Source organism: Dyella sp. PARNA 12/25, assembly GCF_055702865.1.
Window position 1 is genome coordinate 731,817 of sequence record NZ_JBVQCI010000001.1, and the last position, 115,343, is coordinate 847,159.

The 115,343-nt window shown below is 62.2% G+C and carries 93 protein-coding genes (2 of these 93 cut by a window edge); 55 read left to right on the top strand and 38 right to left on the bottom strand.

Annotation, left to right across the window (positions count from 1 at the left end; translation table 11 throughout):
- The 6 genes from AC0GUR_RS03570 to AC0GUR_RS03595 all read left to right on the top strand — a co-directional run.
- On the top strand, positions 1 to 1,362 hold the final stretch of the coding sequence (locus AC0GUR_RS03570; RefSeq protein ID WP_472876092.1) for a beta strand repeat-containing protein. The gene continues 1,401 nt to the left of window position 1, outside the view; 1,362 of the gene's 2,763 nt are visible here — the last part of the coding sequence; its start codon lies off the left edge, out of view; the stop codon is at positions 1,360 to 1,362.
- 212 nt (positions 1,363 to 1,574) lie between these two features.
- On the top strand, positions 1,575 to 4,337 hold the full coding sequence (locus AC0GUR_RS03575) for an IPT/TIG domain-containing protein (RefSeq protein ID WP_472876093.1): 2,763 nt from the start codon (positions 1,575 to 1,577) through the stop codon (positions 4,335 to 4,337).
- 293 nt (positions 4,338 to 4,630) lie between these two features.
- Positions 4,631 to 5,668, top strand: a complete 1,038-nt coding sequence (locus AC0GUR_RS03580) for a cytochrome-c peroxidase (protein ID WP_472876094.1) — start codon at positions 4,631 to 4,633, stop codon at positions 5,666 to 5,668.
- A 341-nt stretch (positions 5,669 to 6,009) separates the two neighbouring features.
- On the top strand, positions 6,010 to 11,313 hold the full coding sequence (locus tag AC0GUR_RS03585; protein WP_472876095.1) for an RHS repeat-associated core domain-containing protein: 5,304 nt from the start codon (positions 6,010 to 6,012) through the stop codon (positions 11,311 to 11,313).
- Positions 11,294 to 11,776 carry a hypothetical protein gene (locus tag AC0GUR_RS03590; RefSeq protein WP_472876096.1) on the top strand — a complete coding sequence of 161 codons (483 nt, stop codon included), beginning with the start codon at positions 11,294 to 11,296 and terminating at the stop codon, positions 11,774 to 11,776. The genes AC0GUR_RS03585 and AC0GUR_RS03590 overlap by 20 nt, the downstream gene beginning before the upstream one ends.
- 164 nt (positions 11,777 to 11,940) lie before the next feature.
- Positions 11,941 to 12,204 (top strand): hypothetical protein, encoded by a 264-nt coding sequence (locus tag AC0GUR_RS03595; RefSeq protein ID WP_472876097.1) that lies wholly within the window; start codon positions 11,941 to 11,943, stop codon positions 12,202 to 12,204.
- A gap of 317 nt (positions 12,205 to 12,521) precedes the next feature.
- Here AC0GUR_RS03595 and AC0GUR_RS03600 read toward each other — a convergent pair whose 3' ends face one another.
- Positions 12,522 to 14,153: a recombinase family protein gene (locus tag AC0GUR_RS03600; RefSeq protein WP_472876098.1), complete on the bottom strand. Its 1,632-nt coding sequence runs from the start codon at positions 14,151 to 14,153 to the stop codon at positions 12,522 to 12,524.
- A gap of 15 nt (positions 14,154 to 14,168) precedes the next feature.
- Between AC0GUR_RS03600 and rimO the strand changes: the two genes are divergently transcribed.
- The 4 genes from rimO (at position 14,169) to AC0GUR_RS03620 (ending at position 18,059) form a co-directional block, all read left to right on the top strand.
- On the top strand, positions 14,169 to 15,485 hold the full coding sequence (gene rimO / locus AC0GUR_RS03605; protein WP_472876099.1) for a 30S ribosomal protein S12 methylthiotransferase RimO: 1,317 nt from the start codon (positions 14,169 to 14,171) through the stop codon (positions 15,483 to 15,485).
- A 22-nt stretch (positions 15,486 to 15,507) separates the two neighbouring features.
- A complete protein-coding gene (locus AC0GUR_RS03610) occupies positions 15,508 to 16,311 on the top strand; it encodes a DUF3025 domain-containing protein (RefSeq protein WP_472876100.1) in 804 nt (267 codons plus the stop codon).
- A 96-nt stretch (positions 16,312 to 16,407) separates the two neighbouring features.
- On the top strand, positions 16,408 to 17,466 hold the full coding sequence (gene phnD, locus AC0GUR_RS03615; RefSeq protein WP_472876101.1) for a phosphate/phosphite/phosphonate ABC transporter substrate-binding protein: 1,059 nt from the start codon (positions 16,408 to 16,410) through the stop codon (positions 17,464 to 17,466).
- 71 nt (positions 17,467 to 17,537) lie between these two features.
- Positions 17,538 to 18,059 (top strand): hypothetical protein, encoded by a 522-nt coding sequence (locus AC0GUR_RS03620; protein WP_472876102.1) that lies wholly within the window; start codon positions 17,538 to 17,540, stop codon positions 18,057 to 18,059.
- On the opposite strand, the gene greB is transcribed toward AC0GUR_RS03620, so the two are convergent.
- The 3 genes from greB to AC0GUR_RS03635 all read right to left on the bottom strand — a co-directional run bounded on the left by greB (position 18,053) and on the right by AC0GUR_RS03635 (position 21,557).
- A complete protein-coding gene (gene greB, locus AC0GUR_RS03625) occupies positions 18,053 to 18,550 on the bottom strand; it encodes a transcription elongation factor GreB (protein WP_472876103.1) in 498 nt (165 codons plus the stop codon). The genes AC0GUR_RS03620 and greB overlap by 7 nt on opposite strands.
- Positions 18,547 to 19,806, bottom strand: coding sequence for a hypothetical protein (locus AC0GUR_RS03630; RefSeq protein ID WP_472876104.1), 1,260 nt, complete (start codon positions 19,804 to 19,806; stop codon positions 18,547 to 18,549). The genes greB and AC0GUR_RS03630 overlap by 4 nt, the downstream gene beginning before the upstream one ends.
- Positions 19,807 to 20,054: 248 nt before the next feature.
- Positions 20,055 to 21,557, bottom strand: coding sequence for a helicase HerA-like domain-containing protein (locus AC0GUR_RS03635; protein ID WP_472876105.1), 1,503 nt, complete (start codon positions 21,555 to 21,557; stop codon positions 20,055 to 20,057).
- A gap of 173 nt (positions 21,558 to 21,730) precedes the next feature.
- Between AC0GUR_RS03635 and AC0GUR_RS03640 the strand changes: the two genes are divergently transcribed.
- Positions 21,731 to 23,233, top strand: a complete 1,503-nt coding sequence (locus AC0GUR_RS03640; RefSeq protein ID WP_472876106.1) for a transglycosylase SLT domain-containing protein — start codon at positions 21,731 to 21,733, stop codon at positions 23,231 to 23,233.
- Between the two features lie 78 nt (positions 23,234 to 23,311).
- Here AC0GUR_RS03640 and AC0GUR_RS03645 read toward each other — a convergent pair whose 3' ends face one another.
- The 3 genes from AC0GUR_RS03645 to AC0GUR_RS03655 all read right to left on the bottom strand — a co-directional run bounded on the left by AC0GUR_RS03645 (position 23,312) and on the right by AC0GUR_RS03655 (position 25,953).
- The gene (locus AC0GUR_RS03645) at positions 23,312 to 23,746 is read right to left on the bottom strand and encodes a hypothetical protein (protein ID WP_472876107.1); all 435 of its coding nucleotides are present in this window, start codon (positions 23,744 to 23,746) and stop codon (positions 23,312 to 23,314) included.
- Between the two features lie 148 nt (positions 23,747 to 23,894).
- Positions 23,895 to 24,740, bottom strand: coding sequence for an archaetidylserine decarboxylase (gene asd / locus AC0GUR_RS03650; protein ID WP_472876108.1), 846 nt, complete (start codon positions 24,738 to 24,740; stop codon positions 23,895 to 23,897).
- 94 nt (positions 24,741 to 24,834) lie between these two features.
- Positions 24,835 to 25,953, bottom strand: a complete 1,119-nt coding sequence (locus AC0GUR_RS03655; protein ID WP_472876109.1) for an FG-GAP repeat domain-containing protein — start codon at positions 25,951 to 25,953, stop codon at positions 24,835 to 24,837.
- 222 nt (positions 25,954 to 26,175) lie between these two features.
- On the opposite strand from AC0GUR_RS03655, the gene prmB reads away from it, so the two are divergent.
- The 10 genes from prmB (at position 26,176) to AC0GUR_RS03705 (ending at position 36,378) form a co-directional block, all read left to right on the top strand.
- Positions 26,176 to 27,102 carry a 50S ribosomal protein L3 N(5)-glutamine methyltransferase gene (gene prmB / locus AC0GUR_RS03660; RefSeq protein ID WP_472876110.1) on the top strand — a complete coding sequence of 309 codons (927 nt, stop codon included), beginning with the start codon at positions 26,176 to 26,178 and terminating at the stop codon, positions 27,100 to 27,102.
- Positions 27,103 to 27,106: 4 nt separating this feature from the next.
- Positions 27,107 to 27,673, top strand: a complete 567-nt coding sequence (locus tag AC0GUR_RS03665) for a GNAT family N-acetyltransferase (protein WP_472876111.1) — start codon at positions 27,107 to 27,109, stop codon at positions 27,671 to 27,673.
- 35 nt (positions 27,674 to 27,708) lie between these two features.
- Complete coding sequence (gene aroC, locus AC0GUR_RS03670; protein WP_472876112.1) at positions 27,709 to 28,797, top strand: chorismate synthase; 1,089 nt, start codon at positions 27,709 to 27,711, stop codon at positions 28,795 to 28,797.
- Between the two features lie 46 nt (positions 28,798 to 28,843).
- Positions 28,844 to 29,863, top strand: a complete 1,020-nt coding sequence (locus AC0GUR_RS03675; RefSeq protein ID WP_472876113.1) for a 2-hydroxyacid dehydrogenase — start codon at positions 28,844 to 28,846, stop codon at positions 29,861 to 29,863.
- A 129-nt stretch (positions 29,864 to 29,992) separates the two neighbouring features.
- Positions 29,993 to 31,021: an aspartate-semialdehyde dehydrogenase gene (locus AC0GUR_RS03680; protein WP_472876114.1), complete on the top strand. Its 1,029-nt coding sequence runs from the start codon at positions 29,993 to 29,995 to the stop codon at positions 31,019 to 31,021.
- A complete protein-coding gene (locus tag AC0GUR_RS03685) occupies positions 31,021 to 31,326 on the top strand; it encodes a hypothetical protein (protein ID WP_472876115.1) in 306 nt (101 codons plus the stop codon). The genes AC0GUR_RS03680 and AC0GUR_RS03685 overlap by 1 nt, the downstream gene beginning before the upstream one ends.
- A 163-nt stretch (positions 31,327 to 31,489) precedes the next feature.
- Positions 31,490 to 33,835 (top strand): motility hub landmark protein FimV, encoded by a 2,346-nt coding sequence (locus tag AC0GUR_RS03690; RefSeq protein WP_472876116.1) that lies wholly within the window; start codon positions 31,490 to 31,492, stop codon positions 33,833 to 33,835.
- A gap of 127 nt (positions 33,836 to 33,962) precedes the next feature.
- Positions 33,963 to 34,730 carry a tRNA pseudouridine(38-40) synthase TruA gene (gene truA / locus AC0GUR_RS03695; protein WP_472876117.1) on the top strand — a complete coding sequence of 256 codons (768 nt, stop codon included), beginning with the start codon at positions 33,963 to 33,965 and terminating at the stop codon, positions 34,728 to 34,730.
- Positions 34,727 to 35,347 (top strand): phosphoribosylanthranilate isomerase, encoded by a 621-nt coding sequence (locus tag AC0GUR_RS03700; protein ID WP_472876118.1) that lies wholly within the window; start codon positions 34,727 to 34,729, stop codon positions 35,345 to 35,347. The genes truA and AC0GUR_RS03700 overlap by 4 nt, the downstream gene beginning before the upstream one ends.
- Before the next feature lie 26 nt (positions 35,348 to 35,373).
- A complete protein-coding gene (locus tag AC0GUR_RS03705) occupies positions 35,374 to 36,378 on the top strand; it encodes a cupin-like domain-containing protein (protein ID WP_472876119.1) in 1,005 nt (334 codons plus the stop codon).
- A 692-nt stretch (positions 36,379 to 37,070) separates the two neighbouring features.
- On the opposite strand, the gene AC0GUR_RS03710 is transcribed toward AC0GUR_RS03705, so the two are convergent.
- On the bottom strand, positions 37,071 to 37,976 hold the full coding sequence (locus AC0GUR_RS03710; protein ID WP_472876120.1) for a LysR family transcriptional regulator: 906 nt from the start codon (positions 37,974 to 37,976) through the stop codon (positions 37,071 to 37,073).
- 108 nt (positions 37,977 to 38,084) lie between these two features.
- Between AC0GUR_RS03710 and trpB the strand changes: the two genes are divergently transcribed.
- The 3 genes from trpB to accD are packed head-to-tail and all read left to right on the top strand — an operon-like array spanning position 38,085 to position 41,017.
- A complete protein-coding gene (trpB, locus tag AC0GUR_RS03715) occupies positions 38,085 to 39,293 on the top strand; it encodes a tryptophan synthase subunit beta (RefSeq protein WP_472876121.1) in 1,209 nt (402 codons plus the stop codon).
- Positions 39,290 to 40,090: a tryptophan synthase subunit alpha gene (trpA, locus tag AC0GUR_RS03720; protein WP_472876122.1), complete on the top strand. Its 801-nt coding sequence runs from the start codon at positions 39,290 to 39,292 to the stop codon at positions 40,088 to 40,090. The genes trpB and trpA overlap by 4 nt, the downstream gene beginning before the upstream one ends.
- A gap of 54 nt (positions 40,091 to 40,144) precedes the next feature.
- A complete protein-coding gene (gene accD, locus AC0GUR_RS03725) occupies positions 40,145 to 41,017 on the top strand; it encodes an acetyl-CoA carboxylase, carboxyltransferase subunit beta (protein ID WP_472876123.1) in 873 nt (290 codons plus the stop codon).
- Between the two features lie 824 nt (positions 41,018 to 41,841).
- Here accD and AC0GUR_RS03730 read toward each other — a convergent pair.
- Together AC0GUR_RS03730 and AC0GUR_RS03735 are read right to left on the bottom strand one after the other, a co-directional pair.
- Positions 41,842 to 42,414 (bottom strand): phosphatase PAP2 family protein, encoded by a 573-nt coding sequence (locus tag AC0GUR_RS03730; protein WP_472876124.1) that lies wholly within the window; start codon positions 42,412 to 42,414, stop codon positions 41,842 to 41,844.
- Positions 42,383 to 43,543 carry a glycosyltransferase family 4 protein gene (locus AC0GUR_RS03735; RefSeq protein WP_472876125.1) on the bottom strand — a complete coding sequence of 387 codons (1,161 nt, stop codon included), beginning with the start codon at positions 43,541 to 43,543 and terminating at the stop codon, positions 42,383 to 42,385. The genes AC0GUR_RS03730 and AC0GUR_RS03735 overlap by 32 nt, the downstream gene beginning before the upstream one ends.
- 167 nt (positions 43,544 to 43,710) lie before the next feature.
- On the opposite strand from AC0GUR_RS03735, the gene AC0GUR_RS03740 reads away from it, so the two are divergent.
- Positions 43,711 to 44,148, top strand: a complete 438-nt coding sequence (locus AC0GUR_RS03740; protein WP_472876126.1) for a DUF4399 domain-containing protein — start codon at positions 43,711 to 43,713, stop codon at positions 44,146 to 44,148.
- 105 nt (positions 44,149 to 44,253) lie between these two features.
- Positions 44,254 to 45,654, top strand: a complete 1,401-nt coding sequence (gene gltX, locus AC0GUR_RS03745) for a glutamate--tRNA ligase (protein WP_472876127.1) — start codon at positions 44,254 to 44,256, stop codon at positions 45,652 to 45,654.
- Positions 45,655 to 46,239: 585 nt separating this feature from the next.
- Here the strand turns inward: gltX and AC0GUR_RS03750 are convergent.
- From AC0GUR_RS03750 to AC0GUR_RS03770, 5 genes are all read right to left on the bottom strand, one after another.
- Positions 46,240 to 47,721 (bottom strand): efflux transporter outer membrane subunit, encoded by a 1,482-nt coding sequence (locus AC0GUR_RS03750; RefSeq protein ID WP_472876128.1) that lies wholly within the window; start codon positions 47,719 to 47,721, stop codon positions 46,240 to 46,242.
- The gene (locus tag AC0GUR_RS03755) at positions 47,718 to 50,906 is read right to left on the bottom strand and encodes an efflux RND transporter permease subunit (RefSeq protein WP_472876129.1); all 3,189 of its coding nucleotides are present in this window, start codon (positions 50,904 to 50,906) and stop codon (positions 47,718 to 47,720) included. The genes AC0GUR_RS03750 and AC0GUR_RS03755 overlap by 4 nt, the downstream gene beginning before the upstream one ends.
- Positions 50,907 to 50,941: 35 nt before the next feature.
- Positions 50,942 to 52,114 (bottom strand): efflux RND transporter periplasmic adaptor subunit, encoded by a 1,173-nt coding sequence (locus AC0GUR_RS03760; protein WP_472876130.1) that lies wholly within the window; start codon positions 52,112 to 52,114, stop codon positions 50,942 to 50,944.
- A gap of 155 nt (positions 52,115 to 52,269) precedes the next feature.
- The gene (locus AC0GUR_RS03765; protein WP_472876131.1) at positions 52,270 to 53,643 is read right to left on the bottom strand and encodes a sensor histidine kinase; all 1,374 of its coding nucleotides are present in this window, start codon (positions 53,641 to 53,643) and stop codon (positions 52,270 to 52,272) included.
- Entirely contained in the window at positions 53,636 to 54,340 is a 705-nt protein-coding gene (locus AC0GUR_RS03770; RefSeq protein ID WP_472876132.1) for a response regulator transcription factor, read from the bottom strand. Before AC0GUR_RS03770 ends, AC0GUR_RS03765 begins: the two co-directional genes overlap by 8 nt.
- 95 nt (positions 54,341 to 54,435) lie before the next feature.
- Here AC0GUR_RS03770 and AC0GUR_RS03775 point away from each other — a divergent pair, with 95 nt between their 5' ends.
- The 6 genes from AC0GUR_RS03775 to AC0GUR_RS03800 all read left to right on the top strand — a co-directional run bounded on the left by AC0GUR_RS03775 (position 54,436) and on the right by AC0GUR_RS03800 (position 58,060).
- The gene (locus AC0GUR_RS03775; RefSeq protein WP_472876133.1) at positions 54,436 to 54,720 is read left to right on the top strand and encodes a hypothetical protein; all 285 of its coding nucleotides are present in this window, start codon (positions 54,436 to 54,438) and stop codon (positions 54,718 to 54,720) included.
- A 146-nt stretch (positions 54,721 to 54,866) separates the two neighbouring features.
- A complete protein-coding gene (locus AC0GUR_RS03780; RefSeq protein ID WP_472876134.1) occupies positions 54,867 to 55,376 on the top strand; it encodes a transcriptional repressor in 510 nt (169 codons plus the stop codon).
- Between the two features lie 128 nt (positions 55,377 to 55,504).
- Entirely contained in the window at positions 55,505 to 55,930 is a 426-nt protein-coding gene (locus tag AC0GUR_RS03785; protein WP_472876135.1) for a MerC domain-containing protein, read from the top strand.
- Positions 55,931 to 55,991: 61 nt separating this feature from the next.
- Positions 55,992 to 56,963 (top strand): cation diffusion facilitator family transporter, encoded by a 972-nt coding sequence (locus AC0GUR_RS03790; protein WP_472876136.1) that lies wholly within the window; start codon positions 55,992 to 55,994, stop codon positions 56,961 to 56,963.
- Positions 56,964 to 57,034: 71 nt separating this feature from the next.
- Positions 57,035 to 57,196: a 30S ribosomal protein THX gene (locus AC0GUR_RS03795; protein ID WP_201316151.1), complete on the top strand. Its 162-nt coding sequence runs from the start codon at positions 57,035 to 57,037 to the stop codon at positions 57,194 to 57,196.
- A gap of 135 nt (positions 57,197 to 57,331) precedes the next feature.
- The gene (locus tag AC0GUR_RS03800; protein ID WP_472876137.1) at positions 57,332 to 58,060 is read left to right on the top strand and encodes a hypothetical protein; all 729 of its coding nucleotides are present in this window, start codon (positions 57,332 to 57,334) and stop codon (positions 58,058 to 58,060) included.
- Between the two features lie 37 nt (positions 58,061 to 58,097).
- Here the strand turns inward: AC0GUR_RS03800 and hutI are convergent, their stop codons facing one another.
- The 3 genes from hutI to AC0GUR_RS03815 are packed head-to-tail and all read right to left on the bottom strand — an operon-like array spanning position 58,098 to position 62,403.
- Complete coding sequence (gene hutI / locus AC0GUR_RS03805; protein WP_472876138.1) at positions 58,098 to 59,333, bottom strand: imidazolonepropionase; 1,236 nt, start codon at positions 59,331 to 59,333, stop codon at positions 58,098 to 58,100.
- The gene (locus AC0GUR_RS03810) at positions 59,330 to 60,787 is read right to left on the bottom strand and encodes a chloride channel protein (RefSeq protein WP_472876285.1); all 1,458 of its coding nucleotides are present in this window, start codon (positions 60,785 to 60,787) and stop codon (positions 59,330 to 59,332) included. Before AC0GUR_RS03810 ends, hutI begins: the two co-directional genes overlap by 4 nt.
- Positions 60,788 to 60,828: 41 nt before the next feature.
- On the bottom strand, positions 60,829 to 62,403 hold the full coding sequence (locus tag AC0GUR_RS03815) for a GNAT family N-acetyltransferase (RefSeq protein WP_472876139.1): 1,575 nt from the start codon (positions 62,401 to 62,403) through the stop codon (positions 60,829 to 60,831).
- A 101-nt stretch (positions 62,404 to 62,504) separates the two neighbouring features.
- On the opposite strand from AC0GUR_RS03815, the gene AC0GUR_RS03820 reads away from it, so the two are divergent.
- A complete protein-coding gene (locus AC0GUR_RS03820) occupies positions 62,505 to 63,872 on the top strand; it encodes a formimidoylglutamate deiminase (protein WP_472876140.1) in 1,368 nt (455 codons plus the stop codon).
- 113 nt (positions 63,873 to 63,985) lie between these two features.
- Positions 63,986 to 64,156: a hypothetical protein gene (locus AC0GUR_RS03825; RefSeq protein ID WP_472876141.1), complete on the top strand. Its 171-nt coding sequence runs from the start codon at positions 63,986 to 63,988 to the stop codon at positions 64,154 to 64,156.
- A gap of 135 nt (positions 64,157 to 64,291) precedes the next feature.
- Here the strand turns inward: AC0GUR_RS03825 and AC0GUR_RS03830 are convergent, their stop codons facing one another.
- Entirely contained in the window at positions 64,292 to 65,224 is a 933-nt protein-coding gene (locus tag AC0GUR_RS03830) for a LysR family transcriptional regulator (protein ID WP_472876142.1), read from the bottom strand.
- Between the two features lie 109 nt (positions 65,225 to 65,333).
- Between AC0GUR_RS03830 and AC0GUR_RS03835 the strand changes: the two genes are divergently transcribed.
- Positions 65,334 to 66,449: an aldo/keto reductase gene (locus AC0GUR_RS03835; protein WP_472876143.1), complete on the top strand. Its 1,116-nt coding sequence runs from the start codon at positions 65,334 to 65,336 to the stop codon at positions 66,447 to 66,449.
- Positions 66,450 to 66,546: 97 nt separating this feature from the next.
- Here AC0GUR_RS03835 and AC0GUR_RS03840 read toward each other — a convergent pair whose 3' ends face one another.
- Positions 66,547 to 67,044 (bottom strand): Spy/CpxP family protein refolding chaperone, encoded by a 498-nt coding sequence (locus AC0GUR_RS03840; RefSeq protein ID WP_472876144.1) that lies wholly within the window; start codon positions 67,042 to 67,044, stop codon positions 66,547 to 66,549.
- Positions 67,045 to 67,231: 187 nt separating this feature from the next.
- Between AC0GUR_RS03840 and AC0GUR_RS03845 the strand changes: the two genes are divergently transcribed.
- The 5 genes from AC0GUR_RS03845 to AC0GUR_RS03865 all read left to right on the top strand — a co-directional run bounded on the left by AC0GUR_RS03845 (position 67,232) and on the right by AC0GUR_RS03865 (position 74,693).
- The gene (locus AC0GUR_RS03845) at positions 67,232 to 67,918 is read left to right on the top strand and encodes a response regulator (protein ID WP_472876145.1); all 687 of its coding nucleotides are present in this window, start codon (positions 67,232 to 67,234) and stop codon (positions 67,916 to 67,918) included.
- Positions 67,915 to 69,291, top strand: coding sequence for a sensor histidine kinase (locus AC0GUR_RS03850; RefSeq protein WP_472876146.1), 1,377 nt, complete (start codon positions 67,915 to 67,917; stop codon positions 69,289 to 69,291). Before AC0GUR_RS03845 ends, AC0GUR_RS03850 begins: the two co-directional genes overlap by 4 nt.
- 231 nt (positions 69,292 to 69,522) lie before the next feature.
- A complete protein-coding gene (locus AC0GUR_RS03855; RefSeq protein WP_472876147.1) occupies positions 69,523 to 70,509 on the top strand; it encodes a multidrug resistance efflux transporter family protein in 987 nt (328 codons plus the stop codon).
- Between the two features lie 157 nt (positions 70,510 to 70,666).
- A complete protein-coding gene (locus tag AC0GUR_RS03860) occupies positions 70,667 to 73,669 on the top strand; it encodes a glycoside hydrolase domain-containing protein (protein WP_472876148.1) in 3,003 nt (1,000 codons plus the stop codon).
- 25 nt (positions 73,670 to 73,694) lie between these two features.
- Positions 73,695 to 74,693 (top strand): alpha/beta hydrolase, encoded by a 999-nt coding sequence (locus AC0GUR_RS03865; RefSeq protein ID WP_472876149.1) that lies wholly within the window; start codon positions 73,695 to 73,697, stop codon positions 74,691 to 74,693.
- A gap of 17 nt (positions 74,694 to 74,710) precedes the next feature.
- Here the strand turns inward: AC0GUR_RS03865 and AC0GUR_RS03870 are convergent, their stop codons facing one another.
- Entirely contained in the window at positions 74,711 to 76,450 is a 1,740-nt protein-coding gene (locus AC0GUR_RS03870; RefSeq protein WP_472876150.1) for a sensor domain-containing diguanylate cyclase, read from the bottom strand.
- A 230-nt stretch (positions 76,451 to 76,680) separates the two neighbouring features.
- Here AC0GUR_RS03870 and AC0GUR_RS03875 point away from each other — a divergent pair, with 230 nt between their 5' ends.
- Positions 76,681 to 77,979 carry an MFS transporter gene (locus tag AC0GUR_RS03875; RefSeq protein ID WP_472876151.1) on the top strand — a complete coding sequence of 433 codons (1,299 nt, stop codon included), beginning with the start codon at positions 76,681 to 76,683 and terminating at the stop codon, positions 77,977 to 77,979.
- A gap of 60 nt (positions 77,980 to 78,039) precedes the next feature.
- Here AC0GUR_RS03875 and AC0GUR_RS03880 read toward each other — a convergent pair whose 3' ends face one another.
- The gene (locus tag AC0GUR_RS03880; protein ID WP_472876152.1) at positions 78,040 to 79,323 is read right to left on the bottom strand and encodes an alkaline phosphatase family protein; all 1,284 of its coding nucleotides are present in this window, start codon (positions 79,321 to 79,323) and stop codon (positions 78,040 to 78,042) included.
- A 48-nt stretch (positions 79,324 to 79,371) separates the two neighbouring features.
- On the opposite strand from AC0GUR_RS03880, the gene AC0GUR_RS03885 reads away from it, so the two are divergent.
- Entirely contained in the window at positions 79,372 to 79,695 is a 324-nt protein-coding gene (locus AC0GUR_RS03885) for a hypothetical protein (RefSeq protein ID WP_472876153.1), read from the top strand.
- Positions 79,696 to 79,701: 6 nt separating this feature from the next.
- On the opposite strand, the gene AC0GUR_RS03890 is transcribed toward AC0GUR_RS03885, so the two are convergent.
- From AC0GUR_RS03890 to AC0GUR_RS03900, 3 genes are all read right to left on the bottom strand, one after another.
- Complete coding sequence (locus tag AC0GUR_RS03890) at positions 79,702 to 80,247, bottom strand: methylated-DNA--[protein]-cysteine S-methyltransferase (protein WP_472876154.1); 546 nt, start codon at positions 80,245 to 80,247, stop codon at positions 79,702 to 79,704.
- On the bottom strand, positions 80,247 to 81,740 hold the full coding sequence (locus tag AC0GUR_RS03895) for a DNA-3-methyladenine glycosylase 2 family protein (RefSeq protein ID WP_472876155.1): 1,494 nt from the start codon (positions 81,738 to 81,740) through the stop codon (positions 80,247 to 80,249). Before AC0GUR_RS03895 ends, AC0GUR_RS03890 begins: the two co-directional genes overlap by 1 nt.
- Before the next feature lie 76 nt (positions 81,741 to 81,816).
- A complete protein-coding gene (locus AC0GUR_RS03900) occupies positions 81,817 to 82,377 on the bottom strand; it encodes a hypothetical protein (protein ID WP_472876156.1) in 561 nt (186 codons plus the stop codon).
- A 194-nt stretch (positions 82,378 to 82,571) separates the two neighbouring features.
- On the opposite strand from AC0GUR_RS03900, the gene hutU reads away from it, so the two are divergent.
- From hutU to AC0GUR_RS03925, 5 genes are all read left to right on the top strand, one after another.
- The gene (hutU, locus tag AC0GUR_RS03905) at positions 82,572 to 84,242 is read left to right on the top strand and encodes a urocanate hydratase (protein ID WP_472876157.1); all 1,671 of its coding nucleotides are present in this window, start codon (positions 82,572 to 82,574) and stop codon (positions 84,240 to 84,242) included.
- 125 nt (positions 84,243 to 84,367) lie between these two features.
- Positions 84,368 to 85,384, top strand: coding sequence for a class A beta-lactamase (gene bla, locus AC0GUR_RS03910; protein ID WP_472876158.1), 1,017 nt, complete (start codon positions 84,368 to 84,370; stop codon positions 85,382 to 85,384).
- A 70-nt stretch (positions 85,385 to 85,454) separates the two neighbouring features.
- On the top strand, positions 85,455 to 85,844 hold the full coding sequence (locus AC0GUR_RS03915) for an MAPEG family protein (RefSeq protein ID WP_472876159.1): 390 nt from the start codon (positions 85,455 to 85,457) through the stop codon (positions 85,842 to 85,844).
- A gap of 318 nt (positions 85,845 to 86,162) precedes the next feature.
- Positions 86,163 to 86,936, top strand: coding sequence for a TenA family transcriptional regulator (locus AC0GUR_RS03920; RefSeq protein WP_472876160.1), 774 nt, complete (start codon positions 86,163 to 86,165; stop codon positions 86,934 to 86,936).
- A 73-nt stretch (positions 86,937 to 87,009) separates the two neighbouring features.
- Positions 87,010 to 89,760, top strand: a complete 2,751-nt coding sequence (locus tag AC0GUR_RS03925) for a putative bifunctional diguanylate cyclase/phosphodiesterase (RefSeq protein WP_472876161.1) — start codon at positions 87,010 to 87,012, stop codon at positions 89,758 to 89,760.
- Here the strand turns inward: AC0GUR_RS03925 and msrA are convergent.
- Positions 89,757 to 90,464: a peptide-methionine (S)-S-oxide reductase MsrA gene (gene msrA, locus AC0GUR_RS03930; RefSeq protein ID WP_472876162.1), complete on the bottom strand. Its 708-nt coding sequence runs from the start codon at positions 90,462 to 90,464 to the stop codon at positions 89,757 to 89,759. The genes AC0GUR_RS03925 and msrA overlap by 4 nt on opposite strands.
- Before the next feature lie 181 nt (positions 90,465 to 90,645).
- Between msrA and AC0GUR_RS03935 the strand changes: the two genes are divergently transcribed.
- Entirely contained in the window at positions 90,646 to 91,467 is an 822-nt protein-coding gene (locus tag AC0GUR_RS03935) for an arylamine N-acetyltransferase family protein (protein ID WP_472876163.1), read from the top strand.
- A 12-nt stretch (positions 91,468 to 91,479) separates the two neighbouring features.
- Here the strand turns inward: AC0GUR_RS03935 and AC0GUR_RS03940 are convergent, their stop codons facing one another.
- From AC0GUR_RS03940 to AC0GUR_RS03965, 6 genes are all read right to left on the bottom strand, one after another.
- Positions 91,480 to 91,701: an RNA-binding S4 domain-containing protein gene (locus AC0GUR_RS03940; protein WP_472876164.1), complete on the bottom strand. Its 222-nt coding sequence runs from the start codon at positions 91,699 to 91,701 to the stop codon at positions 91,480 to 91,482.
- Position 91,702: 1 nt separating this feature from the next.
- Positions 91,703 to 92,137 (bottom strand): barstar family protein, encoded by a 435-nt coding sequence (locus AC0GUR_RS03945; protein ID WP_472876165.1) that lies wholly within the window; start codon positions 92,135 to 92,137, stop codon positions 91,703 to 91,705.
- A complete protein-coding gene (locus AC0GUR_RS03950; protein ID WP_472876166.1) occupies positions 92,134 to 92,550 on the bottom strand; it encodes a guanyl-specific ribonuclease in 417 nt (138 codons plus the stop codon). Before AC0GUR_RS03950 ends, AC0GUR_RS03945 begins: the two co-directional genes overlap by 4 nt.
- 64 nt (positions 92,551 to 92,614) lie before the next feature.
- Positions 92,615 to 93,457, bottom strand: a complete 843-nt coding sequence (locus tag AC0GUR_RS03955; RefSeq protein WP_472876167.1) for a DUF72 domain-containing protein — start codon at positions 93,455 to 93,457, stop codon at positions 92,615 to 92,617.
- A 213-nt stretch (positions 93,458 to 93,670) separates the two neighbouring features.
- Entirely contained in the window at positions 93,671 to 94,486 is an 816-nt protein-coding gene (locus AC0GUR_RS03960; RefSeq protein ID WP_472876168.1) for a helix-turn-helix domain-containing protein, read from the bottom strand.
- A gap of 49 nt (positions 94,487 to 94,535) precedes the next feature.
- Positions 94,536 to 96,980 (bottom strand): DUF3772 domain-containing protein, encoded by a 2,445-nt coding sequence (locus AC0GUR_RS03965; RefSeq protein WP_472876169.1) that lies wholly within the window; start codon positions 96,978 to 96,980, stop codon positions 94,536 to 94,538.
- Between the two features lie 87 nt (positions 96,981 to 97,067).
- Between AC0GUR_RS03965 and nfi the strand changes: the two genes are divergently transcribed.
- Positions 97,068 to 97,766 carry a deoxyribonuclease V gene (gene nfi, locus AC0GUR_RS03970; protein WP_472876170.1) on the top strand — a complete coding sequence of 233 codons (699 nt, stop codon included), beginning with the start codon at positions 97,068 to 97,070 and terminating at the stop codon, positions 97,764 to 97,766.
- A 193-nt stretch (positions 97,767 to 97,959) separates the two neighbouring features.
- Here the strand turns inward: nfi and AC0GUR_RS03975 are convergent, their stop codons facing one another.
- Positions 97,960 to 98,592: a PadR family transcriptional regulator gene (locus AC0GUR_RS03975; protein ID WP_472876171.1), complete on the bottom strand. Its 633-nt coding sequence runs from the start codon at positions 98,590 to 98,592 to the stop codon at positions 97,960 to 97,962.
- 166 nt (positions 98,593 to 98,758) lie between these two features.
- On the opposite strand from AC0GUR_RS03975, the gene AC0GUR_RS03980 reads away from it, so the two are divergent.
- Together AC0GUR_RS03980 and AC0GUR_RS03985 are read left to right on the top strand one after the other, a co-directional pair.
- Entirely contained in the window at positions 98,759 to 100,615 is a 1,857-nt protein-coding gene (locus AC0GUR_RS03980) for an ABC transporter ATP-binding protein (RefSeq protein WP_472876286.1), read from the top strand.
- Between the two features lie 161 nt (positions 100,616 to 100,776).
- Complete coding sequence (locus AC0GUR_RS03985) at positions 100,777 to 101,079, top strand: DUF6496 domain-containing protein (protein ID WP_472876172.1); 303 nt, start codon at positions 100,777 to 100,779, stop codon at positions 101,077 to 101,079.
- Positions 101,080 to 101,150: 71 nt separating this feature from the next.
- Here AC0GUR_RS03985 and AC0GUR_RS03990 read toward each other — a convergent pair whose 3' ends face one another.
- From AC0GUR_RS03990 to AC0GUR_RS04000, 3 genes are all read right to left on the bottom strand, one after another.
- Positions 101,151 to 102,815, bottom strand: a complete 1,665-nt coding sequence (locus AC0GUR_RS03990; protein WP_472876173.1) for an ArnT family glycosyltransferase — start codon at positions 102,813 to 102,815, stop codon at positions 101,151 to 101,153.
- A 63-nt stretch (positions 102,816 to 102,878) separates the two neighbouring features.
- On the bottom strand, positions 102,879 to 104,720 hold the full coding sequence (locus AC0GUR_RS03995; RefSeq protein WP_472876174.1) for an ArnT family glycosyltransferase: 1,842 nt from the start codon (positions 104,718 to 104,720) through the stop codon (positions 102,879 to 102,881).
- Complete coding sequence (locus AC0GUR_RS04000; protein ID WP_472876175.1) at positions 104,720 to 105,709, bottom strand: glycosyltransferase family 9 protein; 990 nt, start codon at positions 105,707 to 105,709, stop codon at positions 104,720 to 104,722. The genes AC0GUR_RS03995 and AC0GUR_RS04000 overlap by 1 nt, the downstream gene beginning before the upstream one ends.
- Positions 105,710 to 106,695: 986 nt before the next feature.
- On the opposite strand from AC0GUR_RS04000, the gene AC0GUR_RS04005 reads away from it, so the two are divergent.
- From AC0GUR_RS04005 to AC0GUR_RS04020, 4 genes are all read left to right on the top strand, one after another.
- Positions 106,696 to 107,223 carry a hypothetical protein gene (locus AC0GUR_RS04005; RefSeq protein WP_472876176.1) on the top strand — a complete coding sequence of 176 codons (528 nt, stop codon included), beginning with the start codon at positions 106,696 to 106,698 and terminating at the stop codon, positions 107,221 to 107,223.
- A 784-nt stretch (positions 107,224 to 108,007) separates the two neighbouring features.
- The gene (locus tag AC0GUR_RS04010) at positions 108,008 to 108,196 is read left to right on the top strand and encodes a DUF6229 family protein (RefSeq protein WP_472876177.1); all 189 of its coding nucleotides are present in this window, start codon (positions 108,008 to 108,010) and stop codon (positions 108,194 to 108,196) included.
- Positions 108,197 to 108,286: 90 nt separating this feature from the next.
- Positions 108,287 to 111,157 carry a type 2 lanthipeptide synthetase LanM family protein gene (locus AC0GUR_RS04015; RefSeq protein ID WP_472876178.1) on the top strand — a complete coding sequence of 957 codons (2,871 nt, stop codon included), beginning with the start codon at positions 108,287 to 108,289 and terminating at the stop codon, positions 111,155 to 111,157.
- Positions 111,158 to 111,435: 278 nt separating this feature from the next.
- Complete coding sequence (locus AC0GUR_RS04020) at positions 111,436 to 112,842, top strand: ATP-binding cassette domain-containing protein (protein WP_472876179.1); 1,407 nt, start codon at positions 111,436 to 111,438, stop codon at positions 112,840 to 112,842.
- Positions 112,843 to 112,888: 46 nt separating this feature from the next.
- On the opposite strand, the gene AC0GUR_RS04025 is transcribed toward AC0GUR_RS04020, so the two are convergent.
- Positions 112,889 to 114,010: a cysteine desulfurase family protein gene (locus AC0GUR_RS04025; protein ID WP_472876180.1), complete on the bottom strand. Its 1,122-nt coding sequence runs from the start codon at positions 114,008 to 114,010 to the stop codon at positions 112,889 to 112,891.
- Between the two features lie 100 nt (positions 114,011 to 114,110).
- A protein-coding gene (locus AC0GUR_RS04030; RefSeq protein WP_472876181.1) for an MFS transporter crosses the window boundary here: on the bottom strand, positions 114,111 to 115,343 show its 3' portion. It continues 18 nt past the right edge of the window; only the last 1,233 of its 1,251 coding nucleotides appear in the window; the start codon falls outside the window, past its right edge; the stop codon is at positions 114,111 to 114,113.

Sequence of the window (115,343 nt, forward strand, 5' to 3'; positions counted from 1 at the left end):
GGTGTTGGAGCGACCGCTACAGAGCAAGTTGTCCTTCAGCCGTATCAGCTAATGGTCGTTGGACAGCTTCGTAACTACAGCGGCTATTTCCCCGGACAAACAGCTAACTTCACCTTTACGGCCAATCAGGGCGACAACCTGGAGTTAACGGCCAGCAACATGGCCATTTCGGGTACGACGACGAATCCCGCGGCAATCAATGTCTACGATGCAAATGGCGTGTACGTTGCGGGTGGCGCCAATTGTTACCGGGGGTGGACGTGTCGATACCCTCTCTGGAACCTGACGGCGGGAAAATACACGGTCGTCGTCTCCCCGCCCGACGCAAACACGTCGATCGGGCTTGACCTGATGCTTGGTGCAGATATTTCGGGGCCTGCGCTCGCTGCCAATGTTCCGCTCACGGTCAATCTAAGCCAGGGTCAAGTGGAGCGATTGACGTTCAACGCCAACGCTGGCGATAGCGTCATGCTCAACGTGGCCAACGCAAACACCTCAAATCCGGCCGGATTGCCGGTGACAGTGAGCGTCTATCGTCCTGACACCACCCCGCTCACCACCGGAAATTACTACGCAAGCGCCGGCATCGTGGGCTCCGGTCCTGTCAATTTGTTGAACCTTCCTGTCAGCGGTACCTACACGGTCATTGTCAGCACGTCCGGTGTTCCTGGTGTGGCGCAGTTGACTTTCTCTCCCTTGACCGCGCAGCCCATCGTCGCCAATGGAGCAAATCAGCCATACAGCGCCGGCGGACCTGGTAAGTCGGCAATTATGGTCTTCAATGCCAATCAAGGAGACAACTTAGAGCTGACACTGAGCGGGGTGGCGACCGGAGCAAATGGGACGGCGGTGGCGGTGAATGTTTACGACTCTAAATTCACCAATATCAGCAGTAATACGGGTTGCTATCAGGGCTGGACGTGCCGATATCCGTTATGGAATCTCTCAGCAGGGGCATATACGGTGGTTGTCTCGCCACCTAGTCAGACTAGCTCGATCGGTTTCAACGCCATACTCGGTCCAGATATCAACGGACCGACATTGACTGCAGGTACCTCGACCTCCATCGGACTTGGGCTGGGTCAAGTGGAGCGGTTGACGTTCAATGCGACGGCAGGGGGTACTGCAACTCTCAATCTGTCACAGGTGAGTACCAGCAATCCGACTGGCTTGCCTATGACTGTGAATGTATACCGACCCGATGTTGGTGCCATAACAGCTACGAATTACTACGGGACGTTCAACGCGACCAATGCGGGCTCATTGACGTTGCCAAATCTGCCTGTGAGCGGAACGTACACGGTCGTGGTTTACACCTCAGGTGTCATTGGCTCCGGTACGCTGATGCTGATGCCGCCTTAGGCACCATGAGGTGCGGTCACGAATGCGGTGCGGTACTACCGTACAGTTGGTGAACTACGGAACTGATCCATAGTTTTGGCACGGATTTCACCGACAATGTTGACAACCAAAATTGAGGGGCTCAATAGTGTGACTGTGGGGAGTCCGCTTTTGGGGCGCTGACAATTGATCTGGCCGGCCGATCCGAGGGAACGGCAAGGAAGGGCGTGCGCATGGAATCGCAAGGCAATCGCAGGCGTGAAAGCGGTGCTAACGGTGGGCGGGGTTCAAACACGGAGCGCTCTCGCCGCCTCAAGTGGATGGCCTTTTGCCGGGCACTTAGCTGTGGCGTGCTGGCGTGTATCGCCCTCTGGGGTGGATGGGCGCAGGCGCAATCCAGCAACTACACCTACGATGCCAATGGTCGCCTGGTAGCGGTCACGCAGGGCACTGGTACCAGTGCCCAGTACAGCTACGATGCATTGGGAAACCTGGTGCAGGTGACCAGTGCGCCGGCAGGACAGCTTGCAGTCTTCGCGTTCTCCCCGACACATGGCGTTGCTGGCACGCAGGTGGCCATTTCCGGCCAGGGGTTCAGCTCGTCGCCTTCAGGCAACACCGTTACCTTCAATGGGGCTGCAGCAGCGGTTCTTTCGGCCTCGAGCACACGACTTACCGCCACAGTTCCCACAGGAGCTACAACGGGTCCCATTGGTATTAGCGTCAGCGGGGCCGCCACTAGTACAGCCGTGCCGTTTGTTGTGGATAGTACGGGGCTGCCGCCCACCATCGACGCCGTATCACCGATCGCCATTCCGGTGGGCGGTACGTTGACGGTGACCGGTGCACACCTCAATCCGATCGCTGGCCAAACGGTGATGGCTTTGGGTGGTCGGGGTGTTTCGGCCACGTCCTCGATCAGCGACAACCAAATCCAGCACACCGTAACGGCCAACGACACGAGTGGCTTTGTCAGCGTGGAAACACCCTACGGGCAGGCCGTGAGTGTGGCCCCGGTGGTTGTCGCTCCTGCAGGCGTGAGTGCTTCTGGCGTGGTTGCAACGGCGTATGCCGCTGTCGGTGGTGGCAACGTCAATCTGAACATTAGCGCTGCCCACCAGGTCGGCGCCGTGCTCTTCAACGGCAACGCCAACGATTGGATCAGCCTGCAGCTCAGCACCATCACGACCCAAGCTAGCACTATCAACTACGCCGTTTATGCGCCGGGCAATCAGCTCATTCTCCAGGGCACGGTATCGCGCAACGCGCCATCGATACATCTTCCGCAGTTACTCGTCGGTGGCACGTATTTGGCAACGTTCTCGCCCGACACGGCGGGTGCCCAACTGGCACTGGGCATGGAGAGTGCGGGTATTCTTTCGCTCGGATCGCCGTCTTCGGTAGCTACGGCGATCCCTGGCCAAAGCAAGCGGTTGCTTTTCCCGGCAACCGCACAGCAAATGCTGACCCTGTCGACTACTAATGTGTCGACCAGCCCGTCAGGCCAAACGGTTGGCTATGCCATCTACAATCCCAGCCAATTTAGCTATATCAATACGTCCAACAAGGGGAATGGGACCATCGTTCTCACCACCCTGCCAAGTACGGGCATATATCAGGTGGTTGTTGCTCCAGGGGCGGGAGCTACTCTTACGGAGCAAATTGTTCTCCAGCCGTATCAGACAATGAACATTGGGCAGCTCCGCAACTTCAGCGGCTACGGTGCCGGCCAAACGGCCAACTTCACGTTTACGGCCAATCAGGGCGACAACCTGGAGTTGATGGCCGGCATTACGGCCATGGTCGGTTCGACCGCGTATCCCGCGGCGATCAATGTTTACGATGCAAATGGTGTGTACGTTGGTGGTGGCACACAGTGCTATCTAGCGTGGTCTTGCGGATACCCTCTCTGGAACCTGGCTGCGGGCAGGTACACGGTCATCGTCTCTCCACCCAATGCATACACGTCGATCGGGTTCGACCTGATGTTGTCTTCCGATATACCCGGACCGGCGCTTGCTGCCAATGTTCCGCTCACCGTCAATCTGGGCTTGGGTCAAACGGAGCGATTGACGTTCAACGCCAACGCTGGCGATAACGTCATGCTCAACGTGTACAACGCGAATACTTCGAATCCGACCGGGCTGCCGGTATACGTGAGCGTCTATCGACCAGATACCAATCCGATCACCACGGGAAATTACTATGCGAAGGCAAGCATAGTGAGCGCCGGTCCTATCAGTTTGTTGAATCTCCCCGTCAGCGGAACCTACACAGTCATCGTTAGTGGGTCCGGTGTTGCATGTACGGCCCAGATCACATTGTCCCCATTGATTGCGCAATCCATCGCTGCGACTGGCGCAATTCAGTCTTACAGCTCGGGTGGGCCGGGAAAGTACACCGTGTTGACCTTCAATGCCAACCAAGGTGACAACCTTGACTTCACATTGATTTACCCGACGACGGGAGGGAGTTCATCGGTCATTCCCGTGAATGTTTATGACGCAAGCTTCAACAACATCAGTAGCAACACCAACTGCTATTGGGGTTGGACGTGCGGGTATCCGTTGTGGAGTCTCGCCGCGGGGACGTATACGGTGGTGGTATCGGCTCCGAGTCCGACAAGTCCGGTGAACTTCAATGCCATGCTCGCGCCCGACATCATCGGACCGGTGTTAAATTCGGGCACTCCGGTTCCGATTAGCCTTGACTTGGGGCGCGTGGAGCGACTGACGTTCAATGCGGTGGCGGGGAGCAGCGCCACGCTCACCTTGTCCCAGGTCACCACAAGCAATCCGCCTGGATTGCCGTTGTACGTGTACGTATACCGCCCGGATGTGGGTGCCATCACGCCAAAGAATTACTACCAGACGTTTAGCACGACGAACACGGGCTCGCTGACGCTACCGAATCTACCCGTGGGTGGAACCTACACGGTCATCGTTACCGGTTCTGGCGTGGCTGGCTCCGGCACGTTGGAGTTGATGCCACCCTAAGGCCAAGGGTGTCACGGCGTTTGGCGCTACTTCTGGGAGCGTCGACGTGGCCGGCGTCTCGGTAATCAGAGGCGAGCCCTAAAGGGGCAGTGACAGACGGTTTCGTGGCACAGGAAAGCTGGCGTGGTACTTGGGTGCGAAGGTCTTCGTTTGCGCAAGTCACACATCAATGCCTGAAAGGGCGGTGGCACTGAGAGGTGCATCGTGAAATCGACTTCAACACGGGTGGCGAAGAAGTTCGCTTAGTTTCAATGCAGACGACTCTCAACAGCTAAGCCATGTGGCGATGGACCATGAATCGCACCCTGACCGTGACATGCCTGGTCGCGCTGTCAGTGGTGTTTTCCCTTGTATTCGTTGTGGGAACACATCAAGGCAAAGGAAGGTCTTCGTTGATGGCAATGCGGGTCGCCCTTGGCAAGAAGCTCTTTAGTGATCCATCGCTAAGTGTCGATGGCTCGCTAAGTTGTTCGTCATGTCATATGCCATCTCGCGCTTTTGCAGATGGGCGGACCGTTGCAGTGGGGGTCTATGGGCGAAAAGGAACGCGCAATACCCCGAGTCTATTGACGCTCGCCGGATCCAAAGAAGTGTCGTTCTTCTGGGAGGGGCGGCGTGATTCGTTGGAACAAGCCGTGCTTGACCCACTCATCAACCCGGTGGAGATGGGGTTGCCTGACAGTAGTGAATTGCTTCGCCGAATCCAGGCCAATGCCACGTATCGAGACGCCTTTGCGCAGGCATTCCCGGACACCCAGGACTTTTCGGTGGGTGACGTGGGTTTGGCCTTGGCGAGTTACGTTCGATCGCTTGATCCACCGCCGAGTGCCTACGACCGGTTCACGCAGCAGGGAGACTCGGCGGCGCTGAGTTCACGAGCGAAGCTTGGGCTTGCCCTTTTCAAAGGGAAGGCCCGGTGTGCTGAGTGTCATTCATTGCAGGGCGACTCGGCGGACTTGACGGATCACGCCTATCACCGTACCGGTGTCGGGCTCGATGCCATCAGCCACAACTTGGCGATTCTCACTGAAGGTGTCATGGAGCGCTCTCTCACAGATGGGGCGATAGGTAATCGCATCGCTCTCCATGCCGATGAAGCCGAACTTGGACGATTCAACGTGACTCAGAACCCGGCCGACATAGGGCTGTTCCGCACGCCATCGCTTCGCGGCGTTGCTTCAACAGCGCCGTATATGCACGACGGGAGCGTGCCTACCCTGAGTGATGCCATTGATCGCGAGGTCTATTACAGAAGCCTCCAATCGGGGTATCCCATCAACCTCAGCGTTGAAGAGAAACTAGACATTGAGACCTTTCTGGAGGCGCTCTAATGCGGAGTGATGCACCGTGGGTTCAGGGCAGGTGGCCGTTTCCATGGAAGGTAACGATTGGGCTAGTTGTGCTTTTGCTCGCTGACAACCCACTCGGTGTTCGAATAGCGTGGGCCGGTAGATTGCTTAGTGAGAGATCAATCTCTCGATGGGTGGCCAAAGGCTCTTTAGCCTCTGTCACTTTCGTGATCGGACGCGCACGCACAGTCATCAAAGGTTTTGTCCCCGCCTGATAAGGGACGGTTTTGATCAAACGTGATTTGCAGCCTGCGACCTGGCTACAGTGTGTGAATAACGTTGCGGCCGATGGACATCGGTTAATGGGATGGAAGGGGAGAGCCATGAAGGTGAAAAAGGCAAACATGGGACGTGCCGGTTGGATCGGCCTACTGGGTGTAGGCGCGCTGAGCGCATTGGCGCTATGGCTGCCCCCGTCGGTATCGCCTGTGCGCACAAGTACAGCGGGCCACACCTATATCCTCCCGCCCTCCGCAGAGGTCAGTCACACACTGCTTCCCGACGGACGCGTGCTTGATGTGCATGGCGCCGCTGGAGTGGCTTATCTGATCGATGGCACCTCCCGCCAGAAATTAACCCTGCCCGAACCCCGTCACTTCGCGTCAGTGACGGTGTTGTCCGGTGGCCAGGTGCTACTGTGGGGCGGGGTCGACAACCAAGGCCGCGTGCTGGACACGGGCGAATGGTTCGATCCGGCGAGCGGCCGCTTTGTACCCACGGGCCTCTTGGGTCTGCCCGCGCGTGCGGGGCATGCGCTTACGGTTTTGAGTGACGGCCGTTTGCTGATGACCGGAGGGTGGGCTAGCGATGGTGTGGCCGCGACACAGGCGGCCGTGTGGGATCTAAAGTCACACGACCTCACTTCCCTCGACGGTACGCAGGTGCCACGAATCTATGCCGTGGCGACGCTGCAAGAGGATGGCAGTGTTCGCATCGAGGGCGGCGTCGATGCTAACGGCCTGTCGGTACCTTCGGTCGTACGCTTTGATCCGGAACATCAGCACTTCGATGTATTACCCGAGTACGTAGGAGCTCGCGCGGCGGCACCACGCATCATCCCTTTACCGGGCGTGGACAGGCAAGCGGCCCCCATCCAAGGTCCCTTGACCCTTCGCTTCAACACCGCCATGGACGTGCGCGCGCTAAATGCCAAAACCGTCACCTTGCTTGGTCCTGAAGGCGTGGTGCCGATCCACGTCGTTGCTACCAACGATGGCCGCCAGGCCTTCGTGCAGTTGCCCGATGACTTGTATCCAGGCTCTCGCTATACGTTGTTTGTGAAGGACCTCCGGACAGCTGAAGGTGACGTCGTCAAATACACGGCGACGGGTTTCACGACCGGAAGTACAGACGCCAACGGTGTTGTCATCGCCGGCCACGGTGCGCGCCCAGGGCCGGAGGTCACGGACCCGTCTGCTTCGCTGCCGCCGATTTATGTGATGGCCGGAGGGGGGCGTGATGCGCCGTGCGCCGATGGCCAGCTGTGTCGGCCTCACAGCGCAGTCCGCGATGGCGCTTTCTATCCTGGCAAGAACAACGCACCGGATATCACGGGCGCTCATTGGCGTTTGTACGCACCGTATCGGCACTTGCCAGATACGCGTGCGCAGGAGGCTAGCTTTCCTAAAGGCACCACAGCGCTGGTCGGCCAAGTGCGGCAGATCGATGAGAGTCCCGTGGCCAATGTGGAGGTAAGCCTCGGGGATGTCAGGGTGCATACCGACGAACACGGTGTATTCGTGCTCTCTGCGATCCCGGCCGGTCGCGGCGAACTGTTGGTGGATGGCGCATCCGCTAGCCACGGTGGCCGGAAGTATGGGCGCTTTGTGGTGGCCGCCGATGTCAAGGCGGGCGCCGTTACACGCATGCCGTTTGTGATGTATCTGCCGCGCATTCTGCCGCGTGACGAGATCATCTTGCCGACACCGACCACTCGTGAGGTCGTGCTGACGCACCCGGACATGCCTGGCCTGGAGGTGCATGTGCCCGCGGGCGCGGTCTTCAAGGGGCGCGACGGCAACGTGCTCTCGCATATCGCACTGGTACCAACCCCGGTCGATCGCGCACCGTTTCCGCTCCCTGACAACTTTCCCATGTACTTCACCATTCAACCCGGTGATGCGGTGGTGCAGGGGTTGACGCCGGAGGCTGCTAAGGGCCTTCGCATTGTGTATCCCAACTATGGCCAGGCCAAAGCCAATAGCTCTGCCGACTTCTGGGTCTACAGCATCAAAGAAGGCTGGCAGATGTATGGCACCGGGCAAGTCACCGCCGATGCCAAGCATTTGGAACCGAACCCAGGGGTCACCCTGGCTTGGGCACTGGGGGCGGGCGCGTCACAGAGTCAAAGCAATCCGCCAACGTCGATGAAGCTATGCAACAGCCATGTAGCTAAGCCCATAGACTTGCAAACCGGCATCATGTTCCACGAATGGAACGACTTCGCTATCAGCGACGTCCTGCCGCTGACGCTTACACGCGCCTATTCCTCCGCGGATCCCAACCCTCACGTCTTTGGCATCGGCGGCAATGCCAATTTTGGTATCCACTTGTGGAGCGCGGGCGGTGGCGTGACCACCGCCATGTCCTTGGTGCTTCCTTGTGGCGAGGGCGTTGCGTACAACCAGATTAGCGGCAATGACAACTGGCCGCTGGCGGGTTCAGTGTGGGCCCATAACAGCACCAATTCCGCCTTCTATGGATCGAGCATCCAGTTTCTGCAAGACAATACGCCGCTCGGAGCGCATTGGCTCCTGAATCTTAGGGACGGCACACAGTATGCCTTCACGCGCCACGTACCCAATTCCCTGTCCTGGATCCAGGACCGCTACGGTAACCAAATCCAATTCAGCTACAACGGCGGGCTCATACAGCAAATGGCGTCGCCCAGCGGGCGCTCCATCACCTTCAACTACGACAGTAGTAATCGCGTCATCGGAGCGACGGATAACGCGGGTCGCACGATCACCTACGCGTACAACGCAGCGGGTAGCCTAGCCACGGTCACTTACCCGGATCAGACCACTGAGCAATACACCTACGACGGCAACAATCGCATGGTGACCATGCAAGACCGTCGCGGACATGTCTCGGTGACGAATCAATATGACACCAACGGCCGGGTGACCAAGCAAGCCTACGCGGACAACACCTATTACCAGTTTGGCTACACCACCGACAGCAGCAACACGGTGACGGCCACTATGGTGACTGATCCCAACGGTAATCAGCAGCAGTTCGCCTTTGATCCGATTAGTAAGTACACATCCAGTATCACAGCAGCTTATGGCACACCCCTGGCACAAACATCGACCTTCTCGCGCGAAGCCTCGGGCTTGCTCGATAGCGAGACCGATGCCCTGGGTCGCAAGAGCACCTACACCTACGATGCGGTCGGCAATGTGCTCAGTGTCACGAGGCTCGCTGGCACGGCAAACGCCACGACGACCCAGTTCACCTACACCTCGGATTTCAGCCAGCTCGCCTCGATCAAAGATCCACTCGGCAATGTCACTGCCATGGGTTACACCAACGGTTGCTTGACACAGGTCACCGATGCCCTGGGGCATAGCACGAGTATCCAGTGCAATGGAGCAGGCCAGCTCGTGTCGGTTAAAGATGCCCTTGGCAACATGTCACTAGTTGCCTACCAAGGTTATGACTTGCAGAGCGTCACGGACCCGCTGAATCGGGCGACGAGTTTTGCAGTGGACAATCTGGGGCGCCGCATCGCATCGCGAGATCCGATGGGGAATGTGGCGTTGATGCAGTACGACACCAATGATCGCGTGGTGTCTATGACCGATGCCCTCAATCAAACCAGCACCTTCAACTACGATGGTAACGGCAATACGCTTAGCGTCACGCTTCCCAACCAGGCTGTGATCGCCAGTACCTACGATAATCGCGATCGCCGCATTACCCGCACGGATGCCCTGGGGCAAAGCGAGTCGTGGACCTATGACGGTCTGGGCAACGTGCTTACGTACACCGACCGCAAGAAGCAGGTCACCGACTACAGCTACGACACGTTGAATCGCCGCAGCCTCGTCGCGTATGCGGATGGCGGTGGAATGCAGCCCGTCTACGACGCCGGCAACCGGGTTATCAGTGTGACCGATTCAGCCTCCGGTACGATGAGCTGGACGTATGACGGCTTGGACCGCGTCACTAGTGAGGCCGGTAGCCTAGGCAGCGTGGCTTACACCTACGACGCTGCCGGTCGTCGCACCAGCATGACCGCCGCGACGCAAGCCGTGGTCAACTACAACTACGATAATGGCAACCGCCTGACAGCCATCAGTCAGGGCGCAGAAACGGTCCAGTTGGCCTTCGACGCCGACAACCGCCGCACCGTGCTCACCTTGCCTAACGGCGTCACGGTTAACTATGGCTACGACAATGCCAGTCAATTGGTGAGCCTGGGTTACGTCCAGGGTAATGGCACCAACCTTGGTAACCTGACGTATGGCTACGACGCAGGTGGTCGTCGCATTAGTAAGGGCGGTAGCTTGGCAACGGACCTACTGCCGACGCCAAGTAGCGCGGCCGCAATCATCGACCTTAATGGCCGCAAGACGTCCTTCAATGGCCAAGCCCTCAGCTATGACGCCAACGGTAACCTGCTGAGCGACGGCACAAATACCTATACCTGGAACGCGCGAAACCAGCTTGTACAAATCAGTCAGGGCGGCACGCCGCAACTTAAATACAACTTTGACGCTTTGGGCCGACGTATCAGCAAGACTGTGCAGGCTGGCTCCGCCACGCAATACCTCTACGATGGCGCCAATGCCGTGCAAGAGACGCAAGGCAATGTCGTCAACCCCATTCTTACTGGCTTAGGGATCGATGAGCGGTTTGCGCGCAATGACGTGACGGGAAGAACGTACTTCCTGACCGACGCGATCAACAGCACAATTGGATTGACGGATTCGACTGGTGCGATCAGAGAGCAATACAGCTACGATCCATATGGCAACGTGACGTTGACTGATACGACGAGCGGCTTTACGAATCCCTACCAGTATACGGGGCGTGAGGCGGATGCCGCGGGTCTTTACTATTACCGATCGCGTTACTACAGCCCGGTGATGGCGAGCTTTATCAGCGAGGATCCTCTGGGATTGGGTGGCGGGCAGGCGAGTTTTTATGCCTATGTCGGCGGTGATCCGCTAAGCAATGTTGATCCGATGGGATTGGCCCCTGGAGATGTGTTCGGCAGTCTTGGCGCCGCCAGAAGTGACGCGCAAGCGTACATGGCAGGACTAAATGGAAGCGCGTTACATCAGTTTTTTTTGGGCGCCAAAGGTATTGCGATCTTTCATGAAGTCCAGGGCTGCTCCGGTCAATTTACATACGACGTTGCCCCAATCGCGATGGGTACGCCACCTCTTCCGGTTCGAACGGTGGCGCTCTCACTTGCAGAGCAACTTGCGTTGGAGGAAGCGGCAGCCGGTGCGGGGGAAAGAATCATGGCGGGAAGGATTAACGATCCGGCTTACCCTGAAGAGATCTACGCAAAGATGGAGCACATTCATGAAGACCTCCAAACAGGAGAGAAGATTGTGATCCATTACTGGGAGAATCTTGTGACCGGAGTGCGCGATGGATTTAAGTTTAAATAACGTCCCCCTTTCTGATGTTCAGATGGTGGATTTGGGAGCTCTTTGGAAGTTGAAGCTGATTCGCTCCGAACAGCTGCAGCAACTAGCTTCTGATCTCCTGTCTTTAGATGTCGCCTCTGAGCAGCTGGTGGAGATCATGGTCTGCGCCAAGGGCGACAATGAACGAATGTCGGGACTTTTCGATAGCTTTCTTCGTGAAAGCGGAGTCGCTGTCGAGTCGAATCCAGATGCGCTTAGGCAGATTGCAAAGGGGGTTTCCGCCTCGATTGTCTCCGGGCAGATTTCCCCAGAAGAGGGGGCGAGATTTCTGTGGGATGCTGTATTGAGCAGCAAAGAACGAGGGTTTCACGAACTTGATGAATTCATTTACGCGGCTAGCGAAATGGCCGATAGAGTGGAAGATCGTGCCTTTTTTGAGAAGGCAATTCGTGATGCAGCGGGGCGCTGGCTAGAAGGTGGATGATTCTCCGCTGATGCATCATCTGTTGCGTGAGGAGTCCCCGTCGCTGCCATGATCGGATACCTTCAGTCCATCGCACCCGGCTTCGTCGGAAGAGCACGACGAGCACGTGACATCGGTAGCAAGCTGAACGCCGCTACCGATGTCGCGCACCAGGAGAACGGTTGATGAGCTACGCCACCGACGACGCTGAGCGGTCATCCGCCGAGCAAATCCTGCTCCTGTGCCGAGCCAAGCTCTTGGGCGAGATCCGGCAGGAGACGTCGAGCGGCCAGCCCGATGTGGACCGCGTGGCTGACCTGGAGCAGATGGTGGACCAGCTGCGTGACGATCTCCGCGTGGTCCGGTCTGGTGATCGTGCAGTGATCACGCGGGCACGCGTGCTCTACGGTCGGCTCGTGCGCCAGTGGTATGCACGAGCAGCGCACTGACCCCTTGCATCATCGCTGCATCATTTTTGCAGCATCTTTGCATCACGATGCATCATCGTTGCATCAAATCTGCATCATCTTCGCATCATCCGTGCAATGCATCGTGGCCCGTTGGGCCACGTGATCGTGTTTGACCTTCTTGGCGTGCAGGCATCGGCTTTTAGGGGTGTTTTTGGCCGGTTTTTGGCCCTTAACCCTTAAGCCGATGCGCCATACACCATACGCACCTTGTCAGGGGGGCGGTGTGCTCTTGTGGAAAAGTGGGCACAGTGTCCATTCGCAAGCGCGCAGGTGGTCGCGGTAGCCCAGAAATCCGATCATGCCCCGCGCTGCACCGTTGGCACAATGTCGCGCCCGGCGATGAATTCACCCGTCTTGCGATTGATCCGCAGCTCACGCGGCTGACCACCGTGTGGCACCAGAACCAGGTCGAGCGACATACCATCGTCGTGCGCCCATTCCTGCCCACAGCGCGCGATGCCGATGCGCTGGAACGTGTCGGCGACAAGCTGCCGGGCCTTCATACGCGCGTCCGGGTCTTGCGCGGCGACGCCCTCGACCAGTGCGGCCCATGCCTCAGCGGCGGCTGGTGTCCTCCGGCTGAGTGCGGCCAGTTCGGTCTCGGCGTCGGCTAGGTCGTGCCGTGCTTTCTGCAACGAGGTCTCCAGCTCGCGCGCCTTCGCCAATAAGAAGCCGGGGGCAGCACCGTCGCCGGTGAGCAGAGCCTCAGTGAGGCGGCCCGTTTGTGTTTCTAGCTCCGCGATACGCGTCCTGGCGCCCGCAATGCGCGCCTTGATGGGCGCGTCGCTGGCGCCGTTATCGAGCAGCCGACTGAGCCGCATCTGATCAGAGCAGTAGGTGAGGAGGGCGCGCTCAATCGGCGCGATCGTGGTCGAGCCCGACACCGGACACGCGCGGCTGGCATCGGCGCTGCAGTTGATTCGCCGGTGGCTGTCGCGGACGTGGCCGCGTTCGTCGCGCTTGCGATTGACCATGTTCTGGCTTGCCATCGCGCTGCCGCAATACGCGCAACGCGTGATCCCGAGGCCCGTGATGATGCCAACCATGCCGGAGTCGCCCTTGACCCGCCTGCGCTGTTTAAGGGCGAGCTGCAGTTCATCGAATTCGGTTTGGGTGAGTGCCGGCGGGTAGTAGCCAGGGAGCCGGTATTCGATCCCGTCGACCTCCAGCACCTTTGTGCCAACTAGCGCGGGCAGGCGCAGCAGCTTGTAGAGGTGGCTGGCGGCGGTAGGGCGATCGCTGACGGACAGCCCGGCTGCCTTGAGCTGGTCCACGATGGCTAGGCTTCCGTGCCCCTGCAGGAACAGGTCGATGACCATGCGCACCGCACCCACGCGGCCGGGAATCAGGTGCCAGGCGCCATCTCGGTACTCGACCCACTTCGGGTCTTTCCCGTTGCGAATAACGCCACGGTAGGCGCCGGCCTGCCACTGCTCGCACAACCGGCGCACTGCGGCCTTCACGCGCTTGGACTTGGTCTCGGACTCCTCATTGGCGCGGATCATCACCAGGAGCGAGTAAATGAGGCCCATCGGGTTCGCCTTGAGGCTTTCCCGGCTGTACTGCTGGCCGTCGCTGGCGGTGACCACCGTGATGCCGGCGGTGATGATCTGGGTGAGCTGGGCCTGGGCCTCGATTGGTTCAGCGCGGCTCAGACGATCCAGGCCCTCGACCACCAGCACCGAGCCAGGGGCGATCTGGCCGCCCTCAATGGCGCGCAGGAATGTGCCGAGAGCCCCCTTTTTCACGTGCGCCTGGTGGTAGGCGCTCAGGCCCTCATCGCGCATGGATAGGGTGGTGTCCAGCACCAGGCCGTGATCAGCGGCCCATTTCTCGGCGTAGGCGGCCTGGCGGTCAGCGGAGCTGCCGGCGGCCTGCTTGGCGTCAGAGAACCGCAGGTAGCTGTATACTTTGGCGTTTTGGCGCATCTGGCGGACCCTACCATGACATTACCTAACCGTGTAGGGATGATATCCCTGGGTTGCCCCAAGGCGCTGGTCGATTCCGAACGCATCCTCACCCAGTTGAAGGTCGAGGGTTACGAGATCGTGCCCAGCTACGGCGCCGCTGATGCCGTGGTGGTTAACACCTGTGGCTTTATCGATGCCGCCGTGCAGGAGTCGCTGGACGCCATTGGTGAAGCCTTGCATGAGAATGGCAAGGTGATCGTCACTGGTTGCCTGGGCAAGCGCTCGGAGCTGATTCGCGAAGCCTATCCGGATGTGCTGGCCATTACTGGCCCGCAGGACTATGTGAGCGTAATGAACGCGGTGCATTCGGCGCTGCCGCAGCAGCGCAATCCGCTGCTGGATATCATTCCGGACACCGGCGTCAAGCTCACGCCCAAGCACTACGCGTATCTCAAGATTTCTGAAGGCTGCAATCACCGCTGCAGCTTCTGCATCATTCCTTCGATGCGTGGCGACCTGGTATCTCGTCCGGTCGACGAGGTGCTGATGGAAGCCGAGCGTCTGGCGAAGGGTGGCGTGAAGGAGCTGCTGGTGATCTCGCAGGACACCAGCGCTTACGGCGTGGATGTGAAGTACGCCGAGCGTCAGTGGCGCGACAAGAGCTACCGCACGCGCATGACCGAGCTGTGCGAGGGCCTGTCCGAGCTCGGCGTGTGGACGCGTCTGCACTACGTCTATCCGTATCCGCACGTCGACGAAGTGATGCCGCTGATGGCGGAGGGCAAGATCCTTCCGTATCTCGATATCCCGTTCCAGCACGCCAGCCCGCGCATCCTCAAGCTGATGAAGCGCCCGGGCAATATCGACAAGACGCTGGAGCGCATTCGCAACTGGCGCAAGGTGGTGCCGGATCTCACCATCCGCAGCACCTTCATCGTGGGTTTCCCGGGCGAGACGGATGCCGAGTTCGAAGAACTGCTCGACTTCCTGCGCGAGGCAGAACTCGATCGCGTCGGCGCGTTTGCCTATTCGCCGGTGGACGGTGCCAAGGCCAACGAACTGCCGGGCGCAGTGTCTGAAGAATTGAAGGAAGACCGCCTGGAGCAGTTCATGGCGGTGCAGGCGGAAATTTCCGCCGCGAAGCTGCAGCGCAAGATCGGCCGCACCATCAAGGTGCTGGTGGACGAGGCCGGCAAGGATGGGGCCGTGGCTCGCTCCGCTGCCGACGCGCCGGAGATCGATGGCGTGGTGCACATCGCCAACGGCCAGTCGCTCAAGCCGGGTCAGTTTGTCGACGTCGTGGTGGAAGGCGCCGACGAGCACGATCTGCACGCCCGTCTGCTGGGCTGAGTTACTGCCACGGCGTGATGTGATGCGTTACATCGCGCCCGAGCGGGGAACGGTCGAGTCAACGCAGTTTGAGCTGGCACCTCTGCGCGGCTGCTTGGCGCATGCCGACTGGCTTCAAGGAAGCGAGTGGCCGTCGATCGATGCGCTCAACACAGCGCGCCCCGAGGCGATGGCTGAATGTTTCGTCGCACAGACATCGGCACTGCTGGGTGATGGCCTGCATTACGAACAGCGCATCGCCGAACGCGGCGAGATAGCCACGCGCGAGTCCAACTGGCACGACCTGTTCAATGCGCTGATATGGCTACGCCACGGGCACATCAAGCGTGCCCTCAATGCGGGACAGATGGCGGAAATCGCACATATGGGGCCGCGTGACCGATCACGCGCCCAGTATGCGATGACGCACTTCGACGAAGCCGGTGTACTGGTGATGCTGCGCGATCCCGGCTTGCTTGGCCTATGGGATGCCCATGACTGGCACGGCCTGTTCTGGCGCGAACGCACCGCATGGACCGATGGGCGCATCTCGGTCGAGGTGTTTGGTCACGCGCTCCTGGAACACGCCCTTACGCCCGGCAAGCTGCTCGTGGGCAAGGCGCTTGCGTTCCTTGGTGATGCATCAGCGGAAAGTGTGGAAAGCAGTTGTGCCAATGGAATCCAGGCAGGGCGCCTGCTGCGTGACCCGCTTGATTTACGCCCTTTGCCCCTGTCCGGAATCCCCGGCTGGCATCCCGCGAACGACAGCGAACGGTTCCATTGCGAAACGCCTTGCTATCAGCCGCGACGGTCGGGACGTGAATATCCGACGCCCACCAAGCTCTGACCTGTCACCCCTGGCATTTTCGAAATTGCTCCGGCGTCTCAATCGCGCTACAACGCTTCCAGCGGCGCACTAGGACCGGGCAACGCTGGGGCGGGCATGGATATGGCTTGTCGTGAGCGCATTGGAATAGGGCGATGGTTGCTCAAGGCTGGCCTGCTGGCCTGCCTGCTTTCGCCCGTCGTTTCTTCTGGTGAAGACGATGCAACGTCAGGCAAAGGGGCCACCGCCATCCGCTTCGGCATTCTGCCGATTGGCAGCGCCGCCGAATCGCGCGAGCAGTGGCGACCCTTGCTCGAAGATCTGGAAAAGAAGCTGGGTCATCCGGTGACCACTGTTTCGGTCAGTAGTTATGCGGGTCTCTCGGGTGCCATCAGCGATCAGCGTGTCGACGTGGCGTTTCTCTCGGGGCGGCTCGCCGTCGATGCGGTGGTGCATCAGCAGATGAGCGTGGTGGCTCAGTTCGAGCGCAGCGATGGCGCGAAGGGCAATGTCGCCATGCTGATTGTGCGCGCCAACAGCCCCATCCGTAATCTCAAGGATTTGTTGGCCCACCCGGGACGTTGGAGCTACGGGCGAGGCGAGGCGCTTTCGGTGACAGGCTATGTGGCGCCCGAAGCGGAGGTCTTCGCGCCGCGTGGACTCAACTCCGATACTTTTTTTACCCGCGTTCGGGTGGGCAATCATCAGAACAACGCACTTGCCGTGGTGAATGGTGAAGTCGACGTCGCCACTTGCAACAACCCTGATTTGGACCTGTTCCAGCGCACATTTCCCAGTGAGGCCGCGCAACTCCGGGTCATCTGGCGCTCCACGTTGATTCCTACGGGCGTGCTGGTGGTGCGCGATGGACTGCCTGAACCGCTGCGCGGCCAGCTGGTCGACTTCATGCGCGGGTACGGACATGCGGCCGGCGCGGCGGGTGAGCGCGAGCGGGCCAATCTCGCGCGTATCCCGGATCTGGCAGGTTTTTCCCCAGCTGACAACAGCGTTCTGCAACCTTTTGTCGATCTGGAGTTCAAACTTATCCGCGAACAGGCTGAACACGGCCGCTGGGTCAACGAGCAGGCCAAACAGGCCCGCCTCAAGCAGATCGAAGCGGATTACCAGAAGGCAGTGCGTCAGCTGTCGCGACTGAAGCCGCATTCGGGCGTTTAAGGCGATACGTCATCAGTGTTGCCTTGATGCTACGGTGTGGCGTTTTACGGGTGTATCTGACGGAGACTTTCATGTCCGCTTTTGATCGTGTGTTGCGCGTGTGCCGCCTTGGCGTGCTGACGCTGGTGTTGGGTGTGGTGCCGCTGACGCATGCTCAGGTCGCGCCACCTGGGTTGACGCAGACGGACAAGGAGCAGATCAAGAAATACACGCTCAATGACGACGTGTTCAATCGGCTGGTAGCCGCCACGCAGGAGGCGCGCGCCACCGGCATTCCGCCGCAGGCAGCGCCCGACGCCACCAAGGTGCACAGCCTGGACGACCTCGCCAATCAGGCGATGGCGAGCGACCCGCGTATTCCCGTGCTGGTGAAGAAGTATGGCTTCACGCCCCGCGAATTCATGGTGGCCAATATCGCGTTGATGAACGCCATCATGGCGGCACGTGCGCGCAACGATCCTGCGCTGTCGAACAACCTCAACAAGGTCTGGGTCAATCCAGACAACATCCGTTTCGTCGATTCACACCAGGCGCAAATCGCGGCACTGCTGCAGGGACCGGGGCAGAGTGCCCCTGCAGAAGGGCATCAGTAAGCCACCTCGATGATGACGAAGCGGGTGCGGCCGCCGGGAAGTTCGGCTTCGAACTCGTCGTCCACACGCTTCTTGAGGATGGCGCGGGCCAGGGGGGAGTCGATGCTGATCCAACCCTGGCGTGCGTCGGTTTCATCGGGACCGACGATGCGATAACGCAGGGTTTCACCGGAGTCGGCATTTTCCAGCTCGATGCTGGCGCCAAAAAACACCACGTCACGATCCGCCGGCGCCCCCTCGGCCACTTTGAGCGAGGGGATGCGCTTGCTCAGGTAACGCACGCGACGATCGATCTCGCCTAGCTGCTTTTTGCGATAGGTGTACTCGGCGTTCTCCGAGCGATCGCCTTCGGCCGCGGCAGCAGCGAGCGCTTTCACCACTTCGGGGCGCAGCGTGTGCCACAGGTGATCGAGTTCGGCCTTCAGCCGCTCGAAGCCGTCGCGGGTGATGATGGCGGTGGAGGAGGGGGACGGTGGGCGCCAGCGGCTCATGCGGGTTTCGTCTGTGCTTGCAATTGCTGCGCGAGTGCGTCGATGTCACGGCGCAGCGGATGGTCGGGCCAGTGAGCCGACAGTTTACCAAGCAGCACCAGCGCGTCGGCCGTGTGCTCGGGCATGACGGCAAGCAGGCGTGCGGCCAGCAGACCATAGGTAGGGGCGTCTGGCGAGCGCGGCCATCGCGAGAGAATGCCGCGACACATGCGCAAGGCCAGATGGTTCATGCCAGATCGCGCTGCCAATGCTGCCAATGGGCCGGCGATGGATGGATCATCTGGCAGAAAGGCAGCATCGATTTCCTGGCATTCCTGCACCAGGCCCAATGCCCGACGAGACTCGCCACTGGCCATCAGTGCGGCGATCCAGATCTGCCCGTGCTCGAGCAAACCATCGCGCAAGCCTTCCTGTCGCAGCAGTTCGCGATAGGCGTGATGCAACGGAGCTGGGGCACTGCGGCCCTGCATGCGTGTGACCAGCATGGCAATGGCCAGGCGACGATCAGCTGGAGCGACGTCATGCACTTGTTGCAGCAGTTGCGCGTCGTCGTCCTGACCGTTCTCGCGCACCAGTTCTTCAGCTTCGGGCTCAAGGCCAAAACGCTCATGGTGCTGATGGACCATGGCGCCCATCAGGTGCAGGTTAAGGATGATCAGATAGGTGCAGGCGAAAGCAAACAACGGTAACGAGAGCAGCTTCGGCAACATGCCGCTGGCCACCGAGGCCAACAGAATCAGCATGCCAGTCGCAAGATTGAGCCCCACCGGAATCAGGTATGCCCAGCCGAACCGGCGAATGACCTCCCACCAGGTCACCGGGCTCATCGCCAATTCCATGCTGCCGTCGAAGGCCAGCGACATGTCGATCGCGGGCAGCATGGCCGCAAACAGAATCATCAACGGCCATAGCGCTTGCGGACAAAAGAAGGCGCTGATGAAACAGAGCGCAAACGCGAACAGATGGACGGCGGTCAGTCCGTTGCCGGCCGCAGGGTTTTCGTCCACCCCGACATCCGGCGGATCGGCATAACCATTGGCCGTTTGCGTTAGGCATACAGCGGCGTAACGCCAGGTGGCAGCCCAAAGCGCAAAACTGGCAACGATACCGATAAACGCGGGCAGCATGACCAGATAGTGGGCGACGGCCAGCGCCGCGCATGTCGCCAGCGCTCCGCCACGCAAGGGGTAGCTCAGGCCGGTGACAAGGCGCTCGCTGAAGGGGGTGTCAGCTGAAACCGTCGCAATGCGAATCATCGTGCCAGCTATTCCTTGCGGGGTGATACGGGTTCAAATGGCGGTATGCGCAGGCGCGCGAGTCTCGTTTGGCGGCACGGCGAGTGCTATGGGGCGCGATAGCACTCGATGTATCCGTGCTTTTCCAGCCAGCCGTCTTTGAAGTGGCGGCAAAGAAATGTCCCCATCCGCCCGTCGGCGTACAGGACCAGAAAAACGATCAGTACGGCCACGGAAGCCGTTGCGATGATGCGCACATGAGACATGGCTTAGCGCTTGCCGCCGAAAATGCTGCCCAATACGCCGCGCACGATCTGCTGCCCCAGGCGTGAGCCCACGGCGCGGCTGGCCGATTTCGCCATGGCTTCGATCATGCCCTGGCGTCGGCTGGTACCCAGCAAGGCGTCGCGCACGGCGTCGCTCCAGCCAGGTTCGCCGCTGGCGGTGCCGGCGGGCGTGTTTTTGGCCGAGATCGGCGGGGCGGCAGCTTTGTCGTTGGCGCGTTTGGCGAGAATCTCGGCCGCCGATTCGCGGTTAATTGGCGTGTCGTACGTGCTGCCCACCGGCGAGCGCTGACGTACCGTGGTGCGCTCGGCATCGGTGATGGCGCCAATGCGGGCCGTGGGTGCAGTCACCATCACGCGTTCAACCGGCGAAGGCACGCCACCATCGCGCAGGGTCGAGGCCAACGCTTCGCCCACCGCGAGCTGAGTAATCGCGTCGGCGACGTTGATCGCCGGGTTTGCCACGAAAGTTTCGGCGGCGGCCTTCACCGCCTTCTGGTCGCGCGGCGTAAACGCGCGCAACGCGTGCTGCACGCGGTTGCCGAGCTGCCCGAGGATATTGCCGGGTACGTCGTCCGGGTTCTGCGAGCAGAAGTACACGCCCACGCCCTTGGAGCGGATCAGTCGCACCACTTGTTCCACACGCTGCTGCAGCGCCGGCGGGGCATCGTCAAACAGCAAGTGAGCTTCGTCGAAGAAGAACACCAGCTTCGGCTGGTCGAGGTCACCGACTTCCGGCAACTGCTCGAACAGTTCCGACAGCAGCCACAGCAGGAACGTCGAGTACAGGCGTGGCTTGAGAATCAGTTGATCCGCGGCGAGCACATTGATGACGCCGCGGCCGCTCATGTCCTGTCGCATCAGGTCGCTCAGTGCCAGCGCGGGCTCACCGAAAAACTGATCGGCGCCATCCTGCTCCAGCTTGAGTACGGCGCGCTGGATCGCTGCGATGCTCTGCGCGCTGATCAGGCCGTAATGCGCGGAAATGTCCTTGGCGTTCTCGCTGGCGAAGCCGAGCATGGCGCGCAGGTCGGGCAGATCGAGCAGCAGCCAGCCCTGATCGTCGGCCACTTTGAAAATGACCTCGAGCACGCCTTCCTGCGTGTCGTTGAGTTCGAGTACACGACCCAGCAGGGTTGGGCCCATCTCACTGATGGTGGCACGCACCGGGTGTCCGAGCTTGCCGTAGATGTCCCAGAAAATGACTGGATTGGCCTGCGGCTTCCAGTCGGTGATGCCGAGCTTGGCCAGTCGACCTTTCAGCTTGTCGCCCGGCTCACTGGCAGGCATGGACAGGCCGGCGAGATCGCCTTTCGCATCGGCCAGAAAGCAGGGTACGCCCAATTTGGAGAAACCCTCGGCCAGCACCATCAGCGACACGGATTTGCCGGTGCCGGTCGCGCCCGCGATCATGCCGTGCCGGTTGCCGTAGCGTGCGTCCAGGTTGACGCTGGCGTGGTCGTTGCGACCGATGAGAATGTCCGTCATGGGGTTTCTTCCTTTGAGTACTGGCTGATTGTAGCCACGCAGGTGTGCGAGCGCGCTGCGTCTTCACGCGCGCGTGACGGTGTTCGCCGGCAACACGTCGCGTTGCAAATCGGTTGAGTCGATGCCCCTTGGCGCAGTAAGGTCGGCCCTTCGATCGGATAGCGAAGTCCCCCATGGTTTTCCCCGCGTTTTCCCGCTTTCCACGCCTGGCCCCCCTCGCTGCCGCGACCCTGTTGCTGGCCGCTTGTTCGAGCGGAGGCGGCACCAAGCCCTCGGCACATGCCAGCCAGCTGTACGCGCAGCTGGACCAGGCCAGTCACGGCTACGAAATGGCCGTCACGCAGGCGAAATCCGGCGACACGCAGGGGGCGCAGAAAACCCTCCAGGCGTCGCTGGATCAGTTGAAGAGCGCCGCCGCGCAATGTCCGTCGACGCCGGGCTGCGATCCGCAGCGCTTCTTCGCCGCTTTCGATCGTTTGCTGCGTCTGAAGGACAGCAATTTTGCGCTGGGCGAAGACATCGGCGGCACGGACGACGACCCGCCGGAGGGCAGCAGCAGTGGCAGGCAAGGGGCATCCAGCCTGCCGGAGGCCCAGCGCAGCGTGACCTTGCTGCGTGGGCAGCAGCTATCGCAGCTGATTGCCATGAACGGCCCGGTGAAAGCTGCGCTGGAAATGTGGCTCACCCAGTGGCGCGGCAACCTGATGGATGCCTACATCAACTACCAGTTCCTGCGTTACCAGATGTGGCCGGAATACCAAAAGCAGGATCTGCCTGAGGCCCTGCTGTTCGGCATCATCGCCAAGGAATCCGGTGGCAAGGTGCATGCGGTGTCGCGCTCGGGTGCAGCGGGGCCGCTGCAGTTCATGTACGCCACCGGTTTGCGTTTCGGCCTCAACACGGAAGACGGTTTTGATTCGCGCTTCGACCCGGCCGCGTCGGCGCGAGCCAATGCCGAGTACCTGGACGAACAGCTCGGCATATTCAACAACAACCTTGAGCTGACGCTGGCGGCCTACAACGGCGGGGAAGGTCGTATGCGCCGCATGGTGGGCGACAACACCTCGGTGAGCCTGTACGACCCGGTCATTTACAACCAGCTCTCGCAGGAAACGCGTGACTATGTGCCGTCGGTGCTGGCCGCCGCATGGCTGTTCCTGCATCCGGAAAGCTACAACCTTCGCTTCCCTAAGGTGGACGGCGCGCCAGGCAGCATCGTACTCAAGCGTCCCGCATCGCTTACCGAGCTGACGGTGTGCCTGGGTTCGGCGGGCGGCATGAGCGACGGCTGGTTCCGTACGTTGCGCAATCTCAATCCGCGGCTTGATCCGCAGGCTACACAGCCGACCGGGGTGCGCATCATGGTGCCCAGGGCGCTTGAGAAGCCGTACGAGGCTCGCTGCGTGGATGGACCCTGGCCGATTCTTGCCAACGACTTGCATACGGCCGTGTTGCCCGTGGTGCCATCGACGCCGACACCGGCGCCGGCCTCGTCAGCATCGCGTTCGTCGAGCTCCGGCAAAACTCGCGGCTACGTCGTCAGACGTGGCGACACCTTGACCAGTATCGTCGGCAAGGTGGGTTGCACCTCGGTGCAAGAGGTGGCGGAGATGAATGGCTTGAATCACCAGCACATCAAACCGGGGCAAACCTTGAAGGTGCCGACCTGCCGCTAGGCATGCCACTGGCATGGCTGAGCATTGAAGAAAACGCCGCCCCGGAAGGGCGGCGTTTTCCTTTCACGGCAAGGGGGATCAAGCTGCAGCTGATGCTTGCATCCACTTTTGCGTGGGGTCAGCCCGGTGCTCTTCCTTCAGTTCGCGCAGCAACCGCATCACTTCGCGATGGGGCGCCTGCAGGTTCGGGTGCGGGTTGTCCTTGGTTTCGTGGTAAGCCACGGCGAGCCACAGGGCAATGCCGCGCATGGCTACTTCGGGGTTGTCAGAACGGGCGCGTGCCAGGCCGATGTCGGTGCCCTGGCCCCATGGCAGGTAGCGCTCTTCCGCGGAGGTGCCATAGAGGTGAGGGAAGTCGCTGCGCGACGCCTGACCGATCTCCCGCAGGGCCATCGTGCCGAGCTGCGCGCGGCTGCGCTTGGGCAAGGACTGGATGTTGCGCGTGATCTCGCGTAGCTGCTGGGTGAGCTGGCGGGCGCGATTCATCGCGATTAGGCGGGTGACGATGCGCATGAAGTGTCCTCGAGTGGCCCCTGGGATGGCGCACGCGCAAAGCGTCGCCGGGTGGGGAGATTAACCTCGCCCGGCGATGCGGTGCGCCAAAAAGGTCACAAAACGACGTTGAACGTCACCGCGGCGTCAAAAAATTGACGCCCGCTGATCAATGTTTGAGCAGTGCCCCGAGGTGCTGGCCCACCTTGACCGGCTGCTGCGACGGCAGCGCGTCGAGCTCGGTGGTGCCTTCGGGGAACAGCAGAATGACGGTGGAGCCCATATTGAAGCGGGCCATCTCGGCAAAGCGTTCCAGCGTGATGTTCTGTCCGGCAAACGACTTGCGACGGATCGACGAGGCATAGGGCGGAATCACCAGGCCATCCCACACCGTGGCGACGCTGGACACCAGCACGGCACCCACCATCACCACCACAAACGGGCCGTGCTCGCCTTCGAAATGGCAGACCAGCCGCTCGTTGCGGGCGAACACGCGAGGGATGGCTTCCACCGCGAACGGCGCCACGCTGAAGATGCGGCCGGGCACGTGCACGGTTTCCTTGAGCGTGCCCTTCAAGGGCATGTGCACGCGGTGATAGTCGCGCGGCGACAGATAGATGGTGGCAAAGCGTCCGTTGCGATACGGCGCGGCGCTGACGTCATCGCCCAGCAGTTCGGCCGCCGTGTACTCCTGGCCCTTGGCCTGGAAGATGCGGCCGTCGACGATCTTGCCCATCTGGCTGATCTTGCCGTCGGCCGGGGAGAGCAGCGCTGCGGGATCGGCGTCAGCCTGTCGCGCGTCGGGACGCAACTTGCGGGTGAAGAACGCATTGAAATGCTGATAGGCCAGCGGATCGGGCTGCGCAGCCTCGGCCATATTGACCTGATACTTTTGCACGATGGTGCCGATCAGGAAGTTCTTCCACGGCTTGAACGTCCAGCGCGTGGCCCAGTAGACCACCCGCGACAGGGCGCGATGGGGGAGCAAGTATTGGAGGAGTACTTTGAAAGTCATCCGCCAAGTATGAAGGATGATCGCCCTGATTTCGCCGGTGCCTGCGACGCTGGCCGGGAACGATCGGCGGCGTAGCCGCCGATCGTGGCTTTGCTCAGTGGCGTGCGCCGAGCAGCTTCCAGCCCGCTCGGTAATTGGCGATGGGGGCGGACTGCCAGCCCTGGTTTGGCCATGAAGAGGTGTTGGTGTACCAGGTCAGTTGTCCCGGAGTTGCCGGCGTGGTGGTGGCTGCCGCCTTGTTGTTCGCCCATACCAGAACGGCTTCGTTGTAGCCGTCGTAATTACCGGTGGTGCCAAGGTAGTCACCCGGATTCAGCGGCAAGCTGCGTACCGGATTGAATGTGGTTTGCGCCACATTGCCCTGGTTGTCGTACCAGCGGATCCACTCGTATTGGGTGAACTGCATCGCCGTGTCGTTTTGCACGTAGACGTTTATGCCGGTGAAATCACCCGAGATGGCCGCGCCAATGATGCGGCCCTGGGGGTCGTAGTTGCCCAGCAGCGTCGAAGTGAAGCCGGTCGGCGAGCCGGACCACAGAAGCACATCGTGCGCGTCGCTGGTCAGGATGAGGTCGAGGTAGGCCGTTTGCATGAAATGGCCGATCGCCGCGACGTGATAGCCGCGAGGAACGTTGACGGTCTGCTTCTCCATCACGATGGCACCCTGCATCAGCCAATAGCCGAACTGGGATTCCTTTTCGTTCCACCAGAGCAGGTCAGCATTCTTATCGCCATTGATGTCGCCGGCACCGAGCAAGCGCCAGTCTTCAGAGTAGTGCCCGATGCGCGCGGCATCGAAGGAGATGCCGTTGGATGTCCACAGGATCAGGTCGTGATCCTCATTTGTGAGTACCAGGTCTGCCTTGCGGTCGCCGTTGAGATCGCCCACGGCGCCCACGTGGTAACCCGGCTTAAGGTGGAAGACCTTGGCAGGGCCGTGAATGTAGGCAGGCGTCTGATAGTTCCAGACGGACAGCCAGTAGCCCACCAAGCCTCTGTCTTCGTCGTACCACAGCATGTCGCTCAGTCCGTCACCGTCCACGTCATTGGGCGCGGTGTACGAATAGTCAGGATAGAAGACCTCGTTGGCCTCCTGCAGAAACTCGTGTCGAGCCCATCGTCCGTCGGTGCCGTCATCGTGGTCCCTAGCGAAGGCGGGCACCACAAAACACGCAGCCATGGTGGCCGCGAAGACCAATTTCCCTATGTTCATGTCTTCCCCTTGGTTAGTGTAGTGCGCCCAGCCGGCAGATCCCCTCCCTGGCTGACCGCGAGCGGATTCTTGCCAGCGGTGATCGCGCCGGACAATCGGCCATATGGCTGACGTGACAGTTATTGCGACGCACCGCGCGTTTCGCCTGCGCCCGGCGCCCCGGTCTGTGCCGATGGTTGCCCCGGCTATACTGTGCGACCCCTTGACGCCCAAGTGCCCGCCGTGACTCACGAACTCGCCTCCATCATCGACTTCATCCGCTACGGCGCCAGCCGTTTCTCGGCGGCCGGGCTCACCTTCGGGCACAGCCACGACAACCCCATCGACGAAGCCACTCATCTGGTGCTGGCCAGCTTGCACCTGCCGCCGGATATTCCGCCGGCCTATGGCGCAGGCCGCCTGACCACCGAAGAGCGCGAGCGCGTGCTGGCCTTGATCGAGCGTCGCGTCACCGAGCGTCTGCCAGTGGCTTATCTGGTGGGCGAGACCTGGTTCGCCGGCCTCAAGTTCAAGAGCGATCGTCGCGCGCTGGTACCGCGTTCGCCGATCGCCGAGCTGATCGAGTCGGGCTTCCAGCCGTGGCTGGATCACCGCCATGTGGAGCGCGCATTGGACCTGTGCACGGGCTCGGGCTGCATCGGCATCGCCATGGCCGAGTACAACCCGGAGTGGCAGGTGGACATTGTCGATATCAGCGACGATGCGTTGTCGCTGGCGCGCGAGAACATCGTGTTCCAGCATGTGGAAGGCCGCGTCGAGGCGATCAAGTCGGATCTGTTCAATGGCCTCAAGGGTCGTCGCTACGACCTGATCGTTTCCAATCCGCCTTATGTCACCGAAGACGAATACTCCGCACTGCCGGGCGAATACAGCCACGAGCCGAAGCTAGGGCTGACCTCCGGTGAAGATGGCCTGGACATCTGCGTACGCATGCTCAACGAGGCGGCCGATTACCTCACGGAAGACGGCCTGCTGATCGTGGAAGTGGGTGAGAGCGAACATGCGCTCGCTGCGTTGTTGCCGGAAGTCCCGTTTGTGTGGATCGAGTTCAAGGTGGGTGCGATGGGTGTGTTCGCGCTTGAGCGCCGCGACCTGATCGAGCACGCCGACGCGATCCGCGCGGAAGCCGACGCACGCCGCGGTCGCTGATTCCGTGGAACTGGAAACGCTTCGGCTTCGGGTGGATGCCTTGCATCATTCCGATGCTGAGGCGTTGTTTGACTACCGCTCCCATCCTGACGTAGCGCGATACCAGAATTGGTGGCCGGAGACGCTTGAAGAAGTCGAGCGTTTCATCCGCAACCAATCGCGCTTGCTGGCGCCTAAACCGGGACAGTGGTTTCAGCGGGCCATTCGCCAGCGCGACGATGGTGTGTTGATCGGCGACCTGGCTTTCTGCCTCTCAGGCGATGGTCGGGCGGAGTTCGGCATCAACGTGGCGCCATCGCACCAGGGCAAAGGCATCGCCCATGAAGCCCTGCAGGCGCTATTGGGGTTGTTGTTCGGGGTCATGGGCGTGCACCGCGCCCACTGTTCTGTGGATCCGCGCAACCTGGCCAGTATGGCGCTGATGCGATCGCTGGGCCTGCGGCAGGAGGCCCATTTCCGGGAAAGTCTGCGCTTCCGGGGCGAGTGGGTGGACGACGTGATCTTCGCCCTGCTGGCGCGCGAGTGGCAGGCACGCGTTCCGAAGAACGCAGACGAGGCCACATCGCGTTAAGCTGTGAGGGTTTCCCCGCAGACGACCCGAGCCTCGTGTCCAGCAACTCCTTCGGCAAACTCCTCACCGTCACCACGTTTGGCGAAAGCCACGGCCCCGCCATTGGCTGTGTGATCGATGGCTGTCCGCCGGGGTTGTCCATCACCGCCGAGGAATTCCGTACCGATCTCGATCGACGCGCGACCGGCAAGAGTCGCCATACCTCGCAGCGTCGCGAGGCGGATGAGGTCGAGATTCTCTCGGGCGTGTACGAGGGCAAGACCACCGGTACGCCGATAGCACTGCTGATCCGCAACACCGATCAGCGCAGCAAGGACTACGGCGATATCACGCAGACCTTCCGACCGGGTCACGCCGATTACACCTATTGGCAGAAATACGGTATCCGCGACCCGCGCGGTGGTGGGCGCGCCTCGGCGCGCGAGACCACCATGCGCGTGGCTGCTGCAGTGATCGCCAAGAAATGGCTGGCCGAGCGCTACGGTGTGCGCGTCCGTGGCTATATGGCGCAAATCGGCGAGATCACGCCGGGGTCGTTCGATTGGGCGGCGGTGGAGCAGAACCCGTTCTTCTGGCCTGATGCGCACGAGGTCTCCACTCTTGAGTCGTATATGGATGCCTTGCGCAAGTCGGGCGATTCCGTGGGCGCGCGCGTCACCGTGGTAGCCGATGGCGTGCCGCCGGGTTGGGGCGCACCCATTTACGGCAAGCTCGATGGCGACCTGGCAGCGGCGCTGATGTCGATCAACGCCGTGAAGGGTGTGGAGATCGGCGACGGCTTCGGTGTCGTCGCGCAACACGGCAGTCAGCATCGCGACGAAATCACGATGGACGGCTTTACGTCCAATCATGCGGGCGGCATTCTGGGTGGCATCAGTACGGGGCAGACCGTGGTGGCATCGATGGCGCTCAAACCTACCTCGAGCATCCTCATCCCCGGTCACAGCGTGAACCTGGCGGGCGACCCCGTCGACGTGGTGACCAAGGGGCGCCATGACCCCTGTGTGGGGATTCGTGCCGCGCCCATCGCGGAAGCCATGATGGCTCTGGTACTGATGGATCACGCGCTGCGCCATCGTGCGCAATGCGGCGATGTTGGCGAGGTTGCCCCTCGCATTCCCTGAAAAGAGCCGGTCCGCGATTCGGGCTGGTGCGGACTAAAAGCAGAAGATGACCGCAAAACCGAAAGTCTGGGTATCCCGACCGCTCTTCCCCGATGTGCTGGCACGTCTGGCGCAGTATTTCGATGTCGATGCGGAAGCCATCGAGCGCCGGCACACTGCGGTCGAGCTCAAGCACAAGCTCGCCAGCGTCGATGCGGCGCTGGTGGGACTTGCCGATCGAGTGGATGCAGGTGTTCTCGAAGGCAACCGACGCCTCAAGGTGGTGGCCAATCTCGGCGTGGGGTTCAACAACCTCGATCTCGAGGCGCTGACCCGGGCTGGCGTGCTGGCCAGCAATACGCCTGGGGTACTCAACGAGAGCGTGGCCGATTTCGCCTGGGCTTTGATGCTGACGGCGGCGCGGCGCGTGGGGGCGGCGGAACGCTGGTTGCGGGCAGGGCATTGGCCGGGCGCCAACATGCGTTTCGACGACTGGCTGGGTCTGGACCTGCACGGCCGTACGCTGGGCATCCTTGGCATGGGCCGCATCGGGCAAGGCGTGGCGCGTCGCGCCGCCGGGTTCGACATGCGGGTGCTGTATCACAACCGATCGAGACTGCCTGAGATGGTCGAGCGCCAGTGTGGGGCGACGCTGGTCACCAAGTCGGAGCTGTTGCAGCAGGCCGATTTCCTGGTGCTTGTGTTGCCTTTCACCCCTGAGAATCGGCACGCCATCGGGGCCCCCGAGCTGGCGCAGGTGAAGCCCTCGGCGGTGCTGATAAACATTGCACGCGGCGGTATCGTCGATGATGCTGCGCTTGCGATAGCCTTGCGCGAAGGCCGGCTGGCGGCCGCGGGTCTGGACGTGTTCGAAGACGAACCGAACGTGCATCCGGACCTGCTCGCGTTGGACAATGCGGTGCTGTGCCCGCATATCGCCAGCGCCAGCGAAGAAACGCGCCGTGCCATGGCTAGCCTGGCGGCCGACAATGTGATTGCGGCCCTGGGTTATGGCGAGGCGGCTGGAAAGCCGCCGACACCCCTGAATCCGGCGGTCATGGCACGCTGGACCGTCTACAAAGCGTGACGATATTCACGCCCGTGCGTGTCGCGGGTTGTTTTGCGCGCCGCCCCGGCTAGATTTCTGCAGATGCGGAGATCAGGTTACCCCCCAAGCCGGGACGGTTTTCCGAATCCTCTTACCTGATACCGGGACATGAGCAAGAAGAGCAGTTACAAGGTGGCAATGGTCGGCGCGACGGGCGCCGTGGGTGAAACCCTGCTGGCGATCCTCGCTGAGCGCGAGTTTCCGATCAGCGAGCTGGTGCCGCTGGCAAGCGAGCGCTCCGCGGGCGACAAAATCACCTTCGACGGCAAACAGGTCGTAGTGCGCAACCTTGCCGACTACGATTTCAATGGCGTCGACATCGCCTTCTTCTCGGCCGGTGGCTCGGTGAGCCGCGAGCATGCCCCGCGTGCCGCTGCCGCTGGTGCCGTGGTGATCGACAACACTTCTGAGTACCGCTACCAGGATGACATCCCCCTGGTGGTGAGCGAGGTGAATCCTCACGCCATCGCCGAGTACACCACGCGCGGCATCATCGCCAACCCCAACTGCTCGACCATGCAGATGCTGGTGGCGCTGGCGCCGATCCACCGTTCGGTAGGCATCGAGCGCATCAATGTGGCGACCTACCAGTCCGTCTCCGGCGCCGGTCGCAGCGGCATGGAAGAGTTGGGCAAGCAGACTGCGGCGCTGCTGGGCTTCCAGGACGTGGAAACCAACAAATTCTCCAAGCAGATCGCGTTCAACGTGATCCCGCACATCGACGACTTCCAGCCGAACGGCTACACCAAGGAAGAAATGAAGATGGTGTGGGAGACGCGCAAGATCTTCGAAGACCCGACCATCCAGGTGAACCCTACCGCGGTACGTGTGCCGGTGTTCTACGGTCACTCCGAGGCCGTGCACATCGAGACGCGCGACAAGATCACCGCGGAGCAGGCGCGCGAGCTGCTCGAAAAAGCCGAGGGCGTGGTCGTGGTCGACGAGCGCAAGGCTGGCGGCTATCCGACGCCGGTGAGCGACGCGGCCGGCAAGGACCCGGTGTTCGTGGGTCGCATTCGCGAGGACATCTCGCACGAGCGCGGCCTGGATATGTGGATCGTGTCGGACAACATCCGTAAAGGCGCGGCGCTCAACGCCGTTCAAATCGCTGAACTTCTCATCAAGGACTATCTGTAATGAAAATGATGCTGTCGGGGCTGGTGATGTGTTCGTTGGTGTTTGCCGTGCCGGCCCAGGCAGCACAGGCTCAGGCGTCGTCCGCCGCCAAGGCGGGCGACCAAAAACAGGTCGATCAGGCGATCGAAAAGCAGCAGGCTACGGTCAAGCAGTTGCAGGGTGACGTGGAACGCGCGGAAGGCCACTCCCACGAGACGGACGCGAAGCTCAAGCAGCAGGACCAGACCATTGCGGACCTGCAGAAGCAGCTCAAGGATTTGCAGGGTGCATCCCCGGCCGCCGGGCACCCCGCAAAAGGTGGCTGAGATCCGCCACCCTACAAGAACAAGTGGTAGCAAGACACTGTAAATATTGGCCAACGCTATTGTTGATTGGCCCATACCTAACTAAAGTGACGCCTCGTTCCAGGTGTTGCCGTTTTCGGCGCGCCGATGAGAAACGTCACGGGGTCGTTCGGGGGATAACACGATGAATCGTTCGTTGAAGCTGTCGATGTTGCTGGCGCTCGCCTTGGGCAGCACCCAGGCAGCTGCGCTGGAACTGGGTCAGATCCAGGTGAAATCGGCTCTGGGCCAGCCCCTGCTGGCTGAAATACCCGTCAACCCCGAAAGCCCGGCTGAGCTGCAAAACCTCACCGCGCGACTGGCCTCGGCGGAAGATGCCGCCCAGGCAGGCGTAGCAGCCGGCCCGACGATTCCGCTGCAGTTCGCCGTAGTGGACGGCGCCAATGGCAAGAAAGTCATTCGCATCACCAGCGCCGCCCCGGTAAACGACCCTTATCTGGACTTGCTGGTGGAAGTGAACAACGCCGCCGGCAAGAGCCTGCGTGAGTTCACCATCCTGCTCGACCCGCCGACCGGCGTGTCCCACGTCCCGGCGACGGCGGCACCGACTCAGGCGGCTCCCAAGTCGTCGCGTCGTTCGACGGCTCCGGCATCGTCCAGCACCAGCCAGGCCAGCGCCGCCGCACCGGCCCCCGCGCCGGAGCCCAAGCCGGCCAAGCCCAAGCCCGCCGCTGCACCGCGCGCAGCGGCCGGCAGCACCTTCCCCGTCGAGAGCGGTCAGACGCTCTCGGGTATCGCGCATGAAACCGCGCCGGAAGGCGTGGACATCAACCAGATGCTGTTGGCCCTCAAGCAGGCCAACCCGGATGCGTTCTACCGCGACAACATCAACGCGCTGAAGAGCGGCGTGGTGCTGCGCGTGCCCACCCGTGAGGATGCGCAGGCGATGGCCGTGGCGGCCGCCGCGGCAGAAGTGCGTCGCCAGAACAGCGATTGGCGCTCGGGCGCTGCCCGTACGGCGACCACCGTTGCCGACGCCGGCACGCGCGCCAACGCGACATCTGCGCCGACCACTGGCGGGCAGGCTGGCGACCATCTGTCGCTGGTGCCGGCCAAGGAAGGTTCGGACAACGCGGCTGGCAAGGGCGGCAAGGGTGACAAGGCCGAAAAGGGCATGGCCTCCCTCCATCAGGATCTGCTGCGCAGCCAGGAATCGCTGGCTTCCCTGCAGCAGCAGGGCGATGAGCTGAAGTCGCGCCTGAAGGATCTGGAAGACATCAACGGCAAGAACGAGCGTCTGCTGTCGCTCAAAGACAACGAAATCGCCGACCTGCAACACAAGCTTGGCGAGGCCCGCAAGACCAAGAGTCTGCCTGCCGCAGCCGTGGCGACACCGGCGGCAGCTGCCAGCGCGCCGGCCAAGCAGGAGGCGGCCAAGGCTGCCGACGAGACCGTGGTCAAGGCCAACGAGCCGGCTGCGGCACCGGCACCGGCTGCGAGCGTTCCGGCTTCCGCCGGCAGCGCCGCCGCGCCGGCGCACGCCAGCACGGCACCCGCCGTCGTCACCACGCCGGCCCCGGCCAAGCCAGCAGCCAAACCGGTACCGCCGGTGGCGGAAGAAGATCCCTGGTACATGCAGACTTGGGCGTGGGGCGCCGGCGCCGGCGCTGCCGTACTGCTGCTCCTGCTGGGCCTGCGCGGCCGTGGCCGCAAGCCTGTGGCCGCAGCGGCTGCTTCGTCCTCGCTGGCCGACCGGTTCGGTACGGTGCCTCCGGGCGGGCCGGCCAGTGCCGATCCGGACCAGGATGAGCTGCTCGACCAGCTGGCCGAGCATCCGGACGACATTGGACTGCATCTGGAACTGGTGAGCCTCTACTACAGCCGCCGCGACGTGGACCACTTCGAAGCCGCTGCCGAGGCCATGCATGCGCACATGAGCGACCCGCAGCAGCCCGAGTGGCAGGATGTGGTGCACATGGGTGAAGACCTGGTGCCGGAGCATCCGCTGTTTGCTCATGCCGTGCAGCGCGCGCCGCAGGGTGGAGCAGCGCATGACGCCTTGGATCACTTCGACCTGGGCCGCTACGCCAATAATCTCGAGGACGATGATCTGCCGCCGCCGATCCCGTCGACCTCGGCGCAGCAGGTGCATCATCCCAAGGTCAGCGAGTATCACTTCGATTTCGATCTGACCCCGCGCCCGACGAATCACCACGCCAACGCACCGGCGCCGGCAGCAGCAACGGTGGTCGAAGAGCAGGTTGACGAAGCGTTGGATGCTCACGCCTCCACCTGGGAGTTTGCCGAGCCGATGGCCGACGAACCGGTGAGCCATGCTTCGCACCACGAGTCGCATAACGACCTGGGCGAGCTCAACGACAATCCGGTGGACACCAAGCTGGATCTGGCCCGCGCCTACCTCGACATGGGCGATCCGGATGGTGCCCATGCAATGCTGGAAGAGGTCATGCACGAAGGTACGCAGATGCAGAAGGACGTTGCCAAGCGCCTGCTGGACGGCATCCGCTAAACCGTCCGCGCCAAAGCGTTACCACCCACGGGCCGGCTTTTGCCGGCCCGTGTGCGTTTGGGGCCTGCTCACCCGCCGCGAATGGCCTGCTACCCTGTGCGCTTCTGTTGACGGCATCTGTTTCTTCATGCGCATCGCCCTGGGTATCGAATACGACGGCACTGAATTTTCCGGCTGGCAGCGGTTGAGCCATGGCAACACCGTGCAGGGTGTATTGGAGCAGGCGCTGTCGTTCGTGGCCGCGCATCCGGTGGAAGTGACCTGTGCGGGGCGCACCGACGCCGGCGTGCATGGGCGTTGCCAGGTGGTGCATTTCGATACCGAGGTGCAGCGCGACATGCGTGGCTGGGTGTTGGGCACCTGCTCCAACCTGCCGGCCAGTGTGGCCGTGCTGTGGGCGCAGCCGATCGATGGCGCATTTCATGCGCGCTTCTCGGCACGCAGCCGACGCTATCGCTACCGCATTCTCAATCGCCAGGTGCGTGCCGCGCTCGATGCGCGTTACGTCACCTGGGAACGCCTGCCGCTCGATGCCACGCGTATGCACGAGGCGGCACAGGCGCTGGTGGGCGAGCACGATTTCACCGCGTTCCGCGCCATTTCCTGCCAGGCGGCCCATCCTCGGCGCCAAGTGCACGCAGTAAGCGTGCGGCGCGAGGAAGAGCAGGTCATCATCGAGATCGAGGCGAATGCCTTCCTGCATCACATGGTGCGAAACATTGTCGGGTCACTGCTGCCGATCGGTCGCGGTGAGCAGCCCGTGGCCTGGATAGGCGAACTGCTGGCGGGGCGCAGCCGCGAAGTCGCCGGACCTACGGCCCCGGCATCGGGCCTGACCTTTCTCGGTCCGCGCTATGAAACGCATTGGGGCCTGCCGGCGGAGGTGAGCCAGTGACCCGCATCAAGTGCTGCGGCATGACCCGTGTCGAAGACGCACAGCTGGCAGCGCAGCTCGGTGCCGATGCCATTGGCGTGGTGTTTACGGCGCGCAGCAAGCGCCGCGTGAGCATGGCGCAGGCGCAGGCCATAGCCCAGGCTGTTCCACCGTTCGTCAGCGTGGTTGCTCTCTTCATGGATGACGACGCATCGCTGGTGCAGGAAGTGATCGACGCGGTTCAACCGGATCTGCTGCAGTTCCATGGCGATGAGCACGACGAATGGTGCGCTCAGTTCGGTCACCGCTACCTCAAGGCCATTGCGATGGGTGCGGGCGAAGCGGCGTTGTCGCGCTTGCGCGACTATCCCGGCGCAGCAGGACTATTGCTTGATGGACACGGCCTGGGCGAAGCCGGCGGTAGTGGCAAGGCATTCGATTGGTCGTTGATGCCCCAGGATCTGGCGCAGCCATTGATCCTGGCGGGTGGCCTGACGTCGTCCAACGTGGCCGAGGCGATTCACATCGCACGACCGTGGGCGGTGGATGTGGCCAGTGGCGTGGAGTCGGCGCCCGGCATCAAAGACCCGCGCAAGCTGGCGGATTTCATCGCGGCCGTGCGCGCAGCCGGCCATTAACGTTCGTTATCAGTCCCAGGAATCCTATGCCCGTTCCCATGGAGGAGTTTCGCTACGATGGCCAGCCAGACGCGCTGGTAGACATCATTCGTGGCGAGCGGCCGGTGGTGATCCGGGGACTGGTGAAGCATTGGCCGATGGTCGCCGATGCAACGGTATCGGACCAGGCTTTTGCCTCGCGTCTGATGGCGCTGGACAACGGCACCGTTGTCGACGCGTTGCTGATGCCACCCGAAGAGCAGGGCATGATCGGCTATCGCGGTGACGCCGAGGCTTTCAACTTCAATCACCATCGCGTGTCTGTGACGCAAGGGCTGCAGAAGTTGCTGCAGTTCGCCGGTCAGGGCGATGCGCCGGGCATCGCGCTGCAAAGCGCGCCCATCGCCACCTGCTTGCCTGGTTTGCTGGACGGACATGCCATGCCGTTGCTTGAGGAGGCGATCAAACCGCGCTTGTGGATTGGTAACCGTGTCACCACGCCGGCGCATTTCGACGAGTACCACAACATCGCCTGCGTCGTGTGCGGCACGCGGCGCTTCACCCTGTTTGCGCCGGAGCAGGTACGCAATCTCTACATTGGCCCGCTGGATTTCGCGCCCACGGGTGCAGCCATCAGCATGGCGCGCCTCGACCAGGCGGATGATCCGCGCTTTCCACGCTTGAAATTGGCGCTTGCCGAAGCGCAGGTCGCAGATCTGTCACCGGGTGACGCCATCTACATACCACCCATGTGGTGGCACCACGTTGCCTCGCTGGGTTCGCTCAACGCGCTGGTGAATTACTGGTGGAAGCAGGAGCAGGGCGCCGGCCTGGCACCCAGCACGCGGTTGGGTGGCTTGCTTCATTGCATCCTGCTGTTCAAATCACTGCCGCCCACCGAGCGTGCTGCATGGCGCGAATTGCTGGATCACTACGTGTTTGGTGACGAAGACCCTGCCGCGCATATTCCCGAAGCGCGTCGCGGCTGGCTGGGCGAACTGGATGCAGAGCAATCAGCGAAATTGCTGGAGCGCATTCGGCGCTATCTCTGATTGCCGCGCGAAGCGGGGTTTTCCACAGCACATGTGGATGCCCACGGGAAAAGCTTGTGGATAGGTGAGCTATCTCACTGACTGCAAAGCAATGCTGACGCGTTGATGTACAAATGTGCAGCGTGAGGCGGGTTGTGTCTCGCACAGGGTGCGCTCCCACACATCACGCTGCCCCATGGGAGCGCACCCTGTGCGCGATGAACTCGAATAAGCGCAACGTGTTTTCCACAGCGAATGTGGATGCGCACGGGAAAAGCTTGTGGATAGGTAACCTATCTCACTGAGTTGCAAGAGGTTGCGACGCGGTGGTGCGTGATTGCGCAGCGTGAGGCGAAATGCGGTCGCGCACGAGTGCGCGCCTACAAAAGTGCGTATCTGTAGGAGCGCACTTGTGCGCGACCATCACACAACAGCACCGCATGTTTTCCACAGCACATGTGGATGCCGCACTAACAAAGCTGTGGAAAAGTATCGTAACTGCTTGCTACGCAAGGCGATCAGTACGCGATGATGAAAAAATGCGCAGCGATGCGACAACGCGATGCATGCGGTTTTCCACAGCGCATGTGGATGCGTGCAGGAAAAGCCTGTGGATAGATGCGCTATCTCTCTGATCGCCATACAAAGCTGACGCGTTGGTGCGCAATTGCGCAGCATTGGCAGCACAGTCGCCATCACCTCGGCGTGCAACATCAGTGTTGCGCGGTAGCGCCTCGCGCGAACTCATCTTTGAGCCATGCCGCCAGCGACTCAGCGCGCTCCATCGGCAGGCGAGCCGGCGTCGCCAGCACCCACCAGGATGCGGTGTCATGAAAGCCCCACGGCGCCATCAGTCTTCCGGATGCCAGGTCGTCAGCCACCAGCTGTTCCGGCGCGATGGCAACGCCACGGCCGGCGACGGCGGCTTCGATCAGGTGGTACAAGTGCGGGTAGGCCTGACCCTGCGGCAGCTTCGTTTCATCCAGGCCGGCATGTTGTGCCCAGAGTGACCACGCTCGCGGCCGCGAGGAGGTATTGAGCAAGGGCAGCGTCAGCAGCGCCTGCGGGCGACTGTGATCTAGCTGATGTGCTTTGGCAAAGCTGGGGCTTACGACCGGCCCCATGCGTTCACGCGCCAGAGGATGGACATGCCAGCCCGCGGGCCACGGGGCTTCACCGGCCAGCACGGCGGCGTCGAGCCCGCTGAGCGCCTCATCGAAGGCCGCTTCCTGCGGGCGCAGGTGCAGATCCAACGCGGGCAGATCCGCCATCAGGCACTCGAGGCGGGGAATCATCCAGCGTGCCAGCAGGCTGACCGGGCATCCGAGTACGAACGGTGCGTGAGAGACATCGTTGCGCAGGGCGTCGCAGGTCTCTCGCAGCTGCGCAAACGCGGCCGTGCTGGTATTGCGCAATCGCTGCCCTGCGGCAGTCAGCACGAGGCCGCGCCCCTGGCGTTGGAACAGGGCGGTGCCCAGTTCCTCCTCCAGTGAGCGAATGTGTCGGCTCACGGCACCGTGGGTGACGTGCAGCTCGGCCGCCGCACGGCTGACGCTGCTCAGTCGCGCAGCGGCTTCGAAGGCGTGCAGGGCATTCAACGAGGGCAGCGGGCGAGGCATCGGATATGTGAGTTTTCCTGACGTATGGCGGCCATCATATCGCTTTTGGCGCCAGCGCCTTTGGGATAGGGTGGGCGTTGCCTCCCGCCCTTTTCCCCCGAGTGCCCCATGAGCAAGATCGACTTCAGCGCCTACCCCGACGAGCACGGGCGCTTCGGTAACTACGGCGGCAGCTATGTCGCCGAGACCCTGATGGCACCGCTGGCTGAGCTCACCGAGGCCTATCTGCGGTTGCGCCAGGACCCCGACTTTCTGGCCGAGCTGGATCGTGACCTGAAGTACTACGTGGGGCGCCCGAGCCCGATCTACCACGCCGAGCGGCTGTCGCAGCACGTCGGTGGCGCGCGCATCCTGCTCAAGCGCGAGGATCTGAATCACACCGGCGCGCACAAGATCAACAACACCATCGGTCAGGCGTTGGTGGCGCGTCGCATGGGCAAGCCCCGCATCATCGCGGAGACCGGTGCGGGCCAGCACGGCGTGGCCAGCGCCACCGTGGCTGCGCGCTTCGGGCTCAAGTGTGTGGTGTACATGGGCGCAGTGGATATTGAGCGGCAGAAGATCAACGTCTACCGGATGAAGCTGCTCGGTGCGGAAGTCGTGCCAGTGACCTCCGGCTCGAAAACCCTGAAGGACGCACTCAACGAAGCGATGCGCGATTGGGTCACCAACGTGGCCGACACCTTCTACATCATTGGCACCGTCGCGGGTCCGCACCCGTATCCGCTGATGGTGCGCGATTTCAATGCCATCGTGGGCCGTGAGGCGCGCGTACAGATGCAGGAACAGTTCGGTCGACTGCCGGATGTGATGACAGCGTGTGTGGGCGGCGGCTCCAACGCCATCGGTCTGTTCCACGCCTTCCTCAATGACGAGCAGGTGCGCATCGTCGGTGCCGAAGCGGCGGGTGAGGGCATTGCCACCGGCCATCATGCCGCTTCGCTGGCAGCCGGCCGCCCCGGTGTATTGCACGGCAACCGCACCTATGTGCTGTGCGACGACAACGGCCAGATCACCGAGACGCACTCGGTGTCGGCGGGTCTCGATTACCCCGGCGTGGGGCCGGAGCACGCCTTTCTCAAAGATGCGGGGCGCGCGGAATACGTCGGCGTCACCGACGACGAGGCGCTGGAGGCATTCCATCTGCTGGCGCGCACTGAAGGCATTCTCGCGGCGCTCGAATCCAGCCATGCCGTAGCGCAGGCGATCAAGCTGGCGCGCGAATATCCGAAGGATGGCCTGGTGCTGTGCAACCTTTCCGGTCGCGGCGACAAGGACGTGCACACCATTGCTGCGCGCGAAGGAGTGCAGGTATGAGCCGCATCGACCGTCGTTTCGCCCAACTGAAGGCCGCCGGCCGTACGGGGCTGATTCCGTTTGTCACTGCAGGCGATCCGTCGCCGCAGCACGCCGTCGCGCTGATGCATGCACTGGTCGATGCCGGCGCCGACGTGATCGAGCTGGGTGTGCCGTTTTCCGACCCCATGGCGGACGGCCCGGTGATCCAGCACGCAAGCGAGCGCGCGATCGCCAAGGGCGTCGGTCTCGGTGACGTACTGCGCTGGGTCGCCGAGTTCCGTCAGCGGGACGCGCAAACCCCGGTCGTGCTGATGGGTTACCTCAACCCCATTGAAATCCACGGCTACCAACGCTTCGCCCAGGAAGCGGTGCAGGCTGGTGTGGACGGCGTACTGGTGGTCGACTGCCCGCTCGAAGAGTCGGCGGTGCTGCAGCCCCTGCGCGAGGCTGGGCTGCAGCAGATCCTGCTGGTGGCCCCCACCACCGCACCCGCGCGTATGGTGCAGTTGTGCGGGTCGGCGCAGGGTTTCCTGTACTATGTCTCGTTCGCCGGCATCACGGGCGCGGCACGATTGAGCACCAGCGACATCGCCGCACGTGTGGCCGATATCCGCGCGAAGTCGAAAGCGCCGGTGGCCGTGGGGTTTGGTGTGCGCGATGCGCAGTCGGCCAAGGCCATCGCCGGCTTCGCGGATGCGGTGGTGATCGGCAGTGCGCTGGTGGAGCGCCTGGCGGGTGCGGAAGGTGTCGACGACATCGCCGCGCGAGCCAGGGACTTCCTGGCGCCGATCCGCGCCGCGCTGGATGCGCATTGAGGACACGCTGCGTTTGTGACGCGGCGTCGCGTCATGAACGTTTGAGGTGTTGCGATGAACTGGCTCCAGAAAATCATGACCCCCCGTGCTCGCACGGAAGCCTCCGGCACTGCCGGCAAGGGCAAAGTGCCGGAGGGCGTGTGGGAGAAGTGCGGTGGTTGCGGCACGGTGCTGTATCGGCCGGAGCTGGAACGCAACCTGATGGTCTGCCCCAAGTGCGGTCATCACCACACCATCGACGCGCGTGCGCGACTGGATTCGTTCCTCGATCCGGGTTCGGCGCAGGAGCTGTGGGCCAGCATGGAGCCGAGCGACCCGCTCAAGTTCCGTGACTCCAAGAAGTACCGCGACCGCATCGTGGCCATGCAGAAGAGTTCCGGCGAAAAAGACGCGCTGGTTGCCATGAGCGGTCGCCTGAAGGGCCGTCCGCTGATGGCTGTGGCCTTTGAGTTCTCCTTCATGGCCGGCTCGATGGGCTCGGTGGTGGGCGAGAAGTTCACGCGCGCCGCAGAGCGTGCGCTGGCCGATCGCAGCGCACTGGTGTGCTTCTCCGCCACCGGCGGTGCGCGCATGCAGGAATCGCTGTTCTCGCTGATGCAGATGGCCAAGACCTCGGCCGCGTTGGCGCGCTTGCGTGACGCTGGTGTGCCGTACATCAGCGTGCTGACGCATCCGACCACCGGTGGCGTGTCCGCAAGTCTTGGTATGTTGGGCGACATCAACGTTGCCGAACCGAAGGCACTGATCGGCTTCGCCGGCCCGCGCGTGATCGAGCAGACTGTGCGCGAGACGCTGCCGGAAGGTTTCCAGCGTTCGGAATTCCTGGTGGAGCATGGCGCGATCGATCTGATCGTCGATCGCCGCGAGATGCGTGACAAGCTTGCCGATCTGCTCGGCATCATGATGAAGGCACCACGCGTCGCCTGATCGATCACGCATGGGTGATATACGAAAAACAGCGCCTTTAGGCGCTGTTTTTTTGCCTGCGGGTTTTCCACAGCGCATGTGGATGTGTGCTGGAGAAGCCTGTGGATAGGTGTGCTATCTCACTGATCGCAAAGTAATGCTGACGCGTTGATGCACAAATGTGCAGCGTGGGGCAGGTTGTGTCGCGCACAGGGTGCGCTCCCACTCAAAACGCTGTCATGTGGGAGTGCACCCTGTGCGCGACGAACCCGCGAGAACGCCACGTGTTTTCCACAGCACGTGTGGATGTGCACGGGAAAAGCTTGTGGACAGATGTGCTATCTCACTGATACCAAAGCGATGCCGACTCGTTGATGCGCAATTGCACAGCACGGCGAGAGTGGGTCGCGCACACCTGCGCTCCTACAACGACATTCACCTGTAGGAGCGCACTTGTGCGCGACCGTTGCCGCAAGTACTCCGTGTTTTCCACAGCGCATGTGGATGCCACCTGCATAAGCCTGTGGACAAGCGACTCGCAGGCCTTTATCGACAATGACTTGTCACACCGTGCTGATCTTTTGACCAGTCGTTGCGTGTTTTCCACAGCGATTGTGGACGTCGATGGAGCAAACCTGTGGAAAAGTATCGCAACTATCTGTTGCGGCGGGCATTCACTACGCTGTGGTGAAAAAATGTCCAATACCGGAGCGACTGCGCCTACCTTGTTTTCCACAGCGAATGTGGATGCGCACAGGAAAAGCCTGTGGATAGGTGCGCTATGTGTTTGACGGCAAAGTCATTGCGACACGTTGATGCACAAATAGACACCAAGGCGTCGAACTTCATCCCACCAGTGCGTGTAGCGGCAGCAGCCACAGCGACAACGCACCCAACGCACTGCCGATGGCGGTCGCAGCGATCACGTCGCTCGGGTAATGCAGGCCAAGGACTACGCGAGAGGCACCCACCAGTGCCGTGAAAGTCAGTAGTAGCGGCGCAAGCACCGGATACCAGGCGAGCGCGACCACGGTGAAACTCACCGCCTGCAGCGTGTGACCGGAGGGGAAGCTGAATTCATCCAGTGGCGGCACGTGGGCGATGACGCCCGGGCAGGCGCGGAAGGGGCGTGGGCGACGCGTCCAGCGCTTGAGCAGTCGATACAACAGCAAGGCGGTAAGCCCGGTGATCGCCATCTGGGCGGCAGCCAGCAGCCCGCGGCGCCCGTCCACCAACGCGAGCACGGCCATCAGCGAATACCAGAACACACCATCACCCAGCCGGCTGATGATGCTGAAGAACACGCCTACTGCCCGGCGCGTTCCCCAGCGGTTGGCCGCCACACACATGCGGCGATCGATGGCAAAGCGAGGTCCGGCGGGAAGGTCAGGCGTGTGCAGCGGTGGCATGGTGCTCATGCGCATTCTCCTCGGCCAGCTCATGCAACAGGTTTTCGAACTCGTGAATCACCGCGTCTGGCGACAGGCCGGCAATGCTCGCGTGCGCCGCGCGCCCCATGTGGCGAATCAGGCTGGCATTGCAGGCCAGCGTCGTGGCCGCGTCGATAAAGGCCCGCTCATTGCCAATGTCGATGCGATACCCGTTGTGGCCGGTGCGCAGATGCTCGCGCGCCGCGCCTTCCTCATAGGCCACCACCGGCAGGCCCGAGGCGAGTGCCTCGAGGATGACGTTGCCGAAGGTTTCGCTGAGGCTGGGAAAGGGAAACAGGTCGGCGCTGGCATAGTGCTGGGCCAGCGCTTCGCCAAGCTGCATGCCGGCGAAAATGAAGTCGGGGTTGGCGGCCTGCAGTGCGGCTCGTGCCGGGCCATCGCCCACCCATACGTAACGGGCCTTGGGCACCTGCTGCTGGATGGCACGGAAGCAGCGCACCGCCAGATCGAGGTTCTTCTCGGGCGCGATGCGGCCCACATAGAGCACCACCGGCGTATTGCCGTCGACGCCCCAGCTCTGCCGCAACTCGGCGCTGCGGTGGCGTGGATGGAACAGCTGAGTATCCACAGCACGGCGCAGCAGTCGCGCGGTATCCACACCCAGGGAGGTCAGCTCGCGTGCCAGCGCTTCGGTAGGCACCAGGGTGGCCGCGGCGCGGCGATGGAAGCTACGCAAATAGTGGCGGACCACCGGCGTTAGAAAGCCCAGGCCGTAATGGTTCGCATAGGTGTCGAAGCGGGTGTGGAAGCCGGTGGCGACAGGAATGCCCAGGTGATTGGCTGCGCGCACGGCAGACCACCCCAGCGGCCCCTCCGTGGCGACATAGATGGCGTCGGGGCGCAGTCGCGTCCAGCGATCTCGCAGTGCACCACCGGCGGGCAGGCCAAAACGCAGGCCCGGGTAGCGGGGCAGGGAGGCGCCGCGAACTTCGAGGGTGACGATGCCAGGCTCGTCCTTGAACGGCTGCTGCTGGCGGGGACGGATCAGGTCGACCGTGTGGCCCTGCGACGCCAGTCCGGCGGCGAGGCTATGCACGGTCAGTGCCACGCCGTTGATCTCGGGTGGATACGTTTCGCTGACAATGCCGATGCGCACTAGAACATACCGTTGGCTGGCCCGGGGCAGTTTCCTCAGCTGGCGTTGCGGGGGCGTGGCGCGGGTATGACGGGTGCGTGACGGGCGACACAAGCGGTGGGGTTGTAAACGCCAGCTTGAGACTTCACGAGTACACTGGACCGACCTGTCACCGAGGAGACACGCCGATGAAACGCCTGTTGCTTGCTGTCGCGCTTGCCGCCATGGCTGCCGGCACCTTTGCCGCCAAAGCGCCGACTGGCCTGCCGGTTACCAAGGCACCTGCGGGTGCCGAGGTCTACATCATTTCGCCCCTGGATGGTCAGGTGGTGGGCCAGGACGTCCTGGTGGAGTTCGGCCTCAAGGGCATGGGTGTCGCCCCGGCCGGCGTAAAAAAGGTGGGCACCGGCCACCATCACCTGCTGGTCGATGTGACGGAGATGCCGGCTGCCGGCAAGCCGATTTCGAAGGACACACAGCACATCCACTTCGGCGATGGCCAGACCGAAACCATGCTCCATCTGGCCCCCGGCAAGCACACGCTGCAGCTCGAGCTGGCGGATGAGAACCACATTCCGTTCGATCCGCCGATCGTTTCACAGCCCATCAGCATCACCGTGAGGTGAATTTGTCACCGGGGTTGCCGCCACTCATGCGGCAACTCCGGTCCCGGTTAGGGGCGCGGATCGGCTAAAATCGCCGTTTTCGTCTTTCAGGACAGCTTCCGTCCCATGACCGTCCGCACCCGTTTCGCCCCCAGTCCCACCGGTTTCCTGCACATTGGCGGCGCCCGCACGGCGCTTTACTGCTGGCTGGAGGCCCGTCGCCGCGGTGGCCAGTTCGTGCTGCGCATCGAGGACACCGACCGCGAACGTTCCACCGAGGAGGCTGTACAGGCCATCCTCGACGGCATGCAGTGGCTGGGTCTGCGTCACGACGAAGGCCCGATCTACCAGACCGCGCGCCTGGATCGTTACAAGCAGGTGGCCGACGAGCTGCTGAAGGCCGGCAAGGCCTACTACGCCTACGAGTCCAAGGACGAGATCGAGGCCATGCGCAACGAGGCGATGGCCAAGGGCGAAAAGCCCCGTTACAACGGCTATTACCGCGACCGCAACGAGCCGTATCGCGACGACCCGAATCGCGTGATCCGTTTCAAGAACCCGCTGGAAGGCTCGGTGGTGTTCGACGACAAGGTGAAGGGTCGTGTGGAGTGGAGCAACGCCGAACTCGACGATCTGGTGATCTTCCGCTCGGACGGCTGGCCCACCTACAACTTCGCCGTGGTGGTGGACGACATCGACATGGGCATCACCGAGGTGATCCGCGGCGATGACCACGTCAACAACACCCCGCGCCAGATCAACGTCTACAAGGCACTCGGCGCGCCGGTGCCGGAGTTCGCGCACCTGCCGATGATTCTTGGCCCCGATGGCCAGAAACTCAGCAAGCGCCATGGCGCCGTGAGCGTCATGCAGTACCGCGACGACGGCTTCCTGCCGCACGCCTTGCTCAACTACCTGGTGCGTCTGGGATGGTCGCACGGCGACCAGGAAATCTTCTCCGAGGAGGAGATGATTCGCCTGTTCGATGTGGCCGACGTCAACAAGGCGGCATCGCGCTTTGACGTGACCAAGTTGTCGTGGCTCAACCAGCATTACCTCAAGACGGAAGAGCCCGCGTCGATCGCGCCGGAATTCGAGTGGCATCTGGCGCAGGCGGGCATCGACTTCAGCAAGGGCCCGAAGCCGGCTGACGTCATTGTGGCGTTGCGTGATCGCGTGCAGACGCTCAAGGAAATGGCCGAGCGCGCCAAGATCTGGTACGGCCCGATTAGCGAGTGGGACGACAAGGCGGTTGCCAAGCATCTGCAGAATGACTCGGCGGTGGCAGTGCTGGAGGCGGCGAAGTTGTTGCTGGTTTCCTGTGAGTGGGCGCCGGAGCCGATTCATCAGGTGATTGAGCAGGTGGCGGCGAAGCTTGAATTGGGTATGGGCAAGATTGCGCAGCCGCTGCGTGTGGCAATGACGGGTACGCAGGTGTCGCCGTCGATTGATCACACGATTTATTTGGCGGGGCGTGAGGTGGCGTTGCAGCGTGTGGATGATGCCATCGCGAAGGCGAGAGGCTGAGGCGTTCGCGCCTCGCATTGCCGCCGGCTCGTCATTCCCGGGGGGCTTTTCAACAGCCGAAGGCTGGTCGAGCGGGACAAGCTCGCTAAACGCTCAAAGGCGTGGGTGTTCGCGAGAAGGCGTGTTCTCCCTCACCGTCATCCCCGCGAAAGCGGGGATCCAGCGACTTCGTTCTTGGCACTTAACGTGGCGCTCCCGCCAGCGTGCCGCCTACGCGGCGGGCGTTTCGATCGTCTGCCGACGACGCAAAGCTAGTCCCTGTGGGACGCTCGAGTCACTTTTCTTTTGCTGGCCCAAAAGAAAAGTAACCCAAAGAAAATGGCCTCAAGAGCGGGGCTGCCGTAGCGTCGTGTTGAATAAAAGCCTTGCCGTCCGCGAAGCCCGTATTGTCACGATCGCACGACATGCGGCATGGCTACACCGCAACGCGCCATCGCCAAGAGGACTTAAGGCAGTCGCTCGCTTCGTTGGCGGTTAGGGATCGCGCGATGCACTCCACTTCTCCCTCTCCCCTTGGGGGAGAGGGCCGGGGTGAGGGGTCAATCTTGCCTCACCACTACCCAATAATCGCTTTGCTCAGTCCGCCTACTTGGCTTGCGCCGAAGCCTCGCTTTCCTGCCAACCACCACCCAGTGCCTGTATCAACGCCGCCGTATCACTGAGCCGCTCCGCTTGTGCCTGGATACGTGTGATGCGTGCCTGCTCATACGCCTGCTGCGCGTTGATCAGAACCAGCGCGCCCACAAAGCCCAACTGCTGCTGCTTCTGCGTGAGGTCCAGCGTGCGTTGCGCTGCGCGCTCACCGTCATTGGCGGCCGATAGCGCGCGGGCGTCGGTGTCGATGGCGTAAAGCGTATCAGCCACGTTCTGGAAGGCACCAAGCACAACACTTCGATATTGGGCGGCGGATTGCTGTAGCGCAGCTTCTGCAGCCCGCTGCTTGTGCTTGAGGGCACCGAAGTCGAACACGGTCTGGGTAACGCTGCCGGCTAGCGCCCAGAAAATGTTGTCGTCGCTGAACATGCGGGTGAACGAGGTGGAGCTGCCGCCATAGGCGGCGCTCAACGCGAACTGTGGCAAGCGATTGGCCAGCGCTACACCAACCTCGGCACTCGCGGCATGCACGTTCTCTTCGGCGGCGCGCACGTCCGGGCGTTGCTCCACCAGTTGCGACGGCACGCTCAGTGGCAGTGTGGCCGGCAGGGTGAGGTGCTCCAGGTCAAACTCCGGATCGCCGCCTTGGGCGGGCGGTTCACCGCACAGCACGGCCAGCAGGTCGCGATTCTGTTGCAGCTGTTTCTGCAGACCGGGCAATGCCTGCCGTGCTTGTGCCAGTGCAGTTTCCTGAGCGGCGACATCCAGGGCGGAGGCATAACCAAGCCGGGCCTGGTCATGCAGGATGGCCAGTGCGCGTGTCTGCGCGGCGATCACCGCTTCGGTGGCCTCGATCTGTGCACGTAACGAAGCTTCCAGGATGGCCGCATTCACCACGTTGGCCGCCAACGAAAGCCGTGCCGCCTCGAGTTGAAGACGCTGGTTGTTGGCCTGCGCCTGCAACGATTCCACCGTGCGCCGGTTGAGTCCGAAAACGTCGGGTGCATAGCTGATGTTGAGCTGGGCCGTGTGCAACGTGTAGTAGGTGGCGTTTGACGTGAGCGCGGGTGATAGCGTGCCCACGGCGTCGCGCTGGCGGGAAGGGGCATAGCTCACCTGGGCGGAGGGGAAGAAGGTCGCGCGTTGCGCAGCGACGGTCTCCTGCGCCTGCCGCAATGCAGCCCGCGCGGCATCCAGGTCGGGGTTGTGCGCCAGCGCGCGTTGCACGCGGTCGTTCAGCGCATCCGAGCCGAACACCTGCCACCAGGTTTGCGCAATGGCCTGGGAGGACATCAGTTGTTGCGGATGACCTGTGTCGCTCCCCACTGTCGATGGCAGCGGCTGGCGGGTGAATTCGGTCGGTGTCGCCACGTCGGGGCGCTTATAGTCGGGGCCGATGGCACAGCCGCCGCAACAGGCGATGATGGCTGCCAGCAGCGCCGTGCTGCGCCAGGTTTTCAGGAGTCGACTCATGGCGCACCTCCGCTCAGGCGTCGCTGTTTGCGTTTCTGTGTCCACTCCACCACCAGCACCTGCAGGGCCGGGGCTACCACCAGCAGCATCACTGGGCCGATCAACATGCCGCCTACGACCACCGTGGCCAACGGACGCTGCACCTGGCTGCCGATGCCGGTGGAGATCGCCGCTGGCAGCAAACCGATACAGGCCGAGAGTGCGGTCATCAGCATCGGGCGCATGCGTTGCTCTGCTGCCTGGGTCATCGCGTCGATCGGCGAGTGTCCGGCAAAGATCAGATGATTGAAGTAGGTAATGACGAGGATGCCGTTCATCACCGATACGCCGAAAAGCGATACGAAACCAATCGCCGCCGATACGCTGAGATCCAGCCCGGAGAGATAGAGCGCAATGATGCCGCCAGCGATGGAGAACGGAATCGCAGCCAGCGTCAGCAAGCTGTCGCGTAGCGAGTTGAATAACGCAAACAGCAGCGCCAGGATCAAGCCCATCGCAATGGGTAGCACAATGGCCAGTCGCTCTTTGGCCTGCTGCAGGTCGTTGAACTCGCCCGCCCATGCGAGGTGATAACCGGGCGGCAGAGTCACATGTTCTGCAATGCGACGCTGTGCTTCTGCGACGGTGCCACCCAGGTCGCGGCCGCGAACACTGAACTTCACCGGCACGAAGCGCTCGTTGCGCTCGTGATAGATGTACGACGCACCGGTGTCGAGCGAGATCTTGGCCACCTCGCGCAGTGGCACATAGCCGGTATCGCCATTGGGCAGGCTGTAGCCCACCTGGATGTTGCCGATGTCCTCAATGCTGCGCCGGAATTGCTGGGCCAGACGCACCACCAGGTCGAACTGGCGATCGCCCTCCAGGACGGTGCTGGCTGAGGTGCCGCCCGCAGCGGCCTGTACGACAGCATTGATGTCGCCGGTATTGAGTCCGTAGCGAGCCGCTCTCGCTCGGTCGATGGTGATGTTGAGGTTGGGCTGGCCCAGTACATGGAACACGCCAAGATCCTGCACGCCGCGAACCTTCTGCATCTCGCGCATGACCTGGTCGGCAAGGCGTTCGAGTTCAGGCAGCTCGGGGCCCACGATCTTCACCGAGTTGGCCCCCTTCACGCCGGAAAGGCCTTCTTCGATGTTGTCCTGAATGTATTGGGAAAAGTTGAACTCGACACCCGGCATGGCGTCGTCAAACTCATGCTGCAGTTCGGCGACCAGCTTCTCCTTGGTGTGTCCGCGAGGCCAATCGCCTTCCGGCTTCAGTGGCACGAACAGTTCCACGTTGTAGAAGCCTGATGCATCGCTGCCGTCATCCGGGCGGCCGTGCTGTGACACCACGGTGACCACTTCCGGATGCGTGAGCAGGATGCGGCGCAGCTGGTTGACCTGTGCCTCGCCCGCCTCGAGCGAGATGGTCGGTGGCATCGAGGCGCGAATCCACAGATTGCCTTCTTCAAGCGCGGGCAGGAATTCCGTACCCACGCGTGTCAGCAGCAGGCCGGCCAGCAGCAGGAAACCGACGCCAAGGGCGACCGTGGTGCGACGGCGCTCCAGCGCCCAGTGCAGCACGGGTGTGTAGACGCGACGGATCGCGCGTACGAACAGCGTCTCGGTCTCTTTGATGTGCTTCGGCAACAGCAGCGAGGCCAGCACCGGGGAAATGGTGAAGGTGGCGATCAGTGCGCCCGTCAGCGCGTAGGCGTAGGTGCGCGCCATCGGGTTGAAGATCTGGCCTTCCACACCCTGCATGGTGAACAGCGGGATGAACGCTGCCACCGTAATGGCGGAGGAGAACAGCACCGCGCGATCCACCTGCATGGCGCTGATGAACATCAGGCGCAGGCGATCGGTCCAGCCTTGTGTGCCGGAGGCGCGCATATAGGTGCCCAGATCGCTTTGCGCCGCCTCGTGCAGAATCTCCCGCTGCTCTTCCTTGCTCTTCTGGAAGTTGCGGAAGATGTTCTCGATCAGGATCACCGCCGAGTCAACGATGATGCCGAAGTCCACCGCACCAAGCGAAAGCAGGTTGGCCGAATCGCCCATCAGCACCAGGATGATGATGCTGAAGAACAGCGCCACCGGAATGTTGGCACTGACGATGATGGCGCTGCGCAAATCACCCAGGAAAACCCACTGGATCAGGAACACCAGCAGGCAGCCGAAGATCAGGTTGTGCAACACCGTGTGGGTGGTAACCGCTATCAGCGTCGAGCGGTCATAGAAGGGCACCAGCTTGACGCCGGCGGGCAGGGTGCCATCGCTATTGAGCTTGGCGACTTCGTTCTTGACGCGAGCCACGACTTCATTGGTCTGCAACGTGCGGTTCATCACCACGATGCCGGTGACTACATCGTCCTGATTGTCGCGGCCGGCGCGGCCGAGACGTGGCACGGCGCCAATGTTTACCTTGGCCACGTCCTTGACGAGCACGGGCGTGCCATGGGTCTGGCTGAGCACGATGTTGCCGATGTCGTCGACGTTCTTGACCAATCCCACGCCGCGAATATTCACCGACTGCTGACCGATATTGATGGTACGACCGCCCACGTTGCTGTTGGCGTTACCGATGGCGGTGATCAGCTGGGGCAGGGTGATGCCGTAGCCTTGCAGTTTGTTGAGGTCGGCTTCGACCTCGTATTCCTTGGTCGTGCCACCCCAGGTCACCACCTGGGCCACACCGGGCACCGACAGCAAGCGACGCGTGACCACCCAATCCTGCAGCGTGCGCAGCTCGGTCAGGCTCATGCTCTTGGGACCTGTCAGCTGGTAGCGAAAGATTTCGCCAACGAGACTGGAGGCCTGAATCTGCGGTTGTACGTTATTGGGCAGGCTAACGTTCTGCTGCAATGACAGCGCGGCCTGGGTGTAGTCGAAGTAGTAATCGGTGCCGTACTTGAACGTGACGCGCACGAATGACAAGCCGTAGAACGACGTCGAGCGGATGCTTTCCACGCCGGGCGTGGTGGCCAGGCCCACTTCCATCGGGCGCGTATAGCTGCGCTCCATTTCCTCGGCGGACAGGCCCGGTGCCTGGGCCGTGATTTCCAGGATCACCGGAGCCGGGTTGGGATACGCCTCGATGTTGAGCTTGGCATACGCCACCAGACCGGCGATGACAAACGCCCCCAGCGCCATCAGCACGATGGCGCGACGGGTCAGCGCAAATGCGACAAGACCTCTGAACACGATCAATCCTTATGAAATTTTCGAGGCCAGCACGCTTATTGCGCCTGCAGCGCCAATGCATTGCTCAGGAACAGCGCGCCCTCTGCCGCAATGCGCAGATGCGGCGGCAGACCGGACAGCACCGGGTAGTAGCCGTCCTGCAGAGGGCCGACCTCGACTGGATGACGTGTGAAGTGCAGGCCATCAGTGGTGGTGAAGACCACCATGGCGCCTGTTCCTTCACGAACCACGGCATCCACCGGCACGGCGTCACGGCGCGTGGGGGCGGCGGTGAAAATGCTGTAGTTGACCAGCATCTGCGGACGCACGCCGAGAGGCGTGGTGTGCAGCACCGAGCGCAACATCACGCGGCGTGTGGCAGGGTCTGAGCTGCTGCTCACATAGTCGACCGTTGCGGTGATAGGGTGCTGGGGCAGCGCGGGCAGCGAGGCTGTGAGCTTGTCGCCGACATGCACCTGCGGCGCGTCGGACTCGGCGACGTTGGCCACCAGCCACAGGCCGTCTGCATGAGAGATGTTGAAGGGCGCGGGGCTGTTGCCCGGTTGCAGCAGATCGCCCGGTGCAATGGTGCGCGCGGTCACCTGACCGGTGATCGGGCTGGCGATGCGCAGTTCACCATCCACGCGGCGTGTGGCGGCGATGTGGTCGATCTCGGCATCGCTCTTGTCGAAGATATGCAAGGCACGACGTGCCGCCTGATAGTTACCTTCCGCGGTCTGTTGATCGGATACGGCTTGTTCCAGATCGCGCGGCGCATTGGCCTGCACCTGCGCCATGCCCTTGGCACGTTCAAGCGCCGCGGCGGTCTGCACGCGTGCTGCCGCTGCGCTCACCAGGGTAGCCTCAGCCTGTGCGAGGTCAGGGCTGTCCACAGAGAACAGCGCCTGTCCGCGCGCGACGTTATCGCCCGACTTAGCAAACACTTCGCGCACGCGTCCCGCATAAGGGGACGAGACTTGCGCGAGATGATCCTGATCAAAATCGACGTAACCCACGGCCTCGACCAGCGGCGTGAATTCGCGCGTGATCACGTCGGAGACATGAACCTGCTGCGCCTGCTGAGCAGTGATGGTCACGCTTTGCTCATCGACGGGCGCAGTGCGGGCGGGCTTGGGTGCCGCTGCGGGACCGGTGCGAACAAACAGTGCCAACAGCACGGCTGCCAGAATGCAGCCGCCAGCGATGAGTCGTCCTTGATGCTTCTTCATGGGCCAGTGGTGAGTAGGCCCGGCGCGGGGATGGCGCGAGGCGTTGCGGGCAGGGTTCTGGTAACGGGTTCCCCGCGCCAGCCCAGGGCCAGGCAGCCCTTACAGGCACACGGGAAGACCCGGGCACCTTAGTCGCGCACGATCACAGCGGACAGTTACGGTTTGGAAAGATTGGCTGCGGGCAGCTCGATATCGACTTTCAGGCCAGGCGAGGTGTTGGCCAGGGTGAGCCGGCCCCGATGCAATGCCACCACCGCCGACACGATGCTCAGCCCCAAGCCGTTGCCGCGCTGATGGCGGCTGGCATCTATCCGGAAGAAACGCTCGGTGGCCCGCGCAAGCGCAGACTCGGGGATGCCCGGGCCGTTGTCCCGAACACTGATGACGACATGATCTGCCGTTTGCGCGGCGTGGATCTCGACATGCGATCCCGCGCCTGCATATTTGAAGGCGTTGTCCAGCAGGTTGGCCAGCACGCCGGCCAACAGGTGGCGATCGGCCAGCACGCAGGGATCACCTTCCACTGCACAGCGCAATTCGATCGATAGCGGTTCCGCTGCCGGCTGGTAGAGCTCCATCATGTCGTCAAGCAGGCCGCGCAGCGCGAGTGGCTCGAAACTGTCGCGCCGTATGCCGGCTTCGGCTTCGGCGATCTGCAGCAGCTTGTCGAGCACGGCGATCAGACTGTCAATTTCGTCGATGGTGTATTGCGCACCCTGCGTCAATCGGGCCTCGCGCTGGGGGGAGCGCAAGGCCTGTTCCAGTGCGGCACGCATGCGGCCCAACGGCGTGCGCAGGTCGTGGGCGATGGCGTTCGATACCTGCCGTGCGTTGTCCATCAGCCGCTCGATTTCATCGAGCATGTCGTTGATGTCGTGAGCGACCACCGCAAACTCGTCGCGCGAGGTTCCCACCGTCACGCGGCGGTCCAGCTGGCCTGCGGCAATTTCCGTGGTGGTGCGATGGATGGCACGGAGCCTGCGTTGCAGCTGCGAGTGGAACAGCACAGCGCCACCGCCGGCCAGCAGCAAGGCCAGCACGCCACCCAGGCCTAGCGCCACCATTACCCGGTGTTCCAGCTCGCGGACATCGTGCATGTCACGCCCGACCAACAGCACGGTGCCGTCGGTAAAGCGATAAGCAAGCAAGCGGCTGGGCGAGTGGTGACCGAGCCGTTCCACTTCGAGCTGACGCAGGCCGCTGCTCGATACCGCCGCCGCAGGCCATGCGGTGAGGTTGCCGATCAGTTTCTGGCCCTTCGTGTCGAGCAGCAGGTAAATCTCGGTATCGCTGTCCTTGTTGTCCGTCAGCAGGCCGTAGACGTCGTGCACCAAGGCGCCAATGCCGCTCTGCTCCTTCACCTGCACCAGATGACGCGAGGTGCTGCGTAGTTGCTCATCAATATTGCGACGAAGCAAGCCGGCTGTGGCGACATAAAACACAGTGGAAATGAGCGCCACCGAAAGCAGCAGCAACAGGCCGTAGCCTGCGGCCATGCGAAACACCACCGAGTGGCGGAAGTTAGGCATCGGTTTGCGGCTCGTCGTCGATCGCTGCACCAATGGTGAAGCCGACTCCGCGCACCGTGCGGATCAGTGGCTGCGCGCTGCCCTGGTCAATTTTGTTGCGCAGCCGGCTCATCTGCACATCGATGACGTTGGTTTCGGGATCAAAGTGATAGCCCCACACCGCGACCAGCAGCATCTTGCGCGTCACCACTTCGTCCTGATGGCGAATCAGGTATTCCAGCAGCTGGTATTCGCGTGGCTGCAGCAGGATAGGGCGGCCGTTGCGGAACACGCGGCGCGTGCGCGGCTCCAGTGTCAGGTCACCCACCGCCAGCAATTCAGGCTCAACGCGCTGGCCGGCGCGACGGGCCAGTGCCTCGATGCGAGCCAGCATTTCGTCCAGCGCGAACGGCTTGGTGAGGTAGTCGTCGCCGCCGCTGCGCAATCCACGGATGCGTTCGTCCAGGCTGCTCAGCGCGCTGAGCACGAGTACGGGCGTGCGGTCATCGCGCAGGCGCATGGCGGCGAGTATGTCGAGACCATCCACACCACCCGGCAGCATGCGGTCCAGCACCACCAGATCCCACAGCTCGTTGCTGACGCGCGCAAGGCCGCCGGCGCCGTCATGACACACCTCGACCTGATGCCCGGCCTGGCTCAGGCTTTCGCGGATCAGCTCGGCAGTGGGTAGGTCGTCTTCAATCAGCAGGCAGCGCATGGCTCCAATCCGGCTAGTGGCTGAAGGTTGGCGGATGCACTCAACGCTCCGACGCTTCATCATCTGTCTATGGTAGATGAGCGGACGGGGCTCTCATGGATCAATGGTTGGACAAGGCAACACAGGGCGTCGATATGGACAGCCCGGATGCGTTCCTTCACATATTCCTGAACCTGATGGCCTTGGTCCCGTGGGCTGCCATGTTCTGGTGGAGCGTAGCGTTCCTGGTCGTGGGCGCCTTGATCGGCTGGTGGCGTGGGCGTCTGGTGGAGGGCATCGTGTGGGCTGCGGTATTGGGTCCGTTCGGCTGGTTCGTGGTGTTGATGCGCCCACGCCCCAAGCCTAAGGCGGAGCCGCCGCCTTTGCCGAAGCGGAGTTGAGGGTTTCCCAAGCACCCAGAATGGTTTCGTAGTTGCCTCACCGTCATCCCCGCCTTCGCGGGGATGACGGTGAGGGTTATTGAAGTGTGCTCTGGGAAAACCGGGAATGTCTTCCTGAACTCAAGGGCGTGTTCGCGCCGCGGTGTATGATGGAGCCTGAGGTGAATCCCGTGAGCCAGACCGTTACCAGCAAGCCGCATACGCACCACCATCATCACGACGATGCTCAGAGCTTCGTGCGTGCGGTGGAGCATGCCAGCGAGGAACGCGGCCTGCGCCTGACCCCGCTGCGCAAGGAAGTGCTCGAGCTGGTGGCTGCTGCGGGCAAGCCCGTCAAGGCTTACGACCTGCTCGACCAGCTGCGCGAGCGCCACGGCAATGCCGCGCCCCCTACGGTTTACCGGGCGCTGGATTTCCTGCTGGAGCACGGCTTCATCCACAAGCTGGAATCCATCAACGCCTTCGTTTCCTGCCACCACCCGGCAGAGGCACATCAGGTGCCGTTCCTCATTTGTGACAACTGCTCCAGCGCACAAGAAGTGTGTGACGAGCGCGTGGCCGAGCTGATCGAGGCGCAGGCCCGCGCCTTCGGTTTCCGCCCCCAGGCGCAGACGCTGGAAGTGCACGGCCTCTGCAAGAACTGCCGCAAGGTCTGATTCCGGCTCCATTTCATGGGCCCAGGCGGCCCTGAACGGGTGGGTTTGCGTCCGTGACGTTATAATGTAACATGTGGGTCTCCGGGCCACCCCTGGCCCGACTTGCGAAGCGCTCCGCCCCGGATCCGATGGAAGCCCGACAAGAGAACAAGAGCCGTTGGTGGTCCTTGGCCGACCGGTTAGGCGCGACCGCGTCGTTCCTTTGCGCCATCCACTGCGCAGCGCTGCCGTTCGTTTTCGCGCTGTTGCCGCTGCTGGGCCTGGGTTTTCTCGCCGACCACGCGTTCGAGCGCGGTTTCGTGATGTTCGCCTGCACGCTGGCTCTGATCAGCCTGATCAGCGGCTATCGCCATCACCATCGCCCGCTGCCGCTGTTGCTGGCCATGCCGGGCCTTGTCTTGCTGATCGTGGGCGTCACCTTTGCGGAAAGCTACTCGATCGCGTTGCACAGTGCGCTAGTGACATGTGGTGGTTTGCTGGTCGCCACTGCGCATTTCGTCAACCTGCGCACGCATCGCGCACTGCACGTGCACGGGCCTCAGTGTGTCCACTGAAACGGCCGGCATGAGCCGCCGTGATTGTGTAACGGGGCATGCGGTTCCTAGCATTTGCGCTATGAACACGACTCACGCGCATACCCACCATCATCACGACCATGCCCATCATGGTCATGCGCACAGCCACGATCACGACCACGGTCAGATCAGCGGGCGTGAGCGCAAGCTGATTTTCGCTTTCGTGCTCACCACGCTGATGATGGTGGTGGAGGCGGTGGGTGGCTTCTGGTCCGGTTCGTTGGCGCTCGTGGCAGATGCCGGTCACATGCTGATCGACTCGCTGGCGCTGCTGCTCGCAGTAGTGGGCGCTTGGTTTGCCCGACGTCCTGCCGATGCGCGCCGCAGTTACGGTTATGGCCGCCTGGAAGTGCTGGCTGGCTTCGTCAATGCATTGACCCAGTTCGCACTGGTGGGCTTCATCGCCTATGAGGCGATCCTGCGCTTGTTCGAGCCCACCCATATCCTGTCCGGCATGATGCTGGTGGTGGCGGTGGTGGGCCTGCTGGTCAACCTGCTGGTGCTACGCACCCTGCACGGCCACGCACACGATGACGTGAATCTCGCCGGTGCTACCTTGCATGTGCTGGGCGACCTGTTGGGTTCAGTGGCTGCCGTGGTGGCCGCATTGCTGGTGCGCTGGCAGGGCTGGAATTGGGCCGACCCGGTGCTTTCGTTGCTGGTGTCGCTGCTGATTCTGAACAGCGCGTGGCGTCTGCTGCGCCGCTCGGCGCATATCCTGCTGGAAGGCGTGCCGGAAGGCATGAATACCGGCGAGGTGGCCGAGGCGCTGCGGCATGCCGATACCTCGATCCGCGATGTTCACCACCTGCACGTGTGGCAGCTGGCCTCCGGCTCACGCATGGCGACACTGCACGCTGAGCTGTACGACGACAAGAGCAGCTCGGCGGCTATTGTCGCCATCAATCGCCTGCTGGCGGAACGCTTCGGCATTCAGCATGTCACCGTGCAGATCGACTCCGAGCCCTGTCCCGACCATACGCGGGGCTGCGCAGGGCACGGTCCGCGCTGACTATTGCGCTTTGTACGGTCGCTGATACGATGGTCGGCCGTGTTCACCCTAACGAATCAAGGAGTTCCCCCATGGGCAAGGGCGATCGCAAGACCCGTCGTGGCAAGACCTACCGTGGCAGCTATGGCAACAGCCGCGCGCACTCGTTGCAGCCGGCCGTGGCCGGTGCCAAGGCGACCGTGACCAAGCCGGCCGCCGCCAAGAAGGCCGCTCCGAAGAAGAAGTCGGCCTAAGCCGTCATCGCTTCGCACAAAACCCCCGCTTATGCGGGGGTTTTGTTATGTGCGGCCGTCGATATGACAGCTGGCACTGAAAGTCCGCTCGGACGAATGCTCCAATGGCCTGCTACGCAACCTAAGGAGAGGCGGATGAAAGGACAGTTCGGGCAGCGTTTTCTGGTGATCTACGCCGGCGTGCTCACGGCGGCATTCGCGGTCACCGTGCTGAGCGGCTTCGTGGTCAAGCCCAAAAAGTTGCAGCTGGATCAGCTGGATGTTCAGCGCATCAACCTGGTGGAGCCGGACGGCACCTTGCGCATGGTGATTTCCGACAAGGCGAATTTTCCTGGCGCGATTTACAAAGGCAAGGAATACGCACACCCGCGGCCGCAAGCCGGCATGATCTTCTACAACGACGAAGGCACCGAGAACGGTGGCCTGGTTTTCAGTGGCCACAAGGACAAGGACGGCAAGCTCGTCGACAGTGGCGGCAGCCTCACCTTTGATAAGTACGAGCAGGACCAGCTGGTGCAGCTGCTGGGCGCGCACGACAACAGTGGTCACATGGCCGGCTTGATCGTCAGCGATCGCCAGGACCGTTCGCAAGAACTGGACTTTCAAGAGTCCGACAAGCTCAAGGCCATGTCGGAGGAACAGCGCAATGCACTACTGGAACAGCGCGCGAAGGATGGTTATTACGGCGCTACCCGCATTACCGTCGCACGCGGCGACGATGGCGTGGCCAAGATCAGCCTACGCGATGCGCAGGGCCACGCACGCCTGGTCATGGGCGTAGCCGCCGATGGCAGCTCCAGCCTCAAGTTTCTTGATGCCGACGGCAACGTGCTCAACGAGCTGACACCTGCCGCCAAGCGTTAAGCATGCTCAGGCCGTTCCGGCCAAGGCCGGGACGGCTTCATGCCTCAGGCGATACCAGCTCGCCGCCAAGGTAAACGTTGCGCAGCGCATGACTGCCGCCAATCCAATAACAAAGCTCGGCGGGGTCGCGCAGGTTCCACACGGCAAGATCGGCGCGCTGGCCCACCGTCAGCGTTCCGCGATCGGTGAAGCCGAGTGCTCGTGCCGCATGCGCGGTCACGCCGCGCAATGCCTCTTCCGGCGTCAGGCGGAACAGCGTGCACGCCATGCCGGCGGCGAGGCGCAGTGAGAGCAGGGGGGAGGTACCTGGGTTGCAGTCAGTCGCCACAGCCATCGCCACGCCGTGCGCGCGCAAGCTCTGAATGGGCGGAAGCTTGGTTTCGCGCAGCGCATAAAACGCACCGGGCAGCAGTACCGCCACCGTGCCAGCGTTGGCCATCGCGCGAATGCCGCTGTCGCTCAGGTACTCCAGGTGATCGGCGGAAAGGCCGCGATAACTGGCCACCATGGCTGCGCCATCCAGATCAGACAACTGTTCGGCATGCAATTTCACAGGCAGGCCAAGCAGGGTGGCGCGATCGAAGACACGGCGCGTCTCCGCGGGCGTAAATCCAATCGTTTCGCAGAAGGCATCGACGGCATCGACCAGGCCTTCCGCTGCAAGCGTAGGCAACATCTCGTCGCAAACCCGCGCCACATAGGTGTCGCGATCTTCACGATATTCCGGCGGCAGCGCATGCAGCCCCAGGAACGTGGTGCGCACGGTGACGCCCAGTGCCTTGCCCAGGCGACGCGCGACGCGCAGCATGCGTCGCTCGGTTTCGAGATCCAGACCGTAGCCGGACTTGATCTCCAGTGTGGTCACACCATCGGCCAACAATGCGTGCGCGCGCGGCAGTGCCTGTGCGAACAGTTCATCCTCACTGGCTTCACGTGTGGCTTTGACCGTGGAAACAATGCCGCCGCCCGCACGGGCAATCTCTTCATAGCTTGCGCCGTTGAGGCGCATGTCGAACTCATGCGCGCGATTGCCGCCGAACACCAGATGCGTGTGGCAGTCGATCAGTCCCGGTGTCACCAGTGCGCCATTGAGATGCTCGACGCGCGTTGCCAGTTTTACTGCATCGCCGGGGAGATCCTCTCGACGTCCGACCCAGGCGATGCGGCCCTCACGCAGCGCTATGGCGCCATGGGCAATCAGTCCGTAGGGAGCGTCGCCCGCAAAGGTTGCAAGCGTTGCGTCGAGTAGCAGGTGGTCCCAGTGAGTCGTCATGGCGTAGGGCGGTCGTGTGGTGGTGTGTCGTCGTGGCGATCGTGTCGCGGCGGTACCGGTGTGGAGGGTTCTTCCACCATCACCGGGTGATCGTGCATCGCATCGACGGGGTGATCAGTCGCGTCGACATCGTCGCTTTCCTCGGTGGCCCGGCGTGCCAGTTCGTGCTCGTAACTTTCGATGAGTTTGTCGGCCAGAGCGCGATACACGGGTTTGTGCGAGAACAGCGACGAGGCAGCACGCGCAATCAGGCAGGTGGCCATGATGGGTAGCACCATCTGTTGATTGGCCGTGAGCTCCATGGAAATCACGGTGGCCGTCAGTGGCGCTTGTGTCACGCCTGAGAGATAAGCGGCCATACCCAGCAACGCCACGGCCGAAGGGTCGACGTTGGGCAGCATCATGCTCAGGTTATGGCCCAGGCCCGCACCCACCGCCAGCGCTGGCGAAAAAATGCCGCCGGGAATCCCTGCCCAGTACGACGCGATATTGCCCAAGAACTTCAGCGCGCCGAAGTTCATTGCCGTATCTGCGTGATTGTCGAGAATATCCTTGGCCTGCGCGTAACCCGTGCCGTAAATGCCGGAAGGGGTGAGTTGGCTCAGCAGCACCAAGGCGAGACCGCAGGCGGCTGCAAACACAACGGGCTGGCGTGTACGCAGGCGACCGACCAGGCCGCGGAATCCATGGTCACTCGGTTGGATCAGGCGTGCGAACACGCCGCCGGCCAAACCGCAGGTGATGCCCGTGGCCAGCACAGCCCACCATGCCTTGCCGAGTGGCAGGCCGATATCGAAGTGACCGAAGTACGAGTAGTTGCCCAGAATGCCCAGCGACACCACACCGGCAATGATCACAGCGGTGAGCAACGTGCCACTCATGCGGTGTTCGAATGCGCCGCTCATTTCCTCGATGGCGAACACCACGCCCGCCAGCGGCGTATTGAACGCAGCCGCGAGACCCGCAGCGGAGCCGGCCAGAATGAAGCGACCGGCTGCGGCGGGCTCGGCAAAGCCGAAGCGTCGGCCGAGTGAATAGAGCAGGCCCGCGCCCACATGCACTGTGGGGCCTTCGCGCCCGACCGACGCGCCACCCAGCAGGGCCGCAAGCGTCAATGCCATCTTGCCGATGGCCACGCGTAGCGACAGCAGGCCCCTGCGAAAGTCCTCGTCTTCCACCTTCAGTGCGGCGATGGCTTGAGGAATGCCCGAGCCACGCGTGGGCTTGAGCACACCCTGGGTAAGCCAGGCCAGCACCGCAAACGTCAGTGGCGTGATCAGGAACGGCCAGTAGCGGTTGTGCGAGACCACGCCACGAAACACCCCATAAGCCCAGTCGGCAGCTTGTGCAAAGCCCACCGCCGCCAGACCCACCAGCACGGCACCGCTCCAGAACAACACGCGTCGCCGCCATTCCACGGGTGAAAACAACTCGGAGTCGGTCAGACGCTGCATGCGCCCCGGTGCCTTGGGGCGGGCGTCGTCGCCGCTGTCGCTCACGGTTGCTTCTCCGACTTGCGGGTCCAGCGCGTTTCGTAGAGATCGAAACGACGGTCCTTGAGATTTTGTACCGCGCCGGCGTTACGTGCGCGGGCCAGGCTTTCCAGGTGCAGGTCGGCAAACAGCACGGTTTCGATATTGGGCGTGGAATCCGCCGCAATGCCGTCACGCGCAAACGGGAAATCGCTCGGCGTAAGAATGCAGCTCTGGCCGTACTGGATGTCGAAGTTGTTCACGCCGGGCAGGTTGCCCACGTTGCCCGACAGCACCACGTAGCACTGGTTTTCGATGGCGCGAGCTTGCGAGCAGTAGCGTACGCGCAGGTAACCCTCGCGCACGTCGGTGCAGAACGGCACAAACAGAATAAGCGCGCCCTGGTCAGTGAGGTGACGTGCGACTTCGGGAAACTCCGAGTCGTAGCAGATCATCACGCCGATGGGGCCGCAGTCGGTCTGGATAGTGGCCGCGGTGTCGCCGCCGCTGACATTCCACACCGTGCGTTCGCTTGGCGTGGGGTGAATCTTTTCCTGCTCATGGATGGAGCCATCGCGCAGGCAGACGTAGCAGACGTTGTGAATGTCGCCATTCGCCTGCTCGGTGGGGTGGGAGCCGCCGATGATGTTGATGTTGTAGTGCACCGCCAGACGGCTGAAGAGCTCCTTCACCTGCGGCGTGTACTGACTGAGCTTGCGAATCGAATCGACCGGTGACAATTCCTCGTTTTCGATCGACAGCAGTTGCAGCGTGATCAGTTCGGGGAACGTCACGAAGTCCGCGTTGTAGTCGGCCGCGATATCGGTGAAGTACTCGACCTGAGTGGCGAACTCGTCGAACGAGCGGATGCGGCGCTGCTGGTACTGCACCGTTGCCACACGCACCAGATCCGGCAGGCGCTGGGTGGAGGGAATCGAAGGAATATCCGGCTGGTTGAGCAGCTGCGGATTGCGCCACACCAGATGCGCTGCATAACCCAGCGAGTCATAGTCCGAAGGCACGTAACCGCGCAGCAGGCCGATGACTTCGAAATCGTTGCTCAGCTGGAAGCTCAGCGTGGGATCGCGGCGCCGACCTTCCACCACGGCCTGAACATAAGCGTCAGCGCTGCCGTAGCGGTGAATACTGCGTGCAAGGCCGGGTATGCGTCCGCCGAACACGATGCCGCGCAACTTGAGATCGGTGCACACGCGCTTGCGCGCCTGATACAGCCGCTGGCCGATGCGCATGTTGCGGTAATCGGGGTGTACCACCACTTCCATGCCATACAGCCAATTGCCGTCGCGGCGATGGCGCGAACCCATGCCGCCGCCGGTGATCTGCATCCAGGTATGCGGCGCCAGTGCCGTCGCCTCGTCGATGCGGAAGGTGGCGCAGTAACCCACGATCTTCCCTTCGTACTCGACCACAAACTGGCCTTCGGGGAAGTGGGTCTGCTGGGAACGCAGCATTTCGGCCGAATGTCCCCACTCGGGCGTATAGACGCGCCCCGTGAGTTCGACCAGTGCGGGCACATCGGCCGGCTTGGCCTGGCGCACCAGCAGTTTCGGGGTGTGTTCCTGGTTTTTCTTGGCCATCGACACATTATGCCGCAGCAAGCGGAGAGGCCATAAACGGCCTGTAAACGAAGGGGTGTATGGAGAGGTTACACTCCGCCTTCGTCCCCAAGGAGCCAGCCATGGCCGCCGTTATCCCGACCCGTTACACCGCCGATCGCCTGTGGACGCCGCATGGCTGGACGCGTGACGCTGGCGTGCAGATGGATGATCGTGGGCAGGTGGCCGGGCTGACCTCGGGCGAGGGGGAGCGGCTGGGGCACTGGGTGCTGCCGGGCATGCCGAACCTGCACTCGCACGCCTTCCAGCGCGCCATGGCGGGGTTGGCCGAGCGCAAGGGCAAGAGCGACGACAGCTTCTGGACCTGGCGTGAAACCATGTATGCGTTCGCTGCCACGGTCGGTCCGGAAGAATTGCAGGCGATTGCCGCGCAGCTCTACATGGAGATGCTCAAGAGTGGCTACACGCATGTGTGCGAGTTCCACTATCTGCATCACCAGCCGGACGGCAAACCGTATGCACAACCCGAAGCGATGTCGCTGGCGCTGATCGAGGCGGCACGTGAAACTGGCATCAATCTCACGCTGCTGCCCGTGCTCTACATGACCGGTGGCTTCGATGGTCGACCGCTGGCTCCGCGTCAATGCCGTTTCGGTCATGACGTGCCTACGTATCTGCGCCTGCTTGAATCGCTGCGTGCGCACGAGAACGACAAGCTGCGCGTCGGCATCGCGCTGCACTCGCTGCGCGCGGTGCCGCCGGAAGCGATGCGCCTCGTGCTTGCCGACGATGCGAGTCGCGATTGCCCGGTTCACATCCATATCGCCGAGCAGATTGGTGAAGTGCAGGATTGCCTGGCCACGCGCGGTGCGCGACCGGTTGAATGGCTGTTCGAGCATGCTGAGGTCAATGCGCGTTGGACGCTGGTGCATGCCACGCATTTGAGCGCGCATGAAACCTCGATGCTGGCGCGCAGCGGTGCTGTCGCCGGTTTGTGCCCGACCACCGAAGCGAACCTCGGCGACGGCTTGTTCCCGCTTGCCGATTACCTGGATGCGCACGGCACGCTGGGCATTGGTTCGGATTCGCATATTTCGGTATCGCCGGTGGAAGAACTGCGCTGGCTCGAATACGGACAGCGCCTGTCGACGCGTCATCGCAATATTGCCGCGCGTCATCAAGGTGACAGCGTGGGTGAAACGCTGTGGCCTGCGGCGCTTCGCGGCGGCGCGTTGGCATCCGGTATGCCGATTGGCGAACTGCGTGTCGGCGCACGCGGCGATTTGCTGGTGCTGGATGAGCGTGCGCCGTTGCTTGCTGCACGCGACGAAAGCTCGCTGATCGACAGCTTCCTGTTTGCCGGCAACGTGCCGCTGGTGCGCGACGTGATGGTGGGTGGGCAGTGGGTGGTCCGCGGCTTTGCCCACCACGATGAAGATCGCATTGCCGCCCGTTATCGAACCGTCATGGAGCGACTGGCGCGGCACTGACGCGCAAGCTTCAAGTCAGCATGAACGGCAGCCATCGGCATTCGCGTGCTGGCGTCATCTCGCGCATGGCCTAGGCGTTTTCCGATGCAAACACCCTCACCAAGGAGAGCGTTATGCGTCGACTCATGCTGATCGGTCTTGGTCTCGCGGTCATGGTCACCGCGAGCCTTTCGCTCACCGGATGCGTGGTTGTTGCGCCACGGCCGCACTACGTCGCGCGGGTGTGGGTGCCTGGCTATTGGGCGCCGGCTGGCGTGTATGTCTCGGGACACTGGCGCGCGTAATGTGACAGTAGGGAGTCCCGCTAACCCTGCTTTTGCTCGTCATTCCCGCGAAGGCGGGGATCCAGGGCCTTCCAGGCGTTAAACGCAAAGGCACTGGATCCCCGCCTTCGCGGGGATGACGAGTGATGAGGACCTCTACAGGGGATACACCGAGCGCGTCGTCTCGATGTGCTTTCGCACGTGCTCGATGAAAACACGCAACTTCGGCGGCACCTGCATGCGGCTGGGATAGTAGAGATAGAAACCGTCGAATGGCGGCAGCCAGTCGTCGAGCACGGTTTCCAGTTGGCCTTTAGCAACGGCGGCGTGCACTGAAGGCCGCATCATGTGTGTCAGGGCCAGGCCGTCGAGTGCGGCACGGATGGCTACGGCAGGTTCGTTGGTGGTGATCGGTCCATTCACATCGATCTCGAACCATTGCCCTTTCGAAGGCCCGGCGGGGTGGGCGAACTCCCATCGGTAGATGGCGTGGCTGCTGAAGCGAAAGCGCACGCAGTGGTGCGATGCCAGATCGCGCGGATGCTGTGGCCGCCCATGCGTAGCGAAGTACGCAGGGGAGCCCACCACTACGGCACGCTGAGGGCCGCCCAGCGGTATCGCCACCATGTCGCGAGCGAGTCGTTCGCCCAGGCGGATGCCAGCGTCGAAACCCTCGGCGATGAGGTCCGTCAGCCGGTTCTCCACCTGGATATCCAGTTTTAGCTCGGGCCACGCGCGCATGAAGGGCGCCATGATGGGCGCGATCAAATGGTCCAGCACCAATTGCGGTACGGCGATGCGTAGCGTGCCGGCCGGCCGGTCGCCATGCTGGCGCAGAGTGTCGATGGCGTCGTCGATTTCGCTGAGCGCGGGGGCTATGCGTTCCAGAAACGCCTGGCCGGCTTCGGTGAGGCCGACCCGGCGGGTGGTCCGATGCAGCAACCGTACGCCTACGTGGTTTTCCAGCTGGCGCAGGGTCTGGCTCAGGGCCGAAGGGGTGACCTCCATCTCCATCGCGGCACGGGTAAAGCTCCCGTGATGGGCGATCAGCCGGAAAGCACGCAAGGCGATGGCGTGGTCGGTAGCCATTAATTAGTTTTTCTTAATAAAGCATGCACAAGATCCGGGTTTTTCCGGGTAATGGCAAGGTGCAGACTGCATGGGTCCCCCTCACACCCATCAGCAAAGGGAGTTCGCCATGTCGCTTGACGCTTACTACACCCTCGGTCGTTCCGGTCTGCGCGTAACCCGCCTCGCCCTGGGCACCATGACCTTCGGGGAAAGCTGGGGCTGGGGCGCCGCCGAGGAGACGGCTCGCGCCATGTTCGACCGCTATCTGGCGGCGGGTGGCAATTTCATCGATACCGCTGACCTGTATACCGAAGGCGCGAGCGAGGAGCTGCTGGGCCGTTTCATCGCGGAAACCGGCACCCGCGATCGCGTGGTGGTGTCGACCAAGTTCAGCTACAACGCCCAGCCGGGCAACCCCAACGCAGGCGGCAATGGCCGCAAGAACATCCTGCGCGCCGTCGAGGGTTCGCTGTGCCGACTGCGTACGGACTACATCGATCTCTACCTGCTACACACCTGGGATCGCCTGACGCCCGCCGAAGAAGTGGTGCGCACGCTCGACGACCTGGTGCGCGCCGGCAAGATCCGTTACGCCGGTTTGTCCGACGTGCCGGCTTGGTACGCCTCACGCGCCCAGACTTACGCTGAAGCGCACGCGCTGACGCCGCTGGTCAACATGCAGCTGGAGTACTCGCTGATCGAACGCCACATCGAACACGAATTCGTGCCGATGGCGGGCGAGTTGGGTATGGGCATCACCGCATGGAGCCCGATGGGCATGGGCCTGTTGTCGGGCAAGTACAAACCCAGCGAGGCAGGCGGAGCGGGCGAGGGACGGCTGGCCAAGGTCTCCGGTGTGCCTGGCTTCGATCGCTTCACCGAACGCAACTGGGCGATTGTCGCGACGCTGGAAGACGTCGCCAGGAAACTCAGCAAGCCGATGGCGCAGGTGGCGCTCAACTGGGTGGCCACGCAGCCCGGCATCGCTTCCGTCATCGTGGGTGCGACCAAGCTGGCTCAGCTGGATGACAACCTGTCGGCGTTGTCGTTTGAGATTCCCGCTGAGTTGCGCGCACGGCTGAATGCGGTCAGCGCGCTGGAAGCCACCTTCCCGTACTGGTTCTTTGGCGACGTGCAGCAGTCCCGCCTGCACGGTGGCGTCAGCGTGGGTAGCAAGCCGGCCAGCTATGCACCGCCGGTGTATGTGCCGGCGCAGGCAGCGGGTGCCCTCGCGGCAGACTGATCCAATCACCAAAAAAAATCGGCGCCAGCATGCAGGCTGGCGCCGAAGTTTATTTGGCGCATCAAGTGCGCCTTTTGTCGTTGTTACGCCGTTCCAATTACTGGGCCGTGGACGAACCCGACACCGGGTGCGTGGCCTTGTACTGCTGCCACTGCTGCTGGCGGGCAAGACGCTCCGCCTTGAGCGAGGCCAGCTGCGACTGCTGCGCCGGGGTCAACAGCGCATAGATCTGCGCGTTGATGGCCGCACGCTGCTGCACACGAGCCTGCGCGGCGGCGCCTTCAGCCTGGGCCAGGGCGGCCGCCGCGGTCTGGTAGCCCGAAGCGTTCGGGGCCATCTGCTCGAAGGCTTCGCGCTGCTGGCGCAGCGTCTGGCGCTGGGTCTTGGTCTGTGCGAAGGCGTTCTGCACGATCTGCTTGATGTTGGCCTTCTGTGCGTCGGTCAGGTTCAGCTTGCTGTACATGGCAAACGCGCCGCCGTGGCCGTGGCCATGGCCGTGACCCTGCCAGCCGCCGTCCTGCGCGGAGGCGATGGCGAACGGGGCGAGGGCGACAGCAGAGGCCAGTGCCAGGGCGAGAGCAACTTTCTTGCGCATGGGGAAGTACCTTTGTCGTTGAATTGAACTTGCAGGGCGACCACGGGGGTGAATCGCTTGGTGTCCATTTGACGACAGCGCTATGTGTATGTTCTTTGCGGGAAGGTAAAGAACGGTAAAGCTGGTGGAGCAAGATCCTTCGCCGCCTTTGTAATGGTCGCCAGGCAAGCGAGACTTCCTACCTGATATGTCCAGAATCCTCATCGTAGACGACGACCGCGCACTGGCCGCGCTGCTGGCCGAGTACCTGCAACGCGAAGGCTTTGTGGTGGATGTGGCCCATGACAGCGAAAGCGGTCTGGCCCAGTTGCACAACCAGTCCACGCGGCCAGACCTGCTGATCCTCGACGTAATGATGCCGGGGCGAGACGGGCTGGATACCCTGCGCGAGTTGCGCCTCAAGCATCGCCTGCCAGTGATCATGCTCTCCGCCAAGGGTGAACCGGTGGACCGGGTGATCGGGCTGGAGCTGGGCGCGGACGACTACCTGACCAAACCCTGCCTGCCGCGTGAGTTGCTGGCGCGCGTGCGGGCGCAGCTGCGACGCAATGCGCCGGCCACCGCAAGTACCTTGCAGATTGGCGCGTTGCGCCTGGAGCCCGGCGAGCGGCGGGCGTATATCGAAGAACAAGAGCTCTCCCTGACCGGGGCCGAGTTCCAGCTGCTGCTGGCCCTGGCGCAACGCGCGGGCGAACTGGTGGACAAGGCCACTCTGACGCGCATGGCGCTGGGGCGCGAACTTGAGCGTTTCGACCGCAGCATCGACGTGCATGTGAGCCGCCTGCGTCACAAGCTGTCGGAAGCATCGGCGCAGGCGCCGCGTATCGAATCGGTGCGTGGCGCCGGCTATAGCCTGGTCGCGGGGGCCGCGTGAGTCCGTTCAAGAGTTCGCTCTACTGGCGCCTGCTGATCAGCTTTTGCGCGGCGAATCTGTTGGCGCTGGTGTTTGGCGGCTTTCTCACGCAGCGCTTCATCGAATACAGCACGGCGGTGGAGATCAACTGGTCTGCGTTGGGGCAGAGCGCTGATCAGGCCTTTCAAAGTGGCGGTGCTTCTGCGCTTGCTGCATGGTCGGTGCAACAGCGGCGCGAGGAAGGTATCGAGGCCACCCTGTTCGAAGACGGGCAGCCCTTGGTGCCGATTCGCTTGCCGTCTTCGGTGCAGAATTCGCTGCAAACGTGGCTGGGCGAAAAGCGCGACATGGTGCTGCAGCCCTGGCCGAACCTCTATCTCGCCATCCAGCGAGTGCAAGGTGAGGATGGCCACACTCGCCAGTTGGTGGCGTTGAGTCGTACGCATTCGCGCATTCGTCCGCGCACGCGCCAGTCCATCTTCCTGTTGGTCCAGGGCGTGCTGTCACTGCTGTTCATTGGGCTAGTGGGTTGGTGGGTGGCGCGCGGCGTGGCAAAGCCCGTGGAGGCTATCCGCACAGCAACTCGTCGCATGGCGGCGGGTCAGCTTTCGGCCCGCGTCGAAGGCCAACAACGGCGCGCGCACGACGAGCTGACGCACCTGGCGCAAGACTTCGACACCATGGCCGAGCGCATCGAAGCGCTGGTGGCACACGATCGCAGCGTGCTGCAGGATCTGTCGCATGAGTTGCGCTCGCCGCTGGCGCGCCTGCATTTGATTCTTGACCTGGCACGTCGCAGTCGCGATCCGCAGGAGGCTGCGCGCTACTTCCAGCAGGCCGAAGAGGAAATCAGCCGGTTGGACCACATGACGGGCGAAATGCTGGCGCTTTCGCGTCTGGAAGGCGGCATCCCTGGTGGACATCGCGAGCCGGTTGACGTCACGGCGTTGCTGGCCGAATGCGTGCGACGCTCTGGGTTGGAAGCCGAAGCGCGGGAGATCACCCTCAGCCTGAGCACCGAAGGCGTTGCTATCGTGTCAGGCAATGAGCTGTTGTTGGAACGTGCATTCGACAACCTGCTCGCCAATGCCATCAAGTTCAGCCCGCTGGGTGGGCTCGTTGAGCTGGCGGTGCAGGGTAAAGCTACAACGGTTGAGGTTACCGTTCGCGATCATGGTCCCGGTGTGCCATCGGCAGAGTTGGATTCGCTGTTCCGTCCGTTGTTTCGTGGCAGCAATGCGTCACGTGCGGTGGGGCATGGCTTGGGCCTCGCCATTGTGCAGCGGGTGGTGCGTGCGCATGGGGGCGATATTGAGGCGAGCAATGCGGATGGTGGTGGGCTTGAGGTGAGGCTGCAGTTGCCGTTGGTCGCCGAAGGCCCTATTCCTTCATAGGGGACTTCGAGATTGCCGTTTTGCCCGTCATTCCCGCGAAGGAGGGAATCCAGCGCCTTCAGCTCCTCAAGTGCAACGGCGCTGGATCCCCGCCTTCGCGGGGATGACGAGCATCTGGAGGCTCTGACAAACGGGCTGTCTTCGCGTGTGCCCGGGAGGCGAGCGAAGCACTCAACTCTTCGAAAACGCCCCCACATTTGCCACACTCCCTCTTTTGGCAGTGAACCCGCGATGCGCTCTAACGCTCTCGCCGCGGTGGGGCTGGCGCTGTGTGCGGCGCTGTTCTTCACCATGACGTACGTACTCAACCGCAGTCTGGTAGCGGGCGGTGGTCATTGGGCGTGGGCGGTCATCCTGCGCTACCTGATCACACTGCCACTGCTGGCGCTGGTGCTGCCTTGGCAGGGCGGGCTTGGTAAGTTGCCGAAGGAACTGCGCCGGTACCCGCGCACCTGGCTGACGTGGAGTGCCGTGGGTTTCGTACTGTTCGGCCTTCCGCTGACATGGGCAGCCAACAGCGGCCCGTCATGGCTGGTGGCTGGCAGTTTCCAGACCACCGTGCTGGCAGGCCCGCTGTTGGCTCCTTTCATCTATCGCGACGAACGGCGGCATCTCGCATGGCGGAGCCTGGCCATTGGCGTGCTTATCGTGGTCGGCGTGTTCGCGTTGCAGTGGGGCCATGCGCAAGGCCGGCTGGGCGCGGGTGACTGGTTGGCGATGGCGGCGGTGGTGTTTTCCGCATTCGCCTATCCGCTCGGCAATCGCATGATTCTTTTGCATCTGGAACATAGTGGCACGCGCATTGGCGCGACGCAGCGCGTGTTCGGCATGACGCTGTGCAGTTGGCCGCTATGGCTGGTGCTGGCCGCGGTCACGTGGTTTGTCGTCGGGCCGCCGGGATGGCGCGAGGCGCTGCTCGCAGGTGGCGTGGCGTTGTCTTCGGGCGTGATCGCCACCGTGCTGTTTTTCCGTGCGACCGACATGGTACGCACCGAACCTACTGCGCTGGCGGCGGTGGAAGCCATGCAGGCCGCCGAGTTGCTGTTTGCCACCGTGATCGGTGCGACCTTGCTCGGCGAAGCATGGCCGCACGGTTTCTCCGCGTTCGGTGCGGTGGTGATCGTGGTGGGCATTGCCCTGTTCGGCTGGGTCAGCGGTCGCTCTGCAGCTGGACACGAGGAAGACGTTCGCACGCTGCGCACTGACCGCGGAGCTTGAGAGCAGGAGTGAGAAACGAGAGAGAGCTCCCTCACTTCTCTCTTCTCACTTCTCGCTTTTAGCCCTTCCGGAACTTGCCCCGATCCACCCGCTCGGGTTAAACACCCCATTCCGGCGTCCACAAACGGCGCCGGCTTTTTGGTTATCTGGGGTGGACATGGTGTATCGACGTAGCGCTTGGATCATGGCCGGCGTGTTGCTGGGGGCAACGTGCACTGCTCATGCACAGACTTCTGTTACGCAGCAGCCGCTGCGCTGGAACGCGGATGCGCTGGGCAACCACCGCTATCTGGTTCAGGTCGATACGCCGGCGACGGCAGTGCATGTGGTGATCCCGTGGCGTCGACGCGATGCGCATCCCGAGCAGGTCGCTGTCATCGTGACGGCACCGGATGGATCCACCGTCGCCAATGTCCGCCGGGGCAACATCGACCAGGCCAGCGGTGAACTGGCGTTCCAGGCGACGCAGGCAGGCACCTATGCGATTTACTACCTACCGTATGTCAGCAAGGGACGCAGCAATTACCCGACCGTGACGTACGCCCAACCCAAGGACACGGCCGATGCTGCATGGTCAGGCAAAGTGGGTGACGCAAAGCACTGGTCGCACTTGCCGCAGGCAAAGGTCGTGCGCTACGAGGCTGTCGACGATTTCGATGCCTACACCTCGATGGAGCGCACCGCCACGCCGGGTGAGTTGCAGGCTTTGTTGGCCAAACACGCGTCAGAAGCCTTGCTGCTGTTCCCCGAAACCCGAGCCAACCCGATTCGCATGTTTGACGCGTTGCCTGAGAGTTGGGCGCAAAGCGGTCCAGGCGGCACGTTGATCGACAACGCGCTGCGTGGCGAATATCTGAGCTTCCAGATCGGCGCCTGGGCGCCACGCGGGCCGGTTAACAACGTTCGCGTCACCTTTAGCGAACTGCGCAAGGACGATGGTGGCAGCATTCCCGCCACCGCATTCACTTGCTTCAACCTCGGTGGCGTCGACTATGCCGGCAAGCCGTTCACGACGCGTGTCGATGTGGCGCAAGGGCGCGTGCAGCCGCTGTGGATGGGACTCGATGTGCCTGAATCTGCTGCACCGGGCCTCTATCGCGGTGAGGTGACCATCACGGCGGATGGCGTGGCGCCGCAACGGGTGCCGCTGTCAATGACGGTGGGCGAGGGCGTTGTCTCCGCTCGCGGAGATAACGACCCGCAACAGCTCGCGCGACTGCGCTGGCTTAACTCCACGCTGGCGCAGGACGATGCACTGGTCAAACCGTTCACCGCGATAAGCGTGAAGGGGGCGACACTCGGTATTCTCGGGCGCGATGTGACGCTGAGTGCGAACGGTCTGCCGCGGCAAATCACCAGCCGTTTCGACGAGCGCATGACAGGGTATGCACAGCAGCCCAAGGCCTTGCTTGCAGCGCCCATGCAATTGATCGTGGAAGATGCCACCGGCGCGCACGCGCTTGACGCAACAGGTATCCCCCAGGTGCAAACCGACGGGCCGGGCAAGGTGCATTGGCAGGTGGCGACCCACGCGGGTCCGCTGCAAGGTGAACTGACCGCAAGCCTGGAGGCCGATGGCACCCTCGTTTACGCCGTTGCACTTAAGGCCATCCAGGCCGCGGAGCTGCGTGATATCCGTCTGGAGATACCGCTCGAACGTGACGTGGCGCAGTACCAGTTGGGCCTCGGAAGGCAAGGCGACCACGCTCCCGACGATTTCAGCTGGAAATGGAACGTGCAGGACAACCAGGATGGTGCATGGATCGGCACGGTGAATGCGGGTCTCGAGTTCCACTTGCGGGACGAGCATTACCAGCGTCCTTTGAATACCAACTTCTATCATCAGCAGCCGTTGCGCATGCCGGTGTCCTGGGATAACGGCGGGAAAGGTGGTATTCGGCTGCACAGTGAGAAGGGGAACTATCTCGCCGAGGCGTTCAGTGGCACGCGCACCATGCAGGCCGGCGAGACGCTGCACTACGACATTGTCATGCGCGTCACCCCGTTCAAAACCATCAACCCCGCCGAGCATTTTGGCGAGCGCTTCTTCCACAAGTACGGCGATCTTGATGCCATCAAGGCCGACGGTGCGAATGTGGTGAACATTCACCACGCCACGCCAATCAATCCGTGGATCAACTATCCGTTCCTCGAGTCTGAAGCGATGCGCGCGTATATCGATGCCGCTCATCAGCGCGGCATGCGCGTGAAGATCTACGACACGGTGCGCGAGGTATCCGACCGCGCGCCTGAACTGCCGATGCTGGAAAGCCTGGGGCACGAGATCATCAGCAGTGGCAAGGGTGGTGGCTTCTCCTGGCTGCAGGAGCATCTGGATGGCGATTACATTGCCGCCTGGCATGTGCCGGAGAATCGGGACGCGGCGGTGATCAACGCAGGGCAGAGTCGCTGGCACAACTACTACATCGAAGGGTTGGACTGGCTTGCCCGCAACGTGGGTATCGATGGCCTGTATCTGGATGACGTGGCCTACGACCGCACCACCATGAAGCGCGTGCGGAAGGTGCTGCAGACGCATCGCCCGCACGCGTTGATCGATCTGCATTCCGCCAGCCAGTACAACCCGCGCGATGGCTACATCAACAGCGCGCTGCTTTACATGGAACTGTTTCCGTACATCGATCGCTTGTGGTTTGGCGAAGAGTTCGATTACGAAAAGACTTCGCCCACTTACTGGCTCACCGAAATTTCCGGCATTCCTTATGGCCTGATGGGTGAAATGCTGCAGAACGACGGCAACCCGTGGCGCGGCATGCTGTTCGGCATGACCAATCGCCTGGGCTGGTCGCCCGGCAGCGACCCGCGTGGATTGTGGAAGTTGTGGGATGCCTTTGGTATCGAGAAGGCGGATATGGCGGGTTGGTGGGTGCACGACACGCCGGTGAAGACCCACCGCGACGACGTGCTCGCCACCAGCTACGTGCGCAAGGGCAGCAAGACGCTGATTGCGCTGGCCTCGTGGGCCCCGCAGAAGACCAGCGTGAAGCTTGCCATTGACTGGAAGGCGCTGGGACTTTCGCCGAACAAGGTGACGCTGACAGCTCCTGCAGTCGAGGGCTTTCAGACAGCGGCTACGTTCAAACCCGGCGACGAGATTCCCCTGGAGCCCGGCAAGGGCTGGCTGATCGTGGTGGAATGAAGTGAAACGAGAACAGGGGCATCGTATGCGGGCAAAGCTGTGGCCGAGTGGAGTGTTGGTGGCTGTGATGGCGTTGTGCATGGGTGGCGTCACCCATGCAGCAACGGCGGTTGCACCCGATGGCATCGCGGTGAGTAAGTTGACCCTGGATGCCAAGGCGTTCACGCCGGAGCAGCTCAAGCTGACGGTCTACCTACCGCCCGGCTATACGGAACAGAGCGCTATCGGCACCCGTTATCCCGTGCTGTATGCGAACGACGGCCAGGACATGGGTGCCGTCGGGCTGCACGATACTTTGGCAGCGTTGTATGCCGATCATGCGATCGAGCCGGTGATTGTCGTTGCGGTCGATATGCTGGCTGACCGTGTTTCGGGTTATGGCCTCTCCGATCGCAACAGCAGGCGCAGTGTCGTAGGTGGCTCACGCATTGGTCCTATCGGCAGCCGCGCGTACGAGTATTCGGATTGGGTTGCCACGCAATTGGTGCCCTATATCGATACGCACTATCGCACCCAGCCTTCAGCGGCGAGGCGTACTGCACTCGGCTGGTCGTTGGGTGGCCTCAACGCCTTCAATCTCGGCTGGGAGTACCCCGATGTGTTTGGGCGCGTCGGTGCCTTCTCTCCATCGTTTTGGCTGGCCTCGGATCGCAGCAGTGCGCAGGCGATCGAATCCACCCGATTGGCGCAGGCCATGGTGAATCAGGCGGATCGAGCCAAGCCCGTGCGCTTCTGGTTTTCGGTGGGCGGACGCGAAGAGACCAACGATCGCAATGGCAACGGCGTGATCGATGCCGTCGAAGATGTGCAGGACCTGATCAACGGTCATCACGCCGCTGACGGTTCCACTCTTCGTGGACTGCGCGACCTGGGCTATCGCGTCGATATGGACGCGGCCAAACCCTCCGCGCGCTCCGCCGATGTCGCCTTCTACCTGCTGCCGGATGGCGAACACAATCAGGCGACATGGAAGCGCATGCTGCCGGTATTCTTACGCTGGGCCTACGGCACGGGCAACGATTAGCGTTAGTTGAACTGGCGCTACGCCGAGGATGCCGGCCTTGTGAAGATGTCGCCGGGGGTCAACAGCTCGTGAGCAACCACGCGGTTGCGACCTTCGGTCTTGGCGCGATAGAGCGCAGCGTCGGCACGCGCGATCAGATCATCTGCCGTATCGGCGGGGCCACCCAGATGGGCGATGCCGATGCTGATCGTGGTCTGCACTGTGTTGCCGCGCGAATGGACATGCAACGCTTCGATGCTTTGGCGGATGCGCTCGCCGACCGTCATTGCGTTGTCGCGCGAGGTGCCCGGCAATACCACCACGAACTCCTCGCCACCATAACGCCCCAGCCAGTCAGCGGGCCTCAGTTCGTCGGCGATGGCTTCGACCACTGCGCGCAGGCAGGCGTCGCCCACTTGATGGCCGTAGCGATCGTTCACGGATTTGAAGTGGTCCATATCCAGGAACAGCAGCGCGAGAGGCACGTGGTGCGCGCGCGCTTCTGTAATCCCTGCGTGCAGTCGCCGCACCAGCGCGCGGCGATTGAGTACACCGGTGAGGGCATCGTGATCGGCCAGGTGGTGGGCCACGTCGCGCTCACGGCGCGCTCGCAGCGATAGGTCAGCCAGGCCGATGGTGACGACGATGCTGAAAAACGCGATGGAAAACGGAAAGCTGTACTCCAGCCAGCGCGGCAGGTCGAGCGAGAGCAGCACCTGAGTCACGCGCAGGCAGGTCAGCAGCACCTGCGGGGTCCAGGCAATCAGGAAGAAGCGAGCCTGCCTGCCACGGCGCATCACTGCAAGCACCACCACAGCGAAGGAGTACAGCGACGTGAACATGAACCACACGTTGAAGACCGAGGCCAGCGCATGCAGTCGTTCGGCGAATGGAAAACAAAGCAGCGGCGCGAGTATGAAGTAGGGCCAGCGCATCAGGCCCAGCAGGCGCGCAGCCACCGGGGTGATCTCGCGCAGTTCACAGAACTCAATGATGAAAGAGATCGACAGTGGCGCGCTCAAGGCCGCGAACAACCACGGTGCGTGAGTACCCAGCGGCACCAGCAGATGGCCGCCCGGCAACTCGTAGATCTCGCCGCTGGTCAGCATCTGGTACACCAGCAAGAAACTGGTGTAACCGATGAAGTAGGCCAGCACGCGGTCGCGTAGCACCACCCACAGGCATAGCGCCGCCAGAATCATGGTGACCTGCACACTGGCGAACAGGGTCGTCAGCCGCACGTGGTTGAGATCTTCGGCCTGATAGGTCGCCATGTCGCTGAGCCCAGGCCTGATCGGCCGCGTGAAGCTGTCGGCGGCTACGCGTACGTAGATCGGCTGGTCGGCGCGCAGGTCGTGCGGCAGCTCCAAGGCGAGGTGATGACGTGAGAAGCGGGCGGAGCCGTCGGATTGTGCGAACCAGAGTTCCTGTGGGCGGTAATCCGGTGGTGCAAAAACCGAGATGCGCACATAGGTGGCGCCACTGAAATGGAGTACCGGTGCGCTGCTTTCCTTCCAGTCGCTGGAAAGATTCAGCCGATACCACCGTTGCGTCTCCACGGCGTTGGGTGTGTAGGGGGAGGCAGAGGGGGCGAGTGCGGTATCCATGCGGCCATGCACGATCTGCTCGGGCGTTGGGGCCGGGGTGCTTGCGGGCAGGGCGGCTATCTGCAGGGCGGGCAGGTGGTTGCCTGCCACGGGGGCGGCCTGCGCGGCCAACGCATACAGCGCCGCCAACACGCATGCGACGAAAACCACCACGGGTGCGCGATACACCATGTTCCCCCTTATATCCCGGCCCCCTGTCGCCGGTTCATGAGTCTGGCCGTTCCCGCAGCCGAAGGCTCAATGCGCTCTATGTATCACGTTCTCTGGACGAGATGTGTCCCTGGTGTCGCCTCCAGCGGCGCAGGGAATAACGTTCCAAACAAGTGTTTGAGACGTGGCTCGAACGCGAACGCGGCAGGCTCTATGCTTGTGCCCTCAGGCGGCCCAGGGCAACGAAGAACATGGCAAGACCGGAAGGCGTGGAAGCGGTGTCTCAGCGAGAGCATCGGCCGCCCGCGCATGAACTTGAACCACCGGGATTCATCCGCCACGGCACGCCGGTTTTTCGCCAGACCAACCTCGCCCTGTTCGCGGCCGGTGTGGCCACTTTCGGGCTGCTGTATTGCACGCAGCCACTGATGCCCGAATTCAGCAAGGTGTACGGCGTGAGCGCCGCCACCGCGGCCTTGTCGCTGTCGCTCACCACGGGTGTGTTGGCGTTTGCCATGCTGTTTGCCGGTGGTGTTTCCGACGCCTGGGGGCGCAAATCGGTGATGACGCTTTCACTGATTTCGTCGGCGGTTCTGGTGCTGTTGACGGCGTTGGTGCCGGATTGGCACATGCTGTTGATACTGCGAACGCTGCTTGGCCTCACCCTGAGCGGTCTGCCCGCGGTGGCAATGACCTATCTCAGCGAGGAGATGCACCCCGAGTCGATTGGCCTCGGGATGGGGCTCTATATCAGCGGCAATGCGATTGGTGGCATGGGCGGCCGACTGGTGGCCGGCGTGCTTGCCGATTTCGTGGGCTGGCGCTGGGGTGTGGCGACGGTCGGCCTCATTGGCCTCGTCGCAGGCCTGATCTTTTGGCGCAGTCTGCCGCCGTCACGGCATCACGTGCGGCAGCCGCTGCATCTCGGCGCGTTGCTGGGGCGCTTCAGGCTGGCTTTCCGCGATGCGGGCCTGCCGTGGTTGTTCGCCGAGGGTTTCCTGCTTCTGGGCGCTTTTGTCACCGTTTACAACTACATCGGCTATCGCCTACTGGCGCCGCCCTATAGCGTGAGCCAGACCGCAGTGGGCGCCATCTTCAGTGTTTACCTGATCGGCACTTTCAGCTCCGCCTGGATGGGGCATCTCGCCGGGCGGCTGGGGCGTCGCAAGGTGCTGTGGACAGCGTTTGCGCTGATGCTGCTCGGCGTGCTGCTCACCATGATGCAGCCACTGCTGTTGGTCGTGCTGGGCATCGTGGCGGTTACGTTTGGTTTCTTCGGCGGACACTCCATCGCCAGCAGCTGGGTGGGACGTCGTGCCGGCAACGCGAAGGCGCAGGCTTCTTCCATGTACCTGTTTTCGTACTACATGGGATCCAGTATCGCAGGTGCCAGTGGTGGCTTGTTCTACGCGTCGCATGGCTGGAACGGCGTTGCGCTGTTCGTCGCAGCACTGGTGTTGGCAGGCTTGCTGATCGCGTGGCGTTTGTATCGTTTGCCGCCGTTGCCGGGACCGCCGTCACCGGGTACCGAACCGCCGATTCCGCAGTGAGGCATGGGGCCTGAAGTTATCGACCACGGCGTGTGTGCTGTGGTCGATGATGCATGGCGCTTACTGCGCCTCGGGCTTGAGCATGTCCTTCACAGCCTGATAGTCGCCATCATTGGCGGCAGGCGGCAGGTGGAGCAGTTGGGACATCAGTGGATAGACGTCCACGTTGGGAAACGTCGGCACCGTGGCACCCTGGCGGAACGCCGGGCCGCGCGCCACAAACAGCGCTTGCATCTGCGGTGCGTCGTTGTCGTAACCGTGTTCGCCAAGACTCAGCTTGCCTTTCTTCTTGGCCAGCGAGTCCGTGGTGGTGATGCGCCAACCCACGTCTGCAAGGCACAGCAGCTGCGGCACGCGCGGGTTGCTGCCGTAAGCGAAGCGAGCCGGCACGCGCGTCTTGTCCCAGCACGTCATGTGCTTCTGCGGCTTTTCCAATTGCGCTTCGATCTTGGAGAAGTCATGGCCCGGCGTCGGGTTGAGGCCGGCAACGACGCCCAGGCTCACTACATCCACCCGGGTCATCGGAATCACCTTGTCCAGCAGCACGTTGTTTTTGGCCGGCACCGACGCCATGCCGTGGTCGGAGACGATGATCATGTTGACACGGCCGAACAGGCCACGCTTCTTCAGGCCTTCCACGAGGTAAGCGAGGGCGGCATCGGTCTTGCGCAGCGCGTCGTCGACTTGCGGCGTGTCGGGGCCGTAGGTGTGGCCGGCGTGGTCCACGTCATCGAAGTACAGCGTGATGAACGTGGGGCGTTCGCCGGCAGGCATATCGAGCCACGACAGCACCTGGTCCACGCGCTGTTCGGGCGTGACATTGCCGTCATACGTGTGCCAGTAGTCCGGATGCTTGCCGCGGATATCCGCTTCGGTGCCGGGCCAGAACATGGTGCCGCTCTTGAGGCCGTGCTGCGCGGCGGTTTCCCACAGCGGCGTGCCTTCGTTCCACCAGCTGCCATTGCTCACGGCGATGCGGTCGCTCAGCGAGAATTTGCCAAGCTGGGGATCCATCATCGTGTTGTTGACGATGCCATGGTGATCAGGGCGCAGGCCGGTCACGATGGTGTAGTGGTTGGGGAACGTCAGTGACGGAAACGACGGCTGCATGCCGGCTGCGTGCACGCCGTCCCTGGCCAGCATGGCCAGCGTCGGGCTGAGACCGCGCTCGAAATAGTCGGCACGAAAACCGTCGATGGAAATCAGCAACAGCGGCGCTGGGGCCTGTTTCGCCGCAGCGGCAGTGGGCGCGGAAGACGCGGAGGTCGGCGACGTGGATGGGGTGGCGCAGCCGGTACCAAGGGCAATCAGCGAACAAAGCAGCAAGCGAAACGGGATTTTCATGCGTGAGTCCGTACCATCGGTGCAAACCCCGTATCATTACCCAGCCGTATGACCATTACACGTCCTTTCTTTTACCTGGCGTCAATGGCGTTGTTCGGTGCAGCAGGCACCGGCTTGGCAACACCCGTTGCCGCGCAGTCCTCCGCCGGCGCGTCTACGACAACCGCGCCGGTTCACGCATTGCCATTCAATGCCGCGCAGCAGCAGCGCGTGTTGCATACGCACACGCCTGTGGTCGTGGGACATCATCAGCCGCCAGCGGCAAAGGCCGCCAAGCCGACCACCGATAGTTACTACATGCCGCATGTGGGCAACCCGATGGACGCTTACCGGAACGCGGTAACACCGTTGCCAGTGGTTGCGGGGCGCTGAACGGCGTTAGCCGTGCCACAAGGCGGCACCATCGCGTAGCGGCAGACCAAACAGATCGCCGTGAGCGACGCGCTCTTCCAGCGACAGCAGGAAACGCTTGGTGGGCAAACCGCCGCCAAACCCGGTGAGACTGCCGTTGGCGCCGATCACACGATGGCAGGGCAGCACGATAGGCAGCGGATTGCGGCCATTCGCGGCACCCACCGCGCGCATCGCCTGCGGCTGGCCGATACGGCGCGCCAGTTCTCCATAGCTGATAGTGGCGCCATAGGGGATCTGCGCCAGCTCCCACCACACCTCGCGTTGGAACGGCGTGCCGAGTGGGTGCAGCACCAGATCGAAATGCTGGCGCGTCCCGGCGAAATACTCTTCCAGCTGCTGCCTCGCCTGCGCTGACGGTTCCGCTGCCTGACGCCAATGCGGTTGCGGTGACCGTTGGTGGCGCCCGGTTTCGAACCAGATTTCGCGCAGCCCTTGGTCGTCAGCCACCAGTCGCAGCGTGCCGACGGGGCTGGGCATGTTGTCGTACCAGATGGTGGATGATTCGAGCATCAGGCTACCTTCTTCGCCTTTGCACTCGCCGCGTCGCTCGCGCTTCGCCAGAGGTGCATTACTGCATAGGCACGCCAGGGGCGCCAAGCTTCGGCCAGCGAAGTAAGCGCCTTGGTGGAAAGTTCATCGCCATCGCCCGCCGCTGCGCGACGCAGGATCAGGTCGGCCGCGGGAAACGCATCCGGATGACTCAGCGCGCGCATCGCCATGTAATGGGCCGTCCACTCGCCGATGCCTGGCAGTTCCACCCAGCGTTCGACGAATTCGGCCAGCGGTTGTTCACTGCGGAAATCGATACGGCCGTCCAGTAGTGCTTGCGCCACGCCGCGTACGGTGGCTGCACGGGCGGTGGTCAGGCCCACTTCGCGCAGGTCGACGTCGGCCAGTGCTTCCGGCCCCGGGAACAGGCGCTCCAGACCTGGGACGGGTGATGCCACTGGCGTGCCGTAGCGCTGCACGATGCGTATGGCCAGCGTGCGCGCCGCAGCGACACTCACCTGTTGGCCGAGAATCGCGCGCACCGCAATTTCAAAACCGTCCCAGCCGCCCGGCAGCCGCAGGCCCGGGCGCTTGCGTAGCATCGGCCGCAGCACCGTGCTCTGCTTCAATGCGTCGCCAATGGATTGCGGGTTCGCATCCAGGTCGAACATGCGTCGCAGTTTGGTCACCATGCCGAGCATCTGCGCCGGTTGTGGGCAATGCAGTTGCAGTTGCAAGGCGTTGGCATCGCCGGGCCAGGCGCTCAGGCGCAGCCAACCCGGTGCATCGGCGGGGCCGAATACGCGCGCATAACTGTGTTCGTCCACCACTTCCACACCGGGCAACGCACGCCCACGCAGAAACGCGAGGATGGCGGGGAAGTCGTATGGCGGGCGATAACCAAGCCGCAGCGTCAATGCATCGCCGTTCGTTGCGGTCGGATGGCGCCGCAGTTCACGCGGTGGCACGCGATTGGCCTGCAGGAACGCCGCATGGAACCGACGCAGGCTACGGAAGCCGGAAGCGAGCGCTACTTCCGTCACTGGCAGCGTTGTTTCCGTCAGCAATTGCTTGGCGAACAGCAGGCGGCGCGTAGTGTGGACACTGATCGGCGGCGCCCCAAGGCGCTCAACGAACAAGCGGCGTAACTGGCGTGCACCGACGCCCACCCGTTCGGCCATCGCCTCGACCGTTAACTCGTCGAATGCACCGCTATCCATCAATTTCAGCGTGCGCGCGATCACATGATCGCCACGTTGCCATGCGTCATTGCCTGGTGCGAGCTCGGGGCGGCAGCGCAGGCAGGGTCGGAAGCCAGCGGCTTCCGCGGCGGCCGCGCTGGCGTAATACCGGATGTTCTCCGGCTTCGGCGACGGGGCAGGGCACACCGGTCGGCAATAAATCCGCGTGCTGGTGACGGCGGTGAAGAACAGTCCGTCGAAGCGGGCGTCGCGACTGATGCGCGCCTGTTCGCAGGCGCGCACATCGAGGAGCGGGTCATGAGTGATCGGCATGGGTTCAGGCTAGCACCACACGCACGACCCGACTCGCCGTTTTCGGACATCAATACTCAGAGCCGTTCCCGCGTCGTTATTTGATCGGGGCCATCAGGTGCTGATAGGGCGTGCCTGCCCACATCACGTATGGGGCGCTGGTGTCCGGATCCGCATTCTTCGGGTAGTTGTCGTAAAACGCCGGGTCGGCGCCGACGATCATCACGTGCGCACCGGTCTTGATCCAATGATTGCCAGCGGTGGGTTTTCCCGCATACGGGTCGGTATTGCTCGCATCGGTGCCGCCTTCCAGCATGTACATCAGTCCGATTTTGCCTGCCGGCGGCGGTTTGTGTGCCATGTATGCGTTGACCCAATCCAAAGCATTCTTGTCCATGCACATAGGATCCGGGCCTGGCGTATCCGGATTGTCAGGCATGCAGGTAAAGCCGTTCGTGCCCTTGCGGAGCGTGCGCATCTTGCCGTGTTCATCCACGGTGATGATGGTGGCGTCCTTGGCTACACCGGGTGGCGCAGCGCGTATGGCACTGGCGATCAGCTCCTGGTCAGATGGCATGCTTTTATCCGCCGCCTGAGCGCTGGCGCCGCTGCCCAGCACGGTGACGAGCAACAAGGCCACAAGATACTTCGCGTTCATGGTGGTTCTCCAACGCGTTGCCGTGACGGTCGCAACCGGGTACCCCCTCGAGCAGTCTGTTAAGCCCGAATCTTTCATTCAATCAGCCGGATGGCGGAGGTTCGTGCCCGTCGGCGGCTTTTGCCGCAGTGCGGTTTGCGGGCGGGGCCTGGGCTCGCCACAATCGGGGTTTCCCCCAGGCTGTGACGCTTCCCATGAACGCTCCCACCCGTATCGACACGACCCGAACCATCCGCGCGCCGCGCGGCAGCGAGCTGAACTGCAAGAGCTGGCTCACCGAGGCGCCGTTCCGCATGCTGCAGAACAACCTCGACCCGGAAGTGGCCGAGAACCCGGCCGAGCTGGTCGTGTATGGCGGTATTGGCCGGGCCGCGCGCAACTGGGAGTGCTTTGACGCGATCCTGCGCGCGCTGCGCGAGCTCAACGACAACGAGACGCTGCTGATTCAGTCCGGCAAGCCGGTGGGCGTGTTCCCCACCCATGCGGATGCACCACGCGTGCTGCTTGCCAACTCGAACCTGGTGCCGGCATGGGCGAACTGGGAGCACTTCAACGAGCTCGATAAGAAGGGTCTCATGATGTACGGCCAGATGACGGCCGGCTCGTGGATCTACATCGGCTCGCAGGGCATCGTGCAGGGCACCTACGAAACCTTCGTGGAGATGGGCCGCCAGCACTTCAACGGCAATCTCAAGGGCAAGTGGATTCTCACTGCCGGCCTCGGCGGCATGGGTGGTGCGCAGCCGCTCGCCGCGACGCTGGCCGGCGCATGCTCGCTCAACATCGAATGCCAGCAGAAGAGCATCGACTTCCGCCTGAAGACGCGCTACGTGGACGAGCAGGCCACTGACCTTGACGACGCGCTCGCGCGCATCGCCAAGTACACCGCTGCTGGCGAAGCGAAGTCGATCGCACTGCTCGGCAACGCGGCCGACGTGCTGCCGGAACTCGTTCGTCGCGGCGTGCGCCCAGATGCGGTCACCGACCAGACCAGCGCGCACGATCCGGTGAATGGCTACCTGCCGCAGGGCTGGACCGTCGAGCAGTGGTTCGAGCGCCGCAAGAGCGATCCGGTCGGCACGGCCAAGGCGGCCAAGCAGTCGATGCGCAAGCACGTCGAAGCGATGCTGGCGTTCAACGCGCAGGGCATTCCCACCTTCGACTACGGCAACAACATTCGCCAGATGGCGAAGGACGAAGGTTGCGCCGATGCGTTCGCGTTCCCGGGTTTCGTGCCGGCGTACGTCCGTCCGCTGTTCTGCCGTGGCGTCGGCCCATTCCGTTGGGTGGCGCTGTCCGGTGACCCGGAAGACATCTACAAGACCGATCAGAAGGTGAAGGAACTGATTCCCGATGATCCGCACCTGCACCGCTGGCTCGACATGGCCAAGGAGCGCATCAGCTTCCAGGGCCTGCCGGCGCGTATCTGCTGGGTCGGCTTGGGGCTGCGCCACAAGCTGGGTCTGGCGTTCAACGAGATGGTGCGCAAAGGTGAGTTGAAGGCGCCGGTGGTGATCGGTCGTGATCATCTCGACTCCGGCTCGGTATCCAGCCCGAATCGTGAAACGGAAGCGATGCGTGACGGTTCTGACGCGGTCAGCGACTGGCCGTTGCTCAATGCCATGCTCAACGTAGCGGGTGGCGCCACGTGGGTGTCATTGCACCATGGCGGCGGCGTGGGCATGGGTTACTCGCAGCATTCCGGCGTCGTGATCGTGTGCGACGGCACCGAAGCCGCCGACAAGCGTATTGCTCGCGTACTGTGGAACGATCCGGGCACGGGCGTGATGCGTCATGCCGATGCCGGTTACGAGATCGCCATCGAGTGCGCGAAAGAGCAGGGCCTGAAGCTGCCGATGCTCTGACATGGTGGTGTCTCGCGCCGTATGCGCGAGGCACCGTCGACTATTTTCGCCAGATGCGCGCCATGCTTTTGCCATGGTGCGCTGACATCGTGCGAGCTTCATACTCGTCGGCAAGGAACCGCCCCATGTTTTCTTCTCACCTACGCCGTACCGTCTTGGCGGCAACCCTGGTATGGGCCAACGCCTTGCCTGTGATGGCATCGGCCCCATCGCCAGCGCCGAACGGCCTGCCAGCCAAGCTCCAGGCAACTCTTGAAGCCATGGCGCAGCGTGCGCAGCCCGGTGTACTGGGTGTGGCCGTGCTGGATGTGCAGAGCGGTGCCAGGGCAGGGGTCAATGCGAGCCAGGCGTTTCCGATGATGAGCGTGTTCAAGGCGCCGGTGGCCGCTGCGGTGCTCTCACATGTCGATGACGGTTCGTTGTCCCTGCAACAGCAAGTCACCATTACGCGTGATCAGGTTAATGACGGCGCGGCGGTGCCATCGATCGGTGCGCATTTTCACGGCGACCGGATGACGTTTACGGTCGCGCAGCTGCTTAAGGCAGCCGTCAGCGAGAGCGACAACACAGCGGTCGATGCCTTGATAAGGGTCGTGGGTGGCCCGGAGGTGGTAACGGCGTTCCTGAAGGCCCATGGCATCGATGGCATGCGCATCGATATGGACGAGGCTGGCCTCAGTCAGGTGTTCAGCGGCCTGAAGCCCGGGGAAAAGGCACCAGCCGGCGAGAGTCAGCAGGCGACGAAGCAGCGCTATCAACGTGGCTATGAAGCGTTTTTGGCTGACCCGCGCAATCGCAGCACACCTGATGCCGCCGTTACGTTTCTGCGCAAGCTCAGCAACAACGAATTGTTGTCATCCACGTCGACGCGCCATCTGCTTGGCTTGATGGAAGCGCAGACTATCCCCAATCGTTTGCGCGCCGGCGTGCCTTCAGGTGTGCGTCTGGCTGATAAGACCGGTACCTCCGGTTCGTTCGGAGGCAGAACGGGCGCGTATAACGACATCGGCATACTCACCTGGCCGGATGGCCACACGGTCATCGTGGCCACCTTCCTGTCCGATTCACCCGCCTCGGATAAGCAGCGCGGTACGTTGTTTGCAGACCTGGCAAAGGGCATCAGTACAGCCGTCCATCCCTGAAACTGGCTTGCGCTGGTGCGACACGTCACCAGGGCGCATCATGTCGCCACATCCAACGGGGAGCTGCGATATGCCGGTCGAACTGAAGATGTTGGGGTGGTCGGTGGCGCTGGGCCTGGTGTACGTGTTGTTACCTGTGCTGATTTCCGTGTTTCAACGTGGCCTTGCGTGGAATGCAGGCAACCGCGATGTCGAGGCCAAGCCTTTCACGGGTGCCGCTGCCCGTATCGATCGCGCAAGCCGCAATTTCCTCGAAACGTTTGCGTTCTTTGCCGCCGCTGCTATTGCGGTAGTGGTAGCCCAACGCACCAACGCATCCACCGCGCTCGGGGTGCAGCTCTACTTCTGGGCGCGCGTGGTATATCTGCCCGTATACGCCATTGGTATCCCCTATCTGCGCACGCTGGTATGGGGCGTCTCGATCGTTGGCATCGTATCGGTACTGACTGCCTTGCTCTGAACTAGGCGTACTTTGCATTGAGCCTCCACCGGCTTTCACGGCCGGGCGGAGGCATGTGTCTTGCTGGCAAGAAAATGGCATCCGTCAAATGCTTGACGCCCGGTTCTTGACGCCCGGCCTGCTTCAAGGGCCGAAGACTAAACGACGGACCAGGGGCTGTTTCTCATAATTTTCATCAACTTGACGGTAATTCCTGCATTGCTGCGGTAGGTGGCGGTTCGCAAGACCTTCCATGCATCACCACACTGAGGTTCCGGCGTGTTGCGCCGGGCTGCCGGCCAGGGGCCGGTGGTTACTAACCGACGATTGGAGAATGGCATGAAAGGCAACTTTGAACTCACCGGCCCGCTGAAAGAAATTTCCAGCTACCCGACTTGGGCCCAGGAAATGATTGAAGCATGCGAACCCGCCCGCCGGAGCGTCCGAGACCACCGGATGTGGGACTTGATGCGCGAGGGCAAGATCGATCCGACCACCATGCGCAATTTCATGGTTGGCACGTGGTCGCTGATTGAGCGCTTTCCCTCATTCATGGCACAGAACCTGCTCAAGACGCAGTATGGCCGTAGTGCCGGTGACAACCTTGCCCGCCGCTGGCTGGTCCGCAATATCCGTGTGGAGCAGAACCACGCCGAGTACTGGCTGGATTGGGCTGAAGGCGCCGGCGTGTCGCGTGAGGACGTTCTTGACGGTCGCCCCCCGCGTGGTACGCAGACCGCGATGGAGTGGTGCCACGAGGTGAGTGGGCACGACACGCTCGCCGCGGGCATGGCTGCCACCAACTACGCCATCGAAGGGGTTACGGGCGAGTGGTCGCATAAGGTCTACGATAGCCTCGCCTATGCAGAAAGCCTGCCGGTGGCTGGCCGCAAAGCGACGTTGCGTTGGCTACAGCTTCATGCCGACTATGACGATACCCATCCTTGGGAGGCGTTGGAGATTGTCTGCACGTTGATGGGCAATCAGCCAACACCCGAAGAAGTGGACCACCTCCGGGAATGTATCGAGCGTAGCTATGTAAGCTTGCATTACGGGCTGGAGCGCTGCCTGATGCAGTCGCCGGTGAATCAGTTGGAAGAGCAAGCGGCATAACGAGGCATCTCGTTGTCGACAGTGTGATGGGACGAGAAGAAGGTTTATGAAGTGGTCGTATACAAGGGAAGCCATGGAGTCCATCCGTAGCACCTCTCTAAGACCGCTATCCCGACGCTTGAGGCCACTGGCCTATGGGCTGGTGGCCGTTATCGGCCTGATCCTCTTGTTGACCTGGGGTGCGCTCCAGGTTCAGGTCACTCTCGCCGGTTTTCTCAACGGCGAGAGTGTCTGGAGCAAGGCGCAAAAGCAGTCGGTGATCGATCTCGCCGCGTATGTCGAGTCCGGCGATGCGGAACGGCTCGCCGCGTTCAATGAAAACTACGAATTGCTCATCTCCGATGGATGGGCGCGCGACGCGATTGCCTCCGGCGCGTACGACCGCGCCCGTGTCGATGCGGCGTTCACGCGCGGAAGGATTTTGCCGCAGGCCAAACCGGGCATGATCTTCATGCTTCGCTGTTGTACGAGCGCGCCACACATGCGCGAAGCGGTGTCGGCATGGCGCGCGGCGGATGGCCCATTAGAGCAGTTGGGCCTGATCGCCAGGGATGTCGCGCAGGTGTACGCGAAAGGCGTGCCGAATCAGGCGTGGGTCCAGGCACAGCAAGAGCGCATCAACGCGCTCAACAACGAGTTGGAGCCGCTGACGAAGCGCTTTTCGCTGGAAGTGGCGCAAGGTGCCATCTGGCTCGGCCGTGTGTTGTTTGCCAGCGTATTTTCAGCGGCGCTGCTGGCCTCGCTGCTGTGGCTGCGTATGGCCCGGCGCATTCTTGCGCGCATCCACGGCACGGAAGAGCGTTACAGCCTGCTTTTTGACAGTGCAGCCGACGCCATTGTGATGGTTGAGGACAGTACCGGGCGTATCCTGGGCGCGAACCGCACCGCGCTGCAGTGGACTGGGCGAACCATGGATTCGCTGATCGGGGCGAATTTCTCAACGCTGTTTGCGCCCTTATTGCACCGCGCGGATGGCGCCATCACCGGCGAACTGCAAGGCCCCCATGGCGATATGCGTCCGGTGGAAATGCGTAGCAGTGTGACGCACTGGGGCACGCAACGGGTACGCCAGTCGATTCTGCGCGATGTCACCGAGCGCGTGAACCTGGAGCAGCAGCGCCGTATTGCTTCCGAGGCGCTGGCCGGTATTGCGGAGGGTGTGATCATTGCCGACGCGAGCCGGCGCGTTACGCGTGTCAACGCCGCGCACATCCGCATGACGGGCTTTACCGCACAAGCTTTGCAGGATGTCCGGTTCGACGACCTGCGCTGCTTGCCGGATGGGTTGCCGCTACCAGCTTCCGTCTGGGATGTGATCGATGCCGAAGGCAATTGGGTCGGCGAAGTGCGTAGCCGGCGCCACGACGGCTCGATTTATCCGGAACTGCTCAGCATCAGCGCCATCCGCGACCCGGAAGGGCAGGTGCAGCACTATGTCGCCGTGATCAACAACATCAGCACGGCGAAGGCCAACGAGCAGCGCCTGCAATACATGGCCGCGCACGATCCCCTCACGAGTCTGGCCAATCGTGCCGAGTTCGAGCGCCGCTGTGTGCAGGCGGTGGCCGGAGCCGAACGGCAACGTGGCATGGTGGCGGTGCTGTTTATCGACCTGGACGCGTTCAAGGCGGTCAATGACAGCTACACACATGCGATTGGCGACCATCTGCTGGTCAAAGTGGGCGAACGCATCGCCTACGAGCTGGGTGACCGGGGCATCGCTGGCCGCATTGGTGGCGATGAGTTCACCGTCTTGCTGCCGGATCTGCATTCGCGTGAACAGGCGAGTGCGCTGGCTGGCCGCCTGTTGAGCACTCTCGCCGCGCCGTTCGTGGTGGGCGAGTACGAGCTGGCGCTCAGCGCGAGTATTGGTATCGCTTGCTTTCCGCTGGATGGCGCGGACGTGCCATCGCTGATCACCAATGCGGACGCGGCCATGTACGCCGCCAAGACTGAGGAGCGCAACGCGTTCCGCTTTTATTCGCCGCGTATGCAAGCCGATGCACGCCGACGCATCGCACTCGCCTCGGAACTGCGTACGGCGCTCGCGGAGAACCAGTTTCATCTGCTTTATCAACCCACCGTGGAAATGCGCAGCGGTCGCATTGTGGCGGTGGAGGCGTTGTTGCGCTGGCATCACCCGCGCCGAGGGCTGATTCCACCCGGCGACTTCATTCCCATGGCGGAGAAACTCGGGCTTATCCGGCGCATCGATCAGTGGGTACTGCAGGCCGCCTGCACGCAGATGTACCTGTGGGACCGCGAAGGGTTGCCGCCATTGCGCATGGCGGTGAATGTTTCCGCCAACTGGTTCGGTCAGGCCAACTTCGTTGACGACATCCGCACCTTGCTGGAGTCGCGGCGCCTGGCGCCGGACCGCTTGATGCTGGAGATTACCGAGGGCGCGATCCTGCGCTTGGGCGAAGAAATGGAGCGTGTGCTGCACGCGCTTCATGCGCTGGGCGTTGGCGTGGCCATCGACGACTTCGGCACCGGCTATTCATCGATGAGCTACCTCAAGCTGCGCGCCATCGCGTACCTCAAGATCGACCAGAGTTTCGTCGCCGGCCTGCCCGAGGATGGCAGCGATGGCGCCATAGTCGAAACCATGCTCATGCTGTGCCGCAAGCTGGATATCAGCCCCATTGCTGAGGGAATCGAAACCGAAGAGCAGCATCGATTTCTGTTGCGTGCCGGCTGCACCGAAGGGCAGGGCTTCCTCTATTCCAGACCGGTAGAGCCGGAAGTGATTGCGCAATTGCTCACGTCCAATCGGCGCCAGGGCAGTTCGCACCTGCGCCTGGTGCCGCCAGAGGCCGGTTAATGCAGTTCAACGCTGACCACTTCCCGCTCGGGCTGATATAGCGCCGGAAGTTGTTGCTTCAGATGCGCGACCTTCGGTGCATCGTTGAACACGATATATGGCTCGTTCGGGTGGCGCTTCGCGTAATCCTGGTGATAGGACTCCGCGACATAGAAGCCTTTTAGCGGTACGACTTGCGTCACGATCGGGTCGGAGAAGGCGTGCGCGGCGGTGAGCTGCGCAATGTATGCGCTGGCGATGCGCTGCTGCTCATCGTTGCCATAGAAGATCACCGACCGGTACTGGGTACCAACGTCCGGCCCCTGACGATTGAGTTCGGTGGGATCCGTGGCGACCGAGAAGAACACCTTCAGCAACTGGCCATAGCTGACCTTGCCAGGGTCATAGAGAATCTTCACGGACTCCGCGTGACCTGTATCGCCATCACTTACGCGTTCGTACTGTGCCGTGCTGGCTTGGCCGCCGGCGTAGCCAGCCCACACTTTCTTTACGCCTTTCACGTGCTCGAACACCGACTGCACGCCCCAGAAACAACCGCCCGCGAGAACGGCTATCTGGTCGCCCTGGTCATGACTGGCGTCCACGGCGGGGTCGGGCAAACTGGCCGCGCCATTGCCTGCGGTGGCCAACCTGCACGCGCTCAGCCCCACCATGGTCAACAGGCCTGCGACGGCGGGGAATAGCTTGAAACGGCGGATGCTCATGGTGAACTCCATCAACAGACCGGACAGTGCAGCCTGTCGCCTGCGCGACGAGCTGTCTCAGTCAGGTATTCGCCGCCGGAAGGCTCCCGGTTACCTCGAGACTGTCACGTCGTGACTATCGGCGTGCGAAGCCGACGCCAACGCGGTGTTATGGTGCGCTACCCCTGTCACGGAAGCGTTCATGAATCACGCGGTTGACCTCGACGCCTATCTTAAGCGCATTGGTTACAAGGGCCCCGTGGCGGCCGATCTGCAAACGCTGAAGGCACTCACAACGGCCCATGTCGCGACGATACCGTTCGAGAATATTGACCCCTTGATGGGTGTTCCCGTGTCGTTAGAGCTTGACGCTATCCAACGCAAGCTGGTGCATGGCGGGCGAGGTGGCTACTGCTTTGAGCAGAACGGGTTGTTGATGGCGGTGCTCAAGGCCATCGGCTTTGACGTATCCGGCCTGATTGCCCGTGTACTGTGGAACAAGCCGGAGGACGCCCTCGTCGCACAGACCCATATGGTGCTGCGTGTGGAACTGGAGGGCGAGAGCTGGTTGGCGGATGTGGGCTTTGGCAGCATGGCGCTCGGTGGTGCACTGAGACTGCAGCCGGATGTGGCGCAAGCTACGTCGCTTGAACCGTTTCGACTGATCACTAACGGTGGCATGTGGCGTATGCAGGCCAACGTTCGCGACGAATGGCGCACGCTCTATCGCTTCGATCTGCAGCCACGTGAAGCCATCGACTATGTGGTGGCCAACCATTTCACGTCGACCTATCCCGAATCGCACTTTCTGCATGGCCTGATCGTGGCGCGCGCGCTGGCCGACCGACGCCTTGGCCTTCGCGACCGCGATTATGTGGAGCACCGGTTCGGTGCCGAATCTGTACGACGCACGCTGCGCGATGCCGACGAGATCGTGCAGGTGCTGCAGGAGAAATTCGGTATTCGCGTACCCGACTATCCAGGGCTGAAGCAGCGCCTGGATAGCCTGCCGATGCCGGCCTGAGTTACATCGCGATCACTCTGCGGCGTGCACGTGGATGACGATGTCTTCCACTTGCACCATCTGACCTGCATGGATCTTGCAGGTCTTGCGCAGCTCCTGCTCACCGTCCACCGACACCGCACCGCTGGCCACAATGGCCTTGCCGGCGCCACCGCTGTCGCAAAGCCCCACCAGCTTCAGTAGCTGGTTGAGTTCCACGTAGTCGCCTTCCAGTTCAAATTCGAGTTCGTGCATATCAGTTATCGGTATCGTCAAAAGCGCTTTCGGGCAGCGCGAAGAATACAAAGAAGGGGCTGTCGGCTTCTTGCCAGTAATCCACTGCTTCTTCGAGGATGTCGAGCAAGGTGTCGAAATCCTCTTCGTTAGCGTCACGCATGTCTTCTGCGCGATCGAACAGCAGAATAAAGCCGGTGGCCTTCAGCCACGAAAGGTCGCGCATGCTGTCGGCCAGCGCGTCCCAGTTACGTCCGAAATCGGCCGGCAGACGCAGCGCCTGAGTCAGGCGGTCGAACAGCGCTTCGCGGTCGGTGTAACTGGCCAGATTGATCCGGCAGACGCGCAGACCCTGCATGCCGGCGGCTTCGGCCAGTGGTTCCAGGTCCTCGCTGGTGACGAAGAAAATGCCGCCGTGCGACGCATCGCCAAAGTCGAGATCAAATTGCGCATTCATCGGGATACCTCGAACCGGCGAAAGGTGCGGTAGTGGTCGTCAGTGTAGTAATAGACCTGCGGCGGCGTACCGCCAGTAATGATGCGTCGCGCGCCGCGATAGTCGAGGCCGGGCGTATCCACGGTGTACTCGTGGTAGTAGCCCTCCGCCATGGGCGGCAGGCGTGACTCGCGATTCTGGAACACCACGCCATCCTGTCGATGCTCGAACGGGCCGCCATGGGCGATGCGCGTCAGCGTGTCGACGGCCTCTGGCGGCAGGAACGAAGGCAGCCCCTGGTTGCCGCCTGGAGCAACGGCATGGGAGGTGGCCGTGCCTGCGTCGGGCGGCGATGGCTCGGGCGTGTGACGCCCCCACAGCAGTGCGGCAATCGCCAGCACGGCAATCAGTAACAACGGTTTCAGTGCACGCATGGGAGAACACCTCCATGGAATGGCGCGAGTGTAGAGCCTCGACGGGAGTCAGGCACTCACCATGTCAGCGGGGTGCATCCACGCGCTGCTGCAAGGCCATGGCAGCAGCCGGGTTGCGCTCCTTCGCACTGCTGATGAAGTAGATGAACACATCCCGTGGCCGCTGCGTTGCGAGCGGCGGCGCGACATGCGGTAGCTCGGCAAGGTCGCCGCCTTCCGCCCAAAGGCTGGCTCGCGTGGCCCAGCTATCCAGCTCGGCAGGCGCATAGCCGGTATCGATATGCGACTCGCTGCGCATCAGCCGGGCATACGCAAAATCGCCGGTGAGGTCGGCAAGCGACGGGTACTGCGGCGAGTCGGTGAATACCGTAGGGATGCGGTAACGGCGGGTCAGTTCGACATAACTCGCATCGAGAAAACTGCGATGGCGTACCTCCAGCACATGCCGCATGGGCTGTCCGTTGAGCTCACGCGGTAGCAATTCAAGGAACGCCGCCAGGTCGCCGGCATCGAACGGTCGTGTCGGCGGCAGCTGCCAAAGCACCGGTCCCAACCGATGGCCGAATTCCGCCAAGCCGCCAAACACAAAGCCATCAATACCGCGAGCCGTGTCGGCAAGCCGTTTGCCTTCGGTGACATAGCGCGGTGCCTTGAGCGAGAACACAAAACCTTCGGGTGTTTCTGCGGCCCACTTTGCATACGTCGCGGGTTTCTGAGCGCCGTAGAACGTGCCGTTGATTTCGATAGCGCGTAGGTGCCGGCTGGCGAACTCGAGTTCGCGCCGTTGCACTAGTCCTGCCGGGTAAAAGTTGTTACGCCACGGTGCGAAGTTCCAGCCGCCGATGCCGACGCGGATGCGCGAGGCGAGGCCATTGCCGGGGGCTGGGGAGAACAGATCGCTGTGCATTGGAAGGTGGGGGATGGTTGGGGAACGGATGATGCCATGGGGGAGGTGATGGGTGTTTCCAGGCTGAACGATGGGAGGCGTTTTGGAGGAGGGTATACATGTGTGAAACGCGGTGCGCTGTTGGCGCCCTTTCTATGAGGAGAGAGGTACCAAATAAGTGCGAGCGCGGAAACCCATCAAGAATGACAGCACGATGGATGGAGAAGGGAGCCCTCACTCCATCGGCAAATGATTCAAATACGGCCCCCTGGCCGCCATAAATGCCGTGGGCGTCATCCCTGCAAACACACGAAATTCATGCACGAGATGCGCCTGATCCCCATAGCCGCCATCCGCCGCCACGCCACTCCAGTCAACGTCAGCGCATCGATAGACCGCATCCACCACGCCACGAAAGCGCATCAATCGAGCGTACCGCTTGGCCCCCATGCCAACCTGCCGGCGAAATAGACGTCCAAACCGATACTCGGAAAGACCCGTCTCGCGCACCATGGCCCCAATACGCATCACTTGCGGCTGCCTGCCGATCTGCCCCAATGCATACAGCACTTCGGGTGCAAGTTCTGGCATGCGCATGTGAGCAAGCAACCACTGCTCCAGCACAGCCAGCCTTTCCATCGCATGGGGTGTGTTGAGCAGGCGCTCGCGGAGCCCGTGCGCACTGCTGCCAAACATGTCCTCCAACCCGATATCGCTGGCCACCAACACCTCGTGGTGTTCACCGGTAAAGGCATGAGCGCCACCGGGACGAAATACCGCGCCCATCACCCGTACCTGCTCGGAGGTGTCGATGATCTGGCTGCGCAGGCAGGGGCCGCCGATGACGGAAGCGGCCGCACGCGTGCATCGGCGCAACCCGTCATCGCTGTAGACGCGGGTTTCGTTCTCGTGAAGGTTGATGATCAGCGCGGCGCCCGGCACAGGCAGCACGCGCTCGTAGTAGTGGCCAGCCTGTGGCATATCCCAGTCCCACAAGCGGGAAACGAGGGCGTTGAGCGGCGGTGCAGGGGCGACGACGTGGTGTCCCATCGGCTGGCTCCAGGCAATAACCCGAGTCTAGGCCGATGGGATGGTCATGTCAGGTCTTGTCGCCAGGGATGACCGTAGGCAACGAATTGGCTGGCGGGCTGCTTTCCGGGTGCATGGTGCGCACCACCATGTCCTGCGGGGTGGTCAGAGGCAGGTTGGCCTGACGCAAGCGGTCGATGATCTCGAACAGCAGGTCGCTTTTCACCATGCCACCCTCGCGCGGGTTGCTTACGTAGGCAGTGCACACAAACATCATCGAGCCGGAGTCGATGCTGTCTAGCTGCACGTTCGGCGAAGGCGTAGTGAGCGTCCCGGGGTGATTGCGCAGAATGTCAAAGATGATCTGGCGCACTTTGCTGGCGTCGCTGCTCAGTGGCATAGGCAGGCGGATCTGCACGCGGCCAAGCGCATTGGCCAAGGTGACGTTGCGCACGTTCTGGGTGATCAACTGCGAGTTGGGCACGATCATGGTGGAGCGATCGCTGAGCTGGATTTCGGTGGCTCGCACGTTGATGCGGCGAATGTCGCCCTCCACGCCGCTGATGCTAACCCAGTCGCCCACTTTGACGGGACGTTCCGCCAGCAGGATCAGTCCGGAAATGAAGTTCTGCACGATGGCCTGCAGGCCGAAACCGATACCGACAGACAGTGCACTGGCGATCCACGCGATGCTTTGTACATCGACCTTGAGCGAGCCCAGCACCAGTACAAATACCAGGATCGCGCCGACGTAACCGAGCAGGGTCACGATGGACGTCTGCATGCCCACGTCCAGCGAGGTCTTGGGCAGCAGCTGCTTGCTGAGCCAGCGCTTGATCAGGCGCAGCACCACCGCACCGACCAGCAACACCAGCAAGGCGTTGAGGATGTTGGTCGGGTCAATGGTAAGTGTGCCGACCGAGCGGCCGGCGAAGAGCTTGGTGCCGCGGTCCATCAACTCATTGGGGCCCGCGCCGTACGGCGCCAGTATTGCTGGCACGGCCAGTAACAGCAGGAAGGCGCGGATCACGCCTGACAAAATCACCGAACTTTGTTCAAGGCGCGCTGGCGAGATGCCAAAGGTTTCCTGCAAGCGCACGCCCGAACGTGACTCGGGGGATAGCAGCGAGTCGCACAGGTCGTTGACCAGATGCATGAACAGATACAGCGCGCCGATCAGGAACCCAGCGCTCAACATCTGCCTAGCGACGAAGAAGCCGAAAGCAATGTAGCCGGTGACAACGCCCAGCAACGTGGCGATGCAGCCGATGAAAGCACCGGCGATGATCAGCCCAACCCACAGCGGCCGTTCCTGAGGTTTTCCGCCAGCGGCAATCATGGCGCGGCGGGCGCGCCCCATGCGAAGCAGGGCTGCGCCAGCCAGACCACCGATGAGGGTGGCGCTGATTGCGTTAGCCGCCATGGTGGTGGCAAGGCTCGCGCCAATATCGTTGGTGATGCGCTCGAACAGGGCGAGCACCAGGGTGCTGTAGGCGAACAGCGCGGGAAACGGCGCCAAGCGTTTGGCAAGGTTGTCAGAAATGGGGGGCAGTCGCCAGGAAGGACGTGTTGCGCAGAGCAGCGCGCGCCCGAGTCCGGCCAGCATGGCCGTAAAGAACATGATGGCGACGAACGGGCGAACCAGATCATCCAGGTCCTGGTCGTACACACCGTTCCAGTTGAACGCCAGATACAGCAGCCAGGCGGCGAGGCCATAAGTGAGCGTGGCACCTAGCGTAATCAGCAGTGCCATGGCACTGCGGCGCAGATGGCCAGACGGAAGATACTTGCTGACCATATCCAGCATCTGGTGTTCCAGCAGCCGGCGCCCTACAGCGAACAATGCCACTGCCGCCAGCAGGCACAGGATGAGCGGCAGGCGGTTGGCGGGTTCCCATGCTTTTTCCAGCGCCCCCTCAATCGTTTTGCCAAGCGTGGCGAAGGCCGCGCGGTCATCCGGTATGGCCTGCGCAAGGCGCTCCCAGAAGGCGCCGCTCAGCGGCGATGCGGTGCGCTGGAACGTCTGTGCTTGAAACAGATCACGCCGTAACGAGGCGATCTGCGTGATCAGCTGTTGGCTTTCCAGACTTAGTGATTTGGACTGGGTGACTTGCCCGGCGAGATCGGTCTTGTCCTTGGTGAGTTGCTTGCGCTGGCTGGCGACTTCCGGCGCTTCTGGCGGCGCGCCTTTCTCCGGCGCAGGCCCCAAGACGTCGAGCTTCGCCTGCACGGCGTCGACCTGCGGCGACAGGCTGGCGGTGAGCTGATCGGCCTGTTGCTGCACCGCCTGCGCTTTGGTGCGTGCGTCGACCAGCAGGTTGTCGGTGAGCTTGGTCTTGTCAGTGATCGCTTGCTTGATCTGGTCCAGCTTTGCGCTCAGCTGATCGGGACTGGCGATGGTCGTCTGCGGAATCTGTGCCGGGGCCTGGCTGCTCGGGTTGTTCTGGGCCAGGGCGGGGACACCGCAGGCGGTGGCGAGAAAGAGGACCAGCAAAAGGCGGGGTAGGATGCGCATGACGGCATGATCCCGGTCAGTCGCTGAACTGGTCAATGAATAATTGTCTTGACGGTTTGTTCAGATCATCGCCTTCACGCTGTCGCGATGACTCAGGCAAAGGCGCGCTACACCGCACCACAGTGGGATGGCGACGTCGCCAGGGCGCGGGCTCTGCAAACGACTTTGGCCACGGAAGTGCGGTTGGTGGACGACCACCCGCCGCTACAGCGGGTCGTAGGCGTCGATGTGGGTTTCGAGGAGGGCGGCGCGGTGACTCGCGCTGCAGCCGTGTTGCTCGATGCACAAACGCTGACACCGTTGGCTGAAGTGGTCGCGCGCATGCCGACGCGCATGCCGTACATCCCCGGGCTGTTGTCCTTTCGCGAGCTGCCGGCGCTGTTGCAGGCGATCGAGCAATTGCCGGAGGCGCCTGACTTAGTCTTCGTGGACGGGCAGGGCATTGCGCATCCACGTGGACTGGGCATCGCCGCACACCTGGGCGTGGTGACGGGATTGCCCACCATCGGGGTCGCCAAATCGATACTGGTGGGTACGCACGACGAACTCGGCCCGCAACGCGGTGACCGTGTACCGCTGCGCTACAAAGACCGAGTGATTGGCTGTGTCTTGCGCACTAAAGACAAAATCCGGCCGTTGATCGTGTCGCCGGGTCACTGCGTCAGTATGGCGGCCGCGCCGGAGTTGGTGCTGGCGTACTGCACGCGCTATCGACTGCCGGAACCCACGAGATTGGCGGATCGATTGGCGTCGCGCAGGGATCGCGAGCGGAAGAAGAACATTTAAGACTCTGTGTAGGTAAACGTCTGCGCAGGGCCTCCGCGCAACCTCACCATCATCCCCGCGAAGGCGGGGATCCAGTGCCTTTATGCGCCACAAGAAGCCGAAAGGCGCTGGATGGCCAGCGTCGCTGTTGCAAAGCACCTCCCGCTTTCGCGGGGGTGACGGTGAGGCAATCAACTGCGTGACAAGGGTGTGATTAGCTTCCCTTACCCTTGGCAATCTCATCCGCGGCTTTCTGGATGATGTCGCGAATGCGCTTCACCTCTGCGGTGTTCCACGGACCGCCATGCATGAACAGCGCGCGCTTGAGGTTGTGCATGGCCTCGCGTAACGCCATCGGCGCGGCAGCACGTGCGTACATCTTCGCGGTGTGCTCCATGCGCGACATCACTGCGTCGACCGCCTCCTGGTTGTCGGCCAGGAACGCTTTGCCTTCCTCGGTGATGGTGTACAGCTTCTTGCCCTCACTGGTTTCCACGCTGGCGTGGCCCAGTTCCTCGAGCAGGGTGAGTGTGGGGTAGACCGCGCCGGGGCTGGGTGCGTAGGCGCCGCCAAACATTTCCTCAATGGTACGGATCAGCTCGTAGCCGTGGCGCGGTTGCTCGGCGATCAGGGCAAGCAGGATCAGCTTCAGATCACCCGGGCCAAACATGCGGCCACTACGGAAACGGCCACCCATACCGCCCCAGCCGCCCTGGCCTTCGTCGTCGCCGAAGCCACGGCCAAAGCCGCGTCCGCGGCCCATGCCCATGGCCTCGCGGATCCAGGCATCACGGCCTTCCTGGTAGAGGTGATACGTCGATGAATCAAAGCAATGATGGAATCGCATGACACACTCCGATATATCGTAAGTAACAGTCGTACGATATATCGTAGAATTTGCCCGTTGCAAGTGCCTCGCCCGTCCGGGGCAGGGTTTGCTTGAAACCATCGCCGGGTGCCTTCACCCAGTGGTTATCCACCCCGCAGCACCTTTCCCAAGGACGATCCCCATGCTGTTCCGCTGGTTCGAGTCGCTGATCGACGCCTTCAAGGAGCCCGTCGACGGCATGCCGCCACAGTCCGTGTGGCGCTTCTATGTGTTCTACCTGCGCCAGGTGTGGCCGGTGTTCGCCGCCGCGCTGGTGGTGGGCTTTGGCGTGGCCTTGGTCGAAGTGTCGCTGTTTGGCTTTATCGGCAGCATCGTGGACATGACCAAGGGCGTGCCTGCCGCCGACTTCTTTCGCCAGCATGGGCGCGAGCTATTGTGGATGGGGTTGGTGGCGCTGGTCGCGCGGCCGGTGCTGATTGGCCTGCATGATCTGCTGGTGAATCAGGCCATCGTGCCCAACCTCACCAACCGCATCCGCTGGCAGAATCATCGGTATGTGATACGGCAGAGTCTCGGCTTCTTCCAGAACGACTACGCCGGCCGCATCGCCAATCGCATCATGCAGACCTCCGGCGCACTGCGCGAATCGGCGGTGCAGATTGTCGACGCCATCTGGTACGTGGCGATTTACACCGGCAGCGCCATCGTGTTGTTCGCCAAGGCGGATGTCTGGCTGGCCGCGCCACTAGTGGTCTGGCTGGTGGCTTACGTGGCCACGCTCCGGTACTTCGTGCCGCGCACCAAGGAGCGTTCGTGGCGACAGTCGGAGGCGCGCTCACGGCTGATGGGCCGCATCGTGGACGGCTACAGCAATATCCTCACGCTCAAACTGTTCGCTCACACGCAGCGCGAAGAAGCGTATGTGGCCGATGCCATGGGCGAGCAGATCAAGCGCATGCGTGCCATGACGCGTCTCACCACGGCCATGGATGCCACCATCACCACGCTCAACGGTTTCCTGATCGTCGGTACTTCCGCACTGGCCGTGTGGTTGTGGAGCCAGGGCAAGGTCACAGTGGGTGCTATCGCGCTCAGCACCGGACTGGTCATCCGTATCAACAATATGTCCGGTTGGATCATGTGGGTCATCAATGGCATTTTTGAAAATGTCGGCACCGTGCAGGACGGCATCGAGACCATTTCCAAGCCGCGTACCGTGCAGGATCACGAAGGTGCGATGCCGCTGGAAGTGACCGAAGGCGGTGTGCGTTTCGAGGACATCCACTTCCACTACGGCAAGACGGGCGGCGTGATCTCCGGCCTCAATCTGGTCGTGCGCGGGGGCGAGAAAATCGGCGTGGTAGGTCCGTCGGGCGCGGGCAAGTCGACCATGGTGAATGTATTGCTGCGGCTGTACGACCTGGAAGGCGGGCGCATCCTTATCGATGGGCAGGACATCGCCGAAGTGACGCAGGAGAGCCTGCGCGCGCAGATCGGGGTGGTGACGCAGGACACCTCGCTGCTGCATCGCTCCATCCGCGACAACTTGCTGTATGGCCGTCCGGATGCGACGGAGGCCCAAATCATGGACGCCGTGCGCAAGGCGCGCGCTGAAGAGTTCATCCCGGAGCTGGTGGATGGTGAAGGGCGTGTCGGCTATGACGCCCATGTGGGCGAGCGCGGGGTGAAGCTCAGCGGCGGCCAGCGCCAGCGCATCGCCATTGCACGTGTGCTGCTCAAGGATGCGCCCATCCTGATTCTTGACGAGGCGACGTCCGCGCTGGATTCGGAAGCCGAAGCGGCGATTCAGGACAGCCTGGAATTGCTGATGCGCGGCAAGACGGTGATCGCCATTGCCCATCGTCTCTCCACCATTGCGCGGATGGACCGCCTGGTGGTGATGGACAAGGGACATATCGTTGAAACCGGAACACATGCCGAGCTGGTCGCGCAAGGCGGCTTGTACGCACGCTTGTGGCGACGTCAGACCGGTGGATTCGTGGCGGCGGAAGATCCAGATGAGGCCAACGCGGTCGCCTGAGCGGGCGACGTTCTCACTTGGTACGCGCATGGCGTAAAGCGCATCTGCTGTCGCACGCTGCTTGCGTCATGTAGCGGCTACAACAGTTTGAGCTTTCTTTGTCTCGTGCTTCACCTGGCTCGCGGCAGCATCACGCTTCCTTCCGTCTTCGGAGCAGCGTGATGCCCATCGCAAAAGCCCTGGCACGTGCGCGCAAGGACCCGCGTGAAGGCAAGTCGGCCAGCACCCAGGCCGGCGAGTTCGTGCGGGAGGAAACCGGTCACATGGGCGAGGGTGGGCAGAGCGCACGCTCGGTCGAGCAGGCGATGGCCATCGGTCTGGCTGAGGCGCGCGAGGCGGGCATCAAGGTCCCTGCCAAGAAGGGTACAGCTACGAAGAAAGCCGCTGGCGCGACTGTCACCAGCCGTGCCGCAGGCGCCAAACGGGCTGCGCGTAATCGCGCCATGAGGTCGCGGGAGCGCTGAGCGCTGGTCTCACGGCACGACGATAGGAGTCCGTGCTGTGCGGGCGGCAGACATCCGCCGGTAAGGCCTTGTTACAGACGTTCCTCAGGCAACGCCTGCACCAGTTCCTGGGCGGGCCATATCGCCAGCCAGACGCCGCGGAACGCTTGCGTATAAACCGCGTGTTCGTGATCTGCGGCGCTCAGGCGCTTGGGATAAATGATGACCAGACCGTCGGGGTGTTGTTCCGCCCATTCCTTGAGCGCCTCGGTGCCGTGCAATTGCTCGACGGGGCGCTGCAGGCGTCCAAGAAAGGTGTACTGGCCGTCGTTGGATTCCAGATTGGCCACTGGTTGGCCATGTGCTTCCGCCTTGGCCAGCAACGACGCCACCGGCATGAAGTCGTAGGCCGGCCATAGCGTCATGGTGAAGAGGCCGTTGGCAGCAACCGTGGCGATCAGGCCTGCCAGCGACACGCGGTAGAGCTCGCCCTTGCGGATCAGCACGAGGCCCAGCGCCAGCAGCAGAAACAGCACGCCAAACGGCATGCTGACGCTGGCGAGCGAGGCGAACTGCGGGTCCGATAGCCGCCCATGCGTCACAAAGTGCTTCAGCGCCATCAAGGCGACGCCCATGGCACCAAGGGCCAGCGCCAGGGGCCAGGGCGAGAGCCAGCGCCGACCGTCGGGCTGTCGCTCGTGCATACGCCACAGCGCAACGGCCATCACCATGGCGAAGCCGGTGTATTCGGGCAGCAGGTAGTAAGGCTGCTTGCCGCTCACCAGCGAGAAGCCCACCAGCACCGGGCCAAGCCAAGCGAACAGAAAGCGCAAACCAGATTCGAACGGGCGGCGCAGGCTACCCACAGCCACCCAAACGCGTGGCCACAGCGAGAACGGCAGCACCAGCACAGGCAGAGCAGGGATGTACCACCAGAAGGGCTCGGCATGCGCAAACGCATCGACCACGCGACCTGCCGTCTGATGTACGAGCAGCTTCTGCCGATAGGCTTCGCCGCCGGACCACGCGGCGAGCAATGCCCAGGTCAACAGCACGGCGCAACCCACCAGTACGGCAAGTGCGCCACGGCTGTACCACCGACGACGCTCGCGTCGGGCCCACTCGTTCCACAACGGACCCAGCAGCCACGGGAAGGCCACATGCAGCAGCATCACCGGTCCCTTGGTCAGCAAGCCAAGACTTACCGCGAGTGCAAACCAGGCGAAGCGCGGCGCCTCACGTTTCGGCGTGGGCACCAGGCAGAGCAGGGCGCTGAGCACGCACACGGCAAGCAGCACTTCGTACATCACCTGCAGGCCGAAAAAGAACCCGTAGGTGAAGGCCATCAGGATCCACGGCGTGATGTGGCCGACGACGGGTTTGTCAGGAAACAGTCGTTGCGCCAGCCGAGCCGCCAGCACCAGCTGGAGCGCACCAAGCCCCACTTCCAGCAGACGCGGCCATACATCGCCCACACCGCCCACGGCCCAGCCCAGGTGAATCAGCCACAGCAGCAGCGGTGGCTTGTCGCTATAGGGCAGGCCGTTGAGGTAGGGCACCAGAAGGCTGTGTCGCGTCCACATTTCCCACGCCACCGACAGGGTGCGCGTGGAATACATCGGCATGGGCCCATGCTGAAAGATGGCCACCAGTGCAGCCACGATAAACAACAGCAGCCACGACCACTGCGCGGCCCACGCGAGCCATGGGTAGCGCGCGAAACGGGTGGACTGGCCGGTCGTATCGAAAAAGATCACGTGGTGGACTCGAAACGTAAAGAGGTAAGAGCCGCGATGCGGGATAACTCGCGCATCGCTTCATCAGCGACGGATATCGATGCCGCCCCAGTCTTCAACGGTACCGACCGGCACATGACCGTCGCGACAGGCCGGCACTACGGCGTCATAGCGGAACAGTCGCCAGTCGCGGCCGCTGGTGACGCCCATATCCTTGGTGGCGGCCGGGTCGATGCAGGGCTGCATCACATCGGCGAGCACCAGCACCCAGCGCTGCTCGGGCGCTTCTTTCTGCCAGAGGATGGCGTCGCTCAACTGGTCGTGCCACGGCGTGACGAAACCAAAGTCGGTGAGCTTGTGGGTGAACACCGGCGGCAGTTCTTCCTTCCACGCCACCAGCGCCAGCTCGGCGTTGGGGCCGATGGTCTGCTCCACGCGCGCGGCCATGACTGCAGGCGAACTGGCGCGCGCCAACATTGGCGCAATGCCCAGGCCCCACAGCAGCCAGACGCCGGCAAGACCTGCCAGCACCGCAAGCCCGGCGCGACGCAGACGGAACACCAGCGCGGAGCCCAGCAAGCATGCACCCATGGCAGCGAACATGGCCCAAAGCCATGGTGCCTGGTCACCCAGCTGGCGAGCCGCCACAAAACGTGCTGCAGCCGGCGGGTGAACAGTCCACGCCGCCACGCCGATGCCCAGCGTCGCCATGCCGAGCAACAGCAGAAAGCCGATGGCCGTCCACTGTGCCCAGCGACGCTGCATGATGTTTTCGAGGAACGGCGCCGCACTCAACGCCAGCAACGGCAGCGCCGGCATGATGTACACGTCGCGCTTGGCACGGGTAAGGCTGAAGAACACGATCAGCATCACCACCCACGCCAGTGGCAGCAACAAACGTGCATCGCGTGCGCGCAGCCGCTGCCACCATGCAGGCAGCAGGCCCGGCAGTGCCAGCGTCAGCGGAAGCCACGAAGTGATAATCACCTCGAGGTAAAACCAAGGCGGCTGGATGCTGTTCCACGGATGGACGTAGCGGTTTACCGTCTGGTTGAAAAAGATGTCATGCACGTACGCGCGTGCTGTCTCGCTGTCGTGCGTGTGCACATAAAGCAGCAGCGGTACTAGCCACAGCGCGATAGCCGCAGCGAAGGCAGCGACACCGCCCAACCAGTGCAGCGGGCGCCACGTCTGGGGCGACAGGCCGTTCCACGCCCGGTGACGAGCGAACAGCCATGGCAGCAGCATGAGGAACGCCAGTACCCCCACGCCCTTGGTGATGACGCCCAGCCCCGCCGCGAAACAGCCGAGCCAGAATGCACGCCAGTCCGGCCCCAGCAGAAAGTGGCGCAACAGCCCCACATTCGCCGCGGTGAGGAAGAAAGTGACCGTGGGGTCGATCTGCCCGCGCTTGGCCTGGAACACGAACTGGATCGTGCACAGCAGGGCACCCCCCGCCCACATGCCCACACGGTGTCCCCACAGTCGCCGTGCAAGGTCATAGACCAGCCACAGCGTGCCGATGGACGCGAGCAGCGACGGCAGCAGGAACGCAACCCACCATTGACCGGTGACCACATAAGACGCGGCCTGCAGCGCCATGAAGGTCGGCGGCTTATCCGAATACCAGTCGGTGCCGCGATGCGGGATCAACCAGTTGCCGGACTCCACCATCTGACGAGCCACCAGCGCGAAGCGTGGCTCATCCGACGGCGTGGGGCCGCGCATGCCCATACCGGCCGCGAGCACCAGCAAGGCACCCAGCATCAGCCACCAGCGTTGCAGGCGTTCGCGGGGCGACAACGGAGTGGCGGCATGGGAGCCTCCCATGCCGCCACTCGTATCGTCAGTGCGATAAGCATTCATCCCGCCGACATCGGCGTTGGTGGACGCGATGTCGCGCGGTTTCCTGCGGTGTTCACTCATTACATCCGAACCTGCTGCTCAAGCGAAGAGGGATTCTGCCAGGGCACGCCCGTGGGTGCCTTGTGCTCGAGCAGGCGCGCATAGTGGGCAACGATGCGGTTGGCCACCTCCTGCGCGGAAAGTCCCTTGGTTTCCACCGCACAACTGCCCATGCCATAGGGCTCATAGACGGTGGCGTCAGTGACGGAGAACATGCCGACAGTGGGCACTTTGGAGGCCACCGCCAGATGCATGACGCCGCAATCAGCCGTAATCATCAGATCCATGCCCGCCATCACCGCACCCATTCGACGAATATCCGTCGAATAATAGCCCGGCCACTCCGCGCCGAACATGGAATGTCCGTGCATCGGCACCAGCTCGATGAGATGTGCCTGCGGGCATTGCGTCTTGAGTGTGTCGATGAACTCGCGCCACCACTCCGAGGAATAGCGCTTGGCGCGCGTGGCGTTACCAAACAGGCCAACCACCAGCGGCATGGTGGTTGATTCCGGTACGTCCAGCAGTTCGCGAATGACCTGACGCCCCTGCGCGAGCTCGGTGTCGGTAAGCCGGATATCCAGCATGGGGTACTGCCGGTCGTCGGCAGGCTCCTGCGAGCCCACCCAGCGCACTAACTCCACCGAGCGCTGAGCCATATGGCGCGGCGCGGCGTCTTCCGGCACGGCATGCGTCAGCCCGGAGCCGGCCCACTTGTCGTCGAAGCCGAGCTTATAAGTGCCATTGAGCACGCGCGTCAGCGCGCGGCTGAAACCCGAGCCGACGGTGGGGTCGATAATGAGGTCGTAACGCGTCTTGCGCACCTTGCTTAGCAAGCGCAGGAACGACCACGGATGCTTGAAGCCACGCTTGGGCAGGCAATAGATATTCTTCACGCTGAAATAGGTGGAGAACACCTCTTTCCCTATATCGCCTTCGGCGATGACGTCGATCTCCGCGCCCTTATAAAGGCGTTCCAGCTCCGCGATAAGCGGCGTGATCAAAAGCATGTTTCCCAGCCGATGATTCGGCCGGCAAACAAGAATGCGAAAAATTCCTTTCCGCGGAAGCGGCTCCTGCCTGGAATGCGCGATAGATGGGTTCAAGCGACACCGGTGTTAGTAAGGGGTTGGACAAAGTCTTGGACAACGCAACGGTGCGGAGGGGCAAGGTCGTGCGAAACGCACGTGGGGATAAGGTGGTTTGTCTGCGTCACCGCAGGCGCCTCGTCTAAACCAGAATCGATAGCAACGCTCTTTTCAGCGAAGCTGTCGAACGGGCGCGGCGGCCTTGCGTTGACGCGGACAAACAAATCATCGAGTGGCCGGGTGACCAGCCGCTTCGACAGGCGGCTTATATATGCGGCAGCTCGCAAAAGAGCAGGCTCTCTGTGGCCAGGCTGCCAATGGGAAATTGTGTCGAGCAAGGTAGCCATTGGCGCGCCGAAGGAGCGGGAACGCAACTAAATTAAGCCAAATCCGAGTGGTTATTCCAGATCTTTGATTCTTATCAACTAGTTTGTGATATTCGGGCTGTTTTCTTACACGCGCTCATCGCGATTTCTTACGGGTTTGAGATGGCTGCCACGGAAGCTGTCGTGTACCTTTCTCATTTTGATTGGCCCGCAAATATTTCAGGCAGATGTCTGATCCACCTCACGGTGGGGGTCAGCGCCCATAAGGGCCATCAATAAGGCGGCTGTCATACCTGCGTGATCATTCCACCGGTCGTCGAAAAGCGATGCGCTGGAATGACGGCATGGAAATGCTCAGGTTTTTGACTGTGTGCTACGGGTTACTGAGTGAATGACCGTGAGAGCCACGCGGTTATTGCAGAACAATGATTCCTCACCGTCACTAGATTGAGTTGGCGCACAGCGCGCGCCACGCGCAACCGTAGTTTTACGGTTGTAGCCGCATCTGTCTTGATCGATATTTCGGCAGCGCATGGCAGTCCAAGCGAGCACCGGTGAAACCAACCCACTCGGGAGTGAAACATGAGCCAGCTGACCGCCAAGATTAAGCATGAACTCCTTGAGATGCTGCCGCCGACGATCTTCTTTTTCATCGCGCTGCACATCGTCGCCATCGTACGTGCGTTGATGACGAAAGGAACCGGCATTTCGTTGCCTACTACGGGGGCGGTCACCATTGCCGCGTTGATCCTCGGCAAGTCCGTGCTACTTGCCAACATGCTGCCCTTCATCAACCGGTTTCCTGAAAAACCGCTGATCTGGAATGCTGCGTGGAAAACACTGATCTACATGATCATTGCAACCATCATTCACTTCCTGGAGAAGCTCTATGACTTCTGGAAGGAAACCCACGACCTTGGTGCTGCCAATAAAGAGCTGCTCGCCAACTTGAACTGGCCCCACTTTCTGGCCATCCAGCTGTTGCTGCTGGTACTGGTGGGCAACTACTGCATCTTCGTGGAAATCGCGCGCGCCCTTGGGCACGGCAAAATGAGGCAGATGTTCTTTGGCCCCATGCCGACCAACGTTTTGCTGCCCGCTGCGAAGTAGCGGGACCCCAGCCACACTGCACCCAGTTGCGTGAGTGGCTGCACTGTTGATCAAAACGTAGATCGCAGGTGTGGCCGCAAGGCGGCGCTGTTCGTCTCGCCCTGGTTCTTTAGACCAGAACAAGAGCTGCCGCGATCGTTGTGCTTTAGCACTGATGAAGGGCGTAATGCTTCATTGCGAGAGAGAGCGTCGGGTGCAAAAGCTTGCGACGCAGTTGCTCAATCATCGCGATGAACTGTGATGTGACGCACGACATTCATGTGCAAGAGCTCTCAAAGTCCTGACCTTCCCAGATTCTGACAATGAGTTGCTGGCAACCCTTGCGTCGCACTCGTTTTGCAGAGGTCACGAGCTCTTCACACGAGTGGATGGTTGACTAGACGCTTGGGCATACGGGGTGCACCCGCCAGGGCGTGCCAGGGACAAGGTCACAACAGTGACCCAGACGCATGCAGGGGGACGCAGCCGGATGGATCAGGCAGTACAGGGCAGGGATGCTGTGAGAGCAATGGGTCGGCTCTCACCACGTTCTTCGCGCAGCGCTTTCGATGCCTCATCGCGACATCGACCAGGTGCGCACGTCGGGAACTCTCCGCGAGCCAGTAAGGCAACCAGACGCCATCCCGTTCAAGCCCCCCTCTTTTCGCGCCGTCGAGAGATGAGCGTCAGATCCTCGAGGCCATCCCATCATCACAGGTTCATCGCAGCAGCGCTCACTGCGATAGAGGCACGTGCGGTTTTCCTGAGCGCTTAGTCCAAACCACCCATCTAAGGAGTGCAACATATGCAAACCGATAACATTGTGGAAGGTTGGCTGAACGGTTCTGACAGCGTGAACGGCTACGCCAATCCGGCGGGCTCGCTCTATACCGAAGGTTACGCAGTGACGATCGCTGCGATTACCAACACGGATATCGCGCTGGTGTCGCACTGCAGTTCCTGTACGGCCTCGCGGCCGGGCCTTTGCTGCTGATAGCGGGCCTGCATAGCAGCCGTGGCTCTGGCCACGGCTGTTTTTTGCGACTTTCTTACAAGTCCTTCCCTTGCTTGACAGGTGTTGACCATGGGTGACGTGCCATCGACGGATACATTCGCTGTCATCATCGACTTTCTGACGGCCGATGCCAGGCGGTCGGTGGGCAACAGGATCTTGTCCGTCCCTGATCTGAGCGCCGATGAAGCTGCCATTCTCGCCAAGGAAGCAGACAGGGCAATGCGCGATAGCGGGGAGCGAAAGCTCAATCGCGTGCTTCTGCTCGAACTGCACGCGGCCAAGCTCTCCGGGCAACTCACTGCGGCTGATGAGAGCGGAAAGTTCGCCCAGTTTCTTGATCTTGCAACACGCGAGGACTTCAAGGCGTCACTGAGGCGACGCTACCCGGTGCTAGAGGACCGCCTGAGAAAAACGCTAGGACAACAGGGCGCCGCCATCGTCAGCCTGGCTGAGCGCATCGCATCCGATCGGCACCTGCTCTCCAGCTTGCTAAGCGGGCCTGCGGGTGAGCTCCGTGTCGTCAGACTCGGGGAAGGGGATGTGCACGATGGTGGCCATACCGTAGCGCAGATCGAGTTCACCGGCGGCACGGTCATGTACAAGCCGCGCTCTCTGCGGATCGACGCGGCGCTCGCCGGGTTTCTGGACGATCTGTTTCAGGGCCACGAGAACCACATCGAGGTCCCCGAGGTGCTTGACCGAGGCCCGTACGGCTGGACTGCTTTCGCGGAACACAGGTACTGCACCAGCCAGAACGAATTGGCGACCTTCTATCGCAACATCGGCCATTGGCTTGCCGTCATGCGGCTACTGGGTGGCACCGACATCCATCACGAGAACCTGATTGCGTCCGGTCCGGTGCCTTTTGTGGTGGATGTAGAGAGTCTCTTCGTGCCCGATCCGTTGGTCGCGCCTTCCGACCTGGGGCAAGCAGTGGATCTCGCTGAGGCGATGATCCGCTCGTCAGTGCTACGCACGGGGTTGGTGCCATTCCGCGCGCCTGTACTCGGGCTCGATGGCGTGGATATTTCTGGCATCGGCGCGCTGCCGGGGCAGCAACCGAAGATTCGCGTTCCCGAAATCGTCCAGCACGGCACGACCGAGGCCCATGTTGGCCTGGTCAGCGTGGACCTGGACATGGCCAAGAATCACCCATGCGCCAATCCGGATATCTCGCACTTCTGGGCCGACATCGTTACGGGATTCAAAGAGCTCACTCGCCGATTCATCGTACTTCACGACCAAGGGGCTCTCGCGCCAAAGCTCGCCGCATTTCGTGGTTGTCGCATTCGTCACATTCAACGCCCGACGCAAGTCTACGTTGAGGTTATGCGCATGCTGTGGCATCCCGCCTCGTTGCATGACGAACCGGCGGCTATCGAGCGGGCGCGCGATCTACTAACGCAGCAAGCGGTCGCCGCCAAAATTGCATCGTCTGAGGCGGTAGTGATCGTCAACGAAATTGACGATATGCGCTACGGCGATGTCCCGGTATTTGCCAACGAGCTTGATCAGAACCAGCTTGATGAGGTCTTCAACGGTTGGCAGGCGATGCGCGTCGACCTTGAAGAGCTGACCATACGCGGCGCACTCGTCACGCTCCATCTCAACGCACGACTGAACGACGACAAGCGTGCTCCCTACGACCTCAAGGCCCGGCATCCCAGCGCCAGCAACCTGGATCGTCGCCGTCGCGCCATGGCCGCGCTCACGGTGAAGGAGTTACTTGAGCTTTCCGTGCGGGGAAGTGACGGAACGATGACCTGGATCAGCCCCGTCCTCGGGCGTAGCGGATGGGCGATGCGCAGCCTTCAGTCCGACCTTTACGTTGGATTATGTGGTGTCGCCATTGCATTGGCGGGTTATCTCGAGGAGATGCAGCGGGGCAGGGCCGACATAGTAGAAGGCGTAGAAGAAGCCCTGAACGGCGTGCTCAAGGTGCTTCGCAATACCGAGCTGGTACGTCCAGCCGAAGCGGTAGGTGCATTCATCGGTCTGGGTTCGCAGATACTTGCCTGGCTCACTCTGCACGGTATCCAGCCGCAATCCGATTTTCTTGCTATGGCGATAAGGCAGGGTCAATCCCTTGAGCAATGGGATTTCGATAACGAGCGCGTACTCGACATCCTGGAAGGTGTGTCGGGTGCCATCGTGCCCTTGCTCCAGCTCGCCGAGGTGACGGGTGATTCACGCTGGCTCGATCTGGCGGCCAAAGCAGGCAGGCGGCTGGAGCAGGCGGCGATCATCGACGAACGCGGTGCGCGATGGCCGGCCTCGATTTTCGATGAGCCCATCGGCGGATTTGCTCATGGCGCCTCCGGAACCGGTTGGGCGCTGACGCGTCTTGGACTGAGCGAAGCAGGCAGCGAAGACGATCGTAAACGGTGGCTAGCGCTGGGTGATCGTGCTTTCGATTTCGAGGAATCGCTTTACGACGCCAGCGCTGGCAACTGGATCGATGTGCGCAAGCCGGAGAGCAAGGATTTTCCGAACACCTGGTGCCACGGTAGCGTCGGTATCGGTTTGGCGGCGTGTGATCTCTATGCCCGCACGGGGGGCGAACGGCATCTCAGTACCCTGCGTCGCGCCGTACAGGCGGCACGACGTGGCGGATGGGGATACAGCCACACGCTGTGTCATGGCGACCTCAGCATGTGGGAGCTGATGATGCGTGCCAGCAAGCTGGTGCCGGATCTGGTGCCGCCGGAGGCGATGCCGGGCGCGGCGGTGATCCTTTCCAGCATCGAAGAGCACGGCATTGTCGGTGGCCTCGCGCGAGATGCGTTTTCGCCCGGCCTGATGAGTGGCATCTCAGGATCCATCCACCAGCTCATTCGTATGCATCCGGAGTGCGCCATCCCGTCGCCCTTGCTGATGGAATGTCGAGTAGGTGAGTACATCAGAAGTGAGGCGTTTGAACGGGAACTCCTGACGGCTTAGTTCGAGGCACACAGACCGGGTGGCCGATGATCCTGAAGCGCTTTCTACGTCGTTTCTACCGACCGCTCGCTGGCGCAGCGCTTCTGTCCTGTGCCAGCGCGGCATCCACGGTGGCCCTGCTCTCGCATATCAATCGGCTGGCATCCGAGGGTATTCACGGCCATGCGCTGCGTCCGCTTCTTGCCGGCGTCCTATGGCTGGTAGCGCTGTTTGTGACCAACGCACTATCGCAGGTGCTGCTGGCACGATTGGGTGGCAACCTGGTGGCGCAGCTTCGCATGGAGTTGTCCAAGCGCTTTATCGAGCTGGAATACGAAAAGCTGGCGGACCAGAAGCACACCGTGTTCGGCTCGCTCATCGAGGATGTTGCAAACATAGCGCCACTGGCGCTGGTCGCCCCCTTGCTGGCGTACAACCTGCTACTCGCTGCGTTGTATGCGGGCTACCTTGCCACGGTGTCGATGGCGCTACTCGGGATTCTCGCCATCTTCCTGTGTGCGACCTTCGCAGCCTCGTTGATGCTTGAGCGCATCTTGCGCGGCAAGCTCGACGAACTTCGTCAAGCCAACGAGAAGGTGTTTGAGTACTTCCGCTTTATCAGCGATGGCAAGAAGGAGATGACGCTGAATGCGCAGCGCGCTGCGCATTTCACGCGGGAGTTGATGAATCCCGCCATTCTTCGTGCGCGGGGCCTCATGGTGCGGGCCTACGCCGGTCTGGGTCTCAATGAGGCGTGGTCGATGGCCGTCATGTATGCCGCCATCTTCCTTATCGTCTATCTGGGGTACGCCTTTCTGGCGTTGTCGCAAGACACGATCATCCACTTCGTGATTGGTGCGGTGTTTCTCTGCGGACCGGTGAACTTTATTGTGAGTGCGGGCAGGCAGGTGGCCCTGGGGGCCGCAAGTTTGCGCCACCTCGAGCGAGTGGGCATGCATCTGGGCGCCGAGCTCAACGAAGATCAAACACGCCAGCTCGAACGGCATTCGTTCGACAGGTGGAGTGAGATAAGAATGGAGGGGGTTTGCTACAGCTATCCGGGCAACACCACTTCGAAGCCCGTCATTGGCCCTGTCGATCTCACGATTTCCCGCGGGGAGATGCTGTTCATTATCGGCGGAAATGGTAGCGGTAAATCGACACTGCTCCTCCTGTTGAGCTCCCTGATAGCGCCAGACAAAGGAAGCGTTTACATCGATGACGTGCCGGTCACGACGGAGATCTGGTCGTACCGTGAGCGGTTCACCGGTGTGTTTGGCGACTTCTTTCTATTCCCTCACGTTCTGGGCGCTACAGGTAGCCCGCTTTCGGACGAGCGAATCGAGCATCTGCTAGATGTTCTTGACCTTGGCACTCAGGTGCAAACGGAAGAGGGCGAACTATCTCGCCTGACCTTGTCCACGGGACAACGGAAGCGACTGGCCTTGCTCCAGTGTTACGCCGAGGATCGGGATATCTTCTTTTTCGATGAGTGGGCCGCGGACCAGGATATTCACTTCCGGGACTACTTCTATTGCTCGCTTTTGCCAGCGCTCAAGGCCAGCGGCAAAACCATCATCGCGATAAGCCACGATGACCGTTACTTTCATATGGCCGACCGGGTGATTGCGCTCGACTCGGGTGCGATCGTTTCGGACGCGCGGCCAGGTTCACAACCTCAAACGCGCAAAAGCGAAGCTGTTTGAGCTTGGTTGTCATGCCTAACAAGGCTAGTGGCGCGTGTCTTGGCCGTCAGGTGACGCCCATCGATCGAAAGCCATTAATGACGGCGTCGATGTCTTCCCGTGTCGTGCCACGACCCAGGCTGAAGCGTATGGCGCCCATGCCGACTCGCTCGCTGACGCCCATCGCCGCCAGCACGGGTGATAACTCGATCGCGCCGGCGTGACACGCCGAACCCGTGGAGGCGGCGACACCTTCCAGTTTCGCGAGTATCTCAGCGCCGATCTGGTCGACGAACGCTACGTTGAGCGTGTTAGGCAGCCGTTGCGTAGCGTGGCCATTGAGCACGACGCGATCGCCGTAGATGGCCTGCAAGCCTTGCCACAAGTGATCGCGCAGCGCGCGGACCGGCGCGATTGACGCCAGGTTCTTCGCCAAGGCGCAGGCCTCACCCAGCGCGACAGTGAGCAGCGCGCTTTCGGTGCCCGCGCGCAAGCCATGTTCGTGGCCGGCGCCGTGGATCAATGGCTCCAGCGCCGTGCCGCGTCGAACATACAATGCACCAACGCCTTTGGGCGCATACAGCTTGTGCCCGGCGATGGTCAGCAGGTCGACGCCAAGCTCATCAATGCGCGTCGCCACTTTGCCAACAGATTGCGCGGCGTCGCTGTGAAAGCGGATGCCGTGTGCGCGTGCGATGTCGGCGATGGCCTCGATGGGCTGAAGCGTGCCCGTCTCATTGTTCGCATGCATGATGCTGACGAGGATCGTGCGTGGCGTGATGGCGCGGCGCACGGCTTCGGGATCCACTTGCCCCGTACTGTCCACGGGCAAGCAAGTCACCGATGCTCCGAGTCGTTGCAGAAAGTTCAGTGGCTTGAGCACGGAGGGGTGCTCCGTGGCCTGCGTAATGATGTGGTCGCCTTTTTCCCGCAGCGCGAAGAAGCTGCCCTTGAGGGCCAGATTGTTGGCCTCGCTGCCGCCACTGGTGAAGATGATCTCATGCGGTTGCGCACCGAGCAGAGACGCTACCTGTTGGCGCGCACGGGTCAGCGCTTTTTTCGCCGCACGACTGGCCCAGTGTCCGCTCGACGGGTTGCCATAAGCGTCGTGGAGATAGGGCTGCATGACCGCCTGCACCGCCGCGTCGATCGGCGTGCTGGCGTTGTAGTCGAGATAGATAGGCTTCACGTCAGAACACCCGCGCGTTGTCAGCGGCAGCGGTGACACCCGCCAGTCCGCTCATCGTACTTTGCCGCGCGCCCGTCATGGTGTCGCTTGCGTAACGGGTTCATGCCGGTACCAGCTCTGGCTCTTTCATGACAACGGCAACGATGACGCCGGAAATGAAAGTAAGGGCACCAATCGCGTAGATGGCATAGGCAAACCCGAAGCGATCCGCGATGAGGCCTGCCGAGAGCGCACCGATGGCGTAGCCCAGGTCGCGCCAGAAGCGATACACGCTGAGCGAACGGGCACGCCAGGCCGGTGCTGAAGCATCGGATACGGCAGCGATCAAACTGGGGTACACCATCGCCGTGCCCGCACCCAGCAGCACGCTGGCGACGAGCCACCCTACGAAGTGACCCGAAGCGGCCGTGAGAAAGAGGCCCCCTGCCTGCACCCACATGCCGGCGACAATGAGGCCTTTGCGCCCCCAGCGGTCGCTCAACGGGCCCGTCACCACCTGGCCCATGCCCCAGACCACCGGATACACCGCCTTGAGGATGCCGATACGTTCCACCCCCATGCCCAGTGAGGTGAAGAACAGCGGAAAAATGCCCCAGCTCATGCCGTCATTGAGGTTGTTTACCAGTCCTGCCTGCGATGCCGCGAACAGGTTGCGGTTGCGAAGCGAGGTGAGCGCAAAGACTTCCCGAAAGCTCAAGGATGATGCGGGATGGCCCGCACCGTGCGCCTCGACGTGAACGTGATCCCGTGTATCGCGCACGGCAAGAATGGACAAGGCCGTTCCCAGTACGGCGTAGCCGATACCAAGATAGATCGGCACCGGACGGAGCCCGTAACGGCTGGCGAGATAACCGGTGAGAAAGGCCGTGGCGCCCACCGCGAGGTAGCCGGCGAATTCATTGAGCCCCACCGCGAAGCCACGGGCCTTGGGGCCGGCCAGATCCACCTTCATGATGACCGTCATCGACCAGGCGAAGCCTTGGCTCAGGCCCAGCAGCACATTGGCCGCGATGATCCACTCCCAGTTCGGGGCGACCACGATCATGAAGGGCACGGGAAGCCCGACCAACCACCCGATGACGAGCACGCGCTTGCGTCCCCAGGTATCCGCGAGCTGGCCGGACACGAGATTGGCCAGCGCTTTGACTATGCCGAAGCTGATGATGAACGACGAGATCAGCGTGGTCGACTCGATGTGAAACGTCTCCGAGCCGATCAGGGGCACCACGGTGCGCTCGATGCCGACCATGCCACCGACAAACGCGTTGATAAGCACTAGTAACGCGAACTGTCGCCAGTTTTCCTTGAGGCCAAGCTTGATCGTTGAATGGTG

Coding starts and splice junctions, on each gene's coding strand:
- AC0GUR_RS03890 (WP_472876154.1), bottom strand. CDS start 80,247: ATGCTCGAATCATCCACCATCTGGTACGACAACATGCCCAGCCCCGTC.
- AC0GUR_RS03740 (WP_472876126.1), top strand. CDS start 43,711: ATGAAACGCCTGTTGCTTGCTGTCGCGCTTGCCGCCATGGCTGCCGGC.
- AC0GUR_RS03710 (WP_472876120.1), bottom strand. CDS start 37,976: ATGCCTCGCCCGCTGCCCTCGTTGAATGCCCTGCACGCCTTCGAAGCC.
- AC0GUR_RS03770 (WP_472876132.1), bottom strand. CDS start 54,340: ATGCGCTGCCTGCTGATTGAAGACGACCTACCCACTGCCGAGCTGATC.
- AC0GUR_RS03870 (WP_472876150.1), bottom strand. CDS start 76,450: ATGGTGTATCGCGCACCCGTGGTGGTTTTCGTCGCATGCGTGTTGGCG.
- AC0GUR_RS03945 (WP_472876165.1), bottom strand. CDS start 92,137: ATGAATGCGCAATTTGATCTCGACTTTGGCGATGCGTCGCACGGCGGC.
- AC0GUR_RS03920 (WP_472876160.1), top strand. CDS start 86,163: ATGAAAGGCAACTTTGAACTCACCGGCCCGCTGAAAGAAATTTCCAGC.
- AC0GUR_RS04010 (WP_472876177.1), top strand. CDS start 108,008: ATGCAAACCGATAACATTGTGGAAGGTTGGCTGAACGGTTCTGACAGC.
- AC0GUR_RS03865 (WP_472876149.1), top strand. CDS start 73,695: ATGCGGGCAAAGCTGTGGCCGAGTGGAGTGTTGGTGGCTGTGATGGCG.
- AC0GUR_RS03775 (WP_472876133.1), top strand. CDS start 54,436: ATGGATCAATGGTTGGACAAGGCAACACAGGGCGTCGATATGGACAGC.
- AC0GUR_RS03675 (WP_472876113.1), top strand. CDS start 28,844: ATGACCGCAAAACCGAAAGTCTGGGTATCCCGACCGCTCTTCCCCGAT.
- AC0GUR_RS03765 (WP_472876131.1), bottom strand. CDS start 53,643: ATGCCTAACTTCCGCCACTCGGTGGTGTTTCGCATGGCCGCAGGCTAC.
- AC0GUR_RS03730 (WP_472876124.1), bottom strand. CDS start 42,414: ATGAGCACCATGCCACCGCTGCACACGCCTGACCTTCCCGCCGGACCT.
- AC0GUR_RS03760 (WP_472876130.1), bottom strand. CDS start 52,114: ATGAAGAAGCATCAAGGACGACTCATCGCTGGCGGCTGCATTCTGGCA.
- AC0GUR_RS03790 (WP_472876136.1), top strand. CDS start 55,992: ATGAACACGACTCACGCGCATACCCACCATCATCACGACCATGCCCAT.
- rimO (WP_472876099.1), top strand. CDS start 14,169: ATGACATTACCTAACCGTGTAGGGATGATATCCCTGGGTTGCCCCAAG.
- asd (WP_472876108.1), bottom strand. CDS start 24,740: ATGACTTTCAAAGTACTCCTCCAATACTTGCTCCCCCATCGCGCCCTG.
- AC0GUR_RS03835 (WP_472876143.1), top strand. CDS start 65,334: ATGTCGCTTGACGCTTACTACACCCTCGGTCGTTCCGGTCTGCGCGTA.
- AC0GUR_RS03590 (WP_472876096.1), top strand. CDS start 11,294: ATGGATTTAAGTTTAAATAACGTCCCCCTTTCTGATGTTCAGATGGTG.
- AC0GUR_RS03885 (WP_472876153.1), top strand. CDS start 79,372: ATGACCATTACACGTCCTTTCTTTTACCTGGCGTCAATGGCGTTGTTC.
- AC0GUR_RS03645 (WP_472876107.1), bottom strand. CDS start 23,746: ATGCGCATCGTCACCCGCCTAATCGCGATGAATCGCGCCCGCCAGCTC.
- AC0GUR_RS03825 (WP_472876141.1), top strand. CDS start 63,986: ATGCGTCGACTCATGCTGATCGGTCTTGGTCTCGCGGTCATGGTCACC.
- AC0GUR_RS03595 (WP_472876097.1), top strand. CDS start 11,941: ATGAGCTACGCCACCGACGACGCTGAGCGGTCATCCGCCGAGCAAATC.
- AC0GUR_RS03750 (WP_472876128.1), bottom strand. CDS start 47,721: ATGAGTCGACTCCTGAAAACCTGGCGCAGCACGGCGCTGCTGGCAGCC.
- msrA (WP_472876162.1), bottom strand. CDS start 90,464: ATGAGCATCCGCCGTTTCAAGCTATTCCCCGCCGTCGCAGGCCTGTTG.
- AC0GUR_RS04020 (WP_472876179.1), top strand. CDS start 111,436: ATGGAGTTGTCCAAGCGCTTTATCGAGCTGGAATACGAAAAGCTGGCG.
- gltX (WP_472876127.1), top strand. CDS start 44,254: ATGACCGTCCGCACCCGTTTCGCCCCCAGTCCCACCGGTTTCCTGCAC.
- hutU (WP_472876157.1), top strand. CDS start 82,572: ATGAACGCTCCCACCCGTATCGACACGACCCGAACCATCCGCGCGCCG.
- AC0GUR_RS03840 (WP_472876144.1), bottom strand. CDS start 67,044: ATGCGCAAGAAAGTTGCTCTCGCCCTGGCACTGGCCTCTGCTGTCGCC.
- AC0GUR_RS03830 (WP_472876142.1), bottom strand. CDS start 65,224: ATGGCTACCGACCACGCCATCGCCTTGCGTGCTTTCCGGCTGATCGCC.
- accD (WP_472876123.1), top strand. CDS start 40,145: ATGAACTGGCTCCAGAAAATCATGACCCCCCGTGCTCGCACGGAAGCC.
- AC0GUR_RS03585 (WP_472876095.1), top strand. CDS start 6,010: ATGAAGGTGAAAAAGGCAAACATGGGACGTGCCGGTTGGATCGGCCTA.
- AC0GUR_RS04015 (WP_472876178.1), top strand. CDS start 108,287: ATGGGTGACGTGCCATCGACGGATACATTCGCTGTCATCATCGACTTT.
- AC0GUR_RS03780 (WP_472876134.1), top strand. CDS start 54,867: ATGATGGAGCCTGAGGTGAATCCCGTGAGCCAGACCGTTACCAGCAAG.
- AC0GUR_RS03940 (WP_472876164.1), bottom strand. CDS start 91,701: ATGCACGAACTCGAATTTGAACTGGAAGGCGACTACGTGGAACTCAAC.
- AC0GUR_RS03925 (WP_472876161.1), top strand. CDS start 87,010: ATGGAGTCCATCCGTAGCACCTCTCTAAGACCGCTATCCCGACGCTTG.
- nfi (WP_472876170.1), top strand. CDS start 97,068: ATGACTCAGGCAAAGGCGCGCTACACCGCACCACAGTGGGATGGCGAC.
- AC0GUR_RS03985 (WP_472876172.1), top strand. CDS start 100,777: ATGCCCATCGCAAAAGCCCTGGCACGTGCGCGCAAGGACCCGCGTGAA.
- AC0GUR_RS03975 (WP_472876171.1), bottom strand. CDS start 98,592: ATGCGATTCCATCATTGCTTTGATTCATCGACGTATCACCTCTACCAG.
- AC0GUR_RS03935 (WP_472876163.1), top strand. CDS start 90,646: ATGAATCACGCGGTTGACCTCGACGCCTATCTTAAGCGCATTGGTTAC.
- AC0GUR_RS03965 (WP_472876169.1), bottom strand. CDS start 96,980: ATGCGCATCCTACCCCGCCTTTTGCTGGTCCTCTTTCTCGCCACCGCC.
- AC0GUR_RS03900 (WP_472876156.1), bottom strand. CDS start 82,377: ATGAACGCGAAGTATCTTGTGGCCTTGTTGCTCGTCACCGTGCTGGGC.
- AC0GUR_RS03800 (WP_472876137.1), top strand. CDS start 57,332: ATGAAAGGACAGTTCGGGCAGCGTTTTCTGGTGATCTACGCCGGCGTG.
- AC0GUR_RS03795 (WP_201316151.1), top strand. CDS start 57,035: ATGGGCAAGGGCGATCGCAAGACCCGTCGTGGCAAGACCTACCGTGGC.
- AC0GUR_RS03995 (WP_472876174.1), bottom strand. CDS start 104,720: ATGAGTGAACACCGCAGGAAACCGCGCGACATCGCGTCCACCAACGCC.
- hutI (WP_472876138.1), bottom strand. CDS start 59,333: ATGACGACTCACTGGGACCACCTGCTACTCGACGCAACGCTTGCAACC.
- AC0GUR_RS03655 (WP_472876109.1), bottom strand. CDS start 25,953: ATGAACATAGGGAAATTGGTCTTCGCGGCCACCATGGCTGCGTGTTTT.
- AC0GUR_RS03880 (WP_472876152.1), bottom strand. CDS start 79,323: ATGAAAATCCCGTTTCGCTTGCTGCTTTGTTCGCTGATTGCCCTTGGT.
- AC0GUR_RS04000 (WP_472876175.1), bottom strand. CDS start 105,709: ATGCTTTTGATCACGCCGCTTATCGCGGAGCTGGAACGCCTTTATAAG.
- greB (WP_472876103.1), bottom strand. CDS start 18,550: ATGAGCCGCTGGCGCCCACCGTCCCCCTCCTCCACCGCCATCATCACC.
- AC0GUR_RS03815 (WP_472876139.1), bottom strand. CDS start 62,403: ATGGCCAAGAAAAACCAGGAACACACCCCGAAACTGCTGGTGCGCCAG.
- AC0GUR_RS03860 (WP_472876148.1), top strand. CDS start 70,667: ATGGTGTATCGACGTAGCGCTTGGATCATGGCCGGCGTGTTGCTGGGG.
- AC0GUR_RS03580 (WP_472876094.1), top strand. CDS start 4,631: ATGAATCGCACCCTGACCGTGACATGCCTGGTCGCGCTGTCAGTGGTG.
- AC0GUR_RS03955 (WP_472876167.1), bottom strand. CDS start 93,457: ATGCACAGCGATCTGTTCTCCCCAGCCCCCGGCAATGGCCTCGCCTCG.
- trpB (WP_472876121.1), top strand. CDS start 38,085: ATGAGCAAGATCGACTTCAGCGCCTACCCCGACGAGCACGGGCGCTTC.
- AC0GUR_RS03685 (WP_472876115.1), top strand. CDS start 31,021: ATGAAAATGATGCTGTCGGGGCTGGTGATGTGTTCGTTGGTGTTTGCC.
- AC0GUR_RS03690 (WP_472876116.1), top strand. CDS start 31,490: ATGAATCGTTCGTTGAAGCTGTCGATGTTGCTGGCGCTCGCCTTGGGC.
- AC0GUR_RS03575 (WP_472876093.1), top strand. CDS start 1,575: ATGGAATCGCAAGGCAATCGCAGGCGTGAAAGCGGTGCTAACGGTGGG.
- AC0GUR_RS03810 (WP_472876285.1), bottom strand. CDS start 60,787: ATGCAGCGTCTGACCGACTCCGAGTTGTTTTCACCCGTGGAATGGCGG.
- AC0GUR_RS03640 (WP_472876106.1), top strand. CDS start 21,731: ATGGTTTTCCCCGCGTTTTCCCGCTTTCCACGCCTGGCCCCCCTCGCT.
- AC0GUR_RS03895 (WP_472876155.1), bottom strand. CDS start 81,740: ATGCCGATCACTCATGACCCGCTCCTCGATGTGCGCGCCTGCGAACAG.
- AC0GUR_RS03635 (WP_472876105.1), bottom strand. CDS start 21,557: ATGACGGACATTCTCATCGGTCGCAACGACCACGCCAGCGTCAACCTG.
- truA (WP_472876117.1), top strand. CDS start 33,963: ATGCGCATCGCCCTGGGTATCGAATACGACGGCACTGAATTTTCCGGC.
- AC0GUR_RS03845 (WP_472876145.1), top strand. CDS start 67,232: ATGTCCAGAATCCTCATCGTAGACGACGACCGCGCACTGGCCGCGCTG.
- AC0GUR_RS03600 (WP_472876098.1), bottom strand. CDS start 14,153: ATGCGCCAAAACGCCAAAGTATACAGCTACCTGCGGTTCTCTGACGCC.
- AC0GUR_RS03915 (WP_472876159.1), top strand. CDS start 85,455: ATGCCGGTCGAACTGAAGATGTTGGGGTGGTCGGTGGCGCTGGGCCTG.
- AC0GUR_RS03620 (WP_472876102.1), top strand. CDS start 17,538: ATGTCCGCTTTTGATCGTGTGTTGCGCGTGTGCCGCCTTGGCGTGCTG.
- AC0GUR_RS03950 (WP_472876166.1), bottom strand. CDS start 92,550: ATGCGTGCACTGAAACCGTTGTTACTGATTGCCGTGCTGGCGATTGCC.
- bla (WP_472876158.1), top strand. CDS start 84,368: ATGTTTTCTTCTCACCTACGCCGTACCGTCTTGGCGGCAACCCTGGTA.
- AC0GUR_RS03610 (WP_472876100.1), top strand. CDS start 15,508: ATGCGTTACATCGCGCCCGAGCGGGGAACGGTCGAGTCAACGCAGTTT.
- AC0GUR_RS03960 (WP_472876168.1), bottom strand. CDS start 94,486: ATGGGACACCACGTCGTCGCCCCTGCACCGCCGCTCAACGCCCTCGTT.
- AC0GUR_RS03875 (WP_472876151.1), top strand. CDS start 76,681: ATGGCAAGACCGGAAGGCGTGGAAGCGGTGTCTCAGCGAGAGCATCGG.
- trpA (WP_472876122.1), top strand. CDS start 39,290: ATGAGCCGCATCGACCGTCGTTTCGCCCAACTGAAGGCCGCCGGCCGT.
- AC0GUR_RS03785 (WP_472876135.1), top strand. CDS start 55,505: ATGGAAGCCCGACAAGAGAACAAGAGCCGTTGGTGGTCCTTGGCCGAC.
- AC0GUR_RS04005 (WP_472876176.1), top strand. CDS start 106,696: ATGAGCCAGCTGACCGCCAAGATTAAGCATGAACTCCTTGAGATGCTG.
- phnD (WP_472876101.1), top strand. CDS start 16,408: ATGGATATGGCTTGTCGTGAGCGCATTGGAATAGGGCGATGGTTGCTC.
- AC0GUR_RS03820 (WP_472876140.1), top strand. CDS start 62,505: ATGGCCGCCGTTATCCCGACCCGTTACACCGCCGATCGCCTGTGGACG.
- AC0GUR_RS03630 (WP_472876104.1), bottom strand. CDS start 19,806: ATGATTCGCATTGCGACGGTTTCAGCTGACACCCCCTTCAGCGAGCGC.
- AC0GUR_RS03705 (WP_472876119.1), top strand. CDS start 35,374: ATGCCCGTTCCCATGGAGGAGTTTCGCTACGATGGCCAGCCAGACGCG.
- AC0GUR_RS03855 (WP_472876147.1), top strand. CDS start 69,523: ATGCGCTCTAACGCTCTCGCCGCGGTGGGGCTGGCGCTGTGTGCGGCG.
- AC0GUR_RS03680 (WP_472876114.1), top strand. CDS start 29,993: ATGAGCAAGAAGAGCAGTTACAAGGTGGCAATGGTCGGCGCGACGGGC.